Genomic DNA, 113,300 nt, shown 5'->3' with positions numbered 1-113,300 from the left:
TGCCATACAGTCGCCCGCGCCCGGCGCGGGCCTGGTCGCGGCTGTTCATGCCGCTATCAGGGCTGGTCGGTACGTAGACCATGTGCAGGCCGATAGGCTGTGTCGGATCGCGGGGATGCTCATAACCACCCATGCTTACCGGGTAGTCCAGTTTGATCCGGCTGTAAGGTTGCGTGGCGGCGTAGATTTCATGCACGCCAAGCTTCTGGAAAGCCTGCCAGTTGCGCACGATGACCTTGGTGTACACCAACGGAAACTTCACATTCTGGCTCAAGGCATGCGCCTGCTCGGCCGACAGGTCGCGCAGCAGGTACGGGATCATCATGTTGTAGCACGCCAGGACACAGTGCTTGCCGCGTACCTGAGCCAGTTGCCCGCCGCGGCTGTAGCCGATATTCACGGCGCCAGCGGTATTGCGCACGCTGACTGCAGTGCTGTTCAGGCGCAGACGTACCGGCTGCCCGGTGCGGTCGAGCTGGCTGTAGTCGAAGCTGGCCAGGACAATGTCGTCCATGTCCTGGCCGGGCGCCACCGCCGGAATCAGGCTGCGCACCAGCAAGCGTGCCAGCGAGGCGTTGCCATCGGGGAAGTGGTAGATGTAAGGCTCTTCCATTTCCGCCTGGGCTTCTTCGCCGATCGGCTCCAGGTTCATCGCGCTGAAACCGGGGAAGCCGACATAGTAAGCATCAGCGGCGGCCACGGTATCGATGCTCAAGGCCATGAAATCGTTGGTGCGACCCTGGAAGTATTTCACGGCCGTAGGCGACAGACCGACGTCCTTAAGTAGAAAATCGCGGTAGCTGGTGCGCTCCAGGTAGGCAGTCTTGTCCTCCAGTGACTTGCCCGCCAGGTAATCCCTGGGCGCTTCGTGCAGGTTGATCAAGGCCTTGCGGTCGCTTTCGGGCAGGGGGAAATCGTTGATGAAATCGTGGAACGAGCGGGCATTGAGCTGCTTTGGGGCGATATCGTCAGCGACCATCGGTGTCGGATCGCCGCTCACCAGTTTGTCTTCGCCAAAGGTCTCTTTGTCGAAGAATACGCCGCGTGACAGCCCCAGGTCTGGGTAGAAACTGCGATCGAAGGCCGTTTCAAAACGCTTGATATCAACGCCGAGCTTTTTCAGCAGGCCGTTGACCTCGGCGCTGTACAGATGGTTAGGCGACTGGAAGGCTTCGCTGCCGCCGTAGCCGATAATCATCCGGCCACCGGCGCTGAACTCGTTGCGCTTGGCATGACCGCCGAAGTCGTCGTGGTTTTCGAGGATGAGGATTTTTGCCTCTGGGTGTTTCTCCCGATAGAAAAACGCCGCCGACAGCCCGCTGATGCCACCACCGACCACCACCAGGTCGTACTCCTCGCTGACCGGCAAGGCGTCGGTGGCGAAGCTTTTTTTCTCCCAGCCCATCTGGTGCGCGACTTCAAAGGCGCCGACATGGCTGCCACGCAGGCCGGTCAATGCTGGCGGGTAGTAGCGCCCGCTTTCGGCCGCCTGCAGCAGTTGCAGCGGGGTCAGGCCCGCTGCAATGCCGATGGCGACGCCATTGATAAAGTCGCGTCGGGTAATTTCCATAGGTTTCCTTACCTTAGTGTTTGAACATCACATGCCGGATGCAGGTGTAGTCTTCCAGCCCGAACAGGGACATATCCTTGCCATAGCCAGAGAGTTTCTGGCCGCCGTGGGGCATTTCGCTGACCAGCATAAAGTGCGTGTTGACCCAGGTACAGCCGTACTGCAGGCGTGCCGAGACGCGGTGGGCGCGGCCGACATCGGCGGTCCACAGCGAGGAGGCCAGGCCGTATTCCGAGTCGTTGGCCCAAGCCAGGGCCTGCGCCTCATCGTCGAAGCGAGTTACTGAAACCACCGGCCCGAACACTTCGCGGCGGACGATTTCGTCATCCTGTTGCGCATCGGCCAGCACCGTGGGTTCAAAGAAGAAGCCATCACCGGCCACCGCCTTGCCGCCGGTGACCAGGCGAATATGCGGCTGGGCAATGGCCCGTTCGACCATGGCCGCCACCCGGTCACGGTGCTGCGCGGTGATCAGCGGGCCCAGCTCGGTGGCCGGGTCGTTCTGCAGGCCATGCTTGATACTGGCCACGGCCTTGCCGAGCTTTTCCACGAACTGCTCGTAGATGCCGCTCTGGGCATAGATGCGGCAGGCGGCGGTACAGTCCTGGCCGGCGTTGTAGAAACCGAAGGTGCGGATACCCTCGACAGCGGCATCGATATCGGCATCGTCGAAAATGATCACCGGCGCCTTGCCGCCCAGCTCCATGTGCATGCGCTTCACACTTTCGGCGGTGCTGGCGATGATGTTGGCGCCGGTGGGGATGGAGCCGGTCAGCGACACCATGCGTACTTTCGGGTGGGTGACCAGCGGCGTGCCGACACTCGGGCCACGGCCAAAGAGGATATTCAGCACGCCGGCAGGAAATACATCAGCGGCCAGTTGCGCCAGGCGCAAGGCAGTGAGCGGTGTCTGTTCCGACGGCTTGAGCACTACGGTATTGCCCGCCGCCAGGGCCGGGGCGATCTTCCAGGCGACCATCATCAGCGGGTAGTTCCACGGCGCGATCGAGGCGACCACGCCGAGCGGGTCGCGGCGAATCATCGAGGTGTGCCCTGGCAGGTATTCCCCGGCGGCTGAACCGCTCAGGCAGCGGGTGGCGCCAGCGAAGAAACGGAAGACGTCGGCAATCGCGGGGATCTCGTCGTTGAGGGCGGCAGAGTAGGGTTTGCCGCAGTTGTCCGATTCCAGCCGGGCCAGTTCCTCGCCATGGGCCTCGATGCTGTCCGCCAGTTTCAGCAACAGCAGCGAACGTTCCTTGGGGGTGGTCTGCGACCAGCTTTCGAAGGCATTGTCGGCGGCACGTACGGCGGCATCGACCTGAGCCTCGCTGGCCTCGTTGATCTCCACCAGCACGCTGCCCAGTGCCGGGTTGAGTACCGCCAGGGCATTGCCTTCGCCAGCAACCAGTTGGCCATTGATCAGCAGTCGGGTTTGCATGATTGAAGTCCTCCTAATGTTATTTGCCGCTGCCGGCAACGCTTTCGCCGCCGCGGGTCAGGTAGTAGGCGCCGAGGATCGGCAGCATGGTCACCAGCATCACCAGCATGGCGACTACGTTGGTTACCGGCACGTCCCGTGGCCGGCTGAGCTGGTTGAGCAACCAGATCGGCAGGGTGCGTTCGTGACCGGCGGTAAAGGTGGTGACGATGATTTCATCGAACGACAGGGCAAACGCCAGCATGCCGCCCGCCAACAGGGCTGAACCGAGGTTGGGCAGGATGATGTAACGGAAGGTCTGCCAGCCGTCGGCGCCGAGGTCCATCGAGGCCTCGATGAGACTATGGGAAGTACGGCGCAGGCGGGCGATGACGTTGTTGTAGACGATCACCACGCAGAACGTCGCGTGGCCAACGACGATGGTGAATATGCCCGGCTCGATGCCCAGGGTCTTGAACGCCGAGAGCAGGGCGATGCCGGTAATGATCCCGGGTAGCGCTATCGGCAGAATCAGCATCAGCGAGATGCTTTCCTTGCCGAAGAAACTGCGCCGGTACAACGCCGCCGATGCCAGGGTGCCCAGCACCAGGGCTATCAGCGTGGCCAGGCAGGCGACCTGCAGCGACAGCTTGATTGATTCGAGCACATCGGGCCGGGCAAAGGCCACGCTGAACCACTTCAGGGTAAAGCCCTGCGGCGGGAAGCTGAACGCCGCATCCTGGGTGTTGAAGGCATACATAAAGATGATCAGGATCGGGAAGTGCAGGAACACCAACCCACCCCAGGCCGCCAGGCGCAGGCCCCAGGACGCTTGTTCAGAGTGCATCGAAAGCCCCCAGGCGTTTGACCATGGACAGGTAGATGGCGATCAGCACGATCGGCACCAGGGTGAAGGCTGCGGCCATCGGCATGTTGCCGATCGCGCCTTGCTGGGCGTAGACCATGCTGCCGATGAAGTAGCCAGGCGGGCCGACCAACTGCGGCACGATGAAATCGCCCAGGGTCAGCGAGAAGGTGAAGATCGAGCCAGCGGCGATGCCCGGCACCGACAGCGGCAGGATGACCTGCATGAAGGTCTGCCGGGGTTTGGCACCGAGGTCCGCCGAGGCTTGCAGCAGTGAGGGCGGCAAGCGCTCCAGTGCGGCCTGGATAGGCAGGATCATGAACGGCAGCCAGATGTAGACAAACACCAGAAAGCGCCCCAGGTGCGAGGTCGACAGGGTGCTGCCGCCGACACCGGGAACACCGAGAATGAACTGCAGCACAGGTTCCAGACTGAGCTGCTGGACGAACCACTGGGCCACGCCGCCTTTGGCCAGCAGCAGGGTCCAGGCATAGGCCTTGACGATATAGCTGGCCCACATCGGCATCATTACCGCGATGTAGAAGAACGCCTTGGTCTTGCCGCTGGTGTAGCGGGCCATGTAGTAGGCAATCGGAAACGCCAGGGTGGCGCTGGCGATCGACACGGCAATGGCCATGCCCAGGGTGCGCAGGATGATGTCGAAGTTCGACGGATTGAACAGGGCGGCGAAATTGGCCAGGGTCAATTCCGGGGTGACCGCCATGGTGAAATCGTCGAAGGTGTAGAAGCCCTGCCAGAGCAGGCTCAGCAACGAGCCGAGGTAGATGGCGCCGAACCAGATCAGCGGCGGCACCAGCAATAGCGCCAGGTAGAGGTTGGGGCGCCGGTAGAGCAGGTTGGAGAAACGTCGCAGGGCCGGGTTCATGTTACTGGCCCTCGTTCAGTACGGTTTCCTGCAGTGAGGTCATCGCTTCCCGTGCCCAGCGGGCCTGCAGGCGTTGGCCGGTCTGCCAGGGCGTGGTGTGCGGTTGCCATTGGTTGTTGGCCTGGCTGACGCAGAGCAGTTGGCCATTGTCGAGTTTGAGCTCGTAGCGGGTGGCGCTGCCCTGGTACTGGATATCGTGGAGCAGGCCGCTGATCTGCACTTCATCGCTGGCGGCGGGTTGCTCGCCCAGGCGAATGTGTTCCGGGCGAATCGAGAAGGGCAACTGGCTGCCGTTCAGCTGCGCCGCCAGTTCACCACGCAGCACGTTGGAGGTACCGACGAATTCGGCAACAAAGGTGGTCGCCGGTTTCATATAAAGCGTGCGCGGCGTATCGACCTGCTCGATGCGGCCGCGGTTGAACACTGCGACCCGATCGGACATCGACAGCGCTTCGGTCTGGTCATGGGTGACGAAAATGAAGGTGATGCCCAGCTGGCGCTGCAGTTTTTTCAGCTCGCCCTGCATCTGTTCGCGCAGCTTCAGATCCAGCGCGCCCAGAGGTTCGTCGAGCAGCAGCACACGCGGGCGGTTGACCAGCGCCCGCGCCAGGGCCACGCGCTGGCGCTGGCCGCCGGACAGCTGCGCCGGCTTGCGCTGTCCGTAACCGCCGAGGGCGACCATGCTCAGGGCTTCTTCGGCGCGGGTCAGGCGTTCCTGTTTGCCCACACCTTTGACTTTCAGGCCATAAGCGACGTTATCGAGTACGTTCATGTGCGGAAACAGGGCGTAGTCCTGGAAGACCGTGTTGACGTCGCGCTGGTAGGGCGGTAATCCGGCCGCTTCGGCGCCGTGGATACGGATGGAACCGGCGCTGGGTTGTTCGAAGCCGGCAATCAGGCGCAGGCAGGTGGTCTTGCCTGAGCCCGAGGGGCCGAGCATGGAGAAGAATTCGCCGTCGTGGATGTCGATGGACACCCGGTCGACGGCCTTGACCTCGCCAAAGCTGCGGGAAACATCGGTGAACTGGACTGCAAGGGTCATATGGGGTGCTCCCGCTCTCTAGACTGGATCGCGGGGCAAGCCCGCTCCCACCGGTATTTCACCGGGCCGGTGGGAGCGGGCTTGCCCCGCGATAAGTGCGCTAACGCCCACCCATGATCGCGATGTAGTCCTGGGTCCAGCGGCTATAAGGCACGAACTTGCCACCCTCGGCTTGCGGGGTTTTCCAGAAGGCGATCTTGTCGAAGTTGTCGAAACCATTGGTCTTGCAGCCTTCGGCACCGAGCAACTCACTGCCGGTACAGGCTGCCGGTACCGCCGGCAGCGAGCCGAACCAGGCGGCCACGTCGCCCTGGACCTTGGGTTGCAGCGACCAGTCCATCCATTTATAGGCGCAGTTGGGGTGCTTGGCCTCGGCATGCAGCATGGTGGTATCGGCCCAGCCGGTGGCGCCTTCCTTGGGAATGGTCGACGACACGGGCTGCTTGTCGGCCTTCAGGGTGTTGACCATATAGCCCCAGGAACTGGAAGCGACTACGCCCTCGTTTTTCACGTCGCTCATCTGCACGGTTGCATCATGCCAGTAGCGATGGATCAGCGGCTGTTGCTGGCGCAGCAGGTCGAGCACCGCCTTGTATTGGGTTTCGTTGAGTTCGTAAGGATTATTGATACCCAGTTCAGGCTTGGCCGACTTCAGGTACAACGCCGCATCGGCAATGTAGATCGGCCCGTCGTAAGCCTGTACCCGCCCTTTGTTCGGCTTGCCGTCCGGCAGGTTCTGCGGTTCGAACACCACGCCCCAGCTGGTGGGTGCTTCCTTGAACACATTGGTGTTGTACAGCAGTACGTTAGGGCCCCACTGGTAGGGGGTGCCGTATACCTGATTGTTGACCACATACCAGGCGCCGTCCTTGAGCCGGGGATCGAGGTTCTTCCAGTTCGGGATCAGCGCCGTATTGATCGGTTGCACGCGCTTGCCGGCAACCAGGCGCAGCGAGGCGTCACCCGAGGCGGTGACCAGGTCGTAACCGCCCTTGGTCATCAAACTGACCATCTCGTCGGAAGTGGCGGCGGTCTTGACGCTGACCTTGCAACCGGTTTCCTTCTCGAAACCGCTGACCCAGTCGTAGGCCTTGTCACTTTCACCGCGTTCGATGTAACCGGGCCAGGCGACAATATCCAGCTGGCCTTCACCGGCGCCTACAGCTTTCAGCGGTTCAGCGGCCTGCAGGCTGGCGCTGGCCAGCAGGGCGGTGCTCAGGGTGCTGAGCAGGGCGATCTTGTTCACGAGCATGGTGTTCCCTCTTGTTCAAATTATGATCGGGGCAGTCATGAAAGCGCTGGCATATCGTATTAAGCGTAGTGCTGATATCCGGGTCTATTCCAGTTGCTCGTTCAGCCATGTCGTTTTTGTATCTGTTGGGCAACATCTGGAAGCAAATGCATTCAGCCTGGCTTCAGCTTGCGGCAGTACTCTTGGGGTTTGTTTCCCGTCCTTGGAGGTGCCCGATGAACACCCGTGGCTTGCTCGATCAATTGCTCAAATCCGGTCAGGACCTGCTGCAGAACCAGGCTGGTAAAAGTGCAGCCGGAAAATCCTCAGGTGGCCTTGGCAGCCTGCTTTCCGGTGCCGGTGGCGGGGCCCTGGCGGCAGGCGCCATGGGCCTGCTGATGGGCAGCAAAAAAGCCCGCAAGTACGGCGGCAAAGCCCTGACCTACGGCGGCCTGGCTGCGCTTGGCGTGCTGGCGTACAAGGCCTACGGCAATTGGCAGGCCAACCAGGGCGCCACGGCGCCGGTTGAACCCCAGACCCTCGATCGCCTGCCACCTGCCCAGGTCGAACAGCACAGCCAGGCAATCCTCAAGGCTCTGGTGGCCGCGGCCAAGTCCGATGGCCACGTCGACGAGCGCGAACGGGCGTTGATCGAGGGCGAGTTCGTCAAACTCTCCAGCGACCAGGAACTGCAGCACTGGTTGCACGCCGAGCTGAACAAACCGCTGGACCCGGCCGATGTGGCGCGTGCCGCCCGCACGCCGGAGATGGCCGCCGAGATGTACATCGCCAGCGTCATGCTGGTTGACGAGGAACATTTCATGGAGCGGGCTTATCTTGACGAACTGGCCCGTCAGCTCAAGCTCGATCCGGCGTTGAAAGCCGAGCTGGAGAATCAGGTGAAACAGGCCATCGCTCAATAATTACGGGGCAGAGGCCTGGATAAGGTCAACCAGCGCCGATCCAGCCTGAAAGTCAGCCGCAAAAGCCCGGGGTGCCTGGGCTATACTCTGCGCATTTTTCTGCTCGCGTAGAACACTTGAGGGCTGACTGTGAAAAACTGGACCTTGCGCCAACGGATCCTGGCGAGCTTCGCCGTGATTATCGCCATCATGCTGTTGATGGTGGTTGCGGCCTATTCGCGCCTGGTGACCATCGAGTCCGATGAGGAAGCGGTGCGGACCGACAGCATCCCCGGGGTTTACTACAGTTCGATGATCCGCAGTGCCTGGGTCGACAGTTATGTGTTGACCCAGCAGCTGGTGGGCCTGAGCGGGCAGCGCGAGCTAACTGCGACCGACAAGGCGCAGTACAAGGACTTCGAAGATCGCCTCAAGCAGCACATGGCCAGTTACCAGGCAACTATCCAGAATCCCGACGATCAGGCCAACTTCGAAGAGTTCGGCCGCCTCGAAGATGCCTATACCAAGGCCGTCGAGACGGTGCTTGAAGCCTATACGCGCAAGGACTACGCCCAGGCCCGACAATTGATCGAAGACGTACTGACGCCGGCATGGAGCACGGGCCGCAAGCACCTCAATTCTGTGATCGAGCGCAACCGGCACTCGGCCGAAGAGGCGGCCGATTCGATCGTCGGTGCGGTGGTCACGGCCAAGGTGAGCATGATCATTTCCCTGGTCCTGGCGATTATCGCCGCCGCCATTTGTGGCCTGCTGCTGATGCGGGCCATCACTGCGCCGATGCAACGTATCGTGCATGCCCTGGACAAACTCCGCAGCGGTGACCTCAGTGTGCGCATGACGCTCGATCGCAAGGATGAGTTCGGCGCCGTGGAAACCGGGTTCAACGAGATGATGGGCGAGCTGACCAATCTGGTGTCCCAGGCCCAGCGCTCTTCGGTGCAAGTGACCACGTCGGTGACCGAGATCGCCGCGACCTCCAAGCAACAGCAGGCGACTGCCACCGAAACCGCTGCCACCACCACGGAAATCGGCGCCACCTCGCGGGAAATCGCCGCCACCTCCCGTGACCTGGTACGGACCATGACCGAAGTCACCTCGGCCGCCGATCAGGCGTCGATCCTCGCCGGCTCCGGTCAGCAGGGCCTGGCGCGCATGGAAGAGACCATGCACCAGGTAATGGGCGCCGCCGACCTGGTCAACAACAAGCTGGCGATCCTCAACGAGAAGGCTGGCAACATCAATCAGGTGGTGGTGACCATCGTCAAGGTCGCCGACCAGACCAACCTGCTTTCGCTCAATGCCGCCATCGAGGCGGAAAAGGCCGGCGAATACGGTCGCGGCTTTGCCGTGGTAGCCACTGAGGTCCGGCGCCTGGCCGACCAGACCGCCGTCGCCACCTATGACATCGAACAGATGGTCCGCGAGATCCAGTCGGCAGTCTCCGCCGGGGTCATGGGCATGGACAAGTTCTCGGAAGAGGTGCGCCGTGGCATGTTCGAAGTGCAGCAGGTCGGTGAGCAACTGAGCCAGATCATCCATCAGGTCCAGGCCCTGGCGCCGCGGGTGTTGATGGTCAATGAAGGGATGCAGGCCCAGGCCACCGGTGCCGAGCAGATCAACCACGCCCTGGCGCAACTGGGCGATGCCAGCAGCCAGACCGTGGAATCGCTGCGTCAGGCAAGCTTTGCCATCGATGAGCTGAGTCAGGTGGCGAGCGGCCTGCGTGGCGGTGTATCGCGGTTCAAAGTCTGACCCGCCGATGACCGACCTTCAGCCCCGCCGCAGCCAGGACGCGAGCTCTCACGGGACCTTGTACCTGTTGTTCAGAATCGGAGAGCAGCGCTTTGCGCTCGACGCCCATGAGGTCGTCGAAGTCTTGCCGCGCTTGCCGCTCAAACCTATCGCGCAGACACCGGAGTGGGTGGCCGGGGTGCTGGCGCATCGCGGTGCGCTGGTACCGGTGATCGACGTCGGCGCCTTGAGTTTCGGCCTGCCGGCTCCGGTGCGCACCAGTACCCGCCTGGTATTGGTGCACTACCGGGTTGATCCGCTGCGGCCCGACCTGTTGCTGGGGCTGATCCTTGAACAGGCCACCGATACCCTGCGTTGCCTGCCCGAAGCGTTCCAGCCCTACGGCCTGGACAATCAGCAGGCGCCTTACCTGGGACCGGTGCGTGAGGATGCCCATGGGCTGGTGCAACGCATCAGCGTGCAGGACCTGCTCAGCGACGCCGTACGGGCGCTGCTGTACCCCTTGCCTGAGCACCAGGCAAGTGAGTGTCGGGAGCGGCAATGAGCAATCAACAGCGGTTTTTCCGCTTCTTGCAAGAGCGCATCGGTCTGGACGTCGCCTCGGTCGGTGCGCCGATGGTCGAGCGTGCGCTGCGCCAGCGTTGCACCGCACTGGATGCCTGCGACCTGGATGACTACTGGTTGCGCTTGCAGCAATCGACGGCGGAACAGCAGGCGCTGATCGAAGCGGTGATTGTGCCGGAGACCTGGTTCTTTCGTTATCCGGAATCGTTCACGGCGCTGGCAGGCCTGGCCAGCAAACGTCTGGCCGAGCTGGCCGGGACGCGGCCGCTGCGTATCCTCAGCCTGCCGTGTTCCACCGGTGAGGAGCCGTACTCCATCGCCATGACCTTGCTTGACGCCGGCATTGCCGGCAACTCGTTCCGGGTCGATGGCATCGACATCAGTCCGCTGTCGATCAATCGGGCCGAACAGGGGCTGTACGGGCGCAATTCCTTTCGTGGTTCGCAGCTGGAGTTTCGCCAGCGGCATTTCGACCAAAGTGACGACGGGCACATCGTTCATGAACGAGTCCGCCAACAGGTCAAGTTGCAGGTGGGTAACGTGCTTGACCCGGCATTGAAGGCCCGGGCGGGCAGCTATGACTTTGTGTTCTGCCGCAATCTGCTGATCTATTTCGATCTGCCCACCCAGCAACGGGTGTTCGAAGTGCTCAAGGGCCTGATTCATGAGCAGGGTGTCCTGTTCATCGGCCCGGCCGAGGGCAGCCTGTTGGCGCGCATGGGTATGCGTCCGTTGGGTATTGCCCAGTCGTTCGCCTATGTGCGCCAGACTGAAAGTGAGCCGCTGTTCAACAGCAAACCGCTGGTAGTGGCACCGCTGCCTGCGCCGCCCAGCCATCCACCACGCCCGTCGCCAGTGCCCGTGCGCAAGTTCAATATCATTGCCGCGCCAACACCGGTCAGGCCTGCGGTAGCAGACAGCAATGCCGAATGGCTGGCGCAGATAGCCCGGTTGGCCAATGCCGGTAGCAGCGCTGAAGCTCAGGCTGCGTGTGCGCGTTATCTGCAGCACTACCCGCCGCATGCCCAGGTGTTCTACTGGCTGGGCTTGCTCAGTGATACCGCGGGCGACACCGGCGAAGCGCTCAGCCATTACCGCAAGGCACTGTACCTCGATCCGCAGCATGCTGAAGCCTTGGCACACCTGGCGGCATTGCTCGCCTCTCAGGGCGATCTCGCCGGTGCCCGGCGCCTGCAGGAACGCGCTGCACGGCGGGCTGATCGGGAGTCTGAACAATGAAGGGAGAGCAACAGGTGCGAGTGGTTGCTGCAGATGCCGCCAGCATTGATGACTGCTGGAACCGGATCGGTGTGCGCGGTGATAAAAGCTGCCCGCTGCTGGCCGAACATATCCACTGCCGCAATTGCGATGCCTATGCCAGCGCCGCGACTCGCCTGCTGGACCGTTACTCGTTGGCTCAGGATGCCCATGAGCAGGCACAGGTGCAGGAGGAGCGCAGCGGTCGTTCGATGCTGCTGTTCCGTCTGGGGGAAGAATGGCTTGCGCTGGCGACCCGTTGTCTGGTCGAGGTTGCGCCGTTGCAGCCGGTCCATTCGTTGCCTCATCAGCGCTCGCGGGCATTACAGGGCGTCGCCAATGTGCGTGGTGCCCTGGTGCCCTGTCTGTCGCTGGCCGACCTGCTGGGCCTGGACGTGCTCGGCACGCTCAGCGCATCGGCCCGGGTCATGCCGCGCATGCTGATCATCGCCGCCGCCGGTGGTTCGGTGGTGGTGCGGGTGGATGAAGTGGACGGTATTCACGGCCTGGACCCCGAGCGCCTGGTGCATGACCAGGGCGAAACGCGCTTTACTGCCGCGGTGCTGCAATGGCGTGGGCGCAGTGTACGGGTGCTGGATGAAGAACAAGTACTGTCTGCAGTGAACCGGAGCCTTTCATGACCCCAGAGCAAATGCGCGATGCGTCGCTGCTCGAACTGTTCAGCCTGGAGGCCGAGGCCCAGACCCAGGTGCTCAGCGCCGGCCTGCTGGCGTTGGAGCGCAACCCGACCCAGGCCGATCAACTGGAAGCCTGCATGCGCGCGGCGCATTCGCTCAAGGGTGCAGCGCGGATTGTTGGCGTCGATGCCGGGGTCAGCGTTGCCCATGTCATGGAAGATTGCCTGGTCGGTGCACAGGAAGGCCGGTTAGTGCTGCGCGCCGAACATATCGATGCCTTGCTGCAAGGCACCGACCTGCTGATGCGTATCGCGACCCCTGGCGACGTGGCCATTGAGCCTGCGGTCCAGGCATTTCTCGTGCAGATGACGGGACTGCTGGACCCGGCCGCTACGCTGACGATTAGCGCGCCCCCTGCGGCGCTGCCCAGGCTTGAGCCTGAGCCGGTGATGGCGGAGCCGCTGATCGAGCCGCTACTGCCCGACGCCGAACCCGAGGTCCCTGTCCCGCGCAAGGGTAAGCGCACCGCTGAAGGCGGCGAGCGGATCCTGCGGGTTACCGCCGAACGCTTGAACAGCCTGCTCGACCTGTCGAGCAAGGCGTTGGTCGAAACCCAGCGCTTCAAACCGTACCTGGCCACCTTGCAGCGCCTCAAGCGTATGCACAGCCAGAGTGTTCGCGCCCTCGATGGCCTGAAAAACCAGCTGCAAGCCAGCGGTCAGAGCGCCGAAGTTCAGGAAGCCCTGGCTCAGGCCCAGCAACTGCTGGGACAAACCCAGCAGCTACTGCTGCAACAGGCCGCCGACCTCGATGAGTTCGGCTGGCAAGCCAGCCAACGCGCACAACTGCTGTATGACACCGCCCTGGCATGCCGCATGCGACCGTTTGCCGATGTGCTCACCGGACAGAGCCGGATGGTTCGCGACCTGGGGCGCTCGCTGGGCAAACAGGTGCGCCTGGAGATCGAAGGCGAAAAGACCCAGGTGGATCGCGATGTCCTGGAAAAACTGGAAGCACCGCTGACCCACTTGCTGCGCAATGCCGTGGACCACGGCATCGAGCTGCCTGAGCGACGGCTGCTGGCCGGCAAATCGCAGGAAGGGCATATCCGCTTGCGGGCATCGCATCAGGCTGGCCTGCTGGTGCTCGAGCTTAGCGATGACGGTGCTGGCGTGGACCTGCAGCGCTTGCGCCAGAGCATTGTCGAGCGCCAGCTGTCGCCGGCCGAAACCGTGGCGCAGATGAGCGAAGCGGAGCTGCTGACCTTCCTGTTCCTGCCAGGCTTCAGCCTGCGCGACCAGGTCACTGAAGTGTCCGGACGTGGCGTTGGTCTGGACGCCGTGCAGCATATGGTCCGTCAATTGCGCGGCTCGATCGTGTTGAGCCAGACCAGTGGCCAGGGCAGCAGTTTCCACCTGGAAGTGCCGCTGACCCTGTCGGTGGTGCGCAGCCTGGTGGTCGAGGTCGCTGCCGAGGCTTATGCCTTCCCCCTGGCGCACATAGAACGCACCCTGGAGCTGCCGACCGAGGCCATCGTACAGATTGAGGGGCGCCAGCACTTCTGGCATGAAGGCCGGCACATCGGCCTGGTCACGGCCAGCCAATTGCTCAATCGCCCGCCAAGCCAGGCCAGCGGAGAAGCGATCAAAGTGGTGGTCATCCGCGAGCGCGAGATGCTCTACGGCGTGGCGGTCGAGCGCCTGGTCGGCGAGCGGGTGCTGGTGGTGATGCCGCTCGATGCGCGGCTGGGCAAGATTCAGGATATTTCATCGGGTGCGCTGCTCGATGATGGCAGCGTAGTGCTGATCATCGACGTTGAAGACCTGCTGCGATCGGTCGATAAGCTCTTGAGTACCGGTCGCCTTGAGCGTATCGAGCGTGGCCAGCGCAATACCCGCGAGGCGGCGCGCAAGCGCATCCTGGTGGTCGATGACTCGCTGACCGTGCGCGAGCTGCAGCGCAAGCTGCTGAGCAACCGTGGTTATGAGGTGGCGGTCGCGGTCGATGGCATGGACGGTTGGAACGCCTTGCGCAGTGAGGATTTCGACCTGCTGATTACCGACATCGACATGCCGCGAATGGATGGTATCGAGCTGGTCACCTTGTTGCGTCGCGATAGCCGCCTGCAGACGCTGCCGGTCATGGTGGTCTCCTACAAGGACCGTGAAGAAGATCGCCGCCGTGGACTGGACGCTGGAGCCGACTACTATTTGGCCAAGGCCAGTTTCCACGATGACGCCTTGCTTGATGCTGTGGTTGAGTTGATCGGGGGAGCCCAGGGATGAAGATCGCTATCGTCAACGACATGCCCATGGCCGTGGAGGCGCTGCGCCGGGCGCTGGCGTTCGAACCCATGCACCAGGTGCTCTGGGTTGCCAGCAATGGCGCCGAGGCGGTGAAGCTGTGCGCCGAACAGACGCCGGACCTGATCCTGATGGACCTGATCATGCCGGTCATGGATGGCGTCGAGGCGACCCGGCGGATCATGGCCGAGACGCCCTGCGCCATCGTGATTGTCACCGTCGACCGGCAGCAGAATGTCCACCGGGTATTCGAAGCCATGGGCCATGGCGCGCTGGATGTGGTCGATACCCCGGCTCTGGGTGCTGGCGACCCCAGGGAAGCGGCCGCACCGCTGCTGCGCAAGATTCTCAATATCGGCTGGTTGATTGGCCAGCAGCGCAGCAACACGCCGCGGCCACTGACTGCGCCTTTGCGTGAGGTGGCGCAACGCCAGGGGCTGGTCGCCATCGGCTCATCAGCGGGTGGCCCGGCGGCCCTGGAAGTCTTGCTCAAGGGCTTGCCACAGGCCTTTCCTGCCGCCATCGTGCTGGTCCAGCACGTTGACCAGGTGTTTGCCGCAGGCATGGCCGAATGGCTCAGCAGTGCTTCGGGTTTACCGGTACGCCTGGCCTGCGAAGGCGAGCCGCCGCAGCCCGGGCAGGTGTTGCTGGCAGGCACCAACCACCACATCCGCTTGCTCAAGAACGGCACTTTGGCCTACACCGCCGAACCGGTAAACGAAATCTACCGGCCTTCGATCGACGTGTTTTTTGAAAGCGTGGCCCGCTACTGGCGAGGCGACGCAGTTGGCGTGCTGCTCACCGGCATGGGACGCGATGGCGCCCAGGGCCTGAAGCTGATGCGCCAGCAGAACTTCCTGACCATTGCTCAGGACCAACACAGCAGCGCCGTATACGGCATGCCCAAGGCTGCGGCGGCGATCGACGCGGCAATGGAAATTCGCCCGCTGGAGCGGATCGCTGCACGATTAATGGAAATATTTCCTAAATGACGATATGTATTGTGCCACGCCGGCCAGTCGGCAGTGACCAGGTGACAGCGCATGAATGATTTACCGCTCGACGGTTTCCCGGCCACCAATGAAAACTCGGCAATGGTCCTGTTGGTCGACGATCAAGCCATGATCGGTGAAGCGGTGCGCCGTGGGCTGTCTCACGAAGAGAACATCGACTTCCACTTCTGTGCCGACCCGCACCAGGCCGTAGCCCAGGCGGTGCAGATCAAGCCGACGGTGATCCTGCAAGACCTGATCATGCCCGGCCTCGATGGTTTGACGCTGGTACGCGAATACCGTAACAACCCGGCAACCCGGGACATTCCGATCATCGTCTTGTCGACCAAGGAAGATCCGCTGGTCAAGAGTGCGGCCTTCGCGGCCGGTGCCAACGACTACCTGGTCAAACTGCCGGACAACATCGAGCTGGTGGCGCGCATCCGCTATCACTCGCGCTCTTACCTGACCCTGTTGCAACGCGACGAGGCCTACCGTGCCCTGCGCGTCAGCCAGCAGCAGCTGCTCGACACCAATCTGATGCTGCAGCGCCTGATGAACTCCGATGGTCTTACCGGGCTGTCCAACCGCCGCCATTTCGACGAGTACCTGGAGCTGGAATGGCGCCGTGCCATGCGTGAACAGCAGCAGTTGTCGTTGCTGATGATCGATGTCGACTACTTCAAGGCCTACAACGACAGTTTCGGTCATCTGGCCGGCGACGAAGCCCTGCGCCAGGTGGCCGAGGCCATTCGCGGTTCCTGTTCGCGGCCCAGCGACTTGCCGGCGCGCTATGGCGGCGAAGAGTTTGCGCTGGTACTGCCCAACACCTCGCCAGGCGGCGCGCGGCTGATTGCCGAGAAACTGCGCCAGACCGTGCTCGCCCTGAACATCCCGCACAGCGCGCCCGAAGCGGCTTCGCGCTTGACGGTGAGCATCGGCCTGGCCACCTTGACGCCGGCGATTGGCAGTCACTGTCGGCAGTTGATTTCGGCGGCGGACAAGGGCCTGTACCTGGCTAAAAATAATGGCCGTAACCAGGTGGGTGTGGATTGAATCAAACTTTGTGGGAGCGGGCTTGCCCCGCGATGCGGTGTGGCTGACAGCCAGCAATCGCGGGGCAAGCCCGCTCCCACAACAACCGCCCGACGGGCTGCCGTCAGCTTTCAGACTCGGTTATACTCCCCGGCTTTTCTACCGATTACGCACGAGAGTTGCCCGCCCATGGAAATCCAACCGATCCTGAACACCATCAAGGACCTGACCGAGCGCTCCGAGTCCATTCGGGGGTATCTTTGACTACGATCACAAGCATGACCGCCTGATCGAAGTCAACCGCGAGCTCGAAGACCCGAACGTCTGGAACAAGCCTGAATACGCCCAGGCACTAGGCCGCGAGCGCGCCATGCTGGCGCAGGTCGTCGAGACCCTGGACAAGCTGGCCGGTGGCCTGGCCGACTGCCAGGACCTGCTCGACATGGCCGTCGGGGAAAACGATGAAGGCGCCGTAGCCGACGTCGTGACCGAGCTGGAGGGCCTGGAAGAGGCTCTGGCACTGCTCGAGTTCCGCCGCATGTTCAGCGGTGAGATGGACATGAACAACGCCTACCTGGACATCCAGGCCGGCTCCGGCGGCACCGAGGCCCAGGACTGGGCCAACATTCTGCTGCGTATGTACCTGCGCTGGGCCGACAAGCGCGGCTTCGACGCCACCATCATCGAGCTTTCCGAAGGTGAGGTTGCCGGCATCAAGGGCGCCACCGTGCACATCAAGGGCGAATACGCCTTCGGCTGGCTGCGCACCGAAATCGGTGTGCACCGCCTGGTACGCAAGAGCCCGTTCGACTCCGGCGCCCGTCGCCACACCTCGTTCTCGGCGGTGTTCGTGTCCCCCGAGATCGACGACAAGGTCGAAATCGATATCAACCCATCGGACCTGCGCGTCGACACCTACCGCTCCTCGGGCGCGGGCGGTCAGCACGTAAACACCACCGACTCGGCCGTACGTATCACCCACGTGCCGACCAACACCGTGGTGGCGTGCCAGAACGAACGCTCCCAGCACGCGAACAAGGACACCGCCATGAAAATGCTGCGGGCCAAGTTGTACGAGCTGGAAATGCAGAAGCGCAACGCAGCCTCCCAGGCGCTGGAAGACAGCAAGTCGGACATCGGCTGGGGCCACCAGATCCGCTCCTACGTGCTGGATGACTCGCGCATCAAGGACCTGCGTACCGGTGTTGAACGCAGCGACTGCAACAAGGTGCTCGACGGCGACCTCGATGAGTACCTGGAAGCCAGCCTCAAGCAGGGGCTGTAAGTTTCCCGATCCGCTTTAAGACCCTCGCCTGCGGGCGGGGGCAATGAACCCCAGATGGAAAATGTAACGACATGAGCGACCTCAAACTCGACCCGCAAGACCTGCAACAGGAAGAAAACACCCTGATCGCGCTGCGCAAGGAAAAGCTTGCTGCCGAGCGCGCCAAGGGTAATGCCTTCCCCAACGACTTCCGCCGTGACAGCTACTGCAACGACCTGCAGAAACAGTATGTCGACAAGACCAAGGAAGAGCTGGAAGCTGCAGCGATTCCGGTCAAGGTTGCCGGCCGCATCATGCTCAACCGTGGCTCGTTCATGGTGATCCAGGACATGACCGGGCGCATCCAGGTCTACGTCAACCGCAAGACCCTGCCGGAAGAAACCCTGGCCGCGGTGAAAACCTGGGACCTGGGCGATATCATCGCCGCCGAAGGTACCCTGGCACGTTCCGGCAAGGGCGACCTGTACGTCGAGATGACCAACGTGCGCCTGCTGACCAAGTCGCTGCGCCCGCTGCCCGACAAGCACCACGGCCTGACCGACACCGAGCAGCGCTACCGTCAGCGCTACGTCGACCTGATGGTCAACGAAGAAGTGCGCGATACCTTCCGTGTGCGTTCGCAGGTCATCAACCACATCCGCAACTTCCTGATCAAGCGTGACTTCCTCGAAGTGGAAACGCCGATGCTGCAGACCATCCCGGGTGGTGCCGCAGCCAAGCCGTTCGAAACCCACCACAATGCCCTGGACATGGCCATGTTCCTGCGCATCGCGCCGGAGCTGTACCTCAAGCGTCTGGTTGTTGGTGGCTTCGAGAAAGTCTTCGAGATCAACCGCAACTTCCGTAACGAAGGCGTTTCCACCCGGCACAACCCCGAGTTCACCATGCTCGAGTTCTACCAGGCCTACGCTGACTACGAAGACAACATGGACCTGACCGAAGAGCTGTTCCGCGAGCTGGCGCAGCTGGTCCTGGGCAGCACCGACGTGCCGTACGGCGACAAGGTGTTCCACTTCGGCGAGCCGTTCGTGCGTCTGTCGGTGTTCGACTCGATCCTCAAGTACAACCCTGAGCTGACCGCTGACGACCTGAACGACATCGACAAGGCGCGTGCTATCGCCAAGAAAGCCGGCGCCAAGGTCCTCGGCTTCGAAGGCCTGGGCAAGCTGCAGGTGATGATTTTCGAAGAGCTGGTCGAGCACAAGCTGGAACAGCCGCACTTCATTACCCAGTACCCGTTCGAAGTCTCGCCGCTGGCCCGTCGCAACGACGACAACCCGAACGTCACCGACCGCTTCGAGCTGTTCATCGGTGGCCGCGAAATCGCCAACGCCTACTCCGAGCTCAATGACGCGGAAGACCAGGCCGAGCGTTTCATGGCCCAGGTGGCGGACAAGGACGCCGGCGACGACGAAGCCATGCACTACGACGCCGACTTCGTCCGCGCCCTGGAATACGGCATGCCGCCAACCGCCGGTGAAGGTATCGGTATCGACCGTCTGGTGATGCTGCTGACCAACTCGCCATCGATTCGCGATGTGATCCTGTTCCCGCACATGCGTCCACAGGCCTGAGTGATCTGAACAAGCCGCCTTCCGGGGCGGCTTTTTCATGCCTGTCGAAAATTCTTCCATCGGCTTCAACTCATGGGGTAGATCAGCAGTGACTCCTGCAATGGCTCAACAAGGTGCCGCTGGCGTTGCCACAACGGTTGCCGAAAGCGTTCAGTATCAGGGCCGCAAGGCTAGCCGCCAGGGCAGCGAACAGCGCCGCCAGGACATTCTCGACGCGGCCATGCGCATTGTCGTTCGCGAAGGTGTGCGCGGTGTGCGTCACCGCGCGGTGGCGGCCGAGGCCGGGGTGCCGCTGTCGGCGACCACCTACTACTTCAAAGACATCGAAGACCTGCTCACCGATACCTTCGCCCAGTATGTGGAGCGCAGCGCGGCCTACATGGCCAAATTGTGGGAGCACACCGAGGTGCTGCTGCGCCAGTTGCTCGCGCAGGGCGATCAAAGCCCGCCGTGCCGGGCGCGGCTGGCCGATGAAGTGGCGAAGATGATGGCCGACTACGTGCAGCGTCAGTTGCACAACCGCCGCGACTTCCTGATGGCCGAGCAGGCCTTTCGCCAGGAGGCGTTGCTGTGCCCGCGCCTGGCCGAACTGGTCAAGCTGCACGAGCAGATTCTGCTGCGTGGCGCCGGCCAGATGCTTCAGGTCGTGGGTTCGCGTCAGCCACAGCAGGATGCGCTGGTGTTGACGGCAATTATCGAGCAGATGGAATATCAGGGCCTGCTCGACGGCTCACGCGCCGATGCGCAAGCGCAGATGCTCGCTATCCTTACCCGGTACCTGCATCTGGTACTGGCCGCCGTGTGAGCCGCGACCCTATTTCAAGGAGAACCCGATGAAAGCCAGAAGTTTGCTGTTGGCGTTGTCGTTTTTACTGCTTGGCGGTTGTCTGGTGACCTTCAACGAACCGATGCCGGCCAATGAGGCCGCGCCCAAAGCCCTGCTCGGCACATGGACCAGCAAGGACGCCTGGGGCGAACCACTGTCCCTGCAGATCAGCCGTAGCGGTGGCGACGCCTACAAGGCCGTGGCCATCGGCAAGGACAAAAAACGTGATGAGTACGTCTTCACAGTGTCCCGGCACGGCAACCGCTGGTACCTCTCGGCCGGCGTGCCCAAGCGTCTGGGCGGCAATTTCCTGATCGCTGGCTTCGATGTCATCGACGGCAAGGAACTGGTGGTCTACAACCTCGACGTCGAGCAGGTCAACCAGGCCGTAGAGAAGAAAGAACTCAGCGGGCGTACCTACGAGGTCCCCGAAGACAACGGCGAAGGTGTGCTGATCGACAGCCCGGCCGAGCGCGTCCTGGCTTACCTGGACGACCCGGCCAACTCCGATCTGTTCATCGAAGTGGCGCGGTTCCAGCGGGCTGGCAAGTAATAGAGTCAATTCAAGGAGTGTAGGGTGGACGAGTACCAGCAGACGATACGTGCCCTGTCTGATCGCATTGTCCTGGCGCAAACGCCCATTCGCGTGCTCGACGCAGTGAAGTGGGACGACAGCATCCGCCAGGGTTTCCTCAAGACCAAGGGCAAAGAGCCACCTGCGGTTGACCGTGCCTATTACCAGGGCCGGCCGTTGTCGTTCGACTCCGCTGCGGTGAAGCTCGAGTTCCAGAACATCGAGCGCGACATCACCCGTCAACTGGGCCAGTTCAACCCGGTCGGGCAGATCATGCGGCGCATGTGCAAGGAATACCGCATGGTGGTGCGCATGCTCGAAGCGCGTGGCACCGAGGATTTCGGCCTGATCTCCCAGGAGCTGTATGGCGCCGCGTCCGATGCTTTCCATGCCGGTGATCCGACCCTGGCCGATCTGGGCTTGATGCTCTCGGACTACCTGAACAACATCGACGGCCGTGGCGATCTCAAGGACGAACCGAAGAACCTCACTGCCAAACAGGCTGTGGAGATGCTCCAGGGCCGCCTGAACAAAGTGTTCAACGAAGCCGAAGACACCATTCGCGTGTTCGAGTCAGACGGCATTGTCGCCGATGCCGCTGCCGGCGCCGACTACATCAAGATCCGCGCCGATGCCATGTTCAACAGCCGCGATGTACGTGCACTGGAGGTACACGAGGGGCTGGTGCATGTCGGCACCACCCTCAACGGCCTGAACCAGCCGATCTGCACCTTCCTGGCCAAGGGTCCGCCCTCATCGACGGTGACCCAGGAGGGTCTGGCAATTCTCATGGAGGTGATTGCCTTTGCTTCCTACCCCAGTCGCCTGCGCAAGCTGACCAATCGCACCCGCGCCATTCACATGGTCGAGGAGGGTGCCGACTTCATGCAGGTCTACGAGTTCTTCCGCGCCCAGGGTTTCGGCATGCCGGAGAGCTACGGCAATGCCAGCCGGGTATTCCGCGGCTCGGTGCCCAATGGTCTGCCATTTACCAAAGATTTGTCCTACCTCAAGGGCTTCATCATGGTTTACAACTATATTCAGTTGGCCGTGCGCAAGGGCAAGCTCGAACAGATCCCCTTGCTGTTCTGCGGCAAGACCACCCTTGAGGACATGCGCACCCTGCGCCAACTGGTCGATGAAGGCCTGGTGGAACCCCCCAAGTACTTGCCGGAGCAGTTTCGCGACCTCAACGCGCTGTCGGCCTGGATGTGTTTCTCCAACTTCCTCAACCACCTGAGCCTGGACCGGATTGAAGCCGATTACTCGAATATTCTCTGAAGCAGGGCGCAGGTGTTTCGGCCTGCTGCTGGTGCTGCTGAGTCTGGGCGGTTGCAGTTCGCTGCTGTTCTACCCCGAGCCTGGCCAGCCGTTCACCCCCGAGAAAGCCAAGCTTGAGTACCGCGACGTAACGCTCACGGCAGCGGACGGCACACGCCTGCACGGCTGGTGGTTGCCGGCCAAGGCCGGTGTCGAGGTCAAGGGCACGGTGCTGCACCTGCATGGCAATGGCGGCAACCTGGCCTGGCATCTGGGTGGCAGCTGGTGGCTGCCGAAGCAGGGCTATCAGGTGCTGTTGCTGGATTACCGCGGCTATGGGCTGTCTCAGGGCAAGCCGGCGTTGCCGGAGGTCTATCAGGACATTGCCGCGGCGCTGGCGTGGCTGGACCAGGCGCCTGAAGTGCAGGGCAAGCCGCAAGTGCTGCTCGGCCAGAGCCTGGGCGGCGCCATGGCCATTCATTATCTGGCCGAGCACCCTGAGCAGGGCCAGCGCTTCAAGGCCATGGTGTTCGATGGCGTACCGGCCAGCTACCGTCAGGTCGGGCGGTATGCCTTGAGCAACACCTGGCTGACCTGGCCTTTCCAGGTGCCCTTGTCGTGGCTGGTGCCCGACGGCGACAGTGCGATTCATTCGATTACCCGTCTCAAGTCATCACCGAAGCTGTTCTTCCACAGCATCGACGACCCGATCGTACCCTTGGCCAACGGCATCCAGCTGTACCAGGCAGCGCCGCCGCCACGGGTGTTGCAGCTGACCCGCGGCGGTCATGTGCAGACCTTTGGCGACCGCACCTGGCGCCAGGTGATGCTGCGCTTTCTCGAAGACCCGGAACATTTCAATGGACTGCGGCGTCTGGCCGAAGTCCCCAATTACCCTGACGAGACGTCACAATGAGTGAAGAACGTAACGCGATTCCCCTGATCATCACCGGTGTCTGCAGCATCATCGGTACTGTTGGTGCGCTCTGGTATTACGGCTATCTGCATTTCGCCAAGCCGGAAGATGCGCTGCTACTGTCCGATTTCACCATGCTCAAGACGGTGCCGGGGGAGGATTACAAGATCTCGCTGAAACCGGCCAACCAGGTGGCGCAATGTGTCGATGGCGTGCTGGTGCTGTTCGACACTTCGCAGAAAGGCCTGACCGGGGTGCTGGTGGACAACAAGAAGCAGGCCGTTCGCTGCCTGGGTGAAGAGACGCCGCAGCAGGTTCAGGAGTAATAGCATCGCGGGGCAAGCCCGCTCCCACCGCTGCCTCCGGTGGGAGCGGGCTTGCCCCGCGATATGGCCCTACCTCAATTTGCCTGACTCACCGTCCGCGGCGCCACCGGCTGGTTGTCATTGGAAATCGTCACTTCAACTCGACGATTCTGCGCCCGTCCCGAATTGCTCGCGTTATCGGCCACCGGGAATTCCTTGCCATAGCCCTGGGCAACAATCCGTGCCGGATCCACCCCGGCGCGCACCAGTGCCATGCGTACCGAGCTGGCCCGGCGCTCGGACAGCGACTGGTTGTAATTGGCGCTGCCCTTGCTGTCGGTATAGCCCTCGACGATCACCTTGCGATCGGGATTTTCCTGGAGGTAACGCGCCAGTGTGGTGACGTTGGGCAAGGCACTGCTCTTGAGCGTGGCTTTGTCGAAATCGAACAGCACATCACCGAAGGTCACCAGGGTGCCGCGATCGGTCTGTTTGGCGTTGAGGTTGTCCTGCAGTTTCTTGATCTGGGCGTCACGCGCATCCAGGCGGGCCTGGGCGCGATTGGCCGAAGCCTGCTCCAGGCTGCCTTCTGCGGCACGCAGGGCGATGGTCTGTTTGGCCACCTCAATACGCTGATTGGTCAGGTAAGCAAGCTGATCGACTTGCTGCTGGTCTTCCTTGTTCATGTAGGCTGCGTCAGTCTTGTTCAGCCAGTCCTGGGCGTCTTTGGTTTCCAGGGCGGCGAGCTTGCTCGACTGCGGGTTGCTCTGCAGCGTGGAGAAGTTGCTGCGCGCCGATTCCAGATTGGCGTTCGGTGGCGTGGAACAGGCGGCCAGGCCGACGCTGAGGGCCAAGAGGGCGGGGATCATCATGTGCTTGCGCATAAGGGTCATCCTTTGATCGATTACGAATGAAGGGGCAACAACGCAGCGTCACTGGGCGCTACGCAAGCCTTCCTCACGCAGGTCCTGAACACCCTGGCGGGCATCCTGCACGGCTTTCTCGGCCTTGGCGGCCTGGGCTTTGCGCTCGGCGACGCGGGCGTCCCATTCGGCCTGCTCGGCCAGGCGCCTGGCGTCGTCGTACTGCTTGTCATGCATGGCGATTTCCGCCTGCTTGAACTTGTCCTGGGCGGCTTTCATTTCCACCGCCGCAAACTCGGTGCCGCCAGCGCTGACGGCCGAATTGACTGCCGACTGGCTCACGGCGTACTGCTCGCTGGGTGGGTTGCCGGCACAACCGGCCAGAACCAGGCTGCTGCCCAGCGCCAGCGCCGCCAGCTTGAGCTCGCGCAGGTGAGTGGATGAGGTGTTAGCGGTACGGGTCTTCATGGTGGTCAACTCCATTGGATCACTCCTGATGAACAACGAATTCCGTAACAGTCCATTGGCGCCGCCCGCTGGCCTTGGTGGCTGGAGGGTTTTGCCATGATGGCTACTGGCTGTGACCGGGGCGTTTTTTCAATAGTTCAGAAAAAATTGCCGCAGGATCGCGGGTTTTACTGACTGATCGGTCAGTAGGTTTTTTCCGGAACTTCAGGCGCTGGCCGTGGTACGCGGGCGCCCGCGTACCGGCTCAGGGAGGAGGGTGTCAGTGGGTTGATTCGTCCTTGCGGCTGCTCATGTCCTGCAGGTAGCGACGGGACAGGGCAAGGAAGCGCGGGGTCGAGCCGATGTCTTCATACAGCGGGTCGCCTTCTTCGTCAGTGGCGATCACCTGCTGGCCCTGGATATAGGGAAAGCTCGCTTCCAGTTCTTCCAGGGCCGCGCCCAGCAGCTCGCCGAGCAGTTCTTCGGGGCGGCGCTTGGGGTACATTTCAGCCAGCGCGGCCAGGCGCGCCGCCGACTCCACATCCAGGTGCAGGACATGGCCGGTCGGGCTCAGGCGACCTTTGGCGTTCTGTTCCCAGTGCTGGGCAAGCTCACGGATTTTCATGATGACCTCATCAATCCTCAGGGATCTGATTTCAGCGTAGCTACTGCGCCGCCTTTGGTCTGCCTTGAAAGCATGACCGGTAGTGGGGCACTCTGGGACCAGAGCGGTTTTCCAGGAATGCCGGAGACAAGGCTGATGACTGATATCGATGTGCGCTTGCGTGAAGATGTTCATTTGTTGGGCGAGTTGTTGGGGGACACCATTCGTGAGCAGCACGGCGAAGCGTTCCTGCAGAGAATCGAAGACATCCGGCGCAGCGCCAAGGCGGATCGCAGCGGTGGCGCCGAGCAGTTGAGCTCGACCCTCAATGACCTGGCGGAAGATGAACTGCTGCCGGTAGCGCGGGCATTCAACCAGTTTCTCAACCTGGCCAACATCGCCGAACAGTATCAGTTGATTCGCCGCCGGGACGCCGGCCAGCCCGACCCCTTCGAGGCGCGGGTGCTGCCCGAGCTCCTGGCCCGGCTCAAGGCTGCCGGACACAGTGACGATGCCTTGGCGCGGCAGCTCGGCAAGCTGAATATCGAACTGGTGCTGACCGCCCATCCCACCGAAGTGGCGCGTCGTACGCTGATCCAGAAATACGATGCCATCGCCGCGCAACTGGCCGCCCAGGATCATCGCGACCTGATCCCCGCCGAACGCGAGCAGATCCGTGAACGTCTGCAGCGGCTGATCGCCGAAGCCTGGCACACCGAGGAGATCCGTCGCACCCGGCCAACCCCGGTGGACGAGGCCAAGTGGGGTTTTGCGGTGATCGAGCATTCGCTCTGGCACGCCATCCCTCATCATTTACGCAAAGTCGACAAGGCCCTGCATGAAGCCACCGGCCTGCACCTGCCACTGGAGGCCGCGCCGATCCGCTTTGCCTCGTGGATGGGCGGTGATCGCGATGGCAACCCCAATGTCACCGCCCCGGTCACCCGCGAGGTGCTGTTGCTGGCGCGCTGGATGGCCGCTGACCTGTTTCTGCGCGATATCGATGCCCTGGCCTCCGAGTTGTCCATGCAACAGGCCAGCGAGGCGCTGAGGGCCAAGGTCGGCGATTCTGCCGAGCCTTACCGGGCGCTGCTCAAGCAGTTGCGCGATCGCTTGCGCGAAACTCGTGCCTGGGCGCACAGCGCCTTGCAGTCGCCGCAAACACCGTCGTCTTTGGTGTTGCAGCATAACCATGACCTGTTCGAGCCCCTGCACCTGTGTTTCGAGTCGTTGCATGCCTGTGGCATGGGGGTGATCGCCAATGGCCCGTTGCTCGACTGCCTGCGCCGGGCAGTGACCTTCGGCCTGTTTCTGGTCCGTCTGGATGTCCGCCAGGATGCCGCCCGGCATACCGCAGCCCTCAGTGAGATCACCGAGTACCTGGGCCTGGGACGTTATGCCGACTGGGACGAAGACGCACGAATCGCTTTCCTGCAGCAGGAACTCAACAGTCGGCGGCCGCTGCTGCCGGGCTATTTCAAGCCGCAGGCCGAGACTGCCGAAGTGCTCGCCACCTGTCGCGAGATTGCTGCCGCTCCTGCTGCGTCCCTCGGCTCTTATGTGATTTCCATGGCCGGTGCCGCCTCCGATGTGCTCGCCGTGCAATTGCTGCTCAAGGAAGCCGGTGTGCTACGGCCGATGCGCGTGGTGCCGCTGTTTGAAACCCTCGCCGACCTTGATAACGCCGGCCCGGTGATGGAGCGCCTGCTGGGCTTGCCGGGCTACCGCAGCGCCCTGCATGGCCCGCAGGAAGTGATGATCGGCTACTCCGACTCGGCCAAGGACGCTGGCACCACGGCAGCTGCCTGGGCCCAGTACCGCGCCCAGGAAACGCTGGTGCGCATCTGCCGCGAACAGGAGGTCGAGTTGCTGCTGTTCCATGGCCGCGGTGGCACCGTCGGGCGTGGCGGTGGTCCGGCTCATGCGGCGATCCTGTCGCAACCGCCGGGTTCGGTGGCGGGGCGTTTCCGTACCACCGAACAGGGCGAGATGATCCGCTTCAAGTTCGGCCTGCCGGACATCGCCGAACAGAATCTGAACCTGTACCTGGCGGCGGTCCTTGAAGCGACCTTGCTACCGCCACCCCCGCCGCAGCCAGCCTGGCGTGCGTTGATGGACGAACTGGCCGCCGACGGGGTCAAGGCCTACCGTGGCGTGGTGCGCGACAACCCTGAGTTCGTCGAGTATTTCCGCCAGTCCACTCCAGAACAGGAACTGGGGCGTTTACCCTTGGGCAGCCGCCCGGCCAAACGCCGTGCCGGCGGTATCGAAAGCCTGCGGGCGATTCCGTGGATTTTCGGCTGGACCCAGACCCGTCTGATGCTCCCGGCCTGGCTCGGCTGGGAGGCCGCCTTGAACAACGCCTTGCGTAGAGGACAAGGTGAACTGCTGGCCGAGATGCGTGAACAGTGGCCATTCTTCCGTACCCGCATCGACATGCTGGAAATGGTCCTGGCCAAGGCCGATGCGGAAATCGCCCGCTCCTACGACGAACGTCTAGTGCAACCAGAACTGCGACCTTTGGGTGCACATTTGCGCGACCTATTGTCGCAGGCGTGCCAGGTGGTGCTGGGCCTGACCGGGCAGCCGGTGCTACTGGCGCACAGCCCGGAGACCCTGGAATTCATCCGTCTGCGCAACACCTACCTGGACCCGCTACATCTATTGCAGGCTGAGCTGCTGGCGCGGTCGCGCCAGCGCGAAGCCGCTCTGGATAGCCCGCTGGAGCAGGCTCTGCTGGTCACTGTGGCGGGCATCGCGGCGGGTTTGCGCAACACCGGTTGAGATAAATCGCCGCACCGCCGAGGGGCTGCAAAGAGAGGGGAGAATGCTTGCAAAGCAACAGGTTGCGCTCGGCGCAACCTGTGCTTTGCAACGCTGAGGTGTGTGGGTTTTTCCGACTTTCGACCGCTTGTGTGGCTTGAAGGCGCTGTGTATCTTGAGCAGCCTTTTGACCGATTTGTGGTCATGACCCAATTCCGGACTTGGCCCTCTGCGCCGACTCCATTGATTTGCTTACAAAAATGAGGAGCACAATATGCGCGTGATTCTGCTGGGAGCTCCCGGGGCCGGTAAAGGTACTCAGGCAAAGTTCATCACCGAAAAATTCGCCATTCCACAGATCTCCACCGGTGACATGCTGCGCGCCGCTGTCAAGGCCGGCACCCCGCTGGGCCTGGAAGCCAAGGCGATCATGGACGCTGGCAAGCTGGTTTCCGACGAGCTGATCATCAACCTGGTCAAGGACCGTATCGCCCAGCCTGACTGCGCCAACGGTTTCCTCTTCGACGGTTTCCCACGCACCATTCCTCAGGCTGAAGCCCTGGTGACTGCTGGTGTGCAGCTGGATGCCGTGGTTGAAATCGCCGTTGAAGACGAAGAGATCGTTCAGCGTATTGCCGGTCGTCGCGTTCACGAAGGTTCGGGCCGCGTTTACCACGTGGTTTACAACCCGCCGAAGGTTGAAGGCAAGGACGATGAAACCGGTGAAGCACTGGTTCAGCGTAAAGACGACACCGAAGAAACCGTGCGTCATCGCCTGGCGGTTTACCACGAGCAGACCAAGCCACTGGTAGACTTCTACCAGAAGCTGTCGGCTGCCAATGGCGGCAAGCCGAAGTACGCCCATATCGAAGGCGTCGGTTCGGTTGATGCCATCACTACCAAGGTGCTGGCAGCCCTGAGCTGATTGCGACTTGATAGTGCAGACAACGGCCCGCTTGCGGGCCGTTGTTGTTTATAATGCCGCTCTTTTTTCTTTCGCCTGGATACACCGATGACCACCTTGCTGGCCCTGGATACCGCCACTGAAGCCTGCTCCGTTGCCTTGCTGCATGACGGCAAGGTTTCCAGCCATTACGAGGTGATCCCGCGCCTGCATGCACAAAAGCTGCTACCGATGATCCAGCAGTTGCTGGCCGACGCAGGCACCACCCTGGCGGCGGTCGATGCGATTGCCTTCGGCCGTGGACCGGGCGCTTTCACCGGCGTGCGCATCGCCATTGGTGTGGTTCAAGGCCTGGCTTTTGCCCTTGAGCGCCCGGTGTTGCCGGTGTCCAACCTCGCGGTACTGGCCCAGCGTGCCTTGCGTGAGCAGGGTGTAAGCCAGGTTGCGGCGGCCATCGATGCGCGCATGGATGAGGTGTATTGGGGCTGCTATCAGAACGTCGGCGGCGAAATGCGCCTGCTGGGCAGCGAAGCGGTGCTGGCACCCGAGCGTGCGGTTCTGCCTGAGGGCGCCAGCGGCGAATGGTTTGGCGCCGGCACGGGTTGGGGCTACGCTGAGCGTATTGCGGTGGCGCCGAGCGGCCAGGATGCCAGCCTGCTGCCACATGCCCAGGACCTGCTGACCCTGGCTACCTTCGCCTGGCAACGCGGCGAGGCCATCGCCGCCGACCAGGCGCAGCCGGTCTACCTGCGCGACAACGTGGCGACCCCGAAAGCGCGCTGAGTGTTGTTCGTCGGTTATTCCCAGGCCAAATAAAACCTTTTGCCCGAACTGTGGTCCAGTTATCAGTCGGGCATTAGCGAAGGTTCGCGGGTGCTGCTAAATTGCCATCATCGCTCCTGAGAAGATCGCCATGCGTATCGACGGATTTTCCTCACAGTCCTATCCGATCAAACGGGCCCCGCGCAAAGCGCCGGTGCGCAGCGATGACGTGGACGAGGATCTGCCCGGCGAGTTCGAAGTGCAGCCCCAGGCCAGCACTGGTCAGGCCCGCAGCGGTGGACTGCCTGCGCGGCAGCAGGACATGATCTTTCCTCGGGCGCGCAACAAACGCACCGCCCAGGCCCTGACCAGCTACCTGACCACCGCAGGTTTTGTCGACTGGGAGATGGAAGTGCTGGGGTTGGACCTGTACATTTGATGGATGAGTCTGTCCACATTTCCCTATTTTCTCGGTTGTCCCTCCTGGAGTGAAAACGCCTGGCGCGAGTACCTGTACCCGGCGGACGCTAAAACCGGCGAGTTTCTCGGCCTCTACAGCCAGGTTTTCAATGCCGTAGAAGGCAACACCACCTTTTATGCCCGACCGGCCCCGGCGACGATCGAACGCTGGGCGCAGATCATGCCCGCGCACTTTCGATTCACCGCCAAGTTCCCCGGCGATATCAGCCACGGCGGTGACTTGCGCGGGCAGTTGGTCGCGGCGCAGACCTTCATTGAACTGCTCAAGCCGCTGGGATCACGGGTGGCGCCTTACTGGCTGCAATTGCCGGCGACCTTCGGCCCGGCGCGGATCGCCGAACTGGTCGCTTTTCTCGATGAAGTCGATGTGCCTGTCGCGGTCGAAGTGCGCAACCCTGCGTTCTTCGCCAAGGGCGATGAAGAGCGCCTGCTCAATCGCTTGCTGCAGGGGCGAGGGGTCGAGCGTATCTGCCTGGATCCGCGTGCACTGTTCAGCTGTACCTCGACGGATCCGGGCGTGCTCCATGCCCAATCGAAAAAGCCGCGGGTACCGCCACGGCCCACCGCCTTCAGTCAGCATCCGCAGGTGCGCTTTATCGGCCATCCGCAACTGGCGGCCAATGAACCGTTTCTACTGCCATGGATAGACAAGGTGGCCACGTGGATCGGGGAAGGGCGCAGCCCCTACGTTTTCCTGCATACTGCCGATAATCGCCTGGCCGCTGCCCTGGCGCAGCGTTTCCATCGGGGCCTGATGGAACGTCTGCCGGGATTGCCGGCCTTGCCTGAACTGGACAGGGCGCCTGAAGCCGAACAACTCGGCTTGCTCTGAACGCGTCCTGCCGCCTGCCCGGGAGTCGTGATCATGGATGTGCAAACCCTGCGTGCCGAAGCCTTCAAAGCCCTGCATGAACGCGAGCGAGCGTTCGTCATTGCCAATCCCTGGGACGCCGGGTCCGCCAAGCTGCTGGCCAGCCTCGGCTTCGAGGCGCTGGCCACCACCAGTGCCGGTCTGGCCTTCTCCTTGGGGCGTCCGGACGCCGAAGGCGCCATGACGCTGGAAGAAACCCTGGTTAATGTCCGCGCCATTGTCGATGCCACGGCGCTGCCGGTGGCGGCCGACCTTGAAAACGGCTTCAGCGATGACCCCAAAGGCTGCGCCGAGGCAATTCTGCAGGGCGCGCAGGCGGGTTTGGTGGGCGGCTCCATCGAGGATGCCAGCGGCAATCCCGATGAGCCGATCTACAGCTTCCACCACGCGGTGGAGCGGGTTGAAGCGGCGGTGGTTGCTGCGCGCAGTCTGGACTTCCCCTTCATGCTCTGCGCCCGCGCGGAAAACCTGCTGCACGGGCGCATGGACCTGGACGACACCATTGCTCGCCTGCAGGCTTTTGCCGAAGCCGGGGCGGATGTCCTGTATGCCCCGGGATTACGCACGGCAAATGAAATACGGGCGGTGGTCCAGGCGGTCGCGCCCAAGCCTGTGAACGTGCTGATGGGCATGCGTGGCGTGAACTTGAGCGTCAACCAGTTGCAGGACCTGGGTGTGCGGCGCATCAGTGTCGGCTCGTCGCTGATGCGTGCAGCCTACGGCGCGTTTTACCGGGGCGCCGAGGAAATCCTGGGCCAGGGCACCTTTACCTATGGCGAACAGGCAATGCCGTTCGATCAGTTGAACCCGCTGTTCAGGCGTTGATCGCTTGCTGCTGAGGCTCAGGCGGCGATGCGTACGTTGTTCAACACGACCGGACGGGCCCAGCGGGTGTCGAAGTCGAGTGCCGATTGCTGGGCCACCAGGGTCGGTTCGTCGAACGGTTCAGGGGCTTTGTCCAGCAGCTCTGTCTCGAACTCGGCGATTGGCAGGTACAGCGCTTTTGGTGCTGGCGCAGGTCCCGGTTCAGGCAGTGGATGGCCCTGACTCATGACCACTGGGCGAACCCAGGTATTGCTGATATCCAGCTGGCGCTGTTGTTCGATCAGTTCAACGTCGCTGAACGGTGGCGCGAGTTTTTCCAGCAGTTGCGGTTCCAACTCGGCGATCGGCAGGAACAAAGGTTCAGGCGGGGCGATCTCGGTATCCTGGACATTGCACAGGCGCTGCGTATGAATCTGCGTCAGGACCCGGCTGCCGCCCAGTGGCTCACCTGTTGCCTTGTCGAATTGCTCGACGGCGACGCTGTCTGCTGGCTTGCCTTGTTCCTGTTGCTCGGCCAGGGCGCGAGCAAAAAAATCCTGCCACAGGTGGCTGACGCCGCCCAGTGCCTGGGTATTGTGCCGGCCATAATCGCCAACGGGCGATAGGTAACCTGAGCTGAGCTGAAGAATGTCGGTCATGGCAGTCGCGGGCCGTGAAGGTCTGGCAAAATAGCGAATACTTCGTATATCGGCCGTGGCCGGCGATCATTTAATTTTTTTGAGTACAGGATTTGAAGGTGGAGCAACTGGCGGACGGCGGTATCCGGGTCGAGGCACTGACAGCCGATTATCAGGCCAAGGCTCAAGAGTGGGCGCAGCGCCTGGACTTGCCTGTGGCGGACGATAACGCCGCGTTTGCTGTGCAGGTCGGCGAAAGCGGCCTGCAGATCCAGCAGCTCGGACCGCAGGCGCCTGGCCCGGTACGTGTCGACTTTGTCGAAGGCGCGGCAGCGCACCGGCGGGTGTTCGGTGGCGGCAGCGGGCAGATGATTGCCAAGGCCGTGGGCATTGCCCAGGGTGTGCGCCCGCAGGTGCTCGATGCCACGGCGGGGCTGGGTAAGGATGCTTTCGTATTGGCCAGCCTGGGTTGCCAGATGACTCTGATCGAGCGCCAGCCGCTGGTTGCCGCGCTGCTTGAGGACGGCCTGGCAAGGGCTGCGACGGACGCCGAGGTCGGCCCGATCGTTGCGCGCATGCAGCTGCTAACCGGTAACGCCATCGAGCGCATGCGCAACTGGCAAGGTGAGCCGCCACAGGTGATCTACCTGGACCCGATGTTTCCGCACCGCGACAAGAGCGCGCTGGTGAAAAAGGAAATGCGCGTGTTCCGCCCCTTGGTCGGCGATGACCTCGACGCGCCCGCGCTGCTCGAAGCCGCCCTGGCCCTGGCCAGCCACCGGGTAGTGGTCAAGCGCCCGCGCAAGGCGCCGATCATCGACGGCCCCAAGCCCAGCCACAGCCTGGAAGGCAAGTCGAGCCGCTACGACATCTACCCGAAAAAAGCCCTCAAGGGCTGATCAGGGCCGATAGGCGCGCATGAACATCTTCACCACTTCTTCGACATGGGCCTGGGCGGCGTCGGCGTCCAGGGCCGGGGCGTAGCCGAGCAGCAGGCGATAGTTCGGCGCGCCCTTGAGCAGGCAGAAGAAGTGTTCCGCCGCCCGCTCCGGATGCTCGATACGCAGCAGGCCGCGCTGGTCGACACGCTGCAGCAGCACTTCCATCTCCCGCAGGACCCGCAACGGGCCGGCTTCGAAGAAGATCTGGCTGAGCTTGGGGTCCTGAGTGCCGAGGGTCATGATCAGCCGGGTCAGTTGCACTGACTGGTCGCTGCTGATCAGCGCCTGGAAACCACAACCGATATTGAGCAGCACCTGCTCCAGCGGCACGCCGTCGGGCAACTCGAAGATCAGCTCTGGTAGCTGCACCGTACAGGTGGCCGAGATCGCTGCAGTGAACAGCGTCTCCTTGTCGTTGAAGTGGCTGTAGACCGTCAATTTTGAAACACCTGCCGCTGTCGCGACCGCATCCATGCTGGTGCTGGCATAGCCAAGCGTAAGAAACAGCTGCTTGGCCGCTTCGAGAATGGCCTGGCGCTTTGCCAGGTCTTTGGGCCGGCCGGGGCCGACGGGAGCGGTGAGATCGTTGGGCATGGGTAACTTGTACAGATTCCGGTAAGTGCACATGGTACATCGCCGCCCCCTGTGGGGCAGGCAGATATCGTCATAACGAAAGCCTGTTAATGCGTTTTTTCTCTTGGCCTGACGCTTCCCCGGTGGAGTTCACTGATTTAATATACTCGCCAGTATAAATATTCAAAGCGTCACTCGCGAAAGGTCATTCATCATGTTGCGCCATGCCTTGTCCCTCGCTCTGCCTGTCGGTCTTGCCTTGCTGCTCGCTGCGTGCGGGCAGGAAAGTGCGCCGCAGACTTCCCTGCGCCCCGCCATGGTGGTGCAGCCGCAACCGGCCAGCGCCGCTGCCGACAGCTACCCGGGCGAGGTGCGGGCGCGACTCGAGCCAGAGCTGGCGTTCCGGATCGGCGGCAAGGTCAGCAAACGCCTGGTCGAGGAGGGGCAGCGGGTCAAGGCCGAGCAACCGTTGGCCGAACTCGACCCGCAGGATGTGCGCCTGCAGCTGGAGGCCAGCCGTGCGCAACTGGCCGCGGCCGAAGCCAACCTGAACCTGGTCAAGGCCGAGCGTGACCGCTACAAGACCCTGCTGGATCGGCAGATGGTCAGCCGTTCCCAGTACGACAACAGCGAAAACCTCTACCGAGCCGGTCTCGCCCGGCTCAAACAGGTGCGTGCCGAATTTGACGTGGCCGGTAACCAGGCTGAATACGCCGTGCTGCGCGCCTCGCAGGACGGGGTGATCGCCAAGCGTCAGGTCGAAGTCGGCCAGGTGGTTGCCGCCGGTCAGACCGTGTTCACCCTGGCCACCGATGGCGAGCGCGAGGTGTTGATCGGCCTGCCGGAGCAGCAATTCGGGCGCTTCAAGGTCGGCCAGCCGGTGTCGGTCGAGCTGTGGTCGCAACCGGATCAACGCTTCAACGGACGCATTCGCGAACTGTCACCGTCGGCCGATCCGCGTTCGCGGACCTACGCCGCACGGATCGCCTTCAGCGCTGGCAAGGTACCGGCTGAGCTTGGCCAGAGCGCCCGGGTGTTCATCCAGCATGCCGAACAGGTGCCGCTGTCGGTGCCGCTGTCGGCGCTGACAGCCGAGAACGGCCAGACCTACGTCTGGCGCGTGGATGCCAACAACACCCTCAAGCGCGTCCCGGTGCGTGTGGGCGCCTATGGCGAAAACACTGTGCCGGTGCTCGAAGGCCTCAATGCTTCGGACTGGGTAGTGGCGGCCGGCGTGCATGTGCTCCAGGAGGGGCAACAGGTGCGTCCGGTGGATCGTTCCAATCGTGTGGTGAATCTGGCGGCCAAGGAGTAAGTCCCGATGGGTTTCAACCTTTCCGCCTGGGCCCTGCGCAATCGGCAGATTGTGCTGTTCCTGATGATTCTGCTGGCTGTGGTCGGCGCCTTGTCCTACACCAAGCTGGGGCAGAGCGAAGACCCGCCTTTCACCTTCAAGGCCATGGTGATCCGCACCAACTGGCCGGGGGCCAGCGCCGAGGAAGTCTCGCGCCAGGTGACCGAACGCATCGAAAAGAAGCTGATGGAGACCGGTGAGTACGAGAAGATCGTGTCGTTCTCCCGCCCGGGTGAGTCGCAGGTCACCTTCATGGCGCGCGACTCCATGCACTCGGCCGATATCCCCGAGCTGTGGTACCAGATCCGCAAGAAAGTCGCCGATATCCGGCATACCCTGCCGCCTGGTATTCAGGGGCCGTTTTTCAACGACGAGTTCGGCACCACCTTCGGCAATATCTACGCGCTGACCGGCGCAGGCTTCGATTATGCCGTGCTCAAGGACTACGCCGACCGTGTGCAGATTCAACTGCAGCGGGTCAAGGACGTGGGCAAGGTCGAGCTGCTTGGCTTGCAGGACGAAAAGATCTGGATCGAGCTGTCCAACCTCAAGTTGGCCACCCTCGGCTTACCGCTGGCGGCGGTGCAGCAGGCCCTGGAAGAGCAGAACGCGGTCAGTACCGCCGGTTTCTTCGAGACCCCCAGCGAGCGCTTGCAGCTACGGGTAAGCGGACGCTTCGACACGGTCGAGCAGATCGAGCAGTTCCCGATCCGGGTGGGCGACCGCACGTTCCGCATCGGTGATGTGGCGCAGGTGCGCCGCGGCTTCAATGACCCACCCGCACCGCGTATGCGTTTCATGGGCGAGGATGCCCTTGGCCTTGCCGTGTCGATGAAACCCGGTGGCGATATTCTGGTGCTGGGCAAGGCACTGGAGGCCGAGTTCGCCCGCATTGCCCATAATCTTCCGGCCGGCATGGAGCTGCGCAAGGTTTCCGATCAGCCTGCAGCGGTGAAGACCGGGGTGGGTGAGTTCGTCCAGGTGCTGGTCGAGGCCCTGGCGATCGTGTTGCTGGTGAGTTTCTTCTCCCTCGGCATGCGCACCGGCCTGGTGGTGGCCCTGGCCATTCCACTGGTGCTGGCGATGACTTTCGCCACCATGTATTACCTGGGGATCGGCCTGCACAAGATTTCCCTCGGGGCCTTGGTACTGGCCCTGGGCCTGCTGGTGGACGACGCGATCATTGCTGTGGAGATGATGGCGATCAAGATGGAGCAGGGCTTCGACCGCATCAAGGCGGCGAGCTATGCCTGGACCAGCACGGCGTTCCCGATGCTCACCGGCACCCTGATCACCGCCGCGGGCTTTTTGCCGATCGCCACGGCGCAGTCCAGTACCGGTGAGTACACCCGTTCGATCTTCCAGGTGGTGACCATTGCCCTGATTGCCTCGTGGATTGCTGCGGTGGTGTTTGTGCCGTATCTGGGCGAGCGCCTGTTGCCGGACCTGGCCAAGCGGCATGTGGCCAAGCACGGCACTGCCGAAGGCGGACCTGACCCGTACGGCACGCCGTTCTACCAGCGCGTGCGGCGTCTGGTCGGCTGGTGTGTGGAGCGGCGCAAGACGGTGATCGTGGCGACCATCGCCCTGTTCATCGGCAGCATCCTGTTGTTCCGTTTCGTGCCCCAGCAGTTCTTCCCGGCATCCGGGCGGCTGGAGCTGATGGTCGACCTGAAGCTGGCCGAAGGCGCGTCGTTGAGCAACACCGCCGAGCAGGTCAAACGCCTGGAGGCGATGCTCAAAGAGCGCGCCGGTATCGATAACTATGTGGCCTATGTCGGCACCGGTTCACCGCGCTTCTACCTGCCGCTGGACCAGCAACTGCCGGCCGCCAGCTTTGCCCAGTTCGTGGTGCTGGCCAAGACCATCGAAGAACGTGAAGCGCTGCGCAGCTGGTTGATCGCCACCCTCGATGAGCAGTTCCCTGACATGCGCTCGCGGGTCACCCGTCTGGAGAACGGCCCGCCTGTGGGCTATCCGGTGCAGTTCCGGGTGACCGGTGAACACATCGAGCAGGTCCGTGCCCTGGCCCGCAAGGTGGCGGCCAAGGTGCGCGAGAACCCGCATGTGGTCAACGTGCACCTGGACTGGGAAGAACCGAGCAAGGTGGTTTACCTCAACATCGACCAGGACCGCGCCCGCGCCCTCGGGGTGAGTACGGCCAACCTGGCCAAGTTCCTGCAGAGCTCGCTGACCGGCTCTTCGGTCAGCCAGTTCCGCGAAGACAACGAACTGATCGAGATCCTCCTGCGCGGCACCCGCCAGGAGCGTACCGAGCTTGCCAATCTACCGAGCCTGGCGGTGCCGACCGACAAAGGCCAAAGCGTGGCGCTGTCGCAGGTGGCAACGCTGGAATACGGGTTTGAAGAGGGCATCATCTGGCACCGCAACCGCCTGCCTAACGTTACCGTTCGGGCTGATATCTACGGCAAGGAGCAGCCGGTGACACTGGTCAAGCAGATCCTGCCGACCCTGGATTCGGTGCGTGCCGAACTGCCGGACGGTTATCTGCTGGAAGTGGGTGGCACGGTGGAAGACTCCACGCGCGGACAGAAGTCGGTGAATGCCGGTGTACCACTGTTCATCGTGGTGGTGCTGACCCTGCTGATGCTGCAACTGCGCAGCTTCTCGCGCACGGTGATGGTGTTCCTCACCGCGCCCTTGGGCTTGATCGGGGTGACCTTGTTCCTGCTGGTGTTCCGTCAGCCCTTCGGCTTTGTGGCGATGCTCGGGACGATTGCGCTGTCGGGGATGATCATGCGCAACTCGGTGATTCTGGTCGATCAGATCGAGCAGGACATTGCTGCCGGGCTGGACCGCTGGCAGGCGATCATCGAGGCGACGGTACGGCGCTTCCGCCCGATTGTGCTGACCGCGCTGGCGGCGGTACTGGCGATGATCCCGCTGTCGCGCAGCGTGTTCTTCGGGCCGATGGCGGTGGCGATCATGGGCGGGCTGATAGTGGCGACGGCGTTGACGCTGCTGTTTTTGCCGGCGCTGTATGCCGCTTGGTTCAGGGTGAAGAAAGGTTGAATCGCGGGGCAAGCCCGCTCCCACCGGGGTATAGCAGCCCTTGGTGGGAGCGGGCTTGCCCCGCGATAGGTTACAACGCGCCAAACACCTTCTTGGCCAGCCCGGTCGCTGCCGCGGCCGGATTCTGGCGAATGCTTTCTTCCTGCTTGGCGATCATTTCGAACAGGCCATTGAGCGCCTGCTCGGTCACGTAGCCTTCGACATTGGCATTCTTGGCATCCAGCACGCCCAAGGTCGCAGCCTGCCCGGCAAAGCTGTTGTACTGCTGGGCCAGACCCACCTGATCGGTGGCCTTCTTGACGATTGGCAGGAACTTGGCGCGGATCTGCTCGCGGCTGGTCTTGCTCAGGTACTGGGTAGCCGAGTCGTTACCGCCGGCGAGAATGCCCTTGGCATCATCGACAGTCATTTTCTTCACGGCATCGACCAATAGCGCCTGAGCCTGAGGCACCGCAGCCTCCGCAGCCTGGTTCATGCTGGCCTCCAGCTGGTCGACCTGGGCCCCCATGCCGAACTGCTTCATTTTCTTCGCCACTTTGCCGAGGCTACCCGGCAGTTCGATGCGCACCTCCGGGTTACTGCTGAAACCACCGGGCGTACCCAGTTGTTTCACGGCAACCTGGGCGCCTTGGGTCAGGGCGTCTTTCAGACCGCCAGTGGCGTCTTTCTGCGACAGGTCGCCGAGCGACAACGCCAGCGCGCTGGCCGACAGCAGCAGGCCGGCGCACAGGCCGGTGAAGGTGAGAGCGGGGCGGAACATGGCAGCATCCTTATCAGTGGTCAGAACGGGCTATCAGCGAACGGCATCGACCTTGATGCGCAGCGACTGCTGGTCGTTGCCATCAAGCGTTACGCCATGGTGTTCGGTGTTGATGAACAGCAGCTTGCCGTCCAGTTCGATCCGCGCGCTGATCGCGTAGCGATGGCCAGGCTTGACCTGGGCCGGGTCGTAAGTCAGGTGGAAAGGCAGCGGGACGTTGCCCTTTACCGGGCCATTCTGGCTGGCCAGGGTCACTGCCGGGGCATCCATCAGCGAAACGTCCTGCAGGCTGACGCTCAACGTGGCGGCAGGCGGCAGGGCAATACGCTGCAGGTAGAAGACTTCGCCGTCGAGGCTGGCCTTGGGCGCTGGCGGGTTGCTGCTGCAGGCGGCGAGCAGGCTGCCAAGCAGGATCAGGGTCAGTTTTTTCATCACTAGCTCCTTTAAACCGGGGATTCGGTGGTGTCTTCACTGCGGTGCAAGGCCACCTGGCGGATCGACAAACGTACCTCTGCCGACAGCACGCGCTTGGCCGCCCCTTCGGCCAGTTCGCTGAGTTTTGCGTGGTAACCGAGCTTGCCATTGGCATCCGGGCGCAGTACGCCTTGCTCGATCTGGGTCTGGATAAAGTGGCGGAACAGGGTTTTGTCGAAGAACTCCGGGGCGTTGAGGCCATGCAGGATCGACAGGCGCTGGGCCATGATCACGCACAGGTCTTCCAGCTCTTCGGCGCTTAGCGTGTGCTGGCCGCTGTTGAGCAGCAGCGCAGTGGCCATGTAGAAGCGCTGCAGGGTCTGGGTGATGGCCCGGGCCAGCAGGGTCAGCAGCACGAACTGGCGCGAGCTTGGCGCCGGGCGCAGGTACACGCCGTTCTCGTAGCGCAGCAGGCCCTGTTCGACAAAGGCGTCCAGCCACTGGTCGATGACGGCGTCCAGTTCTTCCAGCTCCCAGCGGATGAACAGTTCTGATTGCAGGTACGGGTACAGCGCCCGGGTGTACTGCAGGATCAGCTCGCGGCTCATGCGCGAGCTGCTCTGGAAGAAACTGGCCAGCAATGCCGGCAGGGCAAAGATGTGCAGGACGTTGTTGCGGTAATAGGTCATCAGCACCGCATTCTGTTCGTCCAGGTACAGAATCCGGCCCAGCGCGTCGCTTTGCTCGGCCAGCAGGCCCATGCCTTTGACGTGGCTGATCAGGGCCAGGCCGTCACCTTCCGGCAGGGTGGTGTGCGGCGAGTAGGGTACTTTGCGCAGTAACGCCAGGTACAGGTCCAGGACTCGCGCCAGGGCACGCTCATCCAGGGCCAGGCGGCTGGTCGAGAGCAGCGCCAGGGCGACCAGGTTGACCGGGTTGATCGCCGCCGCCTCATTGAGATGACGCGCGACCTTTTCACCCAAACGCGAGGTGGTTTCGTTGAGCCAGGCCGGACGGAATTGCGGGGCATGAGTCTGTTCGCGCCAGCCGGGCTGCTGCTGGTCGAGGAAGGCGCCGAGACGGATCGGTTCGCCGAAGTTCACCGCCACCTGGCCGAAGCGCTGTTTGAGCGCGCCGATGACTTTGAAGATGTCGAAGATCGACTCTTTCTTCTTGCTCGCGCCACGCAGCTCACCCAGGTAGGTGCGGCCTTCAAGCACGCGTTCGTAGCCGATGTACACCGGTACGAAGACGATCGGCGTGCGCGATGAGCGCAGGTAGCTGCGCAGGGTGATGGCGAGCATGCCGGTTTTCGGTTGCAGCATGCGCCCGGTACGCGAGCGGCCGCCTTCGACGAAGTACTCGACCGGGAAGCCCTTGGTGAACAGGGTATGCAGGTACTCGTTGAACACCGCGGTGTACAGCGGGTTGCCCTTGAAGGTGCGGCGCATGAAAAACGCCCCGCCGCGGCGCAGCAGGCCACCGATCACCGGCATGTTGAGGTTGATCCCGGCAGCGATGTGCGGCGGGGTCAGGCCATTGCGGAACAGCAGGTAGGAGAGCAGCAGGTAGTCCATATGACTGCGGTGGCAGGGCACGTAGATGACTTCGTGACCCGGAGCGATGCCCTGGACCTGCTCGATATGGTTGACCTTGATGCCGTCGTAGATCTTGTTCCAGAACCAGCTGAGCACCACCTCAAGGAAGCGGATGGCGGTATAGGTGTAGTCCGAGGCGATCTCGTTGCCATAGCGCAGGGCCTGGGCCTCGGCCTTGGCCAGGGGGATCTTCTCGCGTTCGGCCTCGTCGGCGATGGCCTGACGCACCAGCGGATCGTGGACCAGGCCTTTGACCAGGTTGCGCCGGTGCGAAATGTCCGGGCCGATGACCGCGGTCTTGAGGTTGCGAAAGTGCACGCGCAGCATGCGCTGGGCCATGCGCACGGTACGTTCGTGGCCTTTGTCGTGCTCGACCAGCTCGCGCAGGTGAATCGGCGCCGAGAACTGCACGCGGGTCTTGCGCCCGAGGATCAGCACGGTCAGCAGCCGGCGCAAACGCCCGGTCACCGCCCAGCTGTCGGCAAACAGCAGTTTCCAGGGGCTGGACTCACTGGCCGGCGACTGGCCCCAGAACACGCTGACCGGAATGATCTGCGCATCTTCCTCGGCATGCTGGCTGATCGCACTGACCAGCCGCGACAAGGTCGGCGGGGCGCCACGTTTGTCCTGACGGCCAAGCCAGTCGGGCTCGGGGGTCAGGTAGAAAAACGCGGCGGGTTCCTGCAGGGTACCGACGGCTACCGGTAACACCGGGCGCGGCAGTCCGGCCTTGCTGCATTCGCGATCGAGTACCGCCAGATCGGTCAACGACGGCGATTGCAGGGCATAGAACACCGGTCGGCTGCGATCCAGGTTCAGGGTAAAGGACGACTGGTTGATGGTCTCGGAGCGAACCCACAGGTACAACAGGCGACGCAGGGCGCCAAAGATCAGGCGGCGCAGGGGGGAACGGGTCATACAGTGTGTGCTCTGGGTGAGTTTTTCGAGTAATTGCTCAGCCGGTTAGTGTGACGTATCTGCGCATGTTCAGCAAAATCTCGGGCCGTCATAAAAAATATTTCAAGCCTGACATATACTCGGTCCGCAGCTTGCAGGCGTAATCCTCAAGCTGCGTCGGCGGGGGAAGGTGATCCTCCGCTTGCAAGGCGATTCCAAAATAAAAACCCGGAGTAGTGCAGATGTCGTCTCGTGAGACTGGAAGTGTAAAGTGGTTCAATGACGCCAAAGGTTATGGCTTCATTCAGCGTGAAGGTGGCGCCGATGTGTTCGTTCACTACCGTGCCATTCGCGGTGAGGGGCATCGCACCCTGATCGAAGGGCAGCAGGTCGAATACAGTCTGACGCAGGGCCAGAAAGGCCTGCAGGCAGAAGATGTAATCGGCCTGTAAGTGCCGGGCCACGGGCCTTGAGCCTGGGCCCAACAGCGAAAAGGCCCGTCGCCGGACGACCGGGACGGGCCTTTTCGTAGAGCCGGCTTCAGCTGGTACGCCAGGTGATTTCCTCTTCACCGTCGGCACTGATGCGGATCCAGCGATCGGCATCCTCTTCACCTTCTTCCTCGACCCAGCTGCCCGGTGCACAACGTACTTCGACGTTCAGTGCAGCGAAGGCGGCGCGCGCGCAGGCGATGTCGTCATCCCACGGAGTCTGGTCGCTCTCCAGGTAAAGACTGTTCCATTTGCCTACAGCCTTCGGTAACCAGGTAACCGGAATGTTACCGGCCTTGCACTTGTAGGTCTGGCCTTTCTGCTGCCAGTCGCTGCAAGGGCCCAGTGCTTCGGTGAGCCAGGCAGCGATCTGTTTATGGTCGACGTCGGCGTCTTTGAGGTAAATCTCGATATCGGGTTGGCGCATGGGGGGCTCCGGGTGTGCTCAGTCTTGGCGCACGAAGTAATCGTAACGCATCGATACCGTGACCTCGAAAGGCTCGGCCTGCTCGATGACGCGGGCGCGTTTTTCTGCGCTGGCACGCCAGCCATGAGGGGTCATGGCCAGCAGGTCGGCGCGGGACTTGCCATCGACAAGGCTCAGGCTGAACTTCAGGGTTTCGCTGTGGGCGTGCTGCATGCCGGCCGGGACCAGCGCCAGGTGCTTGTCGTCGGCGTAGTCGCGCACTTCATCATAGAGCTTGTGACGCAGCTCGATCAGGTGCTCGTTGGTCGGACCAACGCGCATCAGGCCGCCACCCGGGGCGAGCAGGCGCAGGGCCTCCTGCCAGTCGAGAGGGCTGAAGACACTGGCGAGGAACTGGCAGCTGGCATCGGCCAGCGGCACGCGGGCCATGCTCGCCACCAGCCAGGTCACTGCCGGATTGCGTTTGCAGGCACGTTTGACCGCCTCGCGGGAGATGTCCAGGGCATAGCCGTCGGCTGCGGGCAGCGCCTCGGCGATCTGCGCGGTGTAGTAGCCCTCGCCGCAGCCGATATCCAGCCAGCGCGCAGGGGCGCGCTCGGCGGCCAGTTCAGCCAGGCGACGGGCGACCGGGGCATAGTGCCCGGCATTGAGAAAGTCGCGGCGGGCCTCGACCATGGCCTGGTTGTCGCCCGGGTCGCGGCTGTTCTTGTGCTGCACCGGCAGCAGGTTCAGGTAACCCTGGCGGGCCCGGTCGAAACGGTGCCCGGCCGGGCAGGCGACACCGTTGTCGACCGCACTCAGGGCTGCGCTGCAGAGTGGGCAGGTGAGCATCAGGCGAGCAACCGGGTCAGGGTCTGGTAGTAGATCTCGGTCAGCACATCGAGGTCACTGGCCAGAATCCGCTCGTTGACCTGGTGAATGGTGGCGTTGACCGGGCCCAGTTCGACCACCTGAGTGCCGAGGGTGGCAATGAAACGGCCATCGGAGGTGCCGCCGCTGGTCGACGCTTTGGTTTCGCGACCGGTGACCGCCTTGATGCTGGCCGACACCGCGTCGAGCAGGTCACCCGGCTCGGTCAGGAACGGCAGGCCGGACAGCGCCCAGTCTACGTGCCAGTCCAGCTGGTGCTTGTCGAGGATCGCCGCGACACGGGCTTGCAGGCCTTCGACGGTCGACTCGGTGGAAAAACGGAAGTTGAACAGCGCCGTCAGCTCACCCGGCACGACGTTGGTAGCGCCGGTGCCGGAGTTGAGGTTGGAAATCTGGAAGCTGGTCGGCGGGAAGAAGGCGTTGCCTTCGTCCCAATGCTCGGCGGCCAGTTCTGCCAGCGCCGGGGCGGCCAGGTGGATCGGGTTCCTGGCCAGGTGCGGATAGGCCACATGGCCCTGCACGCCGCGCACCGTCAGCTTGGCGCCGAGCGAGCCGCGACGGCCGTTTTTGACCACATCGCCGACCAGGCTGGTGCTCGACGGTTCGCCGACGATGCACCAGTCCAGGCGCTCCTTGCGCGCGGCCAGGCGTTCGATGACGGCCTTGGTGCCGTGGTGGGCCGGGCCTTCTTCGTCACTGGTGATCAGAAACGCGACCTTGCCGCGATGGTTCGGGTAATCGGCGACGAAGCGCTCGGTGGCCACGACCATGGCCGCCAGGCTGCCTTTCATGTCGGCCGCGCCACGGCCACAAAGCATGCCGTCGGCATCGATCAGGGCATCGAACGGATCGTTCTGCCAGGCTTGCACCGGGCCGGTGGGGACTACGTCGGTGTGACCGGCAAAGCACAGCACCGGACCTTCCTGGGTGCCGTGGGTGGCCCAGAAGTTGTCGACGTCTTCGATACGCATCGGCTCCAGCATGAAACCGGCATCGCCCAAGCGCTGCATCATCTGTTTCTGGCAGTCGGCGTCGACCGGGGTTACCGAGGGGCGACGGATCAGGTCGCAGGCCAGTTCTAGGGTAGGCGAGAGGTCGGCTGGGGCCGTCATTGAAGGAACTCCGGGGGCAAGGCAGGGCACGAATTCGAGGGGCGTTATCTTATAGCAAATCGATCAGATGAGGGTGGCCGGTGGGAACCAGTCCCCCGGTGGGAGCGGGCTTGCCCCGCGATGCGATGTGGCTGGCAGATCGCAATCGCGGGGCAAGCCCGCTCCCACCAGGGGGTAGTTCAGGAGGCCTGGGCGGGCTGGGCAGCATCCACCGGCTTGGGCAGCGACGACAGCATGGCCATGATCAGCGCCGCCAGGTACGGCAGCGACTGCACCAGCAGCATGGTCACCCAGAAGCGCATGTCATTGCTCGGCAACCCCTGAACCAGGTAGATGCCAGCCGCAGCACTCCACAGCAGCAACATGATGAACAGCTCTTCGCGGGCTTCGGAAAGCGCCACCAGCAAACCATGGCTGTCGGCGTTCTTCGGCGTGCGGAAGAACGGAATGCTGCTGGTGAAGAAGCCGTACAGCACCGCCTTGGCAATGGTGTGCGACAGGGCAAGACCGGCCAACGCCGCGGCAAAAGCGTCCTTCAGATTGACCCCGACCGCGCGGCGGTAGAGGAACACAATCTTGCCGACCTTGAACACGAACAGCGCCAGCGGCGGAATGGCGAAGATCAGCAGCGGCGGATCGACCCGATGCGGCACGATGATCATCGCCGCCGACCAGAGCAGGGCGCCAACGGTGAAGAAGATGTTCATGCCATCGGCAATCCACGGCAACCAGCCGGCCAGGAAGTGATAGCGCTGGCCACGGGTGAGCTCCGAGTCTTTGCCGCGCATCAGGCTGGCGGCATGGCGCTTGATGATCTGGATGGCGCCGTAGGCCCAGCGGAAGCGCTGCTTCTTGAAGTCGATGAAGGTGTCGGGCATCAGGCCCTTGCCATAGCTCTCGTGGGAGTACGCCGCCGAGTAGCCTTTCTCGAACACTCGCAAGCCAAGCTCGGCATCTTCACAGATACACCAGTCAGCCCAGCCCAGCTCTTCGAGTACCGAACGCCGGGTCATGGTCATAGTGCCGTGCTGGATGATCGCGTCGCGGTCGTTGCGGGTGACCATGCCGATATGGAAGAAGCCCTTGTATTCGCTGTAGCACAGCTTCTTGAAGGTGCTTTCGTTCTGGTCGCGATAGTCCTGCGGCGATTGCACCACGGCGATCTTCGGGTCACTGAAGTGCGGGACCATGTGCTTGAGCCAGTTGCGGTCCACGCAGTAGTCCGAGTCGATCACCGCGATCACTTCGGCATCCTTGGCGGTGTGCGGGATCAGGTAGTTCAGCGCGCCACCCTTGAAACCGGCCAGGGGCGAGACGTGGAAGAACTTGAAGCGCTCGCCGAGCATCTCGCAATGCGCCTTGATCGGTTCCCAGACCGCCGGATCCTTGGTGTTGTTGTCGATGATCAACACTTCGTAGTCCGGATAATCCAGCGCCGCCAGGGCGTTGAGGGTCTGTTTGACCATCTCCGGTGGTTCGTTGTAGCACGGCACATGCACCGAGACTTTCGGCCGGTAGGCGCTGTCGGCCTGGACCGGCAGGAATTCGCGGCGGCGCTTGTGAATCCACACCGCCTCGGCCAGTTCATGGGCTTCGGTCAGCAACACGATAAACACCCCGAGCGCGCCGAGTGCGAGCAAAAAGCCCACGGTCAGGCTGAACCAGGTGCTGTACTGCTGGCTGTAGTCGTAGCCGATCCACACCAGCACCGAACCGCAGAGGAAGGCGATAAAGGTCAGGAAGGTGCGGCCACGCTGACGCAGGGCCGAGCCGTCGATCAGCAGCAGGGTCAGCGAGAGCATCGCCAGCACCACCGAACCCACCGCCAGCACGCGCCACTGCGGAATGGCCACTACCGGGCCTTCGAAGTTGAATTTTTGCTGGCGGGCGGCGTTGAACACGCCCCAGTAAGCGCCGACCGAGCCTTCGTCGCTGGCCTTCCACGGCTGGTCATAGGCTTCGATGACGAAGTAGTTGTACCCCTGGCGGTTGAGCTTGTTGACCAGGGTACGCAGGTAAATGGCCTGGTCGGCCGGGGTGGCGTCGGCACCGCCACGCATGCGCCCGTTGCTGGGCCAGCCGACTTCGGAGAGCAGCAACGGTTTGCGCGGGAACAGCTGTTTCAGGTCGCGGGCACGGTCGAGGACGAACTGGCCGGCATCCTTCATCGGGATGAATTCCCAGTACGGCAGGATATGCGCGGCCACCAGGTCGACGTGTTTGGCCAGCTCCGGGTGCTCTTTCCAGATGTGCCACTGTTCACTGGTGGTCACCGGTACTTTCACTGCGGCGCGCACCCGGTCGAGGTACTGGATCAGCGCTTCGGGGGTGATTTCTTCACGGAACAGCGCTTCGTTGCCGACCATCACCCGCACGACACTGCGCGAGCTGTTGGCCAGTTCGATGGCTTTCTGGATTTCCCGCTCGTTACGCTCAAGGTCCGGGCTGATCCATACCCCGAGGGTCACCCGCAGGCCGAACTCCTCGGCCAGACGCGGAATATCGGCCTGGGTGCCTTCGACGGTATAGATACGAATACTGTCGGTCAGCTTGCTCAGTTGTTCGAGGTCCTGGCGCAGTTCGTCCTCGGTCGGGTATTGGCCCTTTTGCGGGCTTTCTCCGAGGCGGAACGGCGAGTAGGAAAAGCCGGAAATCTGCTCCGGCCAGTCAGGGGCGGAAACCGGGCGGTTGATCAGCGCCCAGAACCCGGTGAATAGCGCGGCGATGGCCATGACTATCACCAGGTTGATACCAAATTTACGCGATGACATAGATAGTTCGGGTTCCGAAAGGTAGACCGGGCAAGCGCCACAGGGCGTGGATCCTGCTCTGTGTCCGCCTATGCTGTGTAGGAACAGGCTGGCGGCAAGGGTTAGATTGTCTTCAGGTGTTGAAGTTCTTAGGCCCGTGCTGTTGTCGTCCAGGACTAGGGATTGCCTGGCACATTAAAGCAGGATTACAACCGACTTTACTAATTCGTACAGGGTGACTGGTCCGAAGCAGGATGGCATCGGGCCTCAACAGGCCTATAATGCGCGCCGGTTTTTTCGGGGTATGGCCATGAGTACAGATGATCCACGCTTTGCCGGTGTTGCCCGGTTATACGGTGACAGCGGTCTGCAGCGCCTGCGCGAGGCCCATGTGGCGATCGTCGGCATTGGCGGTGTCGGCACGTGGGCGGCTGAAGCCATGGCGCGTAGCGGCGTCGGCGAAATCTCGCTGTTCGACCTCGATGACGTCTGCGTCAGCAACACCAACCGCCAGTTGCATGCCATGGAAGGGAATATCGGGCGTGCCAAGGCCGAGGTCATGGCCGAGCGCCTGCGCGCGATCAACCCGGCGTGCAAGGTGCATGCGGTAGTGGACTTCGTCACCAAGGAAACCCTGCCCGAGTACATCGGCGAGCACATCGACTGTGTGATCGACTGTATCGACAGTGTCATGGCCAAGGCCGCGCTCATCGGCTGGTGCAAGCGGCACAAGGTCACCATCATCAGCACCGGTGGTGCCGGCGGGCAGATCGACCCGACACAGATCCGTGTCGCCGACCTGAACAAGACCTTCAACGACCCGCTGGCTTCGCGGGTGCGTTCGACCTTGCGCCGTGATTACGGCTTTTCCCGCACGGTGACGCGTAACTACAGCGTGCCTTGCGTGTTCTCTACCGAACAGTTGCGCTATCCCAAAGGCGACGGCAGCGTCTGCCTGCAGAAAAGTTTCGTCGGTGAGGGCGTCAAGCTCGACTGCTCGGGTGGCTTTGGCGCGGTGATGATGGTGACGGCGACCTTCGGCATGGTCGCCGCCAGCAAAGCGGTGGAAAAACTGGTGGCCGGCGCTCGCCGGCCCTCCGAGCGCAAGGCTCAGGTGCCCGCGGCCAGCTGAGCCATGCGCTGCAGCACGGCGTTCAGGCCATTGCTGCGTGAGGGCGAGAGCTGGCGGCCGAGGCCCAGCTGGTTGAACCAGCCGGGCAGGTCCAGTTGCTGCAGCTCGCTGCTCGACAAACCCTCGACCCGGATCAGCAGCAACGCCAGCAAGCCACGAATGATCCGCGCATCGCTGGCACCTTTGAAGCGCCACTGACCGTCCTGCTGTTCGGCCACCAGCCAGACCTGGCTTTCACAGCCATGCACACGGTTGGCTTCGGACTTTTCTGACTCGCTCAAGGGCGCCAGACGCTCACCCCATTGCATCAGCAAGCGCGCCCGTTGCTCCCAGCCCGATGCCTGTTCGAAGCTGTTGAGCGCGTCCTGGGCGTTGACCGGCAGGCTCATCGCAGCAGCTCCAGGGCTTGATCCAGCGCCTCGAAGAAGCATTGCAGGTCGTCGGAGTCGTTGTACAGCGCCAGGGAAACCCGAATCGCGCCGTCCAGCCCGAAGCTTTTCAGCAGCGGCATGGCGCAGTGGTGTCCGGCACGCACGGCGATGCCTTGCTCGGTGAGCATATGGGCGAGGTCGGCATTGTGTACCCCTTCGACCACGAAGCTGGCCAGGGCCAGTTGCGGTTGACCCAGCAGACGAATGCCTTCGCGATCGTTCAGGCCGCGCAACAGGCTGCGATGCAAGCCCGCTTCATGTTCGGCAACAGCGTTCGCATCGAGCGAGGCGAGGTAGTTGAGGGTTGCGCCCAGGCCGATGACGCTGGCGATGGGCGGGGTGCCGGCTTCGAAGCCCAGCGGCGCAGGGCGGAAGCTGGCGTTGTGGTAATCGGCTTCCTGGACCATCTCGCCACCGAACTGCCAGTGGCGCAGGCGTGCCAGCGCTTCAGTGCGGCCATAAAGCACGCCGACACCGTCCGGGCCGTACAGTTTGTGGCTGGAGAACACGTAGAAGTCGCAGCCCAGTTGCTGCATGTCCTGGCGGCCATGCACTACGCCCTGGGCACCGTCGACCACGGTCAACGCACCTTGGGCATTGGCGTGGGCCAGCAACGGCGCCAGCGGTTGCCAGGCTCCCAGCACGTTGGACAGCTGGCTGACCGCCAGCAGGCGGGTGCGCGGGCCAATCAGCTGCAGGGCCAGCTCAAGGTCGATCAAGCCGCGGTTGTCCAGCGGCAGAATCACCAGCTTGAGCTGACGACGCTGGGCCAGTTGCTGCCAGGGCAGCAGGTTGGCGTGGTGCTCCAGGGCGCTGATGGCGATTTCATCGCCCGCTTCGAACAGCCCTTCAAGACCGTAGGCCAGCAGGTTCAACGCCGAGGTTGCGCCATGGGTGAAGACGATCTGCTGGGTATCGGTGGCGTTCAGCCAGCCAGCGACTTTTTCCCGGCTGCGCTCGAAGGCCTGGGTGGCCAGCGCACCGGGAAGGTGTTGGGCGCGGTGCACATTGGCAGCACCGTGACCGTAGTAATGGCTCAAGGCATCGAGCAGAAGTTGCGGTTTTTGCGTGGTAGCAGCGTTGTCCAGGTAGGTCTGGTGCTGCCGTTGCAGAGCGGCGATGGCTGGAAAATCAGCGCGCCAGGGGGAAGGCTGGAACATGATGGTCGGACCTGAAAATCGGGCCTGGCGTTAGGCCAGACCCGATGGTACCACTTAGTTGTGGGCGTGCAGCGCTTCGTTCAGCTCGATGGCCGACTTGTGGGTCTTGCATTCCACTGCGCCGTTCAGCGAGTTGCGACGGAACAGCAGGTCGGTCTGGCCGGCCAGGTCGCGGGCCTTGACGACCTTGACCAGCTGGTTGTTCTCGTCCAGCAGGTTCACCTTGGTACCGGCAGTGATGTACAGACCGGCTTCGACGGTGTTGCGGTCGCCCAGCGGAATGCCGATACCGGCGTTGGCGCCGATCAGGCAGCCTTCGCCGACCTTGATGACGATGTTGCCGCCACCGGACAGGGTGCCCATGGTCGAGCAACCGCCGCCCAGGTCCGAGCCCTTGCCGACGAACACGCCCGCCGAGACGCGGCCTTCGATCATGCCCGGGCCTTCGGTGCCGGCGTTAAAGTTGACGAAGCCTTCGTGCATGATGGTGGTGCCTTCGCCGATGTAGGCGCCCAGGCGCACACGGGCGCTGTCGGCGATACGCACGCCGGCAGGCACGACGTAGTCGGTCATTTTCGGGAACTTGTCGACCGAGAACACTTCCAGCAGCTCGCCCTTCAGGCGCGCTTCCAGTTGCTGCTCGGCCAGCTCGGCCAGGTCGACCGCGCCCTGGCTGGTCCACGCCACGTTTGGCAGCAGCGGAAAGATCCCGGCCAGGCTCAGGCCGTGCGGCTTGACCAGACGGTGCGAGAGCAGGTGCAGCTTCAGGTAGGCTTCCGGGGTCGAGCTCAGGGCGGCGTCTTCGGCCAGCAGGGTGGCGACCAGCGGCTTGTTGCTTTCGGCCAGGCGGGTCAGCAGGGCGGCCTGGGCGGCATCGACACCCTTGAGGGCATCAGCCAGCTGGGCGGCTTGGGTGTTGCTGAAGGCAATGGCCTGATTGCCGCCTTCATAACCCAGCACCGGGGTAATCGCGGCAACCAGTTCGGCGCTCGGGTTGATCAGCGGTTGCGCGTAAAACACTTCCAGCCAGGCACCTTGGCGGTTCTGGGTGCCGACACCGAAGGCCAGGCTGAACAGAGTAGTGGACATGCAGTTTCCTCTTGCGAATTTGATTGAAAGCGTGGCGCCGCGTTATTGCAGGGCGGCTGCGTACAGGTCCGGCTTGAAGCCGACCAGGGTCCGTTCGCCGAGGTCGAGCACCGGGCGCTTGATCATCGACGGTTGAGCCAGCATCAGTTCGATGGCCTTAGCCTGGTCGAGGTCGGCTTTCTGGGCGTCTTCGAGCTTGCGGAAGGTGGTGCCGGCACGGTTGAGGATGGTTTCCCAGCCGTGCTCGTCGCACCAGCGGGTCAGGCTCGCTCGGTCGATGCCTTGGCTCTTGTAATCGTGAAAGTCGTAACCCAGGCCTTTGTCTTCCAGCCAGGTACGGGCTTTCTTCATGGTATCGCAGGCCTTGATTCCATAAAGGCGCAATGGCGTGTCGCGGTTGGTCATGTCTTGCCCCTCCTGGGAAAAATGGTCAAGGATTATGCCATGGTCAACCGCTCAGGGTGGGTCTTGGCACATCACTTTGTAGCATTGTGTTACAGGTTTCGGCAGCCTCTGCGACTTTTGTGCAGCGGTGCGTCAGCAGCCTGAACAGCTACTATGTCGTTTCGATGGCAATGTCCAGAATGGGCAACGCATGCGCCATTGACTGTCTGAATTGAAAGGAACACGCCGTATGCAATCAGCCTACACCGTTCTCATCCTGCTGATGCTGGTGAGTGTCTCCAAACTTGTCGGTCGCCTGATCCCGTTGCCGTTGCCACTGGTGCAGATCGCCGCCGGGGCCTTGCTGGCCTGGCCGACACTGGGGCTGCATGTCACCCTGGACCCGGAATTGTTTCTGTTCCTGTTCCTGCCGCCGCTGCTGTTTGCCGACGGTTGGCGCATGCCCAAGCGCGACCTCTGGCGCTTGCGTGGTCCGATCCTGACCCTGGCGGTGGGGTTGGTGCTGTTCACTGTGGTCGGTGCCGGTTACTTCATTCACTGGATCCTGCCGAGCATCCCGTTGCCGGTGGCCTTTGCCCTGGCGGCGGTGCTGTCGCCAACCGACGCCGTCGCGGTGTCGGCGATTACCCAGGATCGTTTGCCAACCCCTTTGATGCATATGCTTCAGGGTGAGGCGTTGATGAACGACGCCACAGGCCTGGTGACCTTCAAGTTTGCCCTGGTCGCGGCCATTACCGGCGCGTTCTCGCTGGCTCAGGCCAGCCTCACTTTCGTGCTGGTCGCCTTGGGTGGCCTGGCCATCGGTGTCGCCCTGAGCTGGCTGGTAGGGCGTTTGCGCGCGTGGATGATCGCCCGCGGCTGGGACGACCCGGCCACCCATGTGGTGTTCATGTTGTTGCTGCCGTTTGCCGCCTATGTGCTGGCCGAACGCCTGGGCGCTTCCGGGATCCTTTCGGCGGTGGCTGCCGGGATGATGCAGAGCTGGCTCGACCTGCTACCGCGCCAGACCAGTACCCGCTTGCTCAATCGCAGTGTCTGGTCGCTGCTGGAATTCAGCTTCAATGGCCTGATCTTCCTGCTGCTGGGCCTGCAGCTGCCGGACATTATCAAGGCGGTTACCAGCCATGAGGCGTCGTTGTGGCCGACCCTGGCGTGGCGTTGCCTGGGTGTGCTGGCGATCTTCGCGGTGCTGGTGGTGTTGCGCTTCGTCTGGGTGCAGAGCATCTGGCGCTTGATCGGGGTGATCCGCCGCTGGCGCGGCAAGGAAGACCTGGTGCTGGTGCCCAACGCGCGTTCCTGCTGGCTGCTGACCCTCGGTGGGGTGCGCGGGGCTGTGACCCTGGCGGGTGTCATGTCGGTCCCGTTGCTGATCAGTGCGGGTACCGCGTTCCCGGAGCGCGACCTGCTGATCTTCATTGCTGCCGGGGTGATCCTGCTGTCGCTGGTGTCGGCCTGCGTTGCCTTGCCACTGCTGTTGCGCGGGGTGACGAAGAGCCCGGATGACAAATTGCGCCAGGAGGCCAAGGACGCCTGGCGACGCACGGCTGAAGCGGCTATTCATGCCCTGGAAGCCGAAGACCTGGCCGAGCCGGGCGCGCCCCAGGACGCGGCCCAGGCGGCGTTGGCCGCAGAACTGAAGGCGCGGCTGATGGCCGAATACCGGCATCAACTGGACAGTTTCAACGACAGTGCCGAGGCCCAGGCCCTGGCCGAGCAGATGGACCAGCTGGAGCGCCGCTTGCGCCTGCGTGCATTACGGGCTCAGCGCCTGGAGTTGTACAAACTGCACCGCCACCACCAGGTCGGTGACGATGTGGTGCGTCAGGTGCTGGGTGAGCTGGACATGAGTGAGGTGAATCTGGGGGCGATGAAATAGGCTGCAGGTGTTCATCGCGGAACTAGCCGGCACAGGAACTGGGTGCTTGCTCCGCGATGGTAGTACTCACGTCTGCGGGTAAGCCAAACGCATGAACTCCAGGTCTTTTTCGCTGAGCTCCAGGTTCTGGCCAACTTCCCACTCACCATCGGTCACATCTTTGGGGATGGCGTAATGCATGATCGAAGTCTGATCGTAAGCTGTTTTTCTTAAGGCGACATTGTCTAGCTTTTTCAGCATTTGCTGCCTGACGTCAGTCTCGCTCCAGCCAAGCTCGGTCGTGTACTTGCGCATGACCGCCTCCTCGTTCCAGGGGATGTCCGCATCGGGGTGTTGATGCTCATGCTCGGCCCCCAGGGCGTGACCGAACTCATGCAGTACGGTGCACTCGAACAATTCATGGCCAAGTGGAACGTTCAGACTCATTGTGTCATCGTCATATGCCAAGGCATCGGTGCCGATGTCGGATTCGTTGCGCAGCGCGTACGGTCCGGTGAGGACTCTGATCTGCGCTTTCTTGTCATCGTCTTCCGCGAGATCCAGATCCAGGTTCGCACCGGAAAGGTCCAGCCATTGAGAGGCTGCTTCGAATATGGCCATTTTCAAGCGTCTGTCTGGTGCGCCAATAAACGAAACCCAAAGGGTTCGTCCTGGCTGCCAGAGCCGCCTGACGGCACCCAGCGAGCGCTTGCGTCGATTGCCTGAGCCCCCGCCGGAGGCATTCAGTGGGTTTTCGGCTATCGCCAGTTCACGGGAGCGTAACGGATCTACGCGGTATCGGCAGCGGGGGAGGATCAGCTTGCTCATGGGTAAACTCCTGTTGAGGTGGAACTCAGAGCTTCCCATCCGTGTCAGGTCGCCATGTGGTAATTAAAGCTAGGCGAGGCGACACCCTGAGAGGGGGGGCTCGCGCTGGACAGGAGGAGCGAACCTGGGTGAGCTCAGGTAGTGCAATCAGTCGCTTGGGTAGGCCATGCGCATGAATGCTTTGTCCTTGTCACTGATCTGGCTGTTGATACCCACCTCCCAGTCGCCCTGGGTCAGCGCCTGGAGAACGGGATAGTGCATGATCGAATGCCGGTCATAAGGCAGTTTGCGCAGGCTGCTGTTTTCAATTCTGGCCAGTACATTTTCATCGACCGTGGCTTTGTCGATGCCCTTGGCTGCGTAATGTTCATAGACCTTGGGGATATCCCAGGGAATATTGGCATCAGGGTGCTGGTGTTCGTGCTCTGCACCCAGAGCATGGCCAAACTCGTGGATGACCGTGCGTTCAAAGCTCTCCATATCCGGCGTAACGCTTAGCACCATGGAGGCCCCGGCGCTGGTCAGGGCGTCGGTTCCGTACACCGAGTAATTCAGCTCAGGTGTGCCACCGGTGTAGATCTTGATCTCGCTGTTGTCATCGTCGTCTGCGACCAGCTCGAAGCTCAGGTTGACGTAAGGCAGCCACTGGCAGGCAGCGGCAAAGATGGCTTGCTTGAGGGCTGCTTCGGGTTCGTTGACGAAAGTGATGCGCAAGGTGCGCCCCGGCGACCAGAATTTGTCGAAGTAGCCGATGGAGCGTTTACGGCGATTGCTCTGCCCCTTGCTTGCGGCATTTGCGGGGTTCTCACGCAGCGCTGCTGCGTGGGACAGGTGAGGGGCGGGATGGCGTGGGCAATGGCAGATCATGAGCTCGGTCATGGGCAGACTCTCTTGAAGGATGGAAACCGGAGTATTCGCATCGGGAAGGTCTGCCGGGCACTAGATATGTAGTGTCTGCCGTATTGCCTGATCTGAAGGGCGCGACACCGTGGCGGCACGGTGTCGCGGGCCTGTCAGCGCGAAAGGAACTGACGAATTCGCTCGGCTGCTTCGACGCACTCAGCCAGCGGAGCCACCAGTGCCATGCGTACGCGCCCGGCGCCCGGGTTGACGCCATCCACTTCACGGGACAGGTACGAACCTGGCACTACGGTTACGTGCTGGGCTTCGAACAGGCCGCGGCAGAACTCGGCATCGTCACCGGGCACTTTGGCCCACAGGTAGAAGCCACCGTCCGGACGCTGGACATCAAGTACCGGCGCCAGAATCTCCAGCACCGCATCGAATTTCTCACGGTACAGGTCCCGGTTGGCTAGCACGTGCTCTTCGTCGTTCCAGGCGGCGATGCTCGCCAGCTGGGTCTGCACCGGCATGGCGCAGCCGTGGTAGGTGCGATAGAGCAGGAACGGCTTGATGATTTCAGCGTCACCGGCGACGAAGCCCGAGCGCAGGCCCGGCAGGTTGGAGCGCTTGGACAGGCTGTGGAACACCACGCAACGCTTGAAATCGCTGCGGCCCAGTTCCACGCAGGCGCTGAGCAGGCCTGGTGGCGGGCTTTGCTCGTCGAAATACAGTTCGCTGTAGCACTCGTCGGCGGCAATCACGAAATCGTATTGGTCGGCCAGGGCAATGAGCTTCTTCAGGGTTTCCATCGGCACCAGCGCGCCGGTGGGGTTGCCCGGGGAGCAGATGAACAGGATCTGGCAACGCTTCCAGGTCTCGGCCGAGACGGCGTCGAAGTCCGGGTTGAAGCCGTTGCTGTCCAGGCATGGCAGGTAGTGCGGGGTGGCGCCGGCCAGCAGCGCTGCGCCTTCATAGATCTGGTAGAACGGGTTCGGGCTGATGACCAGGCCGTCCGCGTCACGGTTGACCACGGCCTGGGTAAAGGCGAACAGTGCTTCGCGGGTGCCGTTGACCGGCAGCACGTGTTTGTCGGCATCCAGCCAGCCGCTCGGCACACCGAAACGGCGCTCGCACCAGCGGGTGATGGCCTGGCGCAACGCCGGCAGGCCAACGGTGGTCGGGTACACGGCCATCTGCTGGAGATTGTCTGCCAGGGCCTGGGCGACGAACGCCGGCGATTCATGCTTGGGCTCACCGATCGACAGGGCAATGGCGCGCTTGTCGGCGGCAGGCTGGACGCTGCCGAGCAAGGCGCGAAGTTTCTCGAACGGGTAGGGCTGAAGCTGAAGCAAATCGGTGTTCATCGGCGCTGGGTCTCGTCAAACGTTAAAAGGTCAGGCGGGAAACGGTGGTTGCGGCGGCCTGGTCGACGCGCAATTGCTCGACGATGGCATCCTGCAGGCGGCTGCACAGTTGTGGGTCGGACAGCGGCTGGTTGTCGGCGTCGGTGATGAAGAACACGTCTTCGACGCGTTCGCCGAGGGTGGCAATCTTGGCATTTTGCAGCGACAGGTCGAACTCCAGGAAGATCTTGCCGATCCGCGCCAGCAGGCCCGGGCGGTCGGGAGCGCTGAGTTCGAGGATGGTTACCGGTCGCTGGGCGTCGTTGTGAATGGTCACCTGCGGGGCAAAGGTGAAGTGCTTGAGCTGGCGCGGTACCCGGCGTTTGATGATGGTCGGGTAATCGTCAGGATTGCGCAGGGCGTCGGTCAGGCCGTCGCGGATATCCTTGACCCGCTGCGGGTTGTCGCCGATCGAGCCGCCGTCGTTGTCGAGCACGATGTAGGTGTCGAGGGTGAACTGGCTGCTGGAGGTAATGATCCGCGCGTCATGGATGTTCAGGTTGAGCTGGTCCATGGCCGCTACGGTCACGGCGAAGAAGTCGTGCTGGTCGGGCGCATAGATGAAGATCTGCGTGCCGCCTTCGAACTCGCGCTGGGTGGTTTCCTTGATCAGCACCAACGGGCCACCGTCGGCCGGTTGCTGGAGGATGGCATCGGTGTGCCAGGCTACGTCGGCGGCGGTGTGGCGCAGGAAGTAGTCATCACCCAGTTGCGCCCAGAGTTGTTCGACGTCGTCCGGGTCGGTGCCTTCGCGGATCAGGATGTCCAGTGCCGCGCTCTGGGTCTGGCGGATCTGCTCTTCGCGGTCCAGCGGGTTTTCCAGGCCACGGCGCAGGGCGCGCTTGGTCTCGGTGTAGAGCTGGCGCAACAGGCTGGCGCGCCAGGAATTCCACAGGCTCGGGTTGGTGGCGTTGATGTCGGCCACGGTCAGTACGTAGAGGTAGTCCAGGCGGGTCTCGTCGCCCATCTGCAGGGCGAAGTCGTGGATCACTTGCGGGTCGGAAAGATCCTTGCGCTGGGCAGTGGTCGACATCACCAGGTGATTCTGCACCAGCCAGACTACCAGGCGGCTGTCCCAGATCGGCAATTGGTGACGCAGGCAGAACGCCTGGGCATCCACGGCGCCGAGCTCCGAGTGGTCACCTTGGCGGCCTTTGCCGATGTCGTGGTAAAGGCCGGCCAGGTAGATCAGCTCGGGTTTGGGCAGGCGGCCCATGAGCTTGCTGGCCAGCGGGAATTTCTCCGACACCGGTGTGTACTGCAGTTTACGCAGGTGCTTGATCAGGTTCAGGGTATGCGCATCGACCGTATAAATATGAAACAGGTCATGTTGCATCTGCCCGACGATCAGGCCGAATTCCGGCAGGTAGCGCCCCAGAATGCCGTAGCGGTTCATGCGCCGCAGATTGCGATGGATGCCTATCTCGCACTTGAACAGCTCGATAAACAGGCTGGTATTGCGGATATCGTTGCGAAAGTCGTCGTCGATCAGATGCCGGTGTTCACGTAGCAGGCGAATGGTATCGGCGCGCACACCTTTGACTTCCGGGTGCTGGGCCATCAATACGAAGATTTCCAGCATGGCGAACGGGGTGCGCTTGAAGACGTTTGTGCGTACCGCCTCGATATAGCCGTCATGCAGCTGGAAGCGCGCATTGAGCGGCTGGGTGCTGCCGCTGTCGTCGTCGAGAATGATTTCTTCAAAGTGCTGGATGATCAGGTCGCTGAGCTCGGCGATACTCATGACTACCCGATAGTACTGCTGCATGAACTGCTCGATGGCCCGTTTGGGGTTGTCATCGCTGAAGCCGAGCAGGGCGGCAATACTGCGTTGGTGATCGAACAGCAGGCGGTCTTCGGCGCGGCCGGCGAGCATGTGCAAGGCATAACGGACCTTCCACAGGAACTCCTGGGAGGAGGCCAGCAGGGCGTTTTCGCTCTCCAGCAGGAAGCCTTCGCCCGCCAGGGCGTGCAGGTTCAGGGTGCCGTACTGACGACGGGCGATCCACAGTACTGTCTGGATATCGCGCAGGCCACCCGGTGAGCCTTTGACGTTGGGCTCGAGGTTGTATTCGGTGTCGTTGTACTTGTGGTGCCGGGCCTTTTGCTCGGCGCGTTTGGCCAGGAAGAACTCTTTGCTCGGCCACATGTGCGCAGTGCTGGTGACCTCCAGCATGCGCTGGCGCAGGCGTTCGGGGCCGGCAATGGTGCGGCTTTCCATCAGGTTGGTGACAACCGTGAGGTCGGCGCGCGCCTGTTCGGCGCACTCATCGACCGAGCGCACACTCTGGCCCACTTCCAGGCCAATGTCCCAGAGCAGGGTCAGGAAGCGTTCGATCGAGTCGCGAAACACTTCGTGATCGGCGCTGTCGAGCAGGATCAGCAGGTCGATGTCGGAGTGGGGGTGCAACTCGCCCCGGCCATAGCCGCCGGTTGCCACCAGGGCGATATCGGCCTCATCGCTCCAGTCGAACTGGTTCCAGGCCTGTTGCAGGATGTTGTCGACGAACCAGGCGCGGTCCTCGATCAGCCGGCGGATCTCGCGGCCGTCGCGAAAGCGCTTGTCGAGCACTTCGCCCGCCTGGCGGATGGCCTTCTTGAAGGCTGCGATAGGGCTAGCCTTGAGGGCCCGTTCCGCCTGGAACTGGCCGCGGTCGAACAGCTCGGGATCCACCTGGGGCATCGAGTCACTTTCCTGTGTGAATCAGGCTGACATACGGGGAATGGTGTCGTCTTTACGCAAAGTGAAGATCTCATAACCGGTCGCGGTCACCACCAGGGTGTGTTCCCACTGTGCCGAGAGCTTGCGGTCCTTGGTGATCGCGGTCCAGCCGTCGCCCAGCACCTTGGTGTCGGCACGGCCCTGGTTGATCATCGGCTCGATGGTGAAGGTCATGCCTTCCTTGAGCTCCATGCCGGTGCCGGCGCGGCCGTAGTGGAGGATTTGCGGCTCTTCGTGGAACACCTTGCCGATGCCGTGGCCGCAGAACTCGCGGACCACCGAGAAACCGTTCTTTTCGGCGTGTTTCTGGATCACTTCGCCGATATCGCCCAGGCGGCAGCCCGGCTTGACCAGCTCAATGGCCTTGTACATGCATTCCTGGGTGACCTGCGACAGGCGCTCGGCCCACACCGGCACGTTGCCGACATGAAACATGCGGCTGGTGTCGCCGTGGTAGCCGTCCTTGATGACGGTGACGTCGATGTTCAGGGTGTCGCCATCCTTGAGCGGCTTGTCGCCGGGGATGCCGTGGCACACCACATGGTTGACCGAGGTGCAGATCGACTTGGGAAAACCCTTGTAGTTGAGCGGTGCCGGGATCGCCTTCTGGACGTTGACGATGTAGTCGTGGCACAGGCGGTCGAGCTCTTCGGTGGTGACACCGGGCTTGACGTGCTCTTCGATCATCTCCAGGACTTCGGCGGCCAGGCGGCCGGCGATGCGCATCTTTTCGATGTCTTCGGCGGTTTTGATGGTGACGGTCATTGCAGGCTCTCTACGGCGCATTACTGCGCAAAAATTCGGAGGAAAGGCCGGATTCTACCAGAGCGGCGCCCACTAAGGCGGCTATGGCTCTGATACAGCCTTTATATAGAGGCATTCTGGCGCGATTAGTGTTGCGGTGCAAAAGCCTGTGACGGACGATGCTATTTCGGGTTCCGTTTAGCGCGCTGGTGTGATATAAAATGCGCCGCTTTGCGGGGATAGCCCCGAGAGCTTAAACCCACACACGTGTCGACACGATGACCTGGGTGCCTTCGATCTACGGATCCTGGGTTGGTCATTGGGATACGTGGAGGCCCAACCCGACTTATCAAGGAACTATCATGTCCCAAGTCAACATGCGCGATATGCTGAAGGCCGGTGTGCACTTCGGTCACCAAACCCGTTACTGGAACCCGAAAATGGGTAAGTACATTTTCGGTGCGCGCAACAAGATTCACATCATCAACCTTGAAAAAACCCTGCCAATGTTCAACGACGCACTGACTTTCGTCGAGCGTCTGGCCCAGGGCAAAAACAAGATTCTGTTCGTCGGCACCAAGCGTTCCGCTGGCAAGATCGTTGCTGAAGAAGCAGCACGTTGCGGTTCGCCGTACGTCGATCACCGCTGGTTGGGCGGCATGCTGACCAACTACAAAACCATCCGTGCTTCGATCAAGCGTCTGCGCGACCTGGAAACCCAGGCCGAAGATGGCACCTTCGCCAAGCTGACCAAGAAAGAAGCCCTGATGCGCTCCCGTGATCTGGAAAAACTGGATCGCAGCCTGGGCGGCATCAAGGACATGGGCGGTCTGCCTGATGCCCTGTTCGTGATCGACGTTGACCACGAGCGCATCGCTATCACCGAAGCCAACAAGCTGGGCATCCCGGTCATCGGCGTTGTCGATACCAACAGCAGCCCAGAAGGCGTTGACTACATCATCCCAGGCAACGATGACGCCATCCGCGCTATCCAGCTGTACATGGGTTCGATGGCTGACGCGGTTATCCGTGGTCGCAACAACGTTGCTGGCGGCACCGAAGTTTACGCTGAAGAAGCAGCACCAGCTGCTGAGTAATTGACGCCTGGCGTCTACTCGGCACGCAAAAAGGGGGCTAGGCCCCCTTTTTGCCACCTTGAAATCCTCCTGTCAGCATCGCCGTTGCAAACTGCATGAGTGCTGGCACTGGATTTACAGATTTGAACGCCCGTCAAGTATCGGGTGGAATGGTTGAAAACCTATCCAAGAGGAATTTGAAATGGCAGAGATTACTGCAGCGCTGGTTAAAGAACTGCGCGAGCGTACCGGCGAAGGCATGATGGACTGCAAGAAAGCCTTGACCAAGGCTGGCGGCGACATCGAAAAAGCAATCGACGACATGCGTGCTTCGGGCGCCATCAAGGCCGCCAAGAAAGCTGGCAACGTTGCTGCTGAAGGCGCCATTGCCATCAAGGCTGACGACAAGTCCGCCGTCCTGCTGGAAGTGAACTCGCAGACCGACTTCCTGGCCCTGCAAGACGACTTCAAGAACTTCGTCGCTGAAAGCGTTGAACAGGCTTTCGCTGAAAAACTGACCGACGCCGCTCCGCTGATCGCTTCGCGCGAAGCAGCTCGTGAAGCCCTGGTTGCCAAGGTTGGTGAGAACGTCAACATCCGTCGCCTGGTGCGCGTTGAAGGTGACGTTGTCGGTACCTACCTGCACGGTAACAAGATCGGTGTTGCTGTTGTCCTGAAGGGCGGCGACGTCCAGCTGGCCAAAGAAATCGCCATGCACGTGGCTGCCAGCAACCCAGAGTTCCTGAATCCATCGGAAGTCTCGGCTGAAGCAATCGAGCGCGAGAAGGCTGTATTCATGCAGCTGAACGAAGAGAAGATGAAGGGCAAGCCTGAGAACATCGTCGCCAACATGATCGACGGTCGTATCAAGAAGTTCCTGGCCGAAGCCAGCCTGGTCGAGCAAGCGTTCGTCATGAACCCGGAAATCAAGGTCGGCGAACTGGCCAAGAAAGCCGGTGCTGAAATCGTTTCCTTCACCTACTTCAAAGTAGGCGAAGGCATCGAGAAGCCAGTCGACAACTTCGCTGAAGAAGTTGCCGCACAGCTGGCTGCTGCCAAGCAATAAGACAGATTCACCTCTGTCGCCCCGAAGAGGCTGCCCGCTCACGCGCGCAGCCTCTTTGTCAAACCGGAAGGGGTTTATCCAACTTGCTTCCGCTGGCACTGAAGCAGTGCCGCGCTACAGTTAGCAGGCTGTAAACAGCCCGCTCAGATTTTTTACAAACGCCGCAGGAGAGATTCGCAATGGCTCAGCAGGGCAGTGGTTATCAAGCTCGCTATAAACGCATTCTACTCAAGCTTAGCGGCGAGGCCCTGATGGGCTCGGAAGAATTCGGGATCGACCCCAAGGTCCTGGATCGCATGGCACTGGAAGTTGGCCAACTGGTCGGGATCGGTGTTCAGGTAGGCTTGGTGATCGGTGGTGGTAACCTGTTCCGTGGCGCGGCGCTCAGTGCAGCCGGCATGGACCGCGTCACTGGCGACCACATGGGCATGCTGGCGACGGTAATGAATGCCCTGGCCATGCGTGATGCGCTGGAACGGGCGAACATCACTGCTATCGTCATGTCGGCCATTTCCATGGTGGGTGTGACCGATCATTACGATCGTCGCAAAGCCATGCGCCACCTGAACTCGAAAGAAGTTGTAATCTTCGCTGCCGGTACCGGCAACCCGTTCTTCACCACCGATTCCGCCGCTTGCCTGCGCGCCATCGAAATCGATGCCGATGTGGTATTGAAGGCAACCAAGGTCGATGGTGTATACACTGCAGATCCATTCAAAGACCCGCATGCCGAGAAGTTCGATCATCTGACTTACGATGAAGTGCTGGATCGCAAGCTGGGGGTAATGGACCTGACGGCAATCTGCCTGTGCCGCGACCACAAGATGCCGCTGCGCGTCTTCAACATGAACAAGCCCGGCGCCCTGCTGAACATTGTGCACGGCGGCGCGGAAGGAACTCTGATCGAGGAAGTTCAAAAATGATCAACGAAATCAAGAAAGACGCCCAAGCGCGCATGCAGAAATCCCTGGAGTCTCTGGCTTACGCGTTCGGCCAGATTCGTACCGGCAAGGCACACCCAAGCATCCTGGCAAGCGTGATGGTGCCTTACTACGGTACCGACACCCCGATCAGCGGCGTCGCCAACGTCACCGTGAAAGATTCGCGCACCCTGCAGGTCGTGGCTTTCGAGCGCAACATGCTCGCTGCCGTTGACAAGGCCATCCAGAGCGCCGGTTTGAACCTCAACCCGACCAACCTGGGTGAGTTGCTGCTGATCACCATGCCAGCCCTGACTGAAGAAACCCGCAAGGGCTTCACCAAGCAGGCACGCAGTGCGGCCGAAGACGCTCGCGTTGCTGTGCGCAACATTCGCCGCGATGCTCTGGGTGAACTGAAGAAGCTGGTCAAAGACAAGGAAATCAGTGAAGACGAAGAGCGTCGCGCCATCGCTGATATCGACAAGCTGACGAAAGATACCGAGGCCCAGATCACCAAGGCCACCGAAGAGAAAGAAAAGGACCTGATGGCCGTTTAAAGGTCGGGACTTTTTTTAATGGAAAAGACCAAACAGGGTGGGTCCCCATCGGTGCCGCGCCATGTCGCGATCATCATGGATGGGAATAATCGCTGGGCGAAGAAGCGCCTGTTGCCCGGTGTTGCCGGGCACAAGGCTGGCGTTGACGCTGTGCGCGCGGTCATCGAGGTGTGCGCCGAGGCCAAGGTCGAGGTCCTGACCCTGTTCGCCTTCTCCAGCGAGAACTGGCAGCGCCCGGCTGAAGAGGTCGGGGCGTTGATGGAGCTGTTTTTCTCGGCCTTGCGCCGGGAAGCCAAGCGCCTCAACGACAACAATATCAGCCTGCGCATCATCGGTGACCGCTCACGCTTTCACCCTGAGCTGCAGGCTGCCATGCGCGAAGCGGAAGCGCTGACTGCCGGCAGCAATCGCTTCATCCTGCAGATCGCCGCCAACTACGGTGGTCAGTGGGACATCGCCCAGGCCGCCCAGCGCCTGGCGCGCGAGGTTCAGGCCGGTCACTTGCGTGCGGACGACATCACTCCCGAGCTGCTGCAGACCTGCCTGGCGACAGGCGACCTGCCGCTGCCGGATCTGTGTATCCGTACCGGTGGCGAGCACCGCATCAGCAACTTCCTGTTGTGGCAGCTGGCGTACGCCGAACTGTACTTCTCCGACCTGTTCTGGCCGGACTTCAAACACGAGGCCATGCGCACTGCGTTGGCCGATTACGCTTCGCGCCAGCGCCGTTTCGGGAAAACCAGCGAGCAGGTCGAAGCTGGAGCCCGTGCTTAATGCTTAAACAACGCATCATCACTGCGCTGATCCTGTTGCCGATCGCTCTGGGGGGCTTTTTCTTGCTCGAGGGTGGGGATTTTGCCCTGTTCATCGGGCTGGTGGTCACCCTGGGGGCCTGGGAGTGGGCGCGCCTGGCGGGCCTGGTGGCACAAGCTGTACGTGTTGCCTTCGCCGCCGTGGTGGCCGGGCTACTGATGCTGCTCTACCTGATGCCGGAGCTGGCGCCCTGGGTGCTGGGGGCGTCGGTCTTGTGGTGGGGCGTGGCGACCTGGTTGGTACTGACGTATCCGCGTAGCAGCGAACTCTGGTCCAGCGTCGCTTGCCGGTTGCTGATCGGCCTGCTGATCCTGTTGCCGGCCTGGCAAGGGCTGGTGCTGCTCAAGCACTGGCCCTTGGGTAATTGGTTGATCATGGCGGTCATGGTGCTGGTCTGGAGCGCGGACATTGGTGCGTACTTCTCCGGGCGTGCCTTCGGCAAGCGCAAGCTGGCGCCGCAAGTGAGCCCCGGCAAGAGCTGGGAAGGTGTTTACGGCGGTCTGGCGCTGAGCCTGGTGATTACCCTGGTGGTCGGTCTCAATCGCGGCTGGAGTATCACCGAGCTGCTGCTGGGGCTACTGGGCGCGGCCATCGTGGTGCTGGTGTCGGTTGTGGGCGACTTGACCGAAAGTATGTTCAAGCGCCGCTCCGGGATCAAGGACAGCAGTAATCTGCTGCCGGGCCACGGTGGCGTGCTGGATCGTATCGACAGCCTGACCGCTGCCATTCCGCTGTTTGCCGTGCTGCTCTGGGCAGCCAACTGGGGCGTGATGTGAGTAGCGTGCAACGTATTACCGTACTGGGTGCGACCGGCTCGATTGGCCTGAGCACCCTGGATGTGATCGCTCGTCACCCTGACCGCTACCAGGTGTTCGCCCTGAGTGGATACTCGCGGTTGCAGGAATTACTCGCCCTGTGCCTGCGGCATGCCCCGGTGTTTGCCGTGGTGCCGACGGCCGAGGCGGCAGTGCAGCTTCGTGCGGGCCTGTTGGCAGCCGGTTCGACGACCGAAGTGCTGGAAGGCGAAGCCGGCTTGTGTCAGGTGGCGGCAGCGCCTGAAGTTGATGCCGTGATGGCAGCGATTGTCGGCGCGGCGGGATTGCGTCCTACCCTGGCGGCGGTCGAGGCAGGCAAGAAAGTCCTGCTGGCTAACAAAGAGGCGCTGGTGATGTCCGGCGCCTTGTTCATGCAGGCCGTGCAGCGCAGCGGTGCGGTGTTGCTGCCGATCGACAGCGAGCACAACGCGATTTTCCAGTGCTTGCCTGGCGACTATGCCCGCGGCCTGTCTCAGGTGGGCGTGCGGCGCATCCTGCTGACCGCTTCCGGTGGGCCGTTTCGTGAAACCCCCTTGGCCGAGCTGGCCGAGGTCAGCCCGGAACAGGCCTGTGCCCATCCGAACTGGTCCATGGGGCGCAAGATCTCGGTCGATTCGGCAAGCATGATGAATAAAGGTCTCGAGCTGATCGAGGCCTGCTGGTTGTTCGATGCGCGGCCGAGTCAGGTCGAAGTGGTGGTGCACCCGCAGAGTGTGATCCACTCGCTGGTCGACTACGTCGATGGTTCGGTGCTGGCCCAGCTGGGCAACCCGGACATGCGCACACCGATTGCCAATGCCCTGGCCTGGCCACAACGGATCGATTCCGGTGTCGCGCCGCTGGATCTGTTCGCGGTTGCGCGCCTGGATTTCCAGGCCCCCGACGAGCAGCGTTTCCCCTGCCTGCGCCTGGCGCGTCAGGCGGCGGAGGCCGGTAATAGTGCGCCTGCAATGCTCAATGCCGCCAATGAAGTGGCGGTGGAGGCATTTCTGCAGCGGCGGATTCGCTTCCCGCAGATCGCGAGTATGATCGAACAAGTACTCGACCAGGAACCGGTCGTCGCCGTGCCGACGCTCGACGCGGTGTTTGCCGCCGATCAGCGCGCCCGCCAGCTGGCCGGGCAATGGTTGAACGATCACGGGCGCTGAGGCCGGGCTGAACGTCATTCGGAGAAAGATATGAGTGCGCTCTACATGATTATCGGCACCCTGGTGGCATTGGGTGTGCTGGTCACCTTTCACGAATTCGGCCACTTCTGGGTGGCCCGGCGTTGTGACGTCAAGGTTCTGCGTTTTTCCGTCGGTTTTGGTATGCCGCTGCTGCGCTGGCACGATCGTCACGGTACCGAGTTCGTGGTGGCAGCCATCCCGCTGGGTGGCTACGTCAAAATGCTCGATGAGCGCGAAGGTGAAGTGCCACTCGATCAGATCGATCAGTCCTTCAACCGCAAGTCGGTGCGCCAGCGTATTGCAATCGTCGCCGCCGGGCCGGTGGCCAACTTTCTGCTGGCCATCCTGTTTTTCTGGGTGCTGGCAATGCTCGGCACCCAGCAGGAACGTCCGGTCATCGGTGGGGTCGAAGCGGGCAGTGTGGCAGAGGTCGCAGGCCTGAAAGCTGGCCAGGAAATTGTTTCTATTGATGGCAAGGCGACGACCGGCTGGTCTGCCGTCAATCTGCAGTTGATCCGGCGTCTGGGCGAAAGCGGTCAGTTGCATATCAATGTGCGCGAAGAAGGCGCAACGGTTGACAGTGCTCATGTGCTGACCCTGGACAATTGGCTCAAAGGGGCGGATGAACCCGATCCTATCCGTTCGCTGGGCTTGCGTCTGTGGCGCCCGGCGTTGCCACCGGTGCTGGCTGAGCTTGACCCTAAAGGTCCGGCCAAGGCCGCTGGTCTGCAGCCCGGTGATCGCCTGCTGAGCCTTGATGGCCAGGCCCTGAATGACTGGCAACAAGTCGTCGATACCGTGCGTGGGCGCGCGGGTAGCAAGATCGTGCTGCAAGTCGAGCGTAGTGGTGCAACCCTGGAGATTCCGGTTACCCTGGCCAGTCGTGGCGAGGGCAAGTCGGCCAGCGGTTATCTCGGAGCTGGCGTAAAGCCAGTGAAGTGGCCGGATGCCATGCTTCGAGAGGTCCGCTATGGGCCGTTGGAGGCCGTAGGCGAGGGGCTTTCACGGACCTGGAACATGAGCGTCCTGACCCTCGAATCGTTGAAGAAAATGCTGTTCGGCGAGCTCTCGGTAAAAAACTTGAGTGGACCGATAACCATTGCTAAAGTGGCGGGCGCTTCAGCCCAGTCAGGCGTTGGGGATTTCCTGAATTTCCTCGCCTACCTGAGCATTAGCCTGGGGGTTCTTAATTTGCTGCCCATTCCAGTACTGGATGGGGGGCATTTGCTGTTCTACCTGATCGAATGGGCGCGTGGTCGTCCGCTTTCAGATCGGGTGCAAGGTTGGGGGATCCAGATCGGTATCAGTTTGGTAGTCGGGGTGATGTTGCTTGCCCTGATAAACGATTTGGGTCGACTGTAAAGCTTCGCTCAATTGCGAACCTGCCGCGTCCCGCGGCGGGTCGTTTATTGCCAGTTGGAATAAGAAAGGACTTCATGAAACGTCTGCTGCTAACTGCGGTTCTCGCCGTACTGATGATCGCTGAAGTTCACGCCGAGTCCTTCACCATCTCCGATATTCGTGTCAATGGTCTGCAGCGGGTTTCCGCGGGCAGCGTTTTCGGTGCCTTGCCATTGAACGTCGGCGATGAAGCCGATGACCGTCGCCTGGTGGAATCCACCCGTGCGCTGTTCAAGACCGGTTTCTTCCAGGATATCCAACTGGGCCGTGACGGCAACGTCCTGATCATCACCGTGGTCGAGCGTCCTTCGGTGTCGAGCATCGAGATCGAGGGCAACAAGGCCATCAGTACTGAAGACCTGATGAAAGGTCTGAAACAGTCTGGCCTGTCCGAAGGCGAGATCTTCCAGCGCGCCACCCTTGAAGGTGTGCGTAACGAACTGCAACGCCAGTACGTTGCCCAGGGTCGTTACTCGGCAGAGGTCGACACTGAAGTCGTGCCGCAGCCGCGCAACCGCGTCGGTCTGAAGATCAAGATCAACGAAGGCACCGTGGCTGCGATCCAGCACATCAACGTGGTCGGCAACACCGTCTTCCCTGAAGAAGACCTGGTTGGCCTGTTCGAGCTGAAGACCACCAACTGGCTGTCGTTCTTCAAGAACGATGACAAGTACGCCCGTGAAAAACTCTCCGGTGACCTGGAGCGTCTGCGTTCCTACTACCTGGACCGCGGCTACATCAACATGGACATCGCTTCCACCCAGGTGTCGATCACCCCGGACAAGAAGCACGTCTACATTACCGTCAACGTCAACGAAGGCGAGAAGTACACCGTTCGTGACGTGAAGCTCTCCGGTGACCTCAAGGTGCCGGAAGATCAGGTCAAGTCGCTGATGCTGGTGCAGCCGGGCCAGGTGTTCTCGCGTAAAGTGATGACCACCACTTCCGAACTGATCACCCGTCGTCTGGGTAACGAAGGCTACACCTTCGCCAACGTCAATGGCGTGCCACAACCAAACGACCAGGATCACACTGTCGACATCACTTTCGTGGTCGATCCGGGCAAGCGTGCCTACGTCAACCGTATCAACTTCCGTGGCAACACCAAGTCCGAAGACGAAGTGCTGCGTCGTGAAATGCGTCAGATGGAAGGTGGCTGGGCTTCGACCTACCTGATCGACCAGTCCAAGACCCGCCTTGAGCGCCTGGGCTTCTTCAAGGAAGTCAACGTCGAGACCCCGGCCGTTCCGGGCACTGATGACCAGGTCGACGTCAACTACAGCGTTGAAGAACAAGCGTCCGGTTCGATCACAGCCAGCGTCGGTTTCGCCCAGAGCGCCGGTCTGATCCTCGGTGGTTCGATCAGCCAGACCAACTTCCTGGGTACCGGTAACAAGGTGTCCATCGGTCTGACCCGCAGTGAATACCAGAGCCGCTACAACTTCGGCTTTGTTGACCCCTACTGGACTGCCGACGGCGTCAGCCTGGGCTATAACGCCTTCTATCGCACCACTGACTACGATGACCTCGACGTCGACGTTGCCAGCTATGCGGTCGACAGCCTGGGTGCAGGCGTCAGCGTCGGTTACCCGATCAGCGAAACCTCGCGTCTGACCTTCGGCCTGACCGTCCAGCAGGACGAGATCAAGACCGGTAAGTACACCGTTGACGAGATCTTCGACTTCGTTAATGAAGAGGGTGACAAGTACCTGAACTTCAAGGCGTCCGCCGGCTGGTCCGAGTCGACCCTGAACAAGGGCGTGCTGGCCACCCGTGGTCACTCCCAGAGCCTGGTGCTCGAGGCGACCACGCCTGGCAGCGACCTGTCGTTCTTCAAGCTCGACTACCGTGGCCAGCTGTTCAAGCCAATCACCAACGACTACACCCTGCGCCTGCACACTGAACTGGGCTATGGTGATGGTTTCGGTGGCACTTCGGGCCTGCCGTTCTACGAGAACTACTACGCCGGTGGTTTCAACTCGGTTCGTGGCTTCAAGGACAGCAGCCTGGGCCCACGCAGTACGCCGAGTGACGGTCACAACCCGGGCACCATCGCCGACCCGGACCAGGATCCACTGCCGTTCGGTGGTAACGTCCTCGTCCAGGGTGGTATGGAGGTGTTGTTCCCGCTGCCGTTCGTCAAGGACCAGCGCTCGCTGCGCACCTCGGTATTCTGGGATGTGGGTAACGTGTTCGATACCAACTGCGGCTCCAAGCCAGATTGCGAGAAGGTTGGCCTGTCGGGCCTGGCCAGCTCCGTCGGCCTGGGTGTGACCTGGATTACCGCACTCGGTCCGTTGAGCTTCAGCCTGGCGATGCCGGTGAAGAAACCGGACGAAGCCGATACCCAGGTGTTCCAATTCTCTCTGGGTCAGACCTTCTAAGGTCTGCCCCCTGCTAACGACAACGGATTCTGTAGGAGTGCATCGTGCGTAAGTTGACCCAACTGGCAGTACTGGCTGCGGCCCTGGTCGCAACCCCGGCTTTCGCCGAAATGAAAGTAGCCGTCCTGAACTATCAGATGGCCCTGCTTGAGTCGGACGCGGCGAAGAAGTACGCCGTCGATGCCGAGAAGAAGTTCGGCCCGCAGCTGACCAAGCTGAAGAACCTGGAAAGCAGCGCCAAGGGCATCGCCGACCGCATTCGTGCCGGTGGCGACAAGATGGCCCAGCCAGAGCGTGAGCGCCTGGAGCTTGAATACAAGCAGAAAGCCCGTGACTTCCAGTTCCAGTCCAAAGAGCTGAACGAGTCCAAGGCCGTGGCGGACCGTGAAATGCTCAAGCAACTGAAGCCGAAACTCGATGGCGCGGTTGAAGAAGTGATCAAGAAGGGCGGTTTTGATCTGGTGCTCGAGCGTGGCGCGGTGATTGATGTCAAACCTCAGTACGACATCACTCGCCAAGTCATCGAGCGCATGAACCAGTCCCGTTGAACATGACTGTGACCATGAAACTCGGCCAGCTGGCCGAGTTCCTCGGCGCCACCCTCCGTGGCCCCGAGGAGCTGGAAATCTCTGGCCTGGCAACCCTTCAGGAAGCCGGGGCGGGGCAGTTGAGCTTTCTCGCCAATCCGCAGTACCGCAAGTACCTCGGTGACAGCCACGCGGCTGCGATCCTGCTCAAAGCGGCCGATGCCGAAGGCTTTACCGGCAATGCGCTGATCGTCCCCGATCCGTACCTCGCTTATGCACGCATCTCCCACCTGTTCGATCCGAAGCCAAGGGCTGTAGCGGGAGTTCATCCCAGCGCCGTGGTTGCCGACGATGCCCAGGTCGATGCCAGCGCCAGTGTCGGTGCGTGTGCGGTGATCGAGAGCGGTGCGCAGATTGGCCCGGGTGTGACCATCGGTGCGCAGTGCTTCATCGGCGCCCGTTGCGTGATCGGCGAGGGTGGCTGGTTGGCCCCGCGGGTGACCCTGTACCACGACGTACGCATCGGCAAGCGTGTGGTGATCCAGTCTGGTGCAGTGATCGGTGGTGAGGGCTTCGGCTTTGCCAACGAGAAGGGTGTCTGGCAGAAGATCGCGCAGATCGGTGGGGTCAGTATCGGTGACGATGTCGAGATCGGTGTGAACACCGCAATCGACCGCGGCGCCTTGGCAGACACGCGGATCGGCGATGGGGTCAAGCTCGACAACCAGATCCAGATCGCCCATAACGTACAGATTGGTGATCACACGGCGATGGCGGCCTGCGTCGGCATTTCCGGCAGTACCAAAATCGGCAAGCATTGCACCATCGCCGGCGGTGTCGGCATGGTCGGGCATATCGATGTCTGTGACGGTGTTTTCGTATCCGGCATGACCATGGTCACGCGGTCGATCACCGAACCTGGGGCTTATTCTTCCGGTACGGCGATGCAGCCGCTGGGCGAGTGGCGTAAAAGTGCTGCGCGGATTCGCCAGCTCGACGAGATGGCAAAACGCCTTCAACAGTTGGAAAAGCGTGTCGAGGTCGTGACCTCAGGCAGCCAGCCTTCATCAGAAGGCTGATACCATTTCCTGATCGAGAGTGAATAGCCACAGGCTGACTCTTTGATTTGCAAAAGGAGCGCCTGGCAAAAGCGGGCGCTCCCTATCTTTACTACAGGCTTCCCCCCGAAATGATGGACATCAACGAGATTCGCGAATACCTGCCTCACCGTTACCCGTTCCTGTTGGTGGACCGGGTAGTGGACCTGGATGTCGAGGCCCAGCGCATTCGTGCCTACAAGAATGTCAGCATCAACGAACCGTTCTTCAATGGTCACTTCCCGGCGCACCCGATCATGCCGGGCGTACTGATCATCGAAGCCATGGCCCAGGCGGCCGGTATCCTTGGCTTCAAGATGCTCGACGTGAAACCTGCGGACGGTACGCTGTACTATTTCGTCGGTTCCGACAAACTGCGCTTCCGTCAGCCGGTGCTGCCGGGTGACCAGCTGATCCTCGAAGCCAAGTTCATCAGCTGCAAGCGTCAGATCTGGAAGTTCGAATGCCAGGCGTCGGTCGACGGCAAGCCAGTGTGCTCGGCCGAGATCATCTGCGCGGAACGTAAACTATGAGTTTGATTGACCCTCGGGCAATCATCGATCCTTCGGCGAGGATCGCCGACGGCGTCGAGGTCGGCCCTTGGTCTATTGTCGGTGCCGGGGTCGAGATCGGCGAGGGGACCGTTATCGGTCCGCACGTCATCCTCAAGGGGCCGACCCGTATCGGTCGGCACAATCGCATCTACCAGTTTTCTTCGGTAGGTGAAGACACCCCTGACCTCAAGTACAAGGGTGAGCCTACACGCCTGGTCATCGGTGATCACAATGTCATCCGTGAAGGGGTGACCATCCACCGTGGCACCGTGCAGGACCGCTCGGAAACCACGCTGGGCGATCACAACCTGATCATGGCCTATGCCCACATCGGTCATGACAGCGTCATCGGCAACCACTGCATTCTGGTGAACAATACCGCGCTGGCCGGGCATGTCCATGTCGACGACTGGGCGATCCTCTCCGGATTTACCTTGGTGCATCAGTTCTGCCATATCGGCGCCCACAGCTTTTCCGGCATGGGCACCGCCATCGGCAAGGACGTCCCGGCTTATGTGACGGTCTTCGGTAACCCAGCCGAAGCACGCAGCATGAACTTCGAGGGCATGCGCCGTCGCGGTTTCAGCGAAGATGCGATTCATGCCCTGCGTCGTGCCTACAAGGTGGTTTATCGTCAGGGGCTGACGGTCGAACAGGCCATTGCCGAACTGGCTGAGCCGGCGTCGCAGTTCCCTGAAGTCGACGTGTTCCTCAAGTCGATCCAGAACTCCACCCGCGGCATCACGCGCTGATCATGGCTGAGCTCTGTGTAGCGCTGGTGGCGGGTGAAGCCAGCGGCGATATCCTTGGCGCGGGCTTGATGCGCGCGCTCAAGGCGCGCCATCCGCAGGTGCGGTTCATCGGGGTTGGCGGGCCGCTGATGCAGGCTGAAGGCCTGGTGTCCTACTTCCCCATGGAACGCCTGGCGGTCATGGGCCTGGTCGAGGTGCTGGGTCGCCTGCGTGAGCTGCTCAAGCGGCGCAAGGCTCTGATCCAGACCTTGATCGACGAACGCCCGGATGTGTTCATCGGTATCGATGCGCCGGACTTCACCCTCAATATCGAACTGAATCTGCGCAAAGCCGGGATCAAGACCGTGCACTACGTCAGCCCCTCGGTCTGGGCCTGGCGGCAGAAGCGTGTGCTGAAGATTCGCGAAGGGTGCGACCTGATGCTGACGCTGTTTCCCTTCGAGGCCAAGTTCTACGAAGAGAAGGGCGTGCCGGTGCGTTTTGTCGGTCACCCGCTGGCTGACAGTATTCCCCTCGAAGCGGATCGTCGTGCTGCCCGCGAACAACTAGGGCTCGGCGAAGGGCCGCTGGTGGCCTTGATGCCCGGCAGCCGTGGCGGTGAAGTAGGGCGCTTGGGCGCATTGTTTCTCGATACCGCTCAACGTCTGCGTGAGCTGGTACCGGGCGTACGCTTTGTGTCGCCGTGTGCCAATGCCGAGCGCCGAGCCCAGCTGGAGCAGATGCTGCAGGGGCGCGACCTGCCGTTGACCTTGCTCGACGGTCGTTCACACCAGGCCCTGGCCGCTTGCGATGCGGTGTTGATCGCCTCGGGTACTGCCACCCTGGAAGCGCTGCTGTTCAAGCGGCCGATGGTGGTCGCCTACCGTTTGGCACCGCTGACTTACTGGATTCTCAAACGACTGGTCAAAAGCCCCTACGTGTCCCTGCCCAACCTGCTGGCCCAGCGCATGCTGGTACCTGAGCTGCTGCAGGAAGCCGCCACCCCCGAAGCCCTGGCCCAGACGCTGGCGCCGCTGGTTGCGGGCGGTACGCAGCAGACCGAAGGTTTTGACCAGATTCACCGTACCCTGCGCCGCGATGCCTCGAACCAGGCAGCCGAAGCGGTGCTGGCCCTGCTGGAAACCCGATAGATGCAAATGGGACTGGACTTCAACCTGGTCGAGGACCTGGTCGCCGGCGTCGACGAAGTCGGCCGCGGCCCGCTGTGCGGCGCGGTAGTGACGGCGGCGGTGATCCTCGATCCGCAGCGACCGATTCTCGGTCTGAACGATTCGAAGAAGCTCACTGAGGCGCGTCGCGAAAAGCTGTTTGATGAAATCTGCGAGAAAGCCCTGAGCTTCTGCATCGCCCGCGCCGAAGTCGAGGAAATCGACGAGCTGAACATCCTGCATGCCACCATGCTGGCAATGCAGCGCGCGGTCGAGGGGTTGAGCGTTACGCCGAAACTGGCGTTGATCGACGGCAACCGCTGCCCCAAGCTGTCAGTGCCAGCGGCACCGGTGGTCAAAGGTGACAGCCAGGTACCGGCGATTGCTGCCGCTTCGATCCTCGCCAAGGTTACCCGTGACCGGGAAATGGCCGTTTTCGAGCTGATGTATCCAGGTTATGGCATTGGTGGGCACAAGGGCTATCCGACCCCGGTGCACCTTGAAGCCTTGGCGCGCCTGGGGCCGACGCCGATTCACCGGCGCTCCTTTGCACCGGTGCGCGCCGCTTACGAGGCGCAGGGCGCCCTGAGCAACGGTTTCGCCGAGGTCTGATGACCTCGGGCAAGTGTCAGCAGTCAGGATCGACCTGCGCTGGCTGATGTTTTGATCAAGGCCCGGTACAATCCGGGCCTTGTTGTTTTGTGCTGCTATAGGATCATCATGTCGGCTTCTTTCGTTCATCTTCGCCTGCACACCGAATTCTCGCTGGTCGATGGCCTGGTGCGGATCAAGCCGCTGGCCAAGGCATTGGCCTCGATGAACATGCCGGCCGTAGCGGTTACCGACCAGAGCAACATGTGCTCGCTGGTCAAGTTCTACAAGAACGCCATGGGCTCGGGGATCAAGCCGATCTGTGGTGCCGATCTGTGGCTGGCCAACCGCGACCCCGACGCACCGCTGTCGCGCATCTGCTTTCTGGCCATGGACGCCAAGGGTTATCGCAACCTCACCGAGTTGATCTCCCGCGGTTGGGTCGAAGGCCAGCGCAATGGCCTGGTGGTGATCGAGCGTGACTGGATCCCCGCCGCCAGCGAGGGGCTGATCGCCCTGTCGGCAGCCAAAGAGGGCGATATCGGCATGGCGTTGCTCAATGGCAACCCCGATGAAGCCGAAGCCTTGCTGCAGGACTGGATGGCGATGTTCCCTGATCGCTTCTATGTCGAAGTGCAGCGCACCAACCGCGCCGGTGATGAAGAGTACCTGCATGCTGCGGTCGCGCTGGCCGACAAGTTCAACGCGCCGCTGGTGGCGACCAACGATGTGCGCTTCATCAAGCAGTCGGATTACGACGCCCACGAAACCCGCGTATGCATCGGCGAAGGCCGCGCCCTGGACGACCCCCGGCGTTCGCGCAACTACAGTGACCAGCAGTACCTGAAAAGCCCGGAAGAAATGGCCGAGCTGTTCAGCGACCTGCCTGACGCGGTGGCCAACACCGTGGAGATTGCCAAGCGCTGCAACATCCAGGTGCAGCTGGGCAAACACTTCCTGCCGGATTTCCCGACGCCCAACGGCATGGGTATCGACGACTACCTGCGCCATGTCTCGCATGAAGGCCTGGAAGAGCGTCTGGCAGTGCTGTGGCCGAAAGAGACCACGCCCAACTATGAAGAAAAGCGCCAGGTCTACCTCGATCGCTTGAAGTTCGAACTGGATATCATCATCCAGATGGGCTTCCCCGGTTACTTCCTGATCGTTATGGACTTCATCAAGTGGGCCAAGAACAACGGCGTGCCCGTGGGCCCGGGCCGGGGTTCGGGTGCCGGCTCGCTGGTGGCCTATGTACTGAAGATCACCGACCTCGATCCGCTGGCCTATGACCTGCTGTTCGAACGTTTCCTCAACCCGGAACGGGTTTCCATGCCCGACTTCGACGTCGACTTCTGCATGGATGGCCGCGATCGGGTGATCGAATACGTGGCCGATGCTTACGGTCGCAACGCGGTAAGCCAGATCATCACCTTCGGTACCATGGCGGCCAAGGCGGTGGTGCGCGACGTGGCGCGGGTGCAGGGCAAGTCCTACGGCCTGGCGGATCGCCTGTCGAAGATGATTCCGTTCGAAGTGGGCATGACCCTGGAGAAAGCCTACGAGCAGGAAGAGATGCTCCGCGACTTCCTCAAGACCGATGAGGACGCCAAGGAAATCTGGGACATGGCCCTCAAGCTCGAGGGTGTCTGCCGTGGTACCGGTAAGCACGCCGGTGGTGTGGTTATCGCGCCGACCAAGCTCACCGACTTCTCGCCGATCGCCTGTGATGAAGAGGGCGGCGGCCTGGTCACCCAGTTCGACAAGGATGACGTCGAGGCGGCGGGCCTGGTGAAGTTCGACTTCCTCGGTCTGCGGACCCTGACCATCATCAAGTGGGCGATGGAAACCATCAACCGCGAGCAGGCCAAGAAGGGCCTGGATGACCTCAACATCGACTTCATCCCGCTGGATGACAAGAAAACCTACGAGCTGCTGCAAAAAGCCGAAACCACGGCGGTGTTCCAGCTTGAATCGCGGGGCATGAAGGAGCTGATCAAGAAGCTCAAGCCCGACTGCCTCGAAGACCTTATCGCACTGGTGGCGCTGTTCCGTCCCGGCCCGCTGCAATCGGGCATGGTTGACGACTTCATCAACCGCAAGCACGGTCGTGCCGAACTGGCTTACCCGCACTCGGACTACCAGTACGAAGGCCTCAAGCCAGTGTTGGCACCGACTTACGGCATCATCCTGTACCAGGAACAGGTGATGCAGATTGCTCAGGTAATGGCGGGCTACACCCTCGGTGGTGCGGACATGCTGCGCCGGGCCATGGGTAAGAAAAAACCCGAGGAAATGGCCAAGCAGCGCGGCGGTTTCATTGAAGGTTGCGCCTCCAACAACATCGACCCGGACCTGGCAGGTAACATCTTCGACCTGGTAGAGAAGTTCGCCGGTTACGGTTTCAACAAATCTCACTCCGCCGCCTATGGTCTGGTGTCCTACCAGACCGCCTGGTTGAAAACCCACTTCCCGGCGCCGTTCATGGCCGCGGTACTGTCGGCGGACATGCACAACACCGACAAGGTCGTGACCCTGATCGAGGAAGTGCGCAGCATGAAGCTGCGCCTCGATGCGCCGGACGTGAACACTTCCGACTTCAAGTTCACGGTTAACGATGACGGTCGTATCGTCTATGGCCTGGGTGCGATCAAGGGTGTGGGCGAGGGGCCGGTAGAGGCCATCGTTGAAGCGCGCAAGGAGGGCCCGTTCAAGGATCTGTTCGACTTCTGCGAGCGTGTCGACCTCAAACGTATCAACAAGCGCACCCTCGATGCATTGATTCGCAGCGGCGCCCTGGACCGTCTGGGGCCGTACTTCCATGACGAGCTCAAGGCCTACCAGGCCAATATCGACCGCAACCGCGCCGTGTTGCTGTCGACCATGGAAGAGGCGATCAAAGCCGCCGAGCAGACCGCCCGTACCGCGGACAGCGGCCACGTAGACCTGTTTGGCGGGCTGTTCGAGGAAGCAGACGCGGATGTCTATGCCAATCACCGCAAGGCCCGCGAGCTGACTCTCAAGGAACGCCTGCGCGGCGAAAAGGACACGCTGGGCCTGTACCTGACCGGTCACCCGATTGACGAATACGAAGGCGAGATCCGCCGCTTCGCCCGTCAGCGCATCATCGACCTGAAGCCGGCCCGCGACACCCAGACCGTGGCCGGGATGATCATCGCCCTGCGGGTAATGAAGAACAAAAAGGGTGACAAGATGGGCTTTGTCACCCTCGACGACCGTTCCGGACGTATCGAGGCCTCGCTGTTCGCCGACGCCTTCATGGCCGCCCAGGCCCTGTTGCAGACCGACGCGATGGTGGTGGTCGAAGGCGAGGTCAGCAATGATGACTTCTCCGGCGGCCTGCGCCTGCGGGTCAAGCGGGTCATGAGCATGGAAGATGCGCGGACCAACCTGGCCGAGAGCCTGCGCCTGAAAGTCCATAGCGACGCGTTGAAAGGCGATCGCCTGACCTGGCTGGGCGAGCTGTTCAAGCGCCATCGCGGGGCTTGTCCGATTACCATGGAGTACACCGGCAGCGATGCCCGGGCGATGCTGCAGTTCGGCGAAAGCTGGCGAATCGACCCGGCCGATGGCCTGATTCAGGCCCTGCGTGACCAGTTCGGGCGTGAGAACGTCTTTTTGCAATATCGATGAATTTTTAATCTCGACCTGAATGCGCCTGATCCCTTAAGGTAGGGCGCCAAACGGATCAACCGGCCGGCCGCCTGGCCGTAGACCCTAGACGGATGCCTATGAACCCGAATTTTCTGGATTTCGAACAGCCGATTGCTGACCTGCAAGCCAAGATCGAAGAGCTGCGCCTGGTCGGCAATGACAACTCGCTGAACATCGGCGATGAAATCGCCCGTCTGCAAGACAAGAGCAGCACCCTGACCGAAAGCATTTTCGGCAGCCTGACCAGCTGGCAGATTGCCCGTCTGGCCCGTCATCCGCGTCGTCCGTACACCCTGGACTACATCGATCACCTGTTCACCGAGTTCGACGAACTGCACGGCGATCGCCACTTTGCCGACGATGCGGCAATTGTCGGCGGCATTGCCCGTCTGGACGACAAGCCGGTGATGGTCATCGGTCACCAGAAAGGCCGCGAAGTGCGCGAAAAGGTCCGTCGCAACTTCGGTATGCCGCGTCCGGAAGGCTATCGCAAAGCGTGCCGTCTGATGGAAATGGCCGAACGCTTCAAGATGCCGATCCTGACCTTCATCGACACCCCGGGTGCTTACCCTGGCATCGACGCCGAAGAGCGCAACCAGAGTGAAGCGATTGCCTGGAACCTGCGGGTCATGGCGCGCCTGAAAACCCCGATCATCGCCACCGTCATCGGTGAAGGTGGTTCGGGTGGTGCACTGGCCATCGGCGTCTGCGATCAGCTGAACATGCTGCAGTACTCCACCTATTCGGTGATCTCGCCGGAAGGTTGCGCTTCGATCCTGTGGAAGACCGCCGAAAAGGCCTCGGACGCTGCCGAAGCCATGGGTATTACCGCTGAACGCCTGAAAGGCCTGGGTATTGTCGACAAGGTCATTGCCGAACCACTGGGCGGCGCCCACCGTGACCCGGCGAAAATGTCGGCCACCATCCGTGGCGAACTGATCGAGCAGCTGGACATGCTCAAGAAGTTCGACAACGATGCACTGCTCAAGCGCCGTTATGACCGTCTGATGAGCTACGGGCTCTGATCTGAGGTCCATCGCCGGCAAGGCCGGCTCCCACAGGATTGGGGTTCACCACTGGACCTGTGGGAGCTGGCCTTGCCAGCGATCGAGCGCAAAGCGTTCGCAACCGGGCCAACGCCGATGATTGATCTTCACAGCAAGCTCTCCCCCTGGCTCCAGGCCCCCTCCTGGTGCATCGCCCTCTCCGGCGGCCTCGACTCCACCGTCCTCCTGCACCTGCTGGTCAGCCTGTCCCGCCAACATCCGCTCCCCCCCATTCGTGCCATCCACATCCACCACGGCCTGCAAGCCGCGGCCGACGCCTGGCCAGCCCATTGCCAGCGCCTGTGCGACGAGCTGGGTGTCGAACTGCAGATCATCCATGTTCAGGTCGCCCCTGGCGCCAGCCTCGAGCAGGGTGCCCGCGACGCGCGATATGCAGCCTTTGCCGAGACCCTGCGTCCCGGCGAAGTGCTGTTGACCGGACAGCATCGCGAAGACCAGGCTGAGACCCTGCTGTTTCGGCTGCTGCGCGGAGCCGGTGTGCGCGGTCTGGCTGCAATGCCCGCTCAGCGTGCGTTGGGGCAGGGGCTGTTGCTGCGGCCCTTGCTTGAGGTGTCGCGGGAGGCGCTCGAGCGTTACGCTCATGCGCAACAGCTGGAGTGGGTCGAAGACCCCTCCAATGGCGATACGCAGTACTCCCGTAATTATTTGCGTCACGCTGTGTTCCCGGTGTTGCGCCAGCGTTGGCCGCAAGTGGCGCAGAATCTGGCGCGTGCTGCCGGACATCTGAGCGAGGCCCAGGGCCTGCTGGATGAGCTGGCGCTTGAGGATTTGCAGCAGGCCTCGACGCCGTGCGGCTTTGCCTGGCTGCCTCTGGCCTCGCTGGACCTGACAGTGCTGCGTGGCTTGTCCCCGGCGCGTCAGCGCAATGCCCTGCAATACTGGTTGGTTCAACGCACGCGCTTGCCGGACGCGCGTCATTGGGCCGGCTGGGAAGACCTGCGTGATGCATCAGGCGACGGACGGCCATGCTGGCGTCTGACCGACGGTGAGCTGCACCGCGCCAACGAGCGTATCTGGTGGCTGGCCGACGACTGGCTCAAGGCGCCGCTGGGGCAGAGCTGGGACGATCCGGCGCAAAGCCTGGCCTTGCCACACAATGGCAGCTTGCACTTGAGCGGCATGATGCCGCAGGGGCCGTTGCGTATCGCTTACCGCCAGGGCGGTGAAAGCCTGCAGGTTGCCGAGCGCGGCCGCCGCGACCTCAAGCGCCTGCTCAACGAGCTGCAGGTGCCGGCGTTCGTCCGTTGCCGCCTGCCGTTGCTGTATCGCCAAGACCAATTACTGGCGGTGGCCAACCTGCCGGAACTGAGTCAGGGGCCATGGCAATTACAGTGGTGCATACCGACGAGCGCGCAAGGTTTGAGATGAAAGGCACATTCCGGTAGACTACGCTCCCTTCTTGATACAACTTCTGTGGCTTCCCTGAAATCACGGCAGTTGCCGATTACCAAGCAGTTTTTTGCTGGGCGATTCTAAAAATGTGTAGCGAGCTCCGTACCGGGTCGAAAACCCCCGGTCTGTCCAGACGCGGCAGTTTTTTAAGTAGCACTGTGATTGACGCAGGTGATCGGGGGCTTCGGCCTTCCTTCGCTTTCCCCGGCGGCGCAGACCGCTTTAACGCAGACTTCTAGGGTTTTTCATGACGCGCTACATATTCGTCACGGGCGGTGTTGTTTCTTCATTGGGGAAAGGCATTGCCTCGGCTTCATTGGCGGCCATCCTGGAGGCGCGGGGGCTCAAGGTCACCATGCTCAAACTGGATCCGTACATCAACGTCGATCCGGGCACCATGAGCCCGTTCCAGCACGGTGAAGTGTTCGTCACCCACGACGGCGCCGAAACCGACCTGGACCTGGGTCACTACGAGCGGTTCATCCGCACGACCATGACCCAGAACAACAACTTCACCACCGGCCGTATCTACGAGCACGTGCTGCGCAAAGAGCGCCGTGGTGATTACCTGGGCGCGACCATTCAGGTCATTCCGCACATCACCGACGAGATCAAGCGCCGCATCATCAAGGGTGCTGGCGATGCCGACGTGGCCCTGGTGGAAATCGGCGGTACCGTGGGTGACATCGAGTCGCAACCGTTCCTCGAGGCGATCCGTCAGCTGCGTGTCGAAGTGGGCTCCAAGCGCGCCATGCTGATGCACCTGACCCTGGTGCCGTACATCGCCACCGCAGGCGAGACCAAGACCAAGCCGACCCAGCACTCGGTCAAGGAGCTGCGCTCCATCGGCCTGCAGCCTGACGTGCTGATCTGCCGCTCCGACCACCCGGTCGATGTCTCCTCGCGTCGCAAGATCGCCCTGTTCACCAACGTTGAAGAGCGTGCGGTGATCTCCCTGGAAGACGTCGACACCATCTACAAGATCCCGGCCGTGCTGCACGCCCAGGGCCTGGATGACTTCGTCGTCGAGCGCTTTGGCCTGCAGTGCAATGGCGCCGACCTGTCCGAGTGGGAAAAGGTCGTCGATGCCAAGCTCAATCCAGAGCACGAAGTGACCATCGCCATGGTCGGCAAGTACATGGAACTGCTGGACGCCTACAAGTCGCTGATCGAAGCGATGAGCCATGCCGGCATCCAGAACCGCACCAAGGTCAACCTGCGTTACATCGACTCCGAAGACATCGAGAACCAGGGCACCAGCCTGCTCGAAGGCGCCGATGCCATTCTGGTTCCGGGCGGCTTCGGTCTGCGCGGTGTCGAAGGCAAGATCACTGCCGTGCAGTACGCTCGCGAGAACAAGGTCCCGTACCTGGGTATCTGCCTGGGCATGCAGGTCGCGGTCATCGAATTCGCCCGTAACGTCATGGGCTGGAAAGATGCCAACTCCACCGAGTTCGATCGCAACAGCGCTCACCCGGTCGTCGGTCTGATCACCGAGTGGGAAGACGCCACCGGCGCGGTTGAAACCCGTACCGAAGCCTCCGATCTGGGCGGCACCATGCGTCTGGGCGCCCAGGAATGCCAGCTGGAAAGCGGCTCCAAGGTCCACGACTGCTACGCCAAGGACGTGATCGTCGAGCGTCATCGTCATCGCTACGAAGTGAACAACAAGCTGCTGCCACAGCTGGTCGACGCCGGCCTCAAGGTGTCCGGTCGTTCCGGTGACGGCGCGCTGGTCGAAGTGGTCGAGTCGCAGGATCATCCGTGGTTCGTCGCTTGCCAGTTCCACCCTGAGTTCACCTCGACCCCGCGTGACGGTCATCCGCTGTTCAGCGGTTTCGTCAAGGCGGCACTGGCTCAAAAGAACAAGGCCTGATCCATGACCCAGAAGATCATTCGCGTCGGTAACATCGAGATCGCCAACGACAAGCCGTTCGTCCTGTTCGGCGGCATGAACGTGCTGGAATCCCGTGACCTGGCCATGAAGGTCTGTGAAGAGTACGTGCGGGTTACCGAGAAACTCGGTATCCCTTACGTGTTCAAGGCCAGCTTCGACAAAGCCAACCGTTCGTCGATCAACTCCTACCGTGGCCCTGGCCTGGAAGAGGGGATGAAGATCTTCGAAGAGATCAAGCGCACCTTCAATGTGCCGCTGATCACCGATGTTCACGAGCCGCACCAGGCGCAAGCCGTGGCTGAAGTCTGTGACATCATCCAGCTGCCGGCCTTCCTGTCGCGCCAGACCGACCTGGTGGTGGCCATGGCCAAGACCGGCGCGGTGATCAACATCAAGAAGGCCCAGTTCCTCGCACCTCAGGAAATGAAACACATCCTGACCAAGTGCGAAGAAGCCGGTAACGATCAGCTGATCCTCTGCGAGCGCGGTTCGAGCTTCGGCTACAACAACCTCGTGGTCGACATGCTCGGTTTCGGCATCATGAAGCAGTTCGAGTACCCGGTGTTCTTCGACGTGACCCACTCCCTGCAGATGCCGGGTGGTCGCGCCGATTCCGCCGGTGGCCGCCGTGCCCAGGTCACCGACCTGGCCAAGGCCGGTCTGAGCCAGGGCCTGGCCGGGCTTTTCCTTGAAGCCCACCCGGACCCGGACAATGCCAAGTGCGACGGTCCTTGCGCCCTGCGCCTGGACAAACTGGAGCCATTCCTGGCCCAGCTCAAGCAACTGGACGATCTGGTGAAGAGTTTTCCGACGGTAGAAACCGCGTAATCCTCAATTCTCCGGTAAAGTACCCCCCGTTCAACCTCTGACCCTCGGGTCAGGGGTTTGCGTTCGCCAGGCCTGCCTGTTTCAAAACTGCCCGGCGAGCGGCAAGATTTTTCTCAGCTGCGTTGTCTTCGTCAATTCTGGAGTGCTTACAACAATGGCAAAAATCGTCGACATCAAAGGTCGTGAAGTTCTCGATTCGCGTGGTAACCCCACCGTAGAAGCGGACGTACTGCTCGACAACGGCATCATCGGCAGCGCCTGCGCGCCGTCCGGTGCTTCCACTGGCTCGCGCGAAGCGCTGGAGCTGCGTGATGGCGACAAGAGCCGTTACATGGGCAAAGGCGTACTGAAAGCGGTCGCCAACATCAACGGCCCGATCCGCGACCTGCTGCTGGGCAAAGACCCGGTTGACCAGAAAGCCCTCGACACCGCCATGATCAAGCTGGACGGTACCGAGAACAAGGCCAACCTGGGCGCCAACGCCATTCTGGCTGTGTCTCTGGCTGCTGCCAAAGCCGCTGCCCAGGATCAGGACCTGCCGCTGTACGCGCACATCGCCAATCTCAACGGCACCCCAGGCCAGTACTCGATGCCGGTTCCGATGATGAACATCATCAACGGTGGCGAGCACGCCGACAACAACGTCGACATCCAGGAGTTCATGGTTCAGCCGGTCGGCGCCAACACCTTCTCCGATGGCCTGCGCATGGGCACCGAAATTTTCCATCACCTCAAAGCCGTGCTCAAGGCCCGTGGCCTGAACACCGCGGTAGGTGACGAAGGTGGTTTCGCGCCTAACCTGGCTTCCAACGAAGACGCCCTGGCCGCCATCGCTGAAGCTGTGGCCAACGCTGGCTACAAGCTGGGCACCGACGTGACCCTGGCCCTGGACTGCGCAGCCAGCGAATTCTACGAAGACGGCAAGTACAACCTGTCCGGTGAAGGCAAGTCGTTCGACGCGGAAGGTTTTGCCGAGTACCTCAAAGGCCTGACCGAGCGTTTCCCGATCATCTCGATCGAAGACGGTCTGGACGAGTCCGACTGGGCTGGCTGGAAGATCCTCACCGACAAGATCGGTGCCAAGGTACAACTGGTCGGTGACGACCTGTTCGTGACCAACACCAAGATCCTGAAGGAAGGCATCGACAAGCAGATCGGCAACTCGATCCTGATCAAGTTCAACCAGATCGGCTCGCTGACCGAAACCCTGGAAGCCATCCAGATGGCCAAGGCTGCCGGTTACACCGCGGTGATCTCGCACCGTTCGGGCGAAACCGAAGATTCGACCATTGCCGACCTCGCTGTAGGCACCGCTGCCGGCCAGATCAAGACCGGTTCGCTGTGCCGTTCCGACCGCGTTTCCAAGTACAACCAGCTGCTGCGTATCGAAGAGCAACTGGGTGCCAAGGCCGTGTACCGTGGTCGCGCCGAGTTTCGCGGCTAAGCAAGAGATGGTAAAAAGACAGCAGCCAAGGTTCGCTGAGCAGTCATACTGACGGTTCAGCAGCTTGTTGCAGCAGGTCTGAATACACAAAGCCTGGCTTCGGTCAGGCTTCGTGCCATCAGTGCCCTGCAGAGGTGGCGGTCTTTTTCCACTGGATACCCTGATGCGCAGTCCCTATTGGTTGTTCCTCGTCCTGCTCCTGCTGCTTGGTGGCCTGCAGTATCGCCTGTGGGTGGGCAATGGCAGCCTGGCCCATGTCACCGAGCTCAAGCAACAGATTGCCGACCAGCACGCCGAAAACGAGCGTCTGCTGGAACGTAACCGTGTGCTTGATGCTGAAGTACTGGAGTTGAAGAAAGGTATGGAAACCGTCGAAGAACGGGCTCGCCATGAACTGGGAATGGTCAAGGAGGGTGAAACCCTCTACCAGCTAGCCCAATGAACCAGACCTTGCCGGCCTTCTGGGCCGTGATTCCCGCCGCGGGCGTTGGTGCCCGCATGGCTGCCGACCGTCCCAAGCAGTACTTGCAATTGGGCGGGCAGACCATTCTCGAGCATAGCCTCGACTGTTTTCTCGACCATCCCTGTGTCAAAGGGGTGGTGGTCAGCGTTGCCGCTGACGATCCTTACTGGCCCGGCTTACGCTGCGCCAGCGACCCACGTATCCAGCGCGCCGCCGGTGGCCAGGAGCGCGCCGACTCGGTGCTCAACGCCTTGTTGCTGTTGCACGCCCAGGGCGCCGCGGACAGCGACTGGGTGCTGGTGCACGATGCCGCGCGCCCGAATCTGGCACGCAGCGACCTTGACCGCTTGCTGTTCGAGCTGGCTGACGATCCGGTCGGTGGCCTGTTGGCCGTGCCGGCCCGCGATACTCTCAAGCGCGCCGACGCCAAGGGACGGGTCAGCGCTACCATCGACCGCAGTACCGTGTGGCAGGCTTATACCCCGCAGATGTTTCGCTTGGGCACCTTGCATCGGGCCCTGGCCGATAGTCTGGTGGCGGATGTGGTGATCACCGACGAGTCCTCGGCCATCGAGTGGGCCGGGCAGGCACCGCGTCTGATTGAAGGGCGTAGTGACAACATCAAGGTGACCCGGCCGGAAGACCTTGAGTGGTTGCGTCAGCGCTGGGCCAAGCGCGGCTGATGGGGCCTCATCGCCGGCAAGGCCGGCTCCCACAATAGTCCTGCTTGAACCCTGTGGGAGCCGGCCTTGCCGGCGATGCTCGATCAGGCAGTGCGGTATTCAGGCAGATCAGCCAACCCTTCTCGCAGATAATCCACCAGCTTGCGCACCTTCGGCGACAAATGCCGTTGCTGCGGGTACAAGGCCCACACTGCGGTATTAGGCGGCTGCTGAGCCTCAAGCAGCGACACCAGCGCCCCGGTTTTCAAGTGTTCAAGCACGTAATAGTCCGGCAGCTGACACAACCCCATCCCCTGCAACGCCGCATCCAGCACCGCTTGCCCACTGTTGCAGCGCCAATTGCCTTGCACCCGCAGGCCTTGCTCGCGACCGTCCTGCTGCAGCGTCCAGATATCCGAGCTGCCAATCAGACAATTGTGCCGAGCCAGTTCCGACACGCTGTGCGGCCGACCGTAACGCTCCAGGTAAGCCGGCGAGGCGCACAGGTACATACGCCGCGGCGCCAGTCGGGTCGCTACCAGGCGCGAATCCTGAAGGCGGCCCAGGCGGATGGCCAGGTCCATGCCTTCGTGCAGCAGGTCGAGGGTGCGATTGCTCAGTTCGACATCGACCCGCAGCTGCGGGTACAGCGCCATGAAGCGCGTCACCAGCGGTACGATGAAGCGCTCGCCATAGGCCACCGCACAGGTCATGCGTAGCAAGCCCTTGGGTTCGCTGGTGAGGTCGCCCATGGCGCGCAGGGCTTCCTCGCGACCATCCTGCAGGCGCTGGCAATGCTGCAGAAAAGTCTGCCCGGCTTCGCTCAAGGTCACTTTGCGCGTGCTGCGGTAGAGCAGCCGGGTTTGCAGACGGTCTTCCAGGCGGGCGATCTGGCGGCTGATGTGTGAAGAGGAAACCCCCAGGCGTTCGGCCGCAGCGGTGAACTGGCCTGACTCGGCCACCGCGACGAATTCGTCGATACCTTCCCAGCGGCTACTCATTGATTATCCCTACATGGCAATAATGTTTTGTCTTTGACCTGATTATTAATCAAATGATCATGAATTACACTTTGAGCCTGAACTGACCCCTTTGCTGGAGAAGATTGATGATCAAGTCCCGTGCCGCCGTTGCCTTCGAGGCCAAAAAACCGCTGGAGATCGTCGAAGTCGACGTGGCCATGCCCAAGGCCGGTGAAGTGCTGTTGCGCGTTGTTGCCAGCGGTGTCTGCCACACCGATGCCTACACCCTGTCCGGCGCGGACCCTGAGGGTATCTTCCCGTCGATCCTCGGCCACGAAGGTGGCGCCATCGTCGAGGCGGTGGGTGAGGGCGTCACCTCGGTGGCAGTGGGTGATCATGTGATCCCGCTGTACACCCCGGAGTGCGGCCAATGCAAATTCTGCCGCTCCGGCAAGACCAACCTGTGCCAGGCGATTCGCGCCACTCAGGGCAAGGGCCTGATGCCAGACGGCACCACGCGTTTCTCCTACAAAGGTCAGCAACTGTTCCACTACATGGGCACTTCGACTTTCTCCGAGTACACCGTGCTGCCGGAAATTTCCGTGGCCAAGATCCAGAAAGAAGCACCGCTGGAGAAGGTCTGCCTGCTCGGTTGCGGCGTCACCACCGGCATCGGCGCGGTGCTCAATACCGCCAAGGTCAAACCGGGGGATACCGTGGCCATCTTCGGTCTCGGGGGCATCGGCCTGTCGGCGATCATCGGTGCGGTCAAGGCCAAGGCTGCGCGAATCATTGCCGTGGACATCAACCCGGGCAAATTCGAGATCGCCCGGCAACTGGGCGCTACCGATTGCGTCAACCCGAAGGACTACGACCGTCCAATCCAGGAAGTCATCGTCGACCTCACCGACGGTGGCGTGGACTTCTCCTTCGAATGCGTGGGCAACGTACAGCTAATGCGCGCGGCGCTGGAGTGCTGCCACAAGGGCTGGGGCGAATCGGTGATCATTGGTGTTGCTGGCGCCGGCCAGGAAATCTCCACCCGTCCGTTTCAGCTGGTGACCGGCCGGGTCTGGCGCGGTTCGGCGTTTGGCGGCGTGCGTGGCCGCAGCGAGCTGCCGAGCTACGTGGAAATGTCGGAAAAAGGCGAGATCCCGCTGGATACCTTCATCACCCACACCATGGGCCTGGAAGACATCAACAAGGCTTTCGACCTGATGCATGAAGGCAAGAGCATTCGCAGCGTCATCCACTTCTGAGGTTTGCCATGAGCCTGGAAAACATTTCCTGCCAGAAGAGTTTCGGCGGCTGGCACAAGCGTTACCGCCACCGCTCGGAGGTGCTCGGTTGTGACATGGTGTTTGCCGTCTATCTGCCGCCGCAGGCGGAGCAGGGCGGCAAACTGCCGGTGCTGTACTGGCTCAGCGGCCTGACCTGCACCGACGAGAACTTCATGCAGAAGGCGGGGGCGCACAAGCTCGCCGCCGAGCTGGGGCTGATCATTGTTGCTCCCGACACCAGCCCGCGCGGGCCTCAGGTGCCGGGCGATCCCGACGGTGCCTGGGACTTCGGCCTGGGCGCTGGCTTCTACCTCAATGCCAGCGAGCAACCCTGGGCCCAGCACTACCGCATGCATGACTACGTCGTACAGGAGCTGCCGAAGCTGGTCGAAGCGCATTTCCCCGCGTCAGATCGTCGCGGCATCAGCGGGCACTCCATGGGTGGCCATGGCGCGTTGGTCTGTGCGCTGCGCAATCCCGGGCGTTATCAGTCGGTATCAGCGTTCGCGCCGATCAGCAATCCGATGGATTGCCCCTGGGGGCAGAAGGCGTTCTCCCGCTACCTGGGTGAAGACCGGGCGCGCTGGCGTGAATGGGATGCCAGTGTGCTGATCGCTGATGCTCAGGAACGTTTGCCGTTACTGGTGGATCAAGGGGATCGCGACGATTTCCTCGAAAGCCAGCTCAAACCGCAGGTATTGGTCCAGGCGGCGAAGGCTGCGGGTCATCCACTCGACCTGCGCCTGCAGCCGGGTTATGACCACAGCTACTACTTCATCGCCAGCTTTATCGATGAGCACCTGCGCCATCATGGAGTGGCCCTGGGTTTGTTGTAGGCACGGTCTTACAAATCAGCCTAATGCCCGGCAAAGCGGGTAGAATCACGCCCTGACTCAATCAGGGCGTTTTTTTATGCGTATTGGCCACGGCTACGATGTGCACCGCTTCGCGGAAGGCGATTTCATCACCTTGGGTGGGGTGCGCATTGCGCACAAGTTCGGGCTGCTGGCCCATTCCGATGGCGACGTACTGCTGCACGCCCTGAGCGATGCCCTGCTCGGTGCCGCGGCGCTGGGCGACATCGGCAAGCACTTCCCCGACACCGACCCGCAGTTCAAGGGCGCCGACAGCCGTGTGCTGTTGCGCCATGTGGTCAAGATCGTTCAGGCCAAAGGCTGGCAAGTCGGCAATGTCGACGCCACCATCGTTGCCCAGGCGCCGAAGATGGCCCCGCATATCGATACCATGCGCCAGCTGATCGCTGAAGACCTGCAGGTCGAACTCGACCAGGTCAACGTCAAGGCCACCACCACCGAGAAGCTCGGCTTCACCGGTCGTGAAGAAGGCATTGCCGTCCACGCCGTTGCCTTGTTGCTGCCAGCATGACCGAACTGGAACTGCTTGGTCCGCGTGCATCGGGCCCGGCCCTGGGAAGTGCGATTCTCAAGGCTACCGCCGAAGATTTTCAGGTCGATGAAGTCCTCGACATTCCCTTGTCCGGCAACGGTGAGCACCTGTGGTTGTGGGTCGAAAAACGCGACCTCAATACCGAAGAAGCGGCCCGTCGCCTGGCCCGGGCTGCCGGTGTGCCGCTGCGCAGTATCAGCTATGCCGGCCTCAAGGATCGTCAGGCCCTGACCCGTCAATGGTTCAGCCTGCACCTGCCGGGCAAGGCCGATCCGGACCTGAGCGCGGCGGAAAATGAAACCCTGAGCATCCTCAAACAGACCCGGCACTCGCGCAAGCTGCAACGCGGTGCCCATTCGGCCAATGGTTTCACCTTGCGCCTGACTGCTTTGAGTGCCGATCGCCAGGCACTGGATGCCCGCCTGGAGCAATTGCGTAGCCAGGGCGTTCCCAATTATTTCGGCACCCAGCGCTTCGGCCATGCCGGTGGCAATGTTCACGATGCCCGCGACTGGGCCGGGCGCCAGGCGCTGCCGGAACAGCGCAATGTACGCTCACGACTGCTATCCAGTGCACGCAGCTACCTGTTCAACCAGGTGCTGGCGCAACGCGTAGCCGACGGCAGCTGGCAGCGCGCCCAGGTCGGCGACCTGTTGGCCTTTACCGACAGCCGCAGCTTTTTTCCGGCGGGCGAAGCGGAGTGTTCCGATCCGCGCCTGGCCATTCTCGACCTGCATCCCACCGGCCCGCTGTGGGGCGAGGGGCAGTCCGCCGCCAGCGGCGCCACTGGCGAACTCGAACAGCGCATCGGTGAGCAGCATGCGTCGTTGTGCCAATGGCTGGCGCGGGCGGGCATGAGTCACGAACGCCGCATCCTGCGACTGCCCATTGGCGGTCTGACGTGGCATTATCCCGAGCCTGATATTCTGCAACTGGAATTCGTCCTTCCGGCCGGATGCTTTGCCACCGTAGTGGTGCGCGAGCTCGTTGATCTGGTGTCGGCAGGGCAGACGGACAGCCCATGCGTATTCTGATTTCGAACGACGACGGCGTTACCGCCCCCGGACTTGCTGCGCTGCATGCTGCGCTGGCGGACTATGCCGACTGTGTGGTGATTGCCCCGGACCAAGACAAGAGCGGCGCCAGCAGTTCGCTGACGCTCGACCGCCCCCTGTGCCCGCAGACCCTGGCCAACGGCTATATCAGCCTCAATGGCACGCCGACCGATTGCGTGCACCTGGGGCTCAACGGCCTGCTGGAACAGACACCGGACATGGTGGTGTCGGGGATCAACCTGGGCGCCAACCTGGGCGATGACGTGCTGTACTCCGGTACGGTGGCCGCCGCGCTGGAGGGGCGCTTCCTCGGTGGCACTTCCTTTGCGTTCTCGTTGCTCTCGCGCCTGCCGGACAACCTGCCGACCGCCGCCTATATCGCGCGCAAGCTGGTGGAGGCGCACAAGACGCTGGAATTGCCGCCGCGAACAGTGCTCAATGTGAATATCCCCAACCTGCCGCTGGAACATATCCGCGGTATCCAGTTGACCCGTCTGGGCCATCGCGCCCGCGCTGCGGCGCCGACCAAGGTGGTCAACCCGAGGGGCAAGGAAGGCTACTGGATCGCAGTGGCCGGTGACGCCGAGGACGGCGGCCCGGGCACCGATTTTCATGCGGTGATGCAGGGTTATGTTTCGATCACCCCGTTGCAGCTCGACCGCACCTTCAACGACGCTTTCGAGCGCCTGGATGGTTGGCTGGAGGGGCTGCTCTGATGCGTGAACAGGAGGATCTGATGCGCCATGGTATCGGTTTTACCTCGCAGCGAACCCGTGAGCGGCTGATTCAGCGGTTGATCGAAGAAGGCGTGTCCAACCCCAAAGTGCTCGATGTGCTGCGGCGTACGCCGCGTCACCTGTTTGTCGACGAGGCGCTGGCCCACCGGGCCTACGAAGACACGGCGCTGCCGATCGGCAACAACCAGACGATTTCCCAGCCGTTCATGGTCGCGCACATGAGTGAACTGCTGCTGCAGGCGGGCCCGCTGGACAAGGTGCTGGAGATCGGCACCGGTTCGGGTTATCAGACCGCTATCCTGGCGCAACTGGTCGAGCGGGTGTTCTCCGTGGAGCGCATCAAGGTGCTGCAGGATCGCGCCAAGGAACGCCTGACCGAGCTCAACCTGCGCAACGTGGTGTTCCGCTGGGGCGACGGTTGTGAGGGCTGGCCGGCGCTGGCGCCTTATAACGGCATCATCGTCACGGCGGTGGCTCAGGAAGTCCCGCAGGCCTTGCTGGACCAGCTCGCGCCGGGCGGGCGCATGGTGATTCCGGTGGGGCCGACAGGCGACACCCAGCATTTGATGCTGATCGTGCGTGAAGAGCATGGGTTTTCACAGCAGGTACTGGGCGCCGTGCGTTTCGTGCCGTTGCTGACCGGCCCGCTGGCCTGATCAGGACTTTTTTTCGCAGCGGGCGAATTCCTCCCGTATTGCCCTGTCTATCTGACGGGCTACCCTGTTCTGTCAGGCGTTACATTTTGCGCATGCCCGGCATCCGCAATGCGTATGTGCTCGGTTATAATTGAAACAATATTGCACTTTCGCAACAAGTCACCATGAGAGGGAGCGGCGGGTGGGGTACACAATCAATCAGCAGCGCAGGGGATTTTCGAGCTTCAAGCTTCTGGTGATTGCACTTGCCGCGGGTTCACTGCTTTCGGGTTGTTCCAGCACGTCGACAAACAGTGCGCGAGTGGTCGATCGCAACGCGCCGGTGGCCAAGCGTCCTGCTACCACCAGCGGCCAGTATGTGGTGCGCCCGGGTGACACCCTGTACTCCATCGCCTTTCGTTATGGTTGGGACTACAAGGCCCTGGCTGCCCGCAACGGCATTGCCGCGCCGTACACCATCCGCCCCGGTCAGGCGATTCGCTTCGATGGTCGCTCCGGACCTGCCAGTGCGACCACCACCGTGGTCACCACGTCATCATCGCCTTCAAGTAAAACCACAATCACCACGCGTCCGGCCGGCACTCCCGCCAAGCCTGCGACAGCGCCTGTAACGACCCCCGTGACAACGACGCCAGCGCCGGTGGCAACCACTACTACCGCGCCGGCTCAGGTGCCAGCTGCAGAGCGGGCAGTAGGCGGCTGGGCATGGCCGGCCACGGGTGTTCTGATTGGAAAATTTGCTTCAAACGGCAGTTTGAATAAAGGCATTGATATCGCCGGTGATTTGGGACAGCCTGTTTTTGCTGCGTCTGATGGTTCAGTTGTCTACGCCGGGAGTGGCTTGCGGGGCTACGGCGAGTTGGTCATCATCAAGCACAGCGACACCTACGTCAGTGCCTACGGCCACAACCGCAGGCTTTTGGTTCGGGAGGGACAGCAGGTCAAAGTTGGGCAGACAATTGCCGAAATGGGTTCCACGGGCACAGACCGGGTGAAGCTGCATTTTGAGATTCGCCGCCAGGGCAAACCTGTTGATCCGCTGCAATTCCTGCCGCGTCGTTGATTGCTAGTACCCGGCCTGTTCCTCGCGTAGAGGGGACAGGCTCCAGCGCTGCCAGGGATATTGGCGTCGCTCGAGTCTGAGTTCGAACTCAGCAAAGGACTATAACAATGGCTCTCAGTAAAGAAGTGCCGGAGTTTGACATCGACGATGAAGTGCTCCTGATGGAGACGGGCATCGTTTTGGAAACGGATGTGGTGTCAGACGAACCTGCTGTATCTTCGGTTCGGACCAGGGCTAAACAAGGCTCTACGCTCAAGCAGCACAAGTACATCGACTATACCCGTGCGCTTGATGCAACCCAGTTGTACCTCAATGAAATCGGCTTTTCGCCTTTGCTCTCGCCAGAGGAAGAGGTTCATTTTGCGCGCCTGTCGCAAAGTGGCGATCCGGCCGGGCGCAAGCGCATGATCGAGAGCAACCTGCGTCTGGTGGTGAAGATCGCCCGGCGTTATGTCAATCGTGGGCTGTCGCTGCTGGACCTGATCGAAGAAGGCAACCTGGGGTTGATTCGCGCGGTCGAGAAGTTCGACCCTGAGCGTGGTTTCCGTTTCTCTACCTATGCCACCTGGTGGATCCGGCAAACCATCGAACGGGCGATCATGAACCAGACCCGCACGATTCGCTTGCCGATTCATGTGGTCAAGGAGCTCAACGTTTACCTGCGCGCGGCGCGCGAACTGACCCAGAAGCTCGATCACGAACCGTCCCCGGAAGAGATCGCCAGCCTCCTGGAAAAACCCGTTGGTGAGGTCAAACGCATGCTCGGGCTCAACGAGCGTGTATCGTCGGTGGATGTGTCCCTTGGGCCAGACTCTGACAAGACCCTGCTCGATACCCTGACCGACGATCGCCCTACCGACCCCTGCGAGCTGCTTCAGGATGATGACCTGTCCCAGAGCATCGACCAATGGCTGAGCGAACTGACTGACAAGCAGCGCGAGGTGGTGATTCGCCGTTTCGGTCTACGTGGGCACGAAAGCAGCACCCTGGAAGATGTCGGGCTGGAGATCGGCCTGACCCGTGAGCGGGTTCGCCAGATCCAGGTCGAGGGCCTCAAGCGCCTGCGTGAGATCCTCGAGAAGAATGGCCTGTCCAGTGAGTCGCTGTTCCAGTAAGCACTGTTTGTATCAAAGAACGCCTCGACGTGATCGAGGCGTTTTTGTTTGTGTAGGAAACACGCCACACGGAGGATTTCCTGTTGTTACCAAGGAAACATCCGGTGTTGGTCGATCGCACTCATTCCTGTTGGCGCAGTTGTTTTCCTTGTAAGCCTTCACTTACTCGTTATGTAAGCCATCGCTATAGGTTTTAGTAAAACGTTGTCGTTTTCACTGTGGTTGTTTTTATAAAATATTGATAAATAAAGAATTTATCGTTTGTTTCAGATACGTTTCTGCAGCTTTTTGAGAGCTTTGACCGGTTGAAGGAAACACGGCAGGCGCTAGTATCTCAACTGTGTCTACGGACTGACACAGGCTATCAAGGATGACGGCCAAGGACATCGCAGGACGCGATTCATCAGGATGATGAAAGGGAACAAAGGGACTACGGAAAAAATGTGGGCGGGTTAAACCGCCCCTTTTTTTTGCCTGCAATAAACATAAAAAAAGGCCCTCCAGGGGCCTTTTTTATTGAGCCGGAGCGCTTAACGCTCCAGATCGGCGATCTTGCCTGGCGTGCCATCCCAGTCTGCAGCGTCCGGCAGGGGATCCTTACGCTCGGTGATGTTTGGCCAGATCTCTGCCAACTCGGCATTGAGCTCGATGAAGTTCTCCATGCCGCTTGGCACTTCGTCTTCCGAGAAAATGGCTTGGGCAGGGCATTCAGGCTCGCACAGTGCACAGTCGATGCACTCATCCGGGTGAATGACCAGGAAGTTCGGGCCTTCGTAGAAGCAGTCCACCGGACAGACTTCTACGCAGTCGGTGTACTTGCACTTGATGCAGTTGTCGGTGACGACGAAGGTCATTTCTAATTCTCTCCTCAGGCGACGGCAGCGATACCCTTCCAGACAGGGTCGCTCGGTTTGGTCGTTCGGCTGCAAGCCAGGCTAGTAACTTGCAGCAGCGCCAAACCGCGCGGGATTCTATCAGCTTGTGCGGGCTCGCGTTATAACAGAGTCTTCAGTGTATAGAGCATTTCGATAGCTTGACGCGGCGTCATGTTGTCCAGGTCGAGCTTCCCGAGCTTCTCGATGGCCGGGTGAGGCAGGCTGGCAAACAGGTCGCTCTGGTGCGGAATATCTGGCGCACCCTTGGGCACTGCGGGCATTTCATGGGGCAGGCTGGCGGTTTCCAGGCGGCCCAGGTGTTCGCGCGCGCGCTGGATCACCGGTGTCGGCACGCCCGCGAGCTGAGCCACGGCCAGGCCATAGCTCTGGCTGGCAGGGCCCGGCAGCACATGGTGCAGGAACACGATGCGCTCGTTGTGCTCGGTGGCGTTCAAGTGCACGTTGGCTACCAGCGGCTCGCTTTCCGGCAGCACCGTGAGTTCGAAGTAGTGGGTGGCAAACAGCGTGTAGGCACGCAGTTGCGCCAGACGTTCGGCGGCGGCCCAGGCCAGGGACAGGCCGTCGAAGGTACTGGTACCACGGCCGACTTCGTCCATCAGCACCAGGCTGCGATCGGTGGCGTTGTGCAGGATGTTGGCGGTTTCGCTCATCTCGACCATGAAGGTCGAACGCCCGCCGGCCAGATCGTCGCTGGAGCCGATACGGGTGAAAATCCGGTCGACCAGCGACAGCTCGCAGCTGGCTGCCGGGACGAAGCTGCCGATATGCGCCATCAGCACAATCAGCGCCGTCTGGCGCATGTAGGTGGATTTACCGCCCATGTTCGGGCCGGTGATCACCAGCATGCGGGTGTTGTCGTCCAGGGCCAGGTCGTTGGCCACGAACGGTGTGGTCAGTACCTGCTCGACCACCGGGTGGCGACCCTGGCTGATGCGCATGCACGGCTCGTCGACGAACGACGGGCAGTTCAAGTCCAGGTTCAGTGCGCGCTCGGCGAGGTTGCTCAATACATCCAGCTCGGCCAGCGCAGCGGCGGTGTCCTGCAGCGGCGCCAGATGACCGATCAGGGTTTCCAGCAGCGCATCGTAGAGCATCTTCTCGCGAGCCAGGGCACGGCTCTTGGCCGACAGCGCCTTGTCTTCGAAGGTTTTCAGCTCCGGGGTGATGAAGCGCTCGGCGCCCTTGAGGGTCTGGCGGCGAATGTAGTCGGCGGGCGCCTGCTCGGCCTGTTTGCTTGGCAGCTCGATGAAGTAGCCGTGCACACGGTTGTAGCCGACCTTCAGGTTGGCCAGACCGGTGCGGGCTTTTTCCCGCGCTTCGAGGTCGATCAGGAATTGGCCGGCGTTCTCGCTCATCGCCAGCAGCTCGTCCAGTTCGCTGTCGTAGCCGGTCTTCAGCACGCCGCCGTCGCGGATCACCGCCGGCGGATTGTCGATGATGGCTTTGGCCAGCAGGTCGGCCAGCTCCGGGTAGGTTCCGGCGATGGCCGCCAGCAGCGCCAGGTGCGGCGCTTCCAGCTCGGCCATGGCGTTCTGCAGCTCAGGCAGGGCACCGAGGGCATCGCGCAGGCGCGCCAGGTCACGTGGGCGGGCGTTACGCAGGCCGATACGGGCGAGGATCCGCTCGATGTCGCCGATTTCCTTGAGCTGCGGCTGCAGCTTTTCAAAACGGTAGCTGTCGAGCAGGCAGCGAATCGAGCCCTGACGTGCCTGCAGCACTTTCAGGTCGCGCAGCGGGCGGTTCAGCCAGCGGGTCAGCAGACGGCTGCCCATGGCGGTCTGGCAGCGGTCGATGACCGACTGCAAGGTATTGTCGCGGCCCCCGGCCAGGTTTATGTCCAGTTCGAGGTTGCGGCGGCTGGCGCCGTCGAGGACCACGGTGTCGTCCAGGCGCTCATGCTTGAGGCTGCGCAGGTGTGGCAGGGCGGTGCGCTGGGTTTCCTTGGCGTAGCCGAGCAGGCAACCGGCGGCGCCGATGGCCAGGGTCAGCTTCTCGCAGCCAAAGCCTTTGAGGTCCTGGGTGGCGAATTGCTGGCAGAGGCTTTTACGCGCCGAGTCGCGGTCGAAGTCCCACGGTGCACGGCGGCGTGCACCACGGCGTTTCTCGGCCGGCAGGCCTTGTGGCCAGTCATCCGGGATCAGCAGCTCGACCGGGTTGATGCGTTCAAGCTCGGCCAGCAGGTTTTCCCAGCCCTTGATCTCCAGCACGGTGAAGTTGCCGCTGGTGATGTCCAGCACGGCCAGGCCGAACAGGCGTTCGTCACCCAGCACGGCGGCGATCAGGTTGTCGCGGCGCTCATCGAGCAGCGCCTCGTCGCTGACCGTGCCCGGGGTGATGATGCGCACCACCTGGCGTTCGACCGGGCCCTTGCTGGTGGCCGGGTCGCCGATCTGTTCACAGATCACCACCGATTCGCCCAGCTTCACCAGCTTGGCCAGGTAGCCCTCGGCCGCATGGAAGGGGATACCGCACATGGGGATTGACTGGCCCGCCGATTGCCCACGGGCGGTCAGGGTAATGTCCAGGAGTTTTGCGGCCTTCTTCGCATCTTCATAGAAGATTTCGTAAAAGTCGCCCATGCGGTAGAACATCAGTTGGTCTGGATGCTGGTTTTTCAGCTTCCAGTACTGCTGCATCATCGGGGTGTGTGCGGAAAGATCGCTCATTACAGAAACTTGGCTCGCAGTGTCGTTTAGACCAAAGGCAAGCGGGCAATGGTACAGGGATTTTGCGCGCGATGCCGAGGCGAACAGGCGTGCGCGACCATTTGCCCCTGCATTTTCGTGCATGTTGGCAATTGCATTTCGTATCAAGCGATTGCATTATGCAGATTATGCAAAAACGCAACGTAGCATCCGTCTTGAGAGCACTGCTCGACCGCCACGGTATCTCCCCCACGGAGCTGCACCGGCGTACCGGCGTGCCGCAATCCACCCTGTCGCGCATCCTTAGCGAGAAGATCGTCGATCCTTCCGACAAGCACGTGTCGAAGATCGCCGAGTATTTCGGGGTCAGTACCGATCAGCTGCGGGGTCGCGTCGAGCTCGGTGAAAGCCGCGAGGCCGCGCCCGGGCGCAGCCATGCCGAGTTGCGCGATATCAGCCTGTGGGATGACGACACCCCCGTCGAGGACGACGAGGTTTCCATTCCGTTTCTTCGCGAGGTCGAGTTGGCAGCAGGATCAGGACGATTCGTCATCGAAGAAAGCGAAAAGGCCAGCCTGCGCTTCGGCAAGCGCAGCCTGCGTCACAACGGCGTGCAGTTCGACCAGGCCAAATGCGTCACGGTGCGTGGCAACAGTATGTTGCCGGTATTGCGTGACGGCGCCACGGTGGGCGTCAACGCCGGCAAGAGTGGCATCGGCGATATCGTCGACGGCGACCTGTACGCCATCAACCACAATGGCCAGCTGCGGGTGAAACAGCTCTATCGCCTGCCTACCGGCATTCGCCTGCGCAGCTTCAACCGCGATGAACACCCGGATGAAGACTACAGCTTCCAGCAGATGCAGGAAGAACAGATCAGCATCCTCGGCCATGTGTTCTGGTGGGGCATGTACGCCCGCTGATTCACATCCAGACAGTCAGAAAACCCGCTTCGGCGGGTTTTTTTTCGTCTGCTGAAAATTACTCCAAGCCCGACGGCATAAGGCTTACATGCATATGCGCATTTTCTCATGCATAAATATTTCCACAAATGCATTGACTGCATATGCATCAATGCATAATCTTTGTCTCAAGCCGGTCGACACCGGCGGTGACAAAGGCAGCGATGAACAGGCCTGAACTGTTCAGAGGGTTGGCAACTGGCCCGGGTGTGCAGCGTAAAGCACCACAAGCAGTTATCCGGCGGGCAGGCGGCCGCGGTCGGAGGAACAATTTGAAGCGGAGTTGCCCGGGCACCAGTCGTGGCGGGCGGTTCGACAACGCATTACTGAAAAGCCTGGGCGACCGGGCTTTTTGGAATGCCGAGTAATCGGTTCTACAACAAACGCCGCAGGCAAGGTGCCGAGCGGAACTATTCAAGGAGACAGGACAGTGACAAACGAGCAACAGACGTTACTGGAAATGCCGATCTGGCTGGTGATCGTCCTGGCCTTGCTGGGCGGCATTTCCGGAGAAATGTGGCGCGCCGACAAGGCCGGCGCCCGAGGTTGGGCGCTGGTGCGGCGCCTGCTCTTGCGTTCGGGGGCCTGCATGGTCTGCGGGGTGTCCACGGTAATGCTGCTATATGCCAGTGGCATGTCGATCTGGACGGCCAGTGCCTTTGGCTGCCTGACTGCAATGGCTGGCGCCGATGTGGCGATCGGCTTGTATGAGCGCTGGGCGGCGCGGCGGCTGGGAGTAGAGGCCCAGGACTTCAACAAACCCGCCAGCAAGGAGGAGCGATTGTGAACGAACTGACGGCGTTGCATGAGGCCATCACTGCCACCATCAAGCTCGCAATGCCTGTGTTTGAAACCGTTGAGGCCTATGTGCCTGCAAACCAAAGCACAGTAATGCCAGCACTGTTGCATGCCATCACCGGCCTGAAACCAGGCATCGATCCTGGTGATGGTCGCTCTTGCATCGTGGCGACTATCGAGGCGCGCATCCTGGTCGACAGCAATGGTCCTGAGGCGTCATTGCAGGCCGTTACGCTGGCAACCCAGTTGGCCGTACTGCTGCGCAAGCAGTTCTGGGGTCTGGATTTCGTTGAAGAGGCACAACAGGTGCTGGCCCTGCCGGTTCTCGCCATTCCGGCTTCGCCCGATACGGTCGAGTGGCGGGTGCAATGGGAGCAGGTGTTGCGCCTGGGGACCGTGCAATGGCCATGGCCCGATGAGCCGGGACCGTTGGCTTTTGCCTTCAGCCCCGACACCGGCCTGGGTAATGAAGGCAGTTACCAGTCACTGGAGGACATGGCATGAGCTACGCCAGTGCAGCCCATGATCGGATGCTGGCGGCGTTGATCGTCCCTTGCCGGGTGGTGGGCGTCGATCTTGCCGCGGCGAAAGTACGGGTATCCGACGGTGCCGGCTGGACCAGTACCTGGGTTCGCTGGCACAGCCTGGCCGCCGGCAAGGCGCGACATTGGCGTTCGCCGAGCCTTGATGAGCAGGGCGTGTTGATCAGCCCGAGCGGCGAACCTGCGCAAGGCACCTTTGTGCCGGGCCTGTACGGTAACGCTGGCGATCAGCCGGACAACCGCGATCACGTCGAGGTCTGGCGCTTCGCCGACGGCGGCTCGCTGGTCTACGACTGGCAGGCCAGTAGCTATACCATCGACCTGCCCGGCGGCACCCTGACCCTCAAGGTCGGCGGCAGTTCGGCAGTGGTTACCGCCAGTTCCATTGAAGCCAAAGCCACCAGTATTTCCCTGAGCGGTGAGGTGCAGGTCAACGGGATGTTACGGGTAACCGGCGACATTCTTGGCGGCGGCAAAATCATCGACACCGGCGGTAACACCGCCAACCACAAGCATTGAATCCAGCCCGCCGACGCGGGCTTTTTTACGCCTGGAGAAATCATGGCCACGCTAATGAAGGAGTAAGCCGATGATCGGAGTGAATCGCCGTACCGGTGCCTCGCTGTCGGGCATCGAGCATGTGCGCCAATCCATTGAAGACATCCTGACCACGCCGTTGGGCAGTCGACGCATGCGCCCGGCCTACGGCAGCGCGCTACGACGCTTTGTCGATCTGCCGGTCAATGACGGCTGGAAAAGTGCGGTGCAGGCCGAAGTGGCGCGTTCTCTCGCCCGATGGGAGCCGCGCCTGAAACTGGAGCGGGTCCGGGTGCTGGCGGTGACGGGCGGGCAGATCAGCCTGCAGCTCAGCGGACAGTACCTGGGCGATAGCCAGATGCTGGAGGTGACGGCATGAGCAGTCTGGATCTTTCGGCGCTGCCCGCGCCGCAGGTGCTGGAAGACCTCGATTTCGAGGTGATCTTCCAGGAGGACCTGGCGACCTTCCGGTCGCACATGGGCGACAACTGGGACGCATTGCTGGAGAGCGATCCGGTAACAAAGCTGCTGGAGGTCGGTGCCTATCGCAAGCTGCTCAACCGGGCGCGGGTCAACGATGCCGCCAAGGCGCTGTTGCTGGCCTATGCCCAAGGCACGGATCTCGATCAGCTTGCTGCAAACGTGCGCCTGGAGCGCCTGGTGGTGCAGGCCGGGAACCCGGGCACGGTGCCACCGACGCTAGAGGTTGTCGAAGAGGACGATGCCCTGCGTGAGCGGGTCCAGTTGGTCTATGAAGGCCTGACCACCGCGGGACCGCGTAACAGCTACATCCTGCATGCCCGCAATGCCTCCGGCCAGGTGGCCGATGCCACTGCGCAGAGCCCGTCGCCAGCGGTTGTGGTGGTCACGGTGCTGGCCCTGGAGGGCAATGGCGTGGCGGCTCCCGACTTGCTGGAAACCGTCCGCATCAGACTCAACGACGACGATGTGCGCCCGGTGGCTGACCGCCTGACCGTACAGAGCGCTGAAATCCTGCCGTACCGCATTGATGCCGTGGTGCACATGAGTGGTAGCGGTCCGGAGATCGAGGCAACCCTGGCCGAATGCAAACGCCGACTGCAGGCCTGGGTCAATCCCCGTCGGCGGCTGGGCGTTGAAGTGGCGCGCTCGGGGGTGGATGCCCAGTTGCATATCAACGGCGTCAGCCGGGTCGATCTGAGCAACTGGACTGATATCCGCCCGAGCATGGCGCAAGCGGCGTGGTGCGAAGGCATCAGCGTGACGCGGGGGAGCTGAGATGAACAGCTTGCTCCCGCTCAACAGCACCGCGCTTGAACAGGCCATCGAAGCCGCAGGCGTTGAAGTTACCGACATTCCGCTGCGCACCCTGTACAACCCGGACACCTGCCCGGCGCACCTGCTGCACCAACTGGCCTGGGCCTGGTCGGTCGACCGCTGGGACGAAACCTGGCCGGAAGCAATCAAGCGCTCGGTGATTCGCTCGGCGTTCTACGTGCATGCGCATAAAGGCACCATCGGGGCGTTGCGCCGGGTGGTGGAGCCGCTGGGTTACCTGATCGAAGTACTGGAGTGGTGGGAGGAAGCACCCCGGGGGGTGCCCGGCACCTTTCGCCTTCAGGTCGGCGTGCTCGAAACCGGCATCACCGAGGAGATGTATCAGGAGCTTGAGCGCCTGATTGACGACGCGAAGCCTGTTTCCCGGCATCTGATCGGGCTGGCGATCAGTCTCGAAGTCCAAGGCAACGTACCTGTTTCAGCCGCGCACTACGACGGCGACATCATCACCGTTCACCCCTACCTATCCCAAGAGATCGAGGTCATCGGCAGCATCAGCATGCCGGGCCGCGAGCACACAATCGACACTATGAGCGTCTACCCATGGCAGTGACCTATTACGCTATTCTCACCACCCTCGGTGCCGCCAAGCTGGCCAATGCTGCGGCCCTCGGGACCACCTTGCAAATTACCCAGATGGCGGTGGGGGACGGCAATGGCAACGTACCTGTGCCAGACGCTAACCGTACCACTCTGGTCCACGAGGTTCGCCGTGCGCCGCTGAATCGCTTGAGCATCGATGCGAGCAACGCTGCTCAGATCATCGCCGAGCAGGTCATTCCTGAGACGGTGGGCGGCTGGTGGATTCGGGAAATCGGTCTGCTGGACAGCACCGGCACGCTGATAGCCATCGCTAACTGTGCGCCGTCCTACAAACCACAGCTCGCCGAAGGCAGTGGCCGCACCCAGACCGTGCGCATGGTGCTGATCGTCAACAATACCGGCGCCGTCGAGCTGAAGATCGATCCCAGTGTTGTGCTGGCCACGCGCGAATACGTCGACACCGCTATCGTCGCCGCAATGAACCGTCAGGACGCGAAGGCGTCCGTGCGCGTGGCCACCACCGCGAACATCGGCCTTAACGGCCTGCAGACTGTGGATGGCGTGGTGCTGGTGGCGGGTGATCGCGTGCTGGTAAAGAACCAGGTCACCGGCAGTCAGAACGGCATCTATGTCGCTGCGGCTGGCGCTTGGGTGCGCAGTAAAGATGCCGACGAGAATGCCGAAGTAACCCCCGCCCTCACTGTTTCGGTCGAGAGTGGTACCACTCAGGCTGACAAGATCTGGCAACTCACCACTGATGCTCCGATCATCATCAGCACCACCGTGCTGGTCTTTCAGGACATCACCAACGGCCTGGCGCGTCTGTCGTCGCCCTCGTTCACCGGCACGCCAACCGCTCCGACGCCCGCGGATACCGACTCCAGCAATTTACTGGCAACGACCAAGTTTGTGAACGACTTCGGGGCCAGATACGGAGTCGGCGTATACCAGTTCCAACCCGTGTGGCCGAATACCTCACTGAACGACTGCGCCAACGTGCGATCGGGCTCCTATCGCGTGATTGCCGGCATCACAGACATTCCTGCCGGGTTCGGCATTGGCAGCGTCGTCGAGTACCGCATCAAGAACGGCATCGACGGAGAGTTCCAGGCTATCCAGACCATCCAGTCCGCTCAGTTCAACAAGCTCGCCTGGCGGAGTGCGTGGGGCAGCGGAACCACTGCGGCGCCTATCTGGGCTGTATGGAAAGAGGGGGCCCCCACGGATAGTCCGGTGTTCACTGGTTCCCCATCTGCACCAACGCCGCTTCAGTTCGATAACGACGCCAGCCTCGCCACGACCGAGTTTGTGCAGCGGGCGCTCGGCAATATGTCTGGCTATGCCAATCTGACCGGTTCGGCGGCCATCACAGCTTCCTTAGCCGGGAAATACATCATTGTGAGTGTTCCCGGCACGCTTACGCTGCCGGACCCCAGCACTCTGCCATTGGGCACGATGTTCACCATCGAGGTGATTGGTTCGAATGCGACCGTCACTTGTGTGGGCGTTACGGCCGGTGCATTTAGCGGCCCGAACCTGGGAGTAGCTGCCACTAGCGCCACCGTGTTGGACGCCAACGTCTCTCAGTTTGTGGTGGTGGGGGGGCAGTATCGGGTTTTCGGTGGCAGTGGGAAGGCAGTGTTGGCCGTTAATGGCTATCAAAAGATGTCGAGCGGTCTGATTATCCAGTGGGGGCTTGCCAGCGGTACAGTCGGCGCACTGACAGCGACGTATCCGGTAGCCTTTCCTAATGCCGTTCTTCAATTGGTAGCCACTATGAGTGATAAAACGACGGGGGCGTTCGGAGGCATCACGTTGTACTCCACAAACGGAACTTTTGGCTCAAAAACAACCGCAACCCTACTTGCGAATGGTTCTGATTATGTCGGTGGGTCGAGTGCGCGCTACATCGCCATCGGCTACTAAGGAGGAGAAAATGTACTATTCCGCAACAACTGGAGGTTTCTATTCCGCCGAAATTCATGGCGCACATCTGATCACCATTACTGATCCGGCTTGGGTCAGGCCGACGAAGGATATCGACGTGCAGCCGGGTGAGTCGGCGTGGATTGGTGATGAACTGCTGAGGAACACGGGCGATGAAACGATAACAGTCACGGATGTTCCCGATATGGACGCCATTCCTGACACGCTGGAGGTCGCTAACCCGGCCTGCTTGATCCCTGCGGATGCGGTAGCAATCACGAACAAGCGCCACACGGAACTGTTGACCGGAGAATCACTGGGGCAGTTGATCGTCGCCGATGAGAGCGGCTATCCGGTGCTGGCTGATCCGCCGCCGCCAGGCTCCGAGGTGTTGGCCGCTATTGAACGGCATTGGCGTGATGAACGCTTGCTGGTAACCGATGGTGTCGTATCACGGCACCGCGACGAGCTGGAAGAAGGCTCAGCCACCACGCTATCGGTCGAGCAGTACGCGGAACTGCAAGCCTTTCGGCGTGCGCTGCGCGATTGGCCCCAGGTGGGAGAATTCCCGCTGATCGATCACCGACCTATAGAGCCGCAATGGCTGGTTGACTCGCTGCAATAAACGCCCCGCACTGACGGGGCGTTTTCATTTCTGTCCTGCAATACGTAATCGACAGCCCCGCCCTTCGCGGGGCTTTTCATTTCTGGAGATTCAAACATGAGTGGATTCTTCCACGGCGTCACCGTCACCAACATCGACACCGGCGCGCGCACCATTGCGCTGCCTTCCTCCTCGATCATCGGCCTGGTCGACACCTTCACCGAAGGCCCGACCGCGACGGCCAAGGCCAACGACCTGGTGCTGATCACCAGCGAGCGTGAAGCCATCGCCGCGTTCGGCGCCGATGCGGCGATCACCAAGGCCTGCCAGGCCATTTACAGCCGTGCCAAGGCAGTCATCGTCGCCTGTGGCGTGGCCAAGCTTGAGGACGCCGCCGAGCAGACTTCGGCAATCATCGGCGGTGTATTGGCCGACGGCAAACGCACCGGCCTGCAGGCGCTGCTCGACGGCAAAAGCCGCTTCAACGCCCAGCCGCGTCTGTTGGTGACGCCAAAACACAGCGCCACCCAGGCTGTCGGCACTGCGCTGGTGGCCTTGGCTGACAAGCTGCGCGGCCTGGCTATCCTCGATGGCCCGAATACTACCGACGAAGCGGCGATTGCCTATGCCGAAAACTTCGGTGCCAAGCGCGCCTTCCTCGTCGATCCGGGCGTGCAGTACTGGGACACCACCGCAGACGCCACCGTCGATGCGCCGGCTTCGGCCTGGGTCGCCGGTCTGTTCGCCTGGACCGATAGCGAGTACGGCTTCTGGGCCTCGCCGTCGAACAAGGAGTTTGTCGGTATCACCGGCACCGGTCGCCCGATCGAGTACCTCGATGGCGACGAAACCTGCCGCGCCAACCTGCTCAACAACGCCAACATCACCACGGTCATTCGCGATGACGGCTACCGGCTGTGGGGCAACCGCACCCTGAGCAGCGATCCGAAATGGGCCTTCGTCACCCGCGTGCGGACCATGGACATTGTCATGGACGCAATCCTCTACGGCCACAAATGGGCGGTCGACCGCTCGATCACGGCGACCTACGTCAAGGACGTGACCGAAGGCTTGCAGGCGTTCATGCGCGATCTCAAAGCCCAGGGCGCAATCATCAATTTCGAAGTGTTCGCCGATCCCGAGCTGAACACCGCCAGCCAGCTGGAGCAGGGCAAGGTGTACTGGAACATCCGTTTCACCGACGTGCCGCCAGCCGAAAACCCTAACTTCCGCGTCGAGGTCACCAACCAGTGGTTGACCGAAGTCCTCGACCAGGCCGCTTAATCAAGGAGCAACACACATGGCAATGATTCCCGAAACCCTGGCGAACCTGAACCTCTTCGTCGATGGCGTCAGCTTTCAAGGTGACGTCCCCAGCCTGACCCTGCCCAAGCTGACCCTGAAGATGGAGGAGCACCGTGCCGGTGGCATGGACATGCCGATCGAAATCGACCAGGGCATGGAAAAGCAGGAAGCCGGCTTCGTCACCACCGGCGTGCGCCGCGAGTCGCTGAAGTTCTTCGGCCTGGCTGACGGTTCGGCCTTCAACGGCACCTTCCGTGGTGCCTTCAAGGGCCTGAAAGGCCGTATCACACCGGTGATCGTCACCCTGCGTGGTGCGCTGAAAGAAGTCGACATGGGCGACTGGAAGCCGGGCGACAAGGCCGAGATCAAGCACAACGTGGCAGTGACCTACTACAAGCTGGAAGTCGACGGTCGTCTGGTTTACGAAATCGATCCACTGGGTATGAAGCGCGTCATCAACGGCGTCGATCAGCTCGCCGCGCAACGTTCGGCCCTGGGCCTGTAAGGAGCACCCATGAATCAGGCAAACAAGACGCCGAGCTGGCTGGCCATGAGCGCCGAACGCGTGGTGGTAACGCTCACCAGACCGTCCGAGGCCAATGGTGTACAGGTTGACAGTCTGTCGCTGCGGGCACCCACGGTACGTGATATCCGTGCCGCGCAATCGGCAGCCAACAGCGACGATGAACAACGTGAACTGAACCTGTTCGCCTCGCTCGCCGAAGTGGGTGTCCAGGACCTTGAAGGGCTTACCCTGAAAGACTACAGCCGCTTGCAGGCCGGGTATTTTCGCCTGGTGCAAGACGACGAGGTTTGACCCCGCCGTGCAGAAGGCGGCGGCCAAGCGGCTCGCCAGGGAGCTGAATTTTTCCGTCGCCGAGATCATGACCATGTCGTTCAGCGACATGGTCTGGTGGCTCACGGATTAAGCCTGTGGCGTGGCCAAAGGGGAATCAGATGGCGAGCAATCTGGCAATCAAACTCGAGCTCGGTGCCCCCGTAATGTTCACGGTGGGCATCGCGCTCAAGTCGGTCGAAGACCGTATCAAGCAGAACACCAAAGTACTGGAGAACATTGTTGCCGAAGTCTTGCGCCTGGGTAATGAGGCGAAGCCTGCACCGCGCCGTGAGGTGAGCGAGGTGGGCGTGTTGCGCCCTTATCTGCAAGCAACGCTCAACCTGCTTCAGCAACAGCTGGTTGCGCTGCGTCTGCAGCATCAGGTGCCGGTAACGGTGGGGCAGACTGGCACACCGAAAAAAGCGCCAACGCCTGAGCGGGACAACCTCAAGGTCTTTGAGGGGCTCCCGCTTATCGGTCAGGCGGTAACGATGGGGCGGGCGCTGGTATTACCCGCGCAGATCAGTGCGCAGTATCAAAAGATAACCCGCGACATTGCGATCAGCGCGGGCGTGGCTGACGGCGTTGCGCCTTCGCAGCAAGAGCAGAAAGTGATCGGCACGGTGAGCGCGATCAACGACGCCACCGGGATGGAGCGTAACCAGGCGGCGACCTTGATCAAGCAGCTGTACGACACCGGTATGGGGCTGGACCAGGCCCTGGCTTATGCGCCGGTGGCGGCGAAGTTTTCGGTTGGGCAGGAGGCCTCGACCGATGACACAGTACGCTTGATCGGCGAGTTGCAAAGCAACCCAAAGATCACCGGCCCGGCTGAGCTGGAAAAGGCGTTGGAGTACACCGTGTTCCAGCGCAAGGGCACGGGTGAGGGTGTTGCTGACAGTTTGTCCGCAGCGCAGAACCAGGGTCTGGATCAGGCGCTCGGCAGCGTTCAGCCCGAGGGTGCCAAAGGGGTCCTGGACAGGGACCTGGTTTCGCGGCGTGGGACTTCTGACCGACGCTTGAGCGAAGCATCCGACGCAGTCGATGACTCGCTGCGCAGCCTGGGGGATTCCATCCGACCGTTGACGGATGAATTGGCCATGGGCATCACTGCCACGGCCAAAGCATTCACTGGCGCCCCGGATGCGATCAAATGGCTGATTACCGGGGTCACGCTTCTCGGTACGGCTTTTCTGGCGCTCAAAGGGCGTGGAGGGTTCAAGAGCACACCGATCCCGGAGGGGGCTGGTAACGGCCCAGGGCAGGGTGCCGGTCTGTCGAAGGTGTCCGTGCTCAACGACCCGCTAAACGTATTTGTGGTCAATGCCAGCGACATTGGGTGTTGCATGGGAGCGCAGGGGCGAGAACGAAAACGTCCATCCCGCAGCGGACGAAAGACACCGCAAAGCAGGACGCCGCAATGTCAGTCGTCTTCATCGGCGCGGCGCAGGCGTTCTCGTTCAGCACCGGTACCTCCGCCATCCGCGCCGCCGAGCAAACCGCCGACACCCAACCGTTCGGTAAGTATTGCGGGCAGGATCGGCGCGGCGATCAAGGAAGTTCGCAGCCCGGCACTGCTGGAGGCGGGGATCAAGACCGTTGCCACGTTCGCGACTGCCGATACTCCCGAAGAAAAGGCCGAGGGGTACGGTGCTGCCGCTGGCGGTTTGGTCGGTTCGATGTTGGGTGGGGTACTTGGGGCGTTTGTGCCGGTGATCGGAACGCCGATTGGCGCCTTGCTCGGCGGCATGGCGGGCGAGGCATTCGGTGGCTGGCTGGGCAAGAAGATGGTGGCATCCCGCGAAGAGCCAGCGCCGGCAGTTGCACAACCGGGCGACGTGGTGCGTTCGCTGGTGAGTGCGGTGCCCGTACCGGACCCGCTGGCAACGCTGAACCAAGCACCGGGGCCGCAGCCTGGCCAACCGCAGCAGGTCAGTCAGCAATTCACCTTCACCCCGAGCATGCCCATCACGGTCCAGGGCAGCGTCAGCGATCCCATGCTGCTTGCGCAGAATCTGCAAGCCATGGTCCGCCGTGAGTTCGAGGAGCTGATGCGCATGGCGACCGCGCGGCAACTGTCCGACATCCCCCACGTCAACTGAGGAGCGCCCATGAACTACATGCAACAGCTGCAGTCGTCACTGCGCTACGTCGTGGCGGCAGGGCAGGCGGGGCGGCGCAGCGCCGATGAAATGCTGGCGCCCATGAATGGCGCGGTCAGCGATATCACCGGTGCTGTGGCCGAGCTTGAAGGCCTGCCCTTCGTCGGTCCGCTGATCGGCGTCAAGCTGCAACGTACGATGCGTGCTATCCATAGCGCGCAGGCGACGGTCAATCAGGTTTCGGCCAGGTATGACCAGGCGCTGGCGGTGGTGGTCCAGGTTCAGGACCGGGTTCAGGCCTTCGGCGAGCAGGTGGACAAAGCAGCGGCGAAGATCAACCAGATTGCCGGCAAGATCAGTCCGTCGCTGGGCAACATCCTGCCTACTGGCAATTTCTTGCCCGCCGTCACCCCGGTTGCGGAGGCGGTCAAACCTTTCCCTCATTTGTTGATCCTGCAACCACTGGATGGCGTGTCACCGGGTTACTACTTCAACCTCGACACAGCCGCTTTCGAAGAGCTGCGGCGCCAGACCAGCTTTCGCTGGAGCGGCCAGGAGCGTCTGTCGCGCAGTGTCGCGCAGCAGGCGGTGAGTCTGGGTGAGGAAAAAATCAATATCAGGGGGACGATCTTTCCGACGCTCAAAGGCGGCCTTGGTCAGTTGCAGACGTTGCGCAGCATTGGCCGGCTGTTGCGCCCGCTGAGTCTGATCAGCGGTTACGGCGAGGTGCTGGGCAACTGGTGCCTGACCAACATCGACGAAGATCAGAGCAACCTGCTGGCTGGCGGTATCCCCCGTAAACAGGCCTTCACACTGGAGTTTGTGAGCTATGGCGACGACCTGCAGAACCTCTGAAGGGGACGTGCTCGACACCTTGTGTCAGCACTATTACGGGCACCTCAATGGCAGTGTGGCAGCGGTGCTCAAAGCCAATCAGGGCCTGGCGGACGAACCCCAACCGTTTCGTGCCGGAGTTGTTATCCGGTTGCCGGAACTGGTCGCAGCCAGCGATGCCACGATCCAGCTGTGGGATTGACGCTTCGATCATTCGTGCAACCACCAGACCCCGCCGCGTGCGGGGTCTGCTTTTCTGGAGCATGAGTCATGCAACCTGTGTTTCGCATTGTCGCTGACGGCAACGATATCACTGCCGTCATCAACGACCGCTTATTGCTGCTGCGCACCGCGGACAAGCCCGGCATGGAGTCGGACGACTTCGAGCTGCGTATCGATGACCGTGATGCTGCAGTGAGTCTGCCAGCGCGCGGTGCCGCCATCGAGATTCATCTGGGCTACGTCGGCCAGACGCTGACCCGTCTGGGGCGCTACACCGTGGATGAAGTCGAACTGTCGGGTCCGCCCGACAGCGTGATCATTCGGGGCAAGGCGAGTGACATGCGCAGTAGTGGCAAAACTACGCGCAGCGGCAGCTGGGAGAACGTCGCGTTGCAACAGATCGTGCGGGATATTGCTGCGCGCAATGGGTGGCAGCCGGCGTGTCCGGTGCTGACCAAGGTGCTGCGGGTCGATCAGTTCAACGAGTCGGACTTCAATTTCATCACCCGTCTGGCCAAGCAGTACGACTGCACCGCCAAGATCGGCGATGGCACCTTGCTGGTGCTGCCGCGCCAGGGCGGGCAGAGTGCAAGCAGCCGGCCCCTGGGCGTCGTCAGCCTGCGCCGCGCCGATGTCACACGCTGGCAATTCCGCCTGGCCGACAAAGGCACCTATCAGGCGGTACAGACCCGGCATCAGGACCCGCGCAGCGGCCAGCTCAAAGTGGTCGACCTGGTGAACGAGGACGCACCGCAGGGTATGGCGCCGGTGCACACCGACCGCCATCTCTACCCGGATCAGGCATCGGCACAGCAGGCGGCCAAGGCCAGGCTGGCGGCGCTCAATCGCAGCACGGCCTCTGTGCGTCTGGACATGCCAGGCCGTACGGATGTGTTCACCGAGCGCACGGTCGATCTGAAGGGGTTCAAGAGCGGGCTCGATGGCGAGTACCTGGTGGAGTCGGTGGAGCAGGTCTTCAGCGCTTCCGGCTGGACCACCACGGTCGAGTGCAATGGTGGCAAGCAGGGCAAGGCCAGGGTCAAGGGCGCCAGACCGCGCAAGGCCGATACCTCTCGTTGAATGGACGGGCGATAAAAGTGAGGTAGAGATGGAAATAACTGAAAAAACGCTGTTGTCGATTTTCCCCAACGCCCGCCAGCAAGCGGGCGTTTTTGTGCCTGCCTTGAACGCCGCCATGCAGCGCTGGGAAATCGAGTCCCCGCGGCGCATGGCGGCGTTCCTGGCGCAGGTCGGGTACGAGTCCGGCCAGTTGCGTTATGTCAAAGAACTGGGCGGTGAGCGCTATCTGTCGCGCTATGACACCGGCACACTCGCTCTGCGCCTGGGCAATAGCCCCGAGGCCGATGGCGATGGTCAGCTGTATTGCGGCCGCGGCCTGATCCAGGTCACCGGTCGCAACAACTATTACGCCTGCAGCATGGCGCTGTTTGGCGACGAGCGCTTGCTGGATTTGCCGCAGCTGCTTGAGCAGCCACGCTGGGCGAGCGAGTCGGCGGCCTGGTTCTGGCATTCGCGGGGGCTCAATCAACTGGCCGACCGTGGCGAGTTCAACCGTATTACCCGCCACATCAATGGCGGGCTCAATGGCCTTGAGGATCGTCTGAAACTCTGGGCACGGGCCCGCGAGGTGCTGTGTTGAGCCGGCTGCGGGGTGTGCTGCCGATGACGGTGCTATTGCTGGTTGCAGCGCTGACCTGGCAGGTGCAGGCATGGCGATACGGCACGCAACTGGCGCAGCAGGCACGGGCCCACGCCCAGGAGCGCCAGCAACAGGCCGAAGCCCTGACCAGCCAGGCGCTCGGCGAGCGTCAGCAGCGTCAGGTGCTGGAGCAGCAGATTGAGGCCAACGATCAATCCCATTATCAGGAGCTACTCGATGCGCAACAGACTCAAGCGCGTCTGCGTGACCGCCTTGCCACTGCTGATCTGCGGTTGTCAGTCCTCCTTGGCGCCGACGCCGTCGCCGGTGTGCCTGCCGCCACCGGCACCAGCGGTCTGGATCATGACCCCGTACGCGCCCGACTTGAGCCAGCGCATGCTCGACGAATTATCGCCATCACCGACCGCGGCGATCAGGGACTGATCGCCTTGCGTGCCTGTCAGGCCTATGTGCGCGCGCTGCAGCGCTGAGGATTTGTGTCGGCCGTTGGCTGGTGTAGGGTAGGCGACAGTCTTTCAAGGAGCTTGCCATGGACCCGATCACTGCGCTTTCCGCCCGCCTGGGCGAACACCTGCGCCGCTACAATGCCCAGGTGACCACTGCCGAGTCCTGCACCGGCGGTGGCATCGCCGAGGCCATTACGCGGATTCCGGGCAGTTCGGCCTGGTTCGAAGCGGGTTATGTGACTTACTCCAACCCCCAGAAGACCCGCCAGCTGGCAGTGCCGCAGACCCTGTTCGCCGAGGTCGGCGCGGTCAGCCAGGAAGTGGTCGAGGCCATGGTCCGCGGCGCCCA

107 protein-coding genes (2 of these 107 only partly in view) are annotated in these 113,300 nt (G+C 61.8%); 77 read left to right on the top strand and 30 right to left on the bottom strand.

The genetic code is table 11. The features are described 5' to 3' along the window. From NPS47_RS07720 to ydcS, 6 genes are all read right to left on the bottom strand, one after another. Positions 1-1,570, bottom strand: the 5' portion of a protein-coding gene (locus NPS47_RS07720; RefSeq protein WP_274294394.1) for an NAD(P)-binding protein. 293 nt of this gene lie to the left of the window's left edge; 1,570 of the gene's 1,863 nt are visible here — the first part of the coding sequence; its start codon is at positions 1,568-1,570; its stop codon lies beyond the left edge, outside the window. A gap of 13 nt (positions 1,571-1,583) precedes the next feature. After that, positions 1,584-3,008, bottom strand: coding sequence for a gamma-aminobutyraldehyde dehydrogenase (locus tag NPS47_RS07715; protein WP_274294393.1), 1,425 nt, complete (start codon positions 3,006-3,008; stop codon positions 1,584-1,586). A 19-nt stretch (positions 3,009-3,027) separates the two neighbouring features. Beyond that, positions 3,028-3,834, bottom strand: coding sequence for an ABC transporter permease (locus tag NPS47_RS07710; protein ID WP_274294392.1), 807 nt, complete (start codon positions 3,832-3,834; stop codon positions 3,028-3,030). Continuing rightward, the gene (locus tag NPS47_RS07705) at positions 3,824-4,738 is read right to left on the bottom strand and encodes an ABC transporter permease (protein ID WP_274294391.1); all 915 of its coding nucleotides are present in this window, start codon (positions 4,736-4,738) and stop codon (positions 3,824-3,826) included. The genes NPS47_RS07710 and NPS47_RS07705 overlap by 11 nt, the downstream gene beginning before the upstream one ends. Position 4,739: 1 nt before the next feature. Beyond that, positions 4,740-5,780: an ABC transporter ATP-binding protein gene (locus NPS47_RS07700; protein ID WP_274294390.1), complete on the bottom strand. Its 1,041-nt coding sequence runs from the start codon at positions 5,778-5,780 to the stop codon at positions 4,740-4,742. A gap of 100 nt (positions 5,781-5,880) precedes the next feature. Next, positions 5,881-7,032, bottom strand: a complete 1,152-nt coding sequence (gene ydcS, locus NPS47_RS07695) for a putative ABC transporter substrate-binding protein YdcS (RefSeq protein ID WP_274294389.1) — start codon at positions 7,030-7,032, stop codon at positions 5,881-5,883. A gap of 215 nt (positions 7,033-7,247) precedes the next feature. Between ydcS and NPS47_RS07690 the strand changes: the two genes are divergently transcribed. The 15 genes from NPS47_RS07690 (at position 7,248) to NPS47_RS07620 (ending at position 23,236) form a co-directional block, all read left to right on the top strand. Further along, positions 7,248-7,934: a tellurite resistance TerB family protein gene (locus tag NPS47_RS07690; RefSeq protein ID WP_274294388.1), complete on the top strand. Its 687-nt coding sequence runs from the start codon at positions 7,248-7,250 to the stop codon at positions 7,932-7,934. A 189-nt stretch (positions 7,935-8,123) separates the two neighbouring features. Further along, complete coding sequence (locus NPS47_RS07685) at positions 8,124-9,686, top strand: methyl-accepting chemotaxis protein (protein ID WP_425313482.1); 1,563 nt, start codon at positions 8,124-8,126, stop codon at positions 9,684-9,686. Positions 9,687-9,693: 7 nt separating this feature from the next. Beyond that, positions 9,694-10,230, top strand: a complete 537-nt coding sequence (locus tag NPS47_RS07680; RefSeq protein ID WP_274294386.1) for a chemotaxis protein CheW — start codon at positions 9,694-9,696, stop codon at positions 10,228-10,230. Next, positions 10,227-11,489, top strand: a complete 1,263-nt coding sequence (locus NPS47_RS07675; RefSeq protein WP_274294385.1) for a CheR family methyltransferase — start codon at positions 10,227-10,229, stop codon at positions 11,487-11,489. Before NPS47_RS07680 ends, NPS47_RS07675 begins: the two co-directional genes overlap by 4 nt. Then, positions 11,486-12,148 (top strand): chemotaxis protein CheW, encoded by a 663-nt coding sequence (locus NPS47_RS07670; protein ID WP_274294384.1) that lies wholly within the window; start codon positions 11,486-11,488, stop codon positions 12,146-12,148. The genes NPS47_RS07675 and NPS47_RS07670 overlap by 4 nt, the downstream gene beginning before the upstream one ends. Next, positions 12,145-14,430: a hybrid sensor histidine kinase/response regulator gene (locus NPS47_RS07665; RefSeq protein WP_274294383.1), complete on the top strand. Its 2,286-nt coding sequence runs from the start codon at positions 12,145-12,147 to the stop codon at positions 14,428-14,430. The genes NPS47_RS07670 and NPS47_RS07665 overlap by 4 nt, the downstream gene beginning before the upstream one ends. Continuing rightward, positions 14,427-15,440 (top strand): chemotaxis response regulator protein-glutamate methylesterase, encoded by a 1,014-nt coding sequence (locus NPS47_RS07660; protein ID WP_274294382.1) that lies wholly within the window; start codon positions 14,427-14,429, stop codon positions 15,438-15,440. Before NPS47_RS07665 ends, NPS47_RS07660 begins: the two co-directional genes overlap by 4 nt. Before the next feature lie 51 nt (positions 15,441-15,491). After that, complete coding sequence (locus NPS47_RS07655; protein WP_274294381.1) at positions 15,492-16,496, top strand: response regulator; 1,005 nt, start codon at positions 15,492-15,494, stop codon at positions 16,494-16,496. Between the two features lie 168 nt (positions 16,497-16,664). After that, positions 16,665-17,760, top strand: a protein-coding gene (gene prfB, locus NPS47_RS07650) for a peptide chain release factor 2 (RefSeq protein WP_274294380.1) whose coding sequence is annotated in 2 segments (ribosomal slippage) — positions 16,665-16,736 and positions 16,738-17,760 — 1,095 coding nt in all. Because the reading frame shifts where the segments join, the coding sequence is not laid out codon by codon here. Between the two features lie 71 nt (positions 17,761-17,831). Then, positions 17,832-19,334, top strand: coding sequence for a lysine--tRNA ligase (lysS, locus tag NPS47_RS07645; protein WP_274294379.1), 1,503 nt, complete (start codon positions 17,832-17,834; stop codon positions 19,332-19,334). Positions 19,335-19,434: 100 nt separating this feature from the next. After that, positions 19,435-20,139 (top strand): TetR/AcrR family transcriptional regulator, encoded by a 705-nt coding sequence (locus NPS47_RS07640; protein ID WP_274294378.1) that lies wholly within the window; start codon positions 19,435-19,437, stop codon positions 20,137-20,139. Between the two features lie 28 nt (positions 20,140-20,167). Then, entirely contained in the window at positions 20,168-20,713 is a 546-nt protein-coding gene (locus tag NPS47_RS07635) for a hypothetical protein (RefSeq protein ID WP_274294377.1), read from the top strand. A 24-nt stretch (positions 20,714-20,737) separates the two neighbouring features. Further along, complete coding sequence (locus tag NPS47_RS07630; RefSeq protein ID WP_191832224.1) at positions 20,738-22,015, top strand: flavohemoglobin expression-modulating QEGLA motif protein; 1,278 nt, start codon at positions 20,738-20,740, stop codon at positions 22,013-22,015. Further along, a complete protein-coding gene (locus NPS47_RS07625) occupies positions 21,987-22,910 on the top strand; it encodes an alpha/beta hydrolase (RefSeq protein WP_274294376.1) in 924 nt (307 codons plus the stop codon). The genes NPS47_RS07630 and NPS47_RS07625 overlap by 29 nt, the downstream gene beginning before the upstream one ends. Continuing rightward, the gene (locus tag NPS47_RS07620; RefSeq protein ID WP_274294375.1) at positions 22,907-23,236 is read left to right on the top strand and encodes a hypothetical protein; all 330 of its coding nucleotides are present in this window, start codon (positions 22,907-22,909) and stop codon (positions 23,234-23,236) included. The genes NPS47_RS07625 and NPS47_RS07620 overlap by 4 nt, the downstream gene beginning before the upstream one ends. 74 nt (positions 23,237-23,310) lie before the next feature. Here the strand turns inward: NPS47_RS07620 and NPS47_RS07615 are convergent, their stop codons facing one another. The 3 genes from NPS47_RS07615 to NPS47_RS07605 all read right to left on the bottom strand — a co-directional run bounded on the left by NPS47_RS07615 (position 23,311) and on the right by NPS47_RS07605 (position 25,150). Then, a complete protein-coding gene (locus tag NPS47_RS07615) occupies positions 23,311-24,099 on the bottom strand; it encodes an OmpA family protein (protein WP_274294374.1) in 789 nt (262 codons plus the stop codon). Between the two features lie 48 nt (positions 24,100-24,147). Then, positions 24,148-24,561 (bottom strand): DUF4398 domain-containing protein, encoded by a 414-nt coding sequence (locus NPS47_RS07610; RefSeq protein WP_274294373.1) that lies wholly within the window; start codon positions 24,559-24,561, stop codon positions 24,148-24,150. A 244-nt stretch (positions 24,562-24,805) separates the two neighbouring features. Beyond that, positions 24,806-25,150: a pilin assembly protein gene (locus tag NPS47_RS07605; protein ID WP_274294372.1), complete on the bottom strand. Its 345-nt coding sequence runs from the start codon at positions 25,148-25,150 to the stop codon at positions 24,806-24,808. A 135-nt stretch (positions 25,151-25,285) separates the two neighbouring features. Here NPS47_RS07605 and ppc point away from each other — a divergent pair, with 135 nt between their 5' ends. The 6 genes from ppc to NPS47_RS07575 all read left to right on the top strand — a co-directional run bounded on the left by ppc (position 25,286) and on the right by NPS47_RS07575 (position 31,734). Next, complete coding sequence (gene ppc, locus NPS47_RS07600) at positions 25,286-27,913, top strand: phosphoenolpyruvate carboxylase (RefSeq protein WP_274294371.1); 2,628 nt, start codon at positions 25,286-25,288, stop codon at positions 27,911-27,913. Between the two features lie 253 nt (positions 27,914-28,166). Beyond that, on the top strand, positions 28,167-28,817 hold the full coding sequence (gene adk, locus NPS47_RS07595) for an adenylate kinase (protein WP_274294370.1): 651 nt from the start codon (positions 28,167-28,169) through the stop codon (positions 28,815-28,817). An 87-nt stretch (positions 28,818-28,904) separates the two neighbouring features. After that, positions 28,905-29,579 carry a tRNA (adenosine(37)-N6)-threonylcarbamoyltransferase complex dimerization subunit type 1 TsaB gene (gene tsaB / locus NPS47_RS07590; protein ID WP_274294369.1) on the top strand — a complete coding sequence of 225 codons (675 nt, stop codon included), beginning with the start codon at positions 28,905-28,907 and terminating at the stop codon, positions 29,577-29,579. Positions 29,580-29,709: 130 nt separating this feature from the next. Further along, positions 29,710-29,997: a hypothetical protein gene (locus NPS47_RS07585; RefSeq protein WP_045189599.1), complete on the top strand. Its 288-nt coding sequence runs from the start codon at positions 29,710-29,712 to the stop codon at positions 29,995-29,997. A 3-nt stretch (positions 29,998-30,000) separates the two neighbouring features. Then, positions 30,001-30,870 (top strand): DUF72 domain-containing protein, encoded by an 870-nt coding sequence (locus tag NPS47_RS07580; protein WP_274294368.1) that lies wholly within the window; start codon positions 30,001-30,003, stop codon positions 30,868-30,870. 33 nt (positions 30,871-30,903) lie between these two features. Then, positions 30,904-31,734: an isocitrate lyase/PEP mutase family protein gene (locus NPS47_RS07575; RefSeq protein ID WP_274294367.1), complete on the top strand. Its 831-nt coding sequence runs from the start codon at positions 30,904-30,906 to the stop codon at positions 31,732-31,734. 17 nt (positions 31,735-31,751) lie between these two features. Here the strand turns inward: NPS47_RS07575 and NPS47_RS07570 are convergent, their stop codons facing one another. Next, positions 31,752-32,372: an energy transducer TonB gene (locus NPS47_RS07570; RefSeq protein WP_274294366.1), complete on the bottom strand. Its 621-nt coding sequence runs from the start codon at positions 32,370-32,372 to the stop codon at positions 31,752-31,754. A 98-nt stretch (positions 32,373-32,470) separates the two neighbouring features. Here NPS47_RS07570 and NPS47_RS07565 point away from each other — a divergent pair, with 98 nt between their 5' ends. Beyond that, positions 32,471-33,250, top strand: coding sequence for a class I SAM-dependent methyltransferase (locus tag NPS47_RS07565; protein WP_274294365.1), 780 nt, complete (start codon positions 32,471-32,473; stop codon positions 33,248-33,250). Here NPS47_RS07565 and NPS47_RS07560 read toward each other — a convergent pair whose 3' ends face one another. Next, entirely contained in the window at positions 33,251-33,886 is a 636-nt protein-coding gene (locus tag NPS47_RS07560) for a TetR/AcrR family transcriptional regulator (RefSeq protein ID WP_274294364.1), read from the bottom strand. It lies immediately after the preceding gene. Between the two features lie 193 nt (positions 33,887-34,079). Here NPS47_RS07560 and NPS47_RS07555 point away from each other — a divergent pair, with 193 nt between their 5' ends. Beyond that, positions 34,080-35,180 carry an efflux RND transporter periplasmic adaptor subunit gene (locus NPS47_RS07555; RefSeq protein ID WP_274294363.1) on the top strand — a complete coding sequence of 367 codons (1,101 nt, stop codon included), beginning with the start codon at positions 34,080-34,082 and terminating at the stop codon, positions 35,178-35,180. 6 nt (positions 35,181-35,186) lie between these two features. Beyond that, the gene (locus NPS47_RS07550; protein ID WP_274294362.1) at positions 35,187-38,252 is read left to right on the top strand and encodes an efflux RND transporter permease subunit; all 3,066 of its coding nucleotides are present in this window, start codon (positions 35,187-35,189) and stop codon (positions 38,250-38,252) included. Positions 38,253-38,322: 70 nt separating this feature from the next. Here the strand turns inward: NPS47_RS07550 and NPS47_RS07545 are convergent, their stop codons facing one another. From NPS47_RS07545 to plsB, 3 genes are read right to left on the bottom strand one after another with little or no spacing between them, the layout of a single operon-like run. After that, the gene (locus NPS47_RS07545) at positions 38,323-39,012 is read right to left on the bottom strand and encodes a DUF4197 domain-containing protein (protein ID WP_274294361.1); all 690 of its coding nucleotides are present in this window, start codon (positions 39,010-39,012) and stop codon (positions 38,323-38,325) included. A 33-nt stretch (positions 39,013-39,045) separates the two neighbouring features. Further along, entirely contained in the window at positions 39,046-39,444 is a 399-nt protein-coding gene (locus tag NPS47_RS07540) for a YbaY family lipoprotein (protein WP_274294360.1), read from the bottom strand. Positions 39,445-39,455: 11 nt separating this feature from the next. After that, a complete protein-coding gene (gene plsB / locus NPS47_RS07535) occupies positions 39,456-41,942 on the bottom strand; it encodes a glycerol-3-phosphate 1-O-acyltransferase PlsB (RefSeq protein ID WP_274294359.1) in 2,487 nt (828 codons plus the stop codon). 221 nt (positions 41,943-42,163) lie between these two features. Between plsB and NPS47_RS07530 the strand changes: the two genes are divergently transcribed. After that, entirely contained in the window at positions 42,164-42,373 is a 210-nt protein-coding gene (locus NPS47_RS07530; protein ID WP_028942973.1) for a cold-shock protein, read from the top strand. An 88-nt stretch (positions 42,374-42,461) separates the two neighbouring features. Here NPS47_RS07530 and NPS47_RS07525 read toward each other — a convergent pair whose 3' ends face one another. From NPS47_RS07525 to NPS47_RS07510, 4 genes are all read right to left on the bottom strand, one after another. Continuing rightward, positions 42,462-42,839, bottom strand: a complete 378-nt coding sequence (locus NPS47_RS07525; protein WP_274294358.1) for a hypothetical protein — start codon at positions 42,837-42,839, stop codon at positions 42,462-42,464. Positions 42,840-42,857: 18 nt separating this feature from the next. Then, complete coding sequence (locus NPS47_RS07520) at positions 42,858-43,670, bottom strand: putative RNA methyltransferase (RefSeq protein ID WP_274294357.1); 813 nt, start codon at positions 43,668-43,670, stop codon at positions 42,858-42,860. Beyond that, positions 43,670-44,821, bottom strand: a complete 1,152-nt coding sequence (gene dapE / locus NPS47_RS07515) for a succinyl-diaminopimelate desuccinylase (RefSeq protein ID WP_274294356.1) — start codon at positions 44,819-44,821, stop codon at positions 43,670-43,672. The genes NPS47_RS07520 and dapE overlap by 1 nt, the downstream gene beginning before the upstream one ends. 179 nt (positions 44,822-45,000) lie before the next feature. After that, positions 45,001-47,592, bottom strand: a complete 2,592-nt coding sequence (locus NPS47_RS07510) for a glycosyltransferase (protein WP_274294355.1) — start codon at positions 47,590-47,592, stop codon at positions 45,001-45,003. Between the two features lie 289 nt (positions 47,593-47,881). Here NPS47_RS07510 and tcdA point away from each other — a divergent pair, with 289 nt between their 5' ends. Further along, positions 47,882-48,703, top strand: a complete 822-nt coding sequence (gene tcdA / locus NPS47_RS07505) for a tRNA cyclic N6-threonylcarbamoyladenosine(37) synthase TcdA (protein ID WP_096335716.1) — start codon at positions 47,882-47,884, stop codon at positions 48,701-48,703. Here the strand turns inward: tcdA and NPS47_RS07500 are convergent. The 4 genes from NPS47_RS07500 to NPS47_RS07485 are packed head-to-tail and all read right to left on the bottom strand — an operon-like array spanning position 48,682 to position 51,788. Further along, positions 48,682-49,092 (bottom strand): SufE family protein, encoded by a 411-nt coding sequence (locus tag NPS47_RS07500; RefSeq protein ID WP_274294354.1) that lies wholly within the window; start codon positions 49,090-49,092, stop codon positions 48,682-48,684. The two genes, tcdA and NPS47_RS07500, sit on opposite strands and share 22 nt — an antisense overlap. Then, positions 49,089-50,294, bottom strand: coding sequence for an aminotransferase class V-fold PLP-dependent enzyme (locus NPS47_RS07495; protein ID WP_274294353.1), 1,206 nt, complete (start codon positions 50,292-50,294; stop codon positions 49,089-49,091). Before NPS47_RS07495 ends, NPS47_RS07500 begins: the two co-directional genes overlap by 4 nt. Before the next feature lie 54 nt (positions 50,295-50,348). After that, on the bottom strand, positions 50,349-51,383 hold the full coding sequence (gene dapD, locus NPS47_RS07490; RefSeq protein WP_274294352.1) for a 2,3,4,5-tetrahydropyridine-2,6-dicarboxylate N-succinyltransferase: 1,035 nt from the start codon (positions 51,381-51,383) through the stop codon (positions 50,349-50,351). Between the two features lie 42 nt (positions 51,384-51,425). After that, positions 51,426-51,788 carry an ArsC family reductase gene (locus NPS47_RS07485; protein WP_274294351.1) on the bottom strand — a complete coding sequence of 121 codons (363 nt, stop codon included), beginning with the start codon at positions 51,786-51,788 and terminating at the stop codon, positions 51,426-51,428. 229 nt (positions 51,789-52,017) lie between these two features. Between NPS47_RS07485 and NPS47_RS07480 the strand changes: the two genes are divergently transcribed. Continuing rightward, complete coding sequence (locus NPS47_RS07480) at positions 52,018-53,664, top strand: Na+/H+ antiporter (protein WP_274294350.1); 1,647 nt, start codon at positions 52,018-52,020, stop codon at positions 53,662-53,664. A 66-nt stretch (positions 53,665-53,730) separates the two neighbouring features. Here NPS47_RS07480 and NPS47_RS07475 read toward each other — a convergent pair whose 3' ends face one another. The 5 genes from NPS47_RS07475 to map form a co-directional block, all read right to left on the bottom strand. After that, on the bottom strand, positions 53,731-54,471 hold the full coding sequence (locus NPS47_RS07475) for a M12 family metallopeptidase (RefSeq protein WP_274294349.1): 741 nt from the start codon (positions 54,469-54,471) through the stop codon (positions 53,731-53,733). A 147-nt stretch (positions 54,472-54,618) separates the two neighbouring features. Continuing rightward, positions 54,619-55,350 carry a M12 family metallopeptidase gene (locus NPS47_RS07470; protein WP_274294348.1) on the bottom strand — a complete coding sequence of 244 codons (732 nt, stop codon included), beginning with the start codon at positions 55,348-55,350 and terminating at the stop codon, positions 54,619-54,621. 134 nt (positions 55,351-55,484) lie between these two features. Further along, on the bottom strand, positions 55,485-56,678 hold the full coding sequence (dapC, locus tag NPS47_RS07465) for a succinyldiaminopimelate transaminase (protein WP_274294347.1): 1,194 nt from the start codon (positions 56,676-56,678) through the stop codon (positions 55,485-55,487). Positions 56,679-56,700: 22 nt separating this feature from the next. Beyond that, complete coding sequence (locus NPS47_RS07460; RefSeq protein ID WP_274294346.1) at positions 56,701-59,400, bottom strand: [protein-PII] uridylyltransferase; 2,700 nt, start codon at positions 59,398-59,400, stop codon at positions 56,701-56,703. A gap of 21 nt (positions 59,401-59,421) precedes the next feature. Further along, entirely contained in the window at positions 59,422-60,204 is a 783-nt protein-coding gene (map, locus tag NPS47_RS07455; protein ID WP_038614013.1) for a type I methionyl aminopeptidase, read from the bottom strand. Between the two features lie 341 nt (positions 60,205-60,545). Here map and rpsB point away from each other — a divergent pair, with 341 nt between their 5' ends. From rpsB to ispD, 23 genes are all read left to right on the top strand, one after another. Next, positions 60,546-61,280, top strand: a complete 735-nt coding sequence (gene rpsB, locus NPS47_RS07450) for a 30S ribosomal protein S2 (RefSeq protein ID WP_038614011.1) — start codon at positions 60,546-60,548, stop codon at positions 61,278-61,280. 181 nt (positions 61,281-61,461) lie between these two features. After that, on the top strand, positions 61,462-62,325 hold the full coding sequence (gene tsf / locus NPS47_RS07445; protein ID WP_038614008.1) for a translation elongation factor Ts: 864 nt from the start codon (positions 61,462-61,464) through the stop codon (positions 62,323-62,325). A gap of 179 nt (positions 62,326-62,504) precedes the next feature. Further along, complete coding sequence (gene pyrH / locus NPS47_RS07440; protein ID WP_038614006.1) at positions 62,505-63,248, top strand: UMP kinase; 744 nt, start codon at positions 62,505-62,507, stop codon at positions 63,246-63,248. Then, on the top strand, positions 63,245-63,802 hold the full coding sequence (gene frr / locus NPS47_RS07435) for a ribosome recycling factor (protein ID WP_045193626.1): 558 nt from the start codon (positions 63,245-63,247) through the stop codon (positions 63,800-63,802). The genes pyrH and frr overlap by 4 nt, the downstream gene beginning before the upstream one ends. Before the next feature lie 18 nt (positions 63,803-63,820). Continuing rightward, positions 63,821-64,576 (top strand): polyprenyl diphosphate synthase, encoded by a 756-nt coding sequence (uppS, locus tag NPS47_RS07430; RefSeq protein WP_038614002.1) that lies wholly within the window; start codon positions 63,821-63,823, stop codon positions 64,574-64,576. Beyond that, positions 64,576-65,391 carry a phosphatidate cytidylyltransferase gene (locus tag NPS47_RS07425; RefSeq protein ID WP_274294345.1) on the top strand — a complete coding sequence of 272 codons (816 nt, stop codon included), beginning with the start codon at positions 64,576-64,578 and terminating at the stop codon, positions 65,389-65,391. The genes uppS and NPS47_RS07425 overlap by 1 nt, the downstream gene beginning before the upstream one ends. Beyond that, a complete protein-coding gene (ispC, locus tag NPS47_RS07420) occupies positions 65,388-66,578 on the top strand; it encodes a 1-deoxy-D-xylulose-5-phosphate reductoisomerase (protein WP_274294344.1) in 1,191 nt (396 codons plus the stop codon). Before NPS47_RS07425 ends, ispC begins: the two co-directional genes overlap by 4 nt. Before the next feature lie 30 nt (positions 66,579-66,608). After that, the gene (gene rseP / locus NPS47_RS07415; protein ID WP_274294343.1) at positions 66,609-67,961 is read left to right on the top strand and encodes an RIP metalloprotease RseP; all 1,353 of its coding nucleotides are present in this window, start codon (positions 66,609-66,611) and stop codon (positions 67,959-67,961) included. A 74-nt stretch (positions 67,962-68,035) separates the two neighbouring features. After that, positions 68,036-70,384, top strand: a complete 2,349-nt coding sequence (bamA, locus tag NPS47_RS07410) for an outer membrane protein assembly factor BamA (RefSeq protein WP_274294342.1) — start codon at positions 68,036-68,038, stop codon at positions 70,382-70,384. Between the two features lie 44 nt (positions 70,385-70,428). Next, positions 70,429-70,932 carry an OmpH family outer membrane protein gene (locus NPS47_RS07405; RefSeq protein WP_274294341.1) on the top strand — a complete coding sequence of 168 codons (504 nt, stop codon included), beginning with the start codon at positions 70,429-70,431 and terminating at the stop codon, positions 70,930-70,932. Then, a complete protein-coding gene (gene lpxD / locus NPS47_RS07400; RefSeq protein ID WP_274294340.1) occupies positions 70,929-71,990 on the top strand; it encodes a UDP-3-O-(3-hydroxymyristoyl)glucosamine N-acyltransferase in 1,062 nt (353 codons plus the stop codon). The genes NPS47_RS07405 and lpxD overlap by 4 nt, the downstream gene beginning before the upstream one ends. 110 nt (positions 71,991-72,100) lie before the next feature. After that, positions 72,101-72,541, top strand: coding sequence for a 3-hydroxyacyl-ACP dehydratase FabZ (gene fabZ / locus NPS47_RS07395; protein ID WP_038613986.1), 441 nt, complete (start codon positions 72,101-72,103; stop codon positions 72,539-72,541). Continuing rightward, entirely contained in the window at positions 72,538-73,314 is a 777-nt protein-coding gene (gene lpxA, locus NPS47_RS07390; protein WP_274294339.1) for an acyl-ACP--UDP-N-acetylglucosamine O-acyltransferase, read from the top strand. The genes fabZ and lpxA overlap by 4 nt, the downstream gene beginning before the upstream one ends. Positions 73,315-73,316: 2 nt before the next feature. Beyond that, a complete protein-coding gene (lpxB, locus tag NPS47_RS07385) occupies positions 73,317-74,444 on the top strand; it encodes a lipid-A-disaccharide synthase (RefSeq protein ID WP_274294338.1) in 1,128 nt (375 codons plus the stop codon). Further along, on the top strand, positions 74,445-75,074 hold the full coding sequence (gene rnhB / locus NPS47_RS07380) for a ribonuclease HII (protein ID WP_274294337.1): 630 nt from the start codon (positions 74,445-74,447) through the stop codon (positions 75,072-75,074). A 108-nt stretch (positions 75,075-75,182) separates the two neighbouring features. Continuing rightward, positions 75,183-78,704, top strand: a complete 3,522-nt coding sequence (gene dnaE, locus NPS47_RS07375) for a DNA polymerase III subunit alpha (protein WP_274294336.1) — start codon at positions 75,183-75,185, stop codon at positions 78,702-78,704. A 98-nt stretch (positions 78,705-78,802) separates the two neighbouring features. Then, complete coding sequence (locus tag NPS47_RS07370) at positions 78,803-79,750, top strand: acetyl-CoA carboxylase carboxyltransferase subunit alpha (protein WP_274294335.1); 948 nt, start codon at positions 78,803-78,805, stop codon at positions 79,748-79,750. A 117-nt stretch (positions 79,751-79,867) separates the two neighbouring features. After that, on the top strand, positions 79,868-81,160 hold the full coding sequence (gene tilS / locus NPS47_RS07365; RefSeq protein WP_274294334.1) for a tRNA lysidine(34) synthetase TilS: 1,293 nt from the start codon (positions 79,868-79,870) through the stop codon (positions 81,158-81,160). A 271-nt stretch (positions 81,161-81,431) separates the two neighbouring features. Beyond that, positions 81,432-83,060, top strand: coding sequence for a CTP synthase (locus NPS47_RS07360; RefSeq protein WP_157193720.1), 1,629 nt, complete (start codon positions 81,432-81,434; stop codon positions 83,058-83,060). A 3-nt stretch (positions 83,061-83,063) separates the two neighbouring features. Beyond that, entirely contained in the window at positions 83,064-83,909 is an 846-nt protein-coding gene (kdsA, locus tag NPS47_RS07355) for a 3-deoxy-8-phosphooctulonate synthase (protein ID WP_107026008.1), read from the top strand. Positions 83,910-84,063: 154 nt separating this feature from the next. After that, positions 84,064-85,353: a phosphopyruvate hydratase gene (eno, locus tag NPS47_RS07350; RefSeq protein ID WP_274294333.1), complete on the top strand. Its 1,290-nt coding sequence runs from the start codon at positions 84,064-84,066 to the stop codon at positions 85,351-85,353. Between the two features lie 163 nt (positions 85,354-85,516). Beyond that, entirely contained in the window at positions 85,517-85,795 is a 279-nt protein-coding gene (ftsB, locus tag NPS47_RS07345; protein ID WP_038613966.1) for a cell division protein FtsB, read from the top strand. Further along, a complete protein-coding gene (gene ispD / locus NPS47_RS07340) occupies positions 85,792-86,499 on the top strand; it encodes a 2-C-methyl-D-erythritol 4-phosphate cytidylyltransferase (RefSeq protein WP_274294332.1) in 708 nt (235 codons plus the stop codon). Before ftsB ends, ispD begins: the two co-directional genes overlap by 4 nt. An 83-nt stretch (positions 86,500-86,582) precedes the next feature. Here the strand turns inward: ispD and NPS47_RS07335 are convergent, their stop codons facing one another. Continuing rightward, positions 86,583-87,479, bottom strand: coding sequence for a LysR substrate-binding domain-containing protein (locus tag NPS47_RS07335; RefSeq protein WP_274294331.1), 897 nt, complete (start codon positions 87,477-87,479; stop codon positions 86,583-86,585). Between the two features lie 107 nt (positions 87,480-87,586). Between NPS47_RS07335 and NPS47_RS07330 the strand changes: the two genes are divergently transcribed. The 8 genes from NPS47_RS07330 (at position 87,587) to rpoS (ending at position 94,753) form a co-directional block, all read left to right on the top strand. After that, complete coding sequence (locus tag NPS47_RS07330; protein ID WP_274294330.1) at positions 87,587-88,699, top strand: S-(hydroxymethyl)glutathione dehydrogenase/class III alcohol dehydrogenase; 1,113 nt, start codon at positions 87,587-87,589, stop codon at positions 88,697-88,699. 8 nt (positions 88,700-88,707) lie between these two features. Continuing rightward, positions 88,708-89,556 (top strand): S-formylglutathione hydrolase, encoded by an 849-nt coding sequence (gene fghA / locus NPS47_RS07325; protein WP_274294329.1) that lies wholly within the window; start codon positions 88,708-88,710, stop codon positions 89,554-89,556. 76 nt (positions 89,557-89,632) lie between these two features. Beyond that, entirely contained in the window at positions 89,633-90,106 is a 474-nt protein-coding gene (gene ispF, locus NPS47_RS07320) for a 2-C-methyl-D-erythritol 2,4-cyclodiphosphate synthase (RefSeq protein WP_274294328.1), read from the top strand. Beyond that, positions 90,103-91,161 carry a tRNA pseudouridine(13) synthase TruD gene (truD, locus tag NPS47_RS07315; protein WP_274294327.1) on the top strand — a complete coding sequence of 353 codons (1,059 nt, stop codon included), beginning with the start codon at positions 90,103-90,105 and terminating at the stop codon, positions 91,159-91,161. Before ispF ends, truD begins: the two co-directional genes overlap by 4 nt. Further along, on the top strand, positions 91,149-91,898 hold the full coding sequence (gene surE, locus NPS47_RS07310) for a 5'/3'-nucleotidase SurE (RefSeq protein ID WP_038613949.1): 750 nt from the start codon (positions 91,149-91,151) through the stop codon (positions 91,896-91,898). Before truD ends, surE begins: the two co-directional genes overlap by 13 nt. Continuing rightward, positions 91,898-92,575, top strand: a complete 678-nt coding sequence (locus tag NPS47_RS07305) for a protein-L-isoaspartate(D-aspartate) O-methyltransferase (RefSeq protein ID WP_274294326.1) — start codon at positions 91,898-91,900, stop codon at positions 92,573-92,575. Before surE ends, NPS47_RS07305 begins: the two co-directional genes overlap by 1 nt. Positions 92,576-92,756: 181 nt before the next feature. Further along, positions 92,757-93,638 (top strand): peptidoglycan DD-metalloendopeptidase family protein, encoded by an 882-nt coding sequence (locus NPS47_RS07300; protein ID WP_274294325.1) that lies wholly within the window; start codon positions 92,757-92,759, stop codon positions 93,636-93,638. 107 nt (positions 93,639-93,745) lie between these two features. Then, entirely contained in the window at positions 93,746-94,753 is a 1,008-nt protein-coding gene (gene rpoS, locus NPS47_RS07295; protein WP_038613944.1) for an RNA polymerase sigma factor RpoS, read from the top strand. Positions 94,754-95,283: 530 nt separating this feature from the next. On the opposite strand, the gene fdxA is transcribed toward rpoS, so the two are convergent. Together fdxA and mutS are read right to left on the bottom strand one after the other, a co-directional pair. After that, positions 95,284-95,607, bottom strand: a complete 324-nt coding sequence (gene fdxA / locus NPS47_RS07290; protein WP_274294324.1) for a ferredoxin FdxA — start codon at positions 95,605-95,607, stop codon at positions 95,284-95,286. Positions 95,608-95,747: 140 nt separating this feature from the next. After that, the gene (gene mutS, locus NPS47_RS07285) at positions 95,748-98,315 is read right to left on the bottom strand and encodes a DNA mismatch repair protein MutS (RefSeq protein ID WP_274294323.1); all 2,568 of its coding nucleotides are present in this window, start codon (positions 98,313-98,315) and stop codon (positions 95,748-95,750) included. A gap of 158 nt (positions 98,316-98,473) precedes the next feature. Here mutS and NPS47_RS07280 point away from each other — a divergent pair, with 158 nt between their 5' ends. From NPS47_RS07280 to NPS47_RS07190, 19 genes are all read left to right on the top strand, one after another. Further along, positions 98,474-99,217 (top strand): LexA family transcriptional regulator, encoded by a 744-nt coding sequence (locus NPS47_RS07280; protein ID WP_191832259.1) that lies wholly within the window; start codon positions 98,474-98,476, stop codon positions 99,215-99,217. A 469-nt stretch (positions 99,218-99,686) separates the two neighbouring features. After that, complete coding sequence (locus NPS47_RS07275; RefSeq protein ID WP_157193708.1) at positions 99,687-100,043, top strand: phage holin family protein; 357 nt, start codon at positions 99,687-99,689, stop codon at positions 100,041-100,043. After that, positions 100,040-100,558 carry a hypothetical protein gene (locus tag NPS47_RS07270; RefSeq protein ID WP_274294322.1) on the top strand — a complete coding sequence of 173 codons (519 nt, stop codon included), beginning with the start codon at positions 100,040-100,042 and terminating at the stop codon, positions 100,556-100,558. Before NPS47_RS07275 ends, NPS47_RS07270 begins: the two co-directional genes overlap by 4 nt. Beyond that, the gene (locus tag NPS47_RS07265; protein ID WP_274294321.1) at positions 100,555-101,115 is read left to right on the top strand and encodes a phage baseplate assembly protein V; all 561 of its coding nucleotides are present in this window, start codon (positions 100,555-100,557) and stop codon (positions 101,113-101,115) included. The genes NPS47_RS07270 and NPS47_RS07265 overlap by 4 nt, the downstream gene beginning before the upstream one ends. 70 nt (positions 101,116-101,185) lie before the next feature. Then, entirely contained in the window at positions 101,186-101,512 is a 327-nt protein-coding gene (locus NPS47_RS07260) for a GPW/gp25 family protein (protein ID WP_157193705.1), read from the top strand. Continuing rightward, positions 101,509-102,390, top strand: a complete 882-nt coding sequence (locus tag NPS47_RS07255; protein ID WP_274294320.1) for a baseplate assembly protein — start codon at positions 101,509-101,511, stop codon at positions 102,388-102,390. Before NPS47_RS07260 ends, NPS47_RS07255 begins: the two co-directional genes overlap by 4 nt. Position 102,391: 1 nt before the next feature. Next, positions 102,392-103,003 (top strand): phage tail protein I, encoded by a 612-nt coding sequence (locus tag NPS47_RS07250; RefSeq protein ID WP_274294319.1) that lies wholly within the window; start codon positions 102,392-102,394, stop codon positions 103,001-103,003. After that, positions 102,994-104,919: a phage tail protein gene (locus NPS47_RS07245; RefSeq protein WP_274294318.1), complete on the top strand. Its 1,926-nt coding sequence runs from the start codon at positions 102,994-102,996 to the stop codon at positions 104,917-104,919. The genes NPS47_RS07250 and NPS47_RS07245 overlap by 10 nt, the downstream gene beginning before the upstream one ends. Positions 104,920-104,929: 10 nt before the next feature. Then, the gene (locus tag NPS47_RS07240) at positions 104,930-105,544 is read left to right on the top strand and encodes a phage tail protein (RefSeq protein WP_337993415.1); all 615 of its coding nucleotides are present in this window, start codon (positions 104,930-104,932) and stop codon (positions 105,542-105,544) included. A 96-nt stretch (positions 105,545-105,640) separates the two neighbouring features. Continuing rightward, positions 105,641-106,807, top strand: a complete 1,167-nt coding sequence (locus NPS47_RS07235) for a phage tail sheath family protein (protein ID WP_274294317.1) — start codon at positions 105,641-105,643, stop codon at positions 106,805-106,807. 16 nt (positions 106,808-106,823) lie between these two features. Further along, positions 106,824-107,333, top strand: coding sequence for a phage major tail tube protein (locus NPS47_RS07230; protein ID WP_274294316.1), 510 nt, complete (start codon positions 106,824-106,826; stop codon positions 107,331-107,333). A gap of 9 nt (positions 107,334-107,342) precedes the next feature. Next, a complete protein-coding gene (locus tag NPS47_RS07225; protein WP_274294315.1) occupies positions 107,343-107,645 on the top strand; it encodes a phage tail assembly protein in 303 nt (100 codons plus the stop codon). Between the two features lie 140 nt (positions 107,646-107,785). Continuing rightward, the gene (locus tag NPS47_RS07220; RefSeq protein ID WP_274294314.1) at positions 107,786-109,768 is read left to right on the top strand and encodes a hypothetical protein; all 1,983 of its coding nucleotides are present in this window, start codon (positions 107,786-107,788) and stop codon (positions 109,766-109,768) included. Between the two features lie 9 nt (positions 109,769-109,777). Continuing rightward, a complete protein-coding gene (locus tag NPS47_RS07215; protein ID WP_274294313.1) occupies positions 109,778-110,623 on the top strand; it encodes a phage tail protein in 846 nt (281 codons plus the stop codon). Then, positions 110,598-110,804: a tail protein X gene (locus NPS47_RS07210; RefSeq protein ID WP_274294312.1), complete on the top strand. Its 207-nt coding sequence runs from the start codon at positions 110,598-110,600 to the stop codon at positions 110,802-110,804. The genes NPS47_RS07215 and NPS47_RS07210 overlap by 26 nt, the downstream gene beginning before the upstream one ends. A gap of 68 nt (positions 110,805-110,872) precedes the next feature. Continuing rightward, a complete protein-coding gene (locus NPS47_RS07205) occupies positions 110,873-111,904 on the top strand; it encodes a phage late control D family protein (RefSeq protein WP_274294311.1) in 1,032 nt (343 codons plus the stop codon). A 28-nt stretch (positions 111,905-111,932) separates the two neighbouring features. After that, complete coding sequence (locus NPS47_RS07200; protein WP_274294310.1) at positions 111,933-112,484, top strand: glycoside hydrolase family 19 protein; 552 nt, start codon at positions 111,933-111,935, stop codon at positions 112,482-112,484. A gap of 23 nt (positions 112,485-112,507) precedes the next feature. Next, positions 112,508-112,975, top strand: coding sequence for a lysis system i-spanin subunit Rz (locus NPS47_RS07195; protein WP_274294444.1), 468 nt, complete (start codon positions 112,508-112,510; stop codon positions 112,973-112,975). Positions 112,976-113,034: 59 nt separating this feature from the next. Continuing rightward, a protein-coding gene (locus NPS47_RS07190; RefSeq protein ID WP_274294309.1) for a CinA family protein crosses the window boundary here: on the top strand, positions 113,035-113,300 show its 5' portion. Its footprint extends 217 nt past the window's final position; 266 of the gene's 483 nt are visible here — the first part of the coding sequence; its start codon is at positions 113,035-113,037; the stop codon falls past the right edge of the window.

Source organism: Pseudomonas putida (assembly GCF_028682475.1).
Taxonomy (GTDB): domain Bacteria; phylum Pseudomonadota; class Gammaproteobacteria; order Pseudomonadales; family Pseudomonadaceae; genus Aquipseudomonas; species Aquipseudomonas putida_AG.
Note: the sequence above shows the minus strand (reverse complement) of the source record. Positions and strands in the feature narration are given on the sequence as shown.

Bases quoted from the DNA above. Each gene is read 5' to 3' on its own strand.
- NPS47_RS07715 (WP_274294393.1), bottom strand. From the start codon at position 3,008: ATGCAAACCCGACTGCTGATCAATGGCCAACTGGTTGCTGGCGAAGGC.
- NPS47_RS07710 (WP_274294392.1), bottom strand. From the start codon at position 3,834: ATGCACTCTGAACAAGCGTCCTGGGGCCTGCGCCTGGCGGCCTGGGGT.
- NPS47_RS07705 (WP_274294391.1), bottom strand. From the start codon at position 4,738: ATGAACCCGGCCCTGCGACGTTTCTCCAACCTGCTCTACCGGCGCCCC.
- NPS47_RS07700 (WP_274294390.1), bottom strand. From the start codon at position 5,780: ATGACCCTTGCAGTCCAGTTCACCGATGTTTCCCGCAGCTTTGGCGAG.
- ydcS (WP_274294389.1), bottom strand. From the start codon at position 7,032: ATGCTCGTGAACAAGATCGCCCTGCTCAGCACCCTGAGCACCGCCCTG.
- NPS47_RS07690 (WP_274294388.1), top strand. From the start codon at position 7,248: ATGAACACCCGTGGCTTGCTCGATCAATTGCTCAAATCCGGTCAGGAC.
- NPS47_RS07685 (WP_425313482.1), top strand. From the start codon at position 8,124: ATGCTGTTGATGGTGGTTGCGGCCTATTCGCGCCTGGTGACCATCGAG.
- NPS47_RS07680 (WP_274294386.1), top strand. From the start codon at position 9,694: ATGACCGACCTTCAGCCCCGCCGCAGCCAGGACGCGAGCTCTCACGGG.
- NPS47_RS07675 (WP_274294385.1), top strand. From the start codon at position 10,227: ATGAGCAATCAACAGCGGTTTTTCCGCTTCTTGCAAGAGCGCATCGGT.
- NPS47_RS07670 (WP_274294384.1), top strand. From the start codon at position 11,486: ATGAAGGGAGAGCAACAGGTGCGAGTGGTTGCTGCAGATGCCGCCAGC.
- NPS47_RS07665 (WP_274294383.1), top strand. From the start codon at position 12,145: ATGACCCCAGAGCAAATGCGCGATGCGTCGCTGCTCGAACTGTTCAGC.
- NPS47_RS07660 (WP_274294382.1), top strand. From the start codon at position 14,427: ATGAAGATCGCTATCGTCAACGACATGCCCATGGCCGTGGAGGCGCTG.
- NPS47_RS07655 (WP_274294381.1), top strand. From the start codon at position 15,492: ATGAATGATTTACCGCTCGACGGTTTCCCGGCCACCAATGAAAACTCG.
- lysS (WP_274294379.1), top strand. From the start codon at position 17,832: ATGAGCGACCTCAAACTCGACCCGCAAGACCTGCAACAGGAAGAAAAC.
- NPS47_RS07640 (WP_274294378.1), top strand. From the start codon at position 19,435: ATGGCTCAACAAGGTGCCGCTGGCGTTGCCACAACGGTTGCCGAAAGC.
- NPS47_RS07635 (WP_274294377.1), top strand. From the start codon at position 20,168: ATGAAAGCCAGAAGTTTGCTGTTGGCGTTGTCGTTTTTACTGCTTGGC.
- NPS47_RS07620 (WP_274294375.1), top strand. From the start codon at position 22,907: ATGAGTGAAGAACGTAACGCGATTCCCCTGATCATCACCGGTGTCTGC.
- NPS47_RS07615 (WP_274294374.1), bottom strand. From the start codon at position 24,099: ATGCGCAAGCACATGATGATCCCCGCCCTCTTGGCCCTCAGCGTCGGC.
- NPS47_RS07610 (WP_274294373.1), bottom strand. From the start codon at position 24,561: ATGGAGTTGACCACCATGAAGACCCGTACCGCTAACACCTCATCCACT.
- NPS47_RS07605 (WP_274294372.1), bottom strand. From the start codon at position 25,150: ATGAAAATCCGTGAGCTTGCCCAGCACTGGGAACAGAACGCCAAAGGT.
- ppc (WP_274294371.1), top strand. From the start codon at position 25,286: ATGACTGATATCGATGTGCGCTTGCGTGAAGATGTTCATTTGTTGGGC.
- adk (WP_274294370.1), top strand. From the start codon at position 28,167: ATGCGCGTGATTCTGCTGGGAGCTCCCGGGGCCGGTAAAGGTACTCAG.
- tsaB (WP_274294369.1), top strand. From the start codon at position 28,905: ATGACCACCTTGCTGGCCCTGGATACCGCCACTGAAGCCTGCTCCGTT.
- NPS47_RS07585 (WP_045189599.1), top strand. From the start codon at position 29,710: ATGCGTATCGACGGATTTTCCTCACAGTCCTATCCGATCAAACGGGCC.
- NPS47_RS07580 (WP_274294368.1), top strand. From the start codon at position 30,001: ATGAGTCTGTCCACATTTCCCTATTTTCTCGGTTGTCCCTCCTGGAGT.
- NPS47_RS07575 (WP_274294367.1), top strand. From the start codon at position 30,904: ATGGATGTGCAAACCCTGCGTGCCGAAGCCTTCAAAGCCCTGCATGAA.
- NPS47_RS07570 (WP_274294366.1), bottom strand. From the start codon at position 32,372: ATGACCGACATTCTTCAGCTCAGCTCAGGTTACCTATCGCCCGTTGGC.
- NPS47_RS07560 (WP_274294364.1), bottom strand. From the start codon at position 33,886: ATGCCCAACGATCTCACCGCTCCCGTCGGCCCCGGCCGGCCCAAAGAC.
- NPS47_RS07555 (WP_274294363.1), top strand. From the start codon at position 34,080: ATGTTGCGCCATGCCTTGTCCCTCGCTCTGCCTGTCGGTCTTGCCTTG.
- NPS47_RS07550 (WP_274294362.1), top strand. From the start codon at position 35,187: ATGGGTTTCAACCTTTCCGCCTGGGCCCTGCGCAATCGGCAGATTGTG.
- NPS47_RS07545 (WP_274294361.1), bottom strand. From the start codon at position 39,012: ATGTTCCGCCCCGCTCTCACCTTCACCGGCCTGTGCGCCGGCCTGCTG.
- NPS47_RS07540 (WP_274294360.1), bottom strand. From the start codon at position 39,444: ATGAAAAAACTGACCCTGATCCTGCTTGGCAGCCTGCTCGCCGCCTGC.
- plsB (WP_274294359.1), bottom strand. From the start codon at position 41,942: ATGACCCGTTCCCCCCTGCGCCGCCTGATCTTTGGCGCCCTGCGTCGC.
- NPS47_RS07530 (WP_028942973.1), top strand. From the start codon at position 42,164: ATGTCGTCTCGTGAGACTGGAAGTGTAAAGTGGTTCAATGACGCCAAA.
- NPS47_RS07525 (WP_274294358.1), bottom strand. From the start codon at position 42,839: ATGCGCCAACCCGATATCGAGATTTACCTCAAAGACGCCGACGTCGAC.
- NPS47_RS07520 (WP_274294357.1), bottom strand. From the start codon at position 43,670: ATGCTCACCTGCCCACTCTGCAGCGCAGCCCTGAGTGCGGTCGACAAC.
- dapE (WP_274294356.1), bottom strand. From the start codon at position 44,821: ATGACGGCCCCAGCCGACCTCTCGCCTACCCTAGAACTGGCCTGCGAC.
- NPS47_RS07510 (WP_274294355.1), bottom strand. From the start codon at position 47,592: ATGTCATCGCGTAAATTTGGTATCAACCTGGTGATAGTCATGGCCATC.
- tcdA (WP_096335716.1), top strand. From the start codon at position 47,882: ATGAGTACAGATGATCCACGCTTTGCCGGTGTTGCCCGGTTATACGGT.
- NPS47_RS07500 (WP_274294354.1), bottom strand. From the start codon at position 49,092: ATGAGCCTGCCGGTCAACGCCCAGGACGCGCTCAACAGCTTCGAACAG.
- NPS47_RS07495 (WP_274294353.1), bottom strand. From the start codon at position 50,294: ATGTTCCAGCCTTCCCCCTGGCGCGCTGATTTTCCAGCCATCGCCGCT.
- dapD (WP_274294352.1), bottom strand. From the start codon at position 51,383: ATGTCCACTACTCTGTTCAGCCTGGCCTTCGGTGTCGGCACCCAGAAC.
- NPS47_RS07485 (WP_274294351.1), bottom strand. From the start codon at position 51,788: ATGACCAACCGCGACACGCCATTGCGCCTTTATGGAATCAAGGCCTGC.
- NPS47_RS07480 (WP_274294350.1), top strand. From the start codon at position 52,018: ATGCAATCAGCCTACACCGTTCTCATCCTGCTGATGCTGGTGAGTGTC.
- NPS47_RS07475 (WP_274294349.1), bottom strand. From the start codon at position 54,471: ATGAGCAAGCTGATCCTCCCCCGCTGCCGATACCGCGTAGATCCGTTA.
- NPS47_RS07470 (WP_274294348.1), bottom strand. From the start codon at position 55,350: ATGACCGAGCTCATGATCTGCCATTGCCCACGCCATCCCGCCCCTCAC.
- dapC (WP_274294347.1), bottom strand. From the start codon at position 56,678: ATGAACACCGATTTGCTTCAGCTTCAGCCCTACCCGTTCGAGAAACTT.
- NPS47_RS07460 (WP_274294346.1), bottom strand. From the start codon at position 59,400: ATGCCCCAGGTGGATCCCGAGCTGTTCGACCGCGGCCAGTTCCAGGCG.
- map (WP_038614013.1), bottom strand. From the start codon at position 60,204: ATGACCGTCACCATCAAAACCGCCGAAGACATCGAAAAGATGCGCATC.
- rpsB (WP_038614011.1), top strand. From the start codon at position 60,546: ATGTCCCAAGTCAACATGCGCGATATGCTGAAGGCCGGTGTGCACTTC.
- tsf (WP_038614008.1), top strand. From the start codon at position 61,462: ATGGCAGAGATTACTGCAGCGCTGGTTAAAGAACTGCGCGAGCGTACC.
- pyrH (WP_038614006.1), top strand. From the start codon at position 62,505: ATGGCTCAGCAGGGCAGTGGTTATCAAGCTCGCTATAAACGCATTCTA.
- frr (WP_045193626.1), top strand. From the start codon at position 63,245: ATGATCAACGAAATCAAGAAAGACGCCCAAGCGCGCATGCAGAAATCC.
- uppS (WP_038614002.1), top strand. From the start codon at position 63,821: ATGGAAAAGACCAAACAGGGTGGGTCCCCATCGGTGCCGCGCCATGTC.
- NPS47_RS07425 (WP_274294345.1), top strand. From the start codon at position 64,576: ATGCTTAAACAACGCATCATCACTGCGCTGATCCTGTTGCCGATCGCT.
- rseP (WP_274294343.1), top strand. From the start codon at position 66,609: ATGAGTGCGCTCTACATGATTATCGGCACCCTGGTGGCATTGGGTGTG.
- bamA (WP_274294342.1), top strand. From the start codon at position 68,036: ATGAAACGTCTGCTGCTAACTGCGGTTCTCGCCGTACTGATGATCGCT.
- fabZ (WP_038613986.1), top strand. From the start codon at position 72,101: ATGATGGACATCAACGAGATTCGCGAATACCTGCCTCACCGTTACCCG.
- lpxA (WP_274294339.1), top strand. From the start codon at position 72,538: ATGAGTTTGATTGACCCTCGGGCAATCATCGATCCTTCGGCGAGGATC.
- lpxB (WP_274294338.1), top strand. From the start codon at position 73,317: ATGGCTGAGCTCTGTGTAGCGCTGGTGGCGGGTGAAGCCAGCGGCGAT.
- rnhB (WP_274294337.1), top strand. From the start codon at position 74,445: ATGCAAATGGGACTGGACTTCAACCTGGTCGAGGACCTGGTCGCCGGC.
- dnaE (WP_274294336.1), top strand. From the start codon at position 75,183: ATGTCGGCTTCTTTCGTTCATCTTCGCCTGCACACCGAATTCTCGCTG.
- NPS47_RS07370 (WP_274294335.1), top strand. From the start codon at position 78,803: ATGAACCCGAATTTTCTGGATTTCGAACAGCCGATTGCTGACCTGCAA.
- tilS (WP_274294334.1), top strand. From the start codon at position 79,868: ATGATTGATCTTCACAGCAAGCTCTCCCCCTGGCTCCAGGCCCCCTCC.
- NPS47_RS07360 (WP_157193720.1), top strand. From the start codon at position 81,432: ATGACGCGCTACATATTCGTCACGGGCGGTGTTGTTTCTTCATTGGGG.
- kdsA (WP_107026008.1), top strand. From the start codon at position 83,064: ATGACCCAGAAGATCATTCGCGTCGGTAACATCGAGATCGCCAACGAC.
- eno (WP_274294333.1), top strand. From the start codon at position 84,064: ATGGCAAAAATCGTCGACATCAAAGGTCGTGAAGTTCTCGATTCGCGT.
- ftsB (WP_038613966.1), top strand. From the start codon at position 85,517: ATGCGCAGTCCCTATTGGTTGTTCCTCGTCCTGCTCCTGCTGCTTGGT.
- ispD (WP_274294332.1), top strand. From the start codon at position 85,792: ATGAACCAGACCTTGCCGGCCTTCTGGGCCGTGATTCCCGCCGCGGGC.
- NPS47_RS07335 (WP_274294331.1), bottom strand. From the start codon at position 87,479: ATGAGTAGCCGCTGGGAAGGTATCGACGAATTCGTCGCGGTGGCCGAG.
- NPS47_RS07330 (WP_274294330.1), top strand. From the start codon at position 87,587: ATGATCAAGTCCCGTGCCGCCGTTGCCTTCGAGGCCAAAAAACCGCTG.
- fghA (WP_274294329.1), top strand. From the start codon at position 88,708: ATGAGCCTGGAAAACATTTCCTGCCAGAAGAGTTTCGGCGGCTGGCAC.
- ispF (WP_274294328.1), top strand. From the start codon at position 89,633: ATGCGTATTGGCCACGGCTACGATGTGCACCGCTTCGCGGAAGGCGAT.
- truD (WP_274294327.1), top strand. From the start codon at position 90,103: ATGACCGAACTGGAACTGCTTGGTCCGCGTGCATCGGGCCCGGCCCTG.
- surE (WP_038613949.1), top strand. From the start codon at position 91,149: ATGCGTATTCTGATTTCGAACGACGACGGCGTTACCGCCCCCGGACTT.
- NPS47_RS07305 (WP_274294326.1), top strand. From the start codon at position 91,898: ATGCGTGAACAGGAGGATCTGATGCGCCATGGTATCGGTTTTACCTCG.
- rpoS (WP_038613944.1), top strand. From the start codon at position 93,746: ATGGCTCTCAGTAAAGAAGTGCCGGAGTTTGACATCGACGATGAAGTG.
- fdxA (WP_274294324.1), bottom strand. From the start codon at position 95,607: ATGACCTTCGTCGTCACCGACAACTGCATCAAGTGCAAGTACACCGAC.
- mutS (WP_274294323.1), bottom strand. From the start codon at position 98,315: ATGAGCGATCTTTCCGCACACACCCCGATGATGCAGCAGTACTGGAAG.
- NPS47_RS07280 (WP_191832259.1), top strand. From the start codon at position 98,474: ATGCAGATTATGCAAAAACGCAACGTAGCATCCGTCTTGAGAGCACTG.
- NPS47_RS07265 (WP_274294321.1), top strand. From the start codon at position 100,555: ATGAGCTACGCCAGTGCAGCCCATGATCGGATGCTGGCGGCGTTGATC.
- NPS47_RS07260 (WP_157193705.1), top strand. From the start codon at position 101,186: ATGATCGGAGTGAATCGCCGTACCGGTGCCTCGCTGTCGGGCATCGAG.
- NPS47_RS07255 (WP_274294320.1), top strand. From the start codon at position 101,509: ATGAGCAGTCTGGATCTTTCGGCGCTGCCCGCGCCGCAGGTGCTGGAA.
- NPS47_RS07250 (WP_274294319.1), top strand. From the start codon at position 102,392: ATGAACAGCTTGCTCCCGCTCAACAGCACCGCGCTTGAACAGGCCATC.
- NPS47_RS07245 (WP_274294318.1), top strand. From the start codon at position 102,994: ATGGCAGTGACCTATTACGCTATTCTCACCACCCTCGGTGCCGCCAAG.
- NPS47_RS07240 (WP_337993415.1), top strand. From the start codon at position 104,930: ATGTACTATTCCGCAACAACTGGAGGTTTCTATTCCGCCGAAATTCAT.
- NPS47_RS07235 (WP_274294317.1), top strand. From the start codon at position 105,641: ATGAGTGGATTCTTCCACGGCGTCACCGTCACCAACATCGACACCGGC.
- NPS47_RS07230 (WP_274294316.1), top strand. From the start codon at position 106,824: ATGGCAATGATTCCCGAAACCCTGGCGAACCTGAACCTCTTCGTCGAT.
- NPS47_RS07225 (WP_274294315.1), top strand. From the start codon at position 107,343: ATGAATCAGGCAAACAAGACGCCGAGCTGGCTGGCCATGAGCGCCGAA.
- NPS47_RS07220 (WP_274294314.1), top strand. From the start codon at position 107,786: ATGGCGAGCAATCTGGCAATCAAACTCGAGCTCGGTGCCCCCGTAATG.
- NPS47_RS07215 (WP_274294313.1), top strand. From the start codon at position 109,778: ATGAACTACATGCAACAGCTGCAGTCGTCACTGCGCTACGTCGTGGCG.
- NPS47_RS07210 (WP_274294312.1), top strand. From the start codon at position 110,598: ATGGCGACGACCTGCAGAACCTCTGAAGGGGACGTGCTCGACACCTTG.
- NPS47_RS07205 (WP_274294311.1), top strand. From the start codon at position 110,873: ATGCAACCTGTGTTTCGCATTGTCGCTGACGGCAACGATATCACTGCC.
- NPS47_RS07200 (WP_274294310.1), top strand. From the start codon at position 111,933: ATGGAAATAACTGAAAAAACGCTGTTGTCGATTTTCCCCAACGCCCGC.
- NPS47_RS07195 (WP_274294444.1), top strand. From the start codon at position 112,508: ATGACGGTGCTATTGCTGGTTGCAGCGCTGACCTGGCAGGTGCAGGCA.